Origin of the sequence: Tenacibaculum aiptasiae (assembly GCF_008806755.1) — a bacterium.
Lineage (GTDB): Bacteria > Bacteroidota > Bacteroidia > Flavobacteriales > Flavobacteriaceae > Polaribacter > Polaribacter aiptasiae.
Genome location: NZ_WAAU01000028.1, coordinates 790 through 116132 on the forward strand (window position 1 = coordinate 790; position 115343 = coordinate 116132).

General features: G+C 30.6%; 93 protein-coding genes and 5 tRNA genes (1 of these 98 running past the window's edge). 61 read left to right on the forward strand and 37 right to left on the reverse strand.

The window, feature by feature from the left end:
• Window positions 1–259: 259 nt before the first annotated feature.
• The 4 genes from F7018_RS18545 to F7018_RS13255 all read right to left on the reverse strand — a co-directional run bounded on the left by F7018_RS18545 (window position 260) and on the right by F7018_RS13255 (window position 5375).
• The gene (locus tag F7018_RS18545; protein ID WP_175578734.1) at window positions 260–424 is read right to left on the reverse strand and encodes a hypothetical protein; all 165 of its coding nucleotides are present in this window, start codon (window positions 422–424) and stop codon (window positions 260–262) included.
• A gap of 141 nt (window positions 425–565) precedes the next feature.
• Window positions 566–2155 carry a vitamin K epoxide reductase family protein gene (locus F7018_RS13245; protein WP_150900561.1) on the reverse strand — a complete coding sequence of 530 codons (1590 nt, stop codon included), beginning with the start codon at window positions 2153–2155 and terminating at the stop codon, window positions 566–568.
• 31 nt (window positions 2156–2186) lie between these two features.
• Entirely contained in the window at window positions 2187–4889 is a 2703-nt protein-coding gene (locus tag F7018_RS13250; RefSeq protein WP_150900563.1) for a CHAT domain-containing protein, read from the reverse strand.
• Window positions 4890–5375: a hypothetical protein gene (locus tag F7018_RS13255; RefSeq protein WP_150900565.1), complete on the reverse strand. Its 486-nt coding sequence runs from the start codon at window positions 5373–5375 to the stop codon at window positions 4890–4892.
• Window positions 5376–5481: 106 nt separating this feature from the next.
• Here F7018_RS13255 and F7018_RS13260 point away from each other — a divergent pair, with 106 nt between their 5' ends.
• Together F7018_RS13260 and F7018_RS13265 are read left to right on the forward strand one after the other, a co-directional pair.
• The gene (locus F7018_RS13260; RefSeq protein ID WP_150900567.1) at window positions 5482–6042 is read left to right on the forward strand and encodes an RNA polymerase sigma factor; all 561 of its coding nucleotides are present in this window, start codon (window positions 5482–5484) and stop codon (window positions 6040–6042) included.
• A complete protein-coding gene (locus F7018_RS13265; protein WP_150900569.1) occupies window positions 6039–6836 on the forward strand; it encodes a tetratricopeptide repeat protein in 798 nt (265 codons plus the stop codon). Before F7018_RS13260 ends, F7018_RS13265 begins: the two co-directional genes overlap by 4 nt.
• Window positions 6837–6840: 4 nt before the next feature.
• On the opposite strand, the gene uvrA is transcribed toward F7018_RS13265, so the two are convergent.
• Window positions 6841–9663, reverse strand: a complete 2823-nt coding sequence (uvrA, locus tag F7018_RS13270; RefSeq protein ID WP_150900570.1) for an excinuclease ABC subunit UvrA — start codon at window positions 9661–9663, stop codon at window positions 6841–6843.
• Between the two features lie 111 nt (window positions 9664–9774).
• Between uvrA and F7018_RS13275 the strand changes: the two genes are divergently transcribed.
• From F7018_RS13275 to F7018_RS13390, 24 genes are all read left to right on the forward strand, one after another.
• Complete coding sequence (locus F7018_RS13275; RefSeq protein WP_150900572.1) at window positions 9775–10002, forward strand: PspC domain-containing protein; 228 nt, start codon at window positions 9775–9777, stop codon at window positions 10000–10002.
• Window positions 9999–11003 (forward strand): potassium channel family protein, encoded by a 1005-nt coding sequence (locus F7018_RS13280; protein ID WP_150900573.1) that lies wholly within the window; start codon window positions 9999–10001, stop codon window positions 11001–11003. The genes F7018_RS13275 and F7018_RS13280 overlap by 4 nt, the downstream gene beginning before the upstream one ends.
• 157 nt (window positions 11004–11160) lie before the next feature.
• A complete protein-coding gene (locus F7018_RS13285) occupies window positions 11161–12735 on the forward strand; it encodes an alanine/glycine:cation symporter family protein (protein WP_150900574.1) in 1575 nt (524 codons plus the stop codon).
• A 12-nt stretch (window positions 12736–12747) separates the two neighbouring features.
• Window positions 12748–13659 carry a ComEA family DNA-binding protein gene (locus F7018_RS13290; protein ID WP_150900575.1) on the forward strand — a complete coding sequence of 304 codons (912 nt, stop codon included), beginning with the start codon at window positions 12748–12750 and terminating at the stop codon, window positions 13657–13659.
• Window positions 13660–13676: 17 nt separating this feature from the next.
• Window positions 13677–14843, forward strand: a complete 1167-nt coding sequence (locus F7018_RS13295; protein ID WP_150900577.1) for an acyl-CoA dehydrogenase family protein — start codon at window positions 13677–13679, stop codon at window positions 14841–14843.
• Between the two features lie 411 nt (window positions 14844–15254).
• Entirely contained in the window at window positions 15255–16637 is a 1383-nt protein-coding gene (locus F7018_RS13300; RefSeq protein WP_150900579.1) for an alpha-amylase, read from the forward strand.
• 95 nt (window positions 16638–16732) lie between these two features.
• Window positions 16733–16930 (forward strand): 30S ribosomal protein S21, encoded by a 198-nt coding sequence (rpsU, locus tag F7018_RS13305; protein ID WP_150900580.1) that lies wholly within the window; start codon window positions 16733–16735, stop codon window positions 16928–16930.
• A gap of 82 nt (window positions 16931–17012) precedes the next feature.
• The gene (locus F7018_RS13310) at window positions 17013–17900 is read left to right on the forward strand and encodes a tyrosine-type recombinase/integrase (protein WP_150900582.1); all 888 of its coding nucleotides are present in this window, start codon (window positions 17013–17015) and stop codon (window positions 17898–17900) included.
• Window positions 17901–17912: 12 nt separating this feature from the next.
• Window positions 17913–18221, forward strand: a complete 309-nt coding sequence (locus F7018_RS13315; RefSeq protein WP_150900584.1) for an HPF/RaiA family ribosome-associated protein — start codon at window positions 17913–17915, stop codon at window positions 18219–18221.
• A 97-nt stretch (window positions 18222–18318) separates the two neighbouring features.
• Window positions 18319–18392 (forward strand) — tRNA-Thr (locus tag F7018_RS13320).
• 42 nt (window positions 18393–18434) lie between these two features.
• Window positions 18435–18517 (forward strand) — tRNA-Tyr (locus tag F7018_RS13325).
• Window positions 18518–18584: 67 nt separating this feature from the next.
• Window positions 18585–18657: transfer RNA gene (locus F7018_RS13330), tRNA-Gly, on the forward strand.
• A 12-nt stretch (window positions 18658–18669) separates the two neighbouring features.
• Window positions 18670–18742 (forward strand) — tRNA-Thr (locus F7018_RS13335).
• A gap of 77 nt (window positions 18743–18819) precedes the next feature.
• Window positions 18820–20007 carry an elongation factor Tu gene (gene tuf / locus F7018_RS13340; RefSeq protein WP_150900585.1) on the forward strand — a complete coding sequence of 396 codons (1188 nt, stop codon included), beginning with the start codon at window positions 18820–18822 and terminating at the stop codon, window positions 20005–20007.
• A 68-nt stretch (window positions 20008–20075) separates the two neighbouring features.
• A tRNA-Trp gene (locus F7018_RS13345) sits at window positions 20076–20148 on the forward strand.
• Between the two features lie 56 nt (window positions 20149–20204).
• Window positions 20205–20399, forward strand: a complete 195-nt coding sequence (gene secE, locus F7018_RS13350; protein WP_150900586.1) for a preprotein translocase subunit SecE — start codon at window positions 20205–20207, stop codon at window positions 20397–20399.
• 16 nt (window positions 20400–20415) lie between these two features.
• The gene (nusG, locus tag F7018_RS13355) at window positions 20416–20970 is read left to right on the forward strand and encodes a transcription termination/antitermination protein NusG (RefSeq protein WP_150900588.1); all 555 of its coding nucleotides are present in this window, start codon (window positions 20416–20418) and stop codon (window positions 20968–20970) included.
• A gap of 66 nt (window positions 20971–21036) precedes the next feature.
• Window positions 21037–21474 carry a 50S ribosomal protein L11 gene (rplK, locus tag F7018_RS13360; RefSeq protein ID WP_150900589.1) on the forward strand — a complete coding sequence of 146 codons (438 nt, stop codon included), beginning with the start codon at window positions 21037–21039 and terminating at the stop codon, window positions 21472–21474.
• Window positions 21475–21494: 20 nt separating this feature from the next.
• Entirely contained in the window at window positions 21495–22184 is a 690-nt protein-coding gene (rplA, locus tag F7018_RS13365; protein ID WP_150900591.1) for a 50S ribosomal protein L1, read from the forward strand.
• A gap of 21 nt (window positions 22185–22205) precedes the next feature.
• Window positions 22206–22721, forward strand: coding sequence for a 50S ribosomal protein L10 (gene rplJ, locus F7018_RS13370; protein ID WP_150900593.1), 516 nt, complete (start codon window positions 22206–22208; stop codon window positions 22719–22721).
• 50 nt (window positions 22722–22771) lie between these two features.
• Window positions 22772–23143 carry a 50S ribosomal protein L7/L12 gene (rplL, locus tag F7018_RS13375; RefSeq protein WP_150900595.1) on the forward strand — a complete coding sequence of 124 codons (372 nt, stop codon included), beginning with the start codon at window positions 22772–22774 and terminating at the stop codon, window positions 23141–23143.
• Between the two features lie 235 nt (window positions 23144–23378).
• Complete coding sequence (rpoB, locus tag F7018_RS13380) at window positions 23379–27191, forward strand: DNA-directed RNA polymerase subunit beta (protein ID WP_150900596.1); 3813 nt, start codon at window positions 23379–23381, stop codon at window positions 27189–27191.
• Between the two features lie 105 nt (window positions 27192–27296).
• Window positions 27297–31568, forward strand: a complete 4272-nt coding sequence (gene rpoC / locus F7018_RS13385) for a DNA-directed RNA polymerase subunit beta' (protein WP_150900597.1) — start codon at window positions 27297–27299, stop codon at window positions 31566–31568.
• 53 nt (window positions 31569–31621) lie between these two features.
• Entirely contained in the window at window positions 31622–31930 is a 309-nt protein-coding gene (locus F7018_RS13390; RefSeq protein ID WP_150900598.1) for a DUF3467 domain-containing protein, read from the forward strand.
• Between the two features lie 52 nt (window positions 31931–31982).
• Here F7018_RS13390 and F7018_RS13395 read toward each other — a convergent pair whose 3' ends face one another.
• On the reverse strand, window positions 31983–32603 hold the full coding sequence (locus tag F7018_RS13395) for a Crp/Fnr family transcriptional regulator (RefSeq protein ID WP_317132390.1): 621 nt from the start codon (window positions 32601–32603) through the stop codon (window positions 31983–31985).
• A 170-nt stretch (window positions 32604–32773) separates the two neighbouring features.
• Between F7018_RS13395 and F7018_RS13400 the strand changes: the two genes are divergently transcribed.
• The 4 genes from F7018_RS13400 to hemN all read left to right on the forward strand — a co-directional run bounded on the left by F7018_RS13400 (window position 32774) and on the right by hemN (window position 37971).
• On the forward strand, window positions 32774–35146 hold the full coding sequence (locus tag F7018_RS13400) for a heavy metal translocating P-type ATPase (RefSeq protein WP_150900600.1): 2373 nt from the start codon (window positions 32774–32776) through the stop codon (window positions 35144–35146).
• A 95-nt stretch (window positions 35147–35241) separates the two neighbouring features.
• Complete coding sequence (deoC, locus tag F7018_RS13405) at window positions 35242–35907, forward strand: deoxyribose-phosphate aldolase (RefSeq protein ID WP_150900601.1); 666 nt, start codon at window positions 35242–35244, stop codon at window positions 35905–35907.
• Between the two features lies 1 nt (window position 35908).
• Entirely contained in the window at window positions 35909–36607 is a 699-nt protein-coding gene (deoD, locus tag F7018_RS13410; protein ID WP_150900602.1) for a purine-nucleoside phosphorylase, read from the forward strand.
• Window positions 36607–37971 carry an oxygen-independent coproporphyrinogen III oxidase gene (hemN, locus tag F7018_RS13415; protein ID WP_150900603.1) on the forward strand — a complete coding sequence of 455 codons (1365 nt, stop codon included), beginning with the start codon at window positions 36607–36609 and terminating at the stop codon, window positions 37969–37971. The genes deoD and hemN overlap by 1 nt, the downstream gene beginning before the upstream one ends.
• Here the strand turns inward: hemN and F7018_RS13420 are convergent.
• Window positions 37968–38576: a DUF3667 domain-containing protein gene (locus F7018_RS13420; RefSeq protein ID WP_175578736.1), complete on the reverse strand. Its 609-nt coding sequence runs from the start codon at window positions 38574–38576 to the stop codon at window positions 37968–37970. The two genes, hemN and F7018_RS13420, sit on opposite strands and share 4 nt — an antisense overlap.
• Before the next feature lie 301 nt (window positions 38577–38877).
• On the opposite strand from F7018_RS13420, the gene ccoS reads away from it, so the two are divergent.
• From ccoS to F7018_RS13460, 8 genes are all read left to right on the forward strand, one after another.
• The gene (ccoS, locus tag F7018_RS13425) at window positions 38878–39039 is read left to right on the forward strand and encodes a cbb3-type cytochrome oxidase assembly protein CcoS (RefSeq protein WP_150900605.1); all 162 of its coding nucleotides are present in this window, start codon (window positions 38878–38880) and stop codon (window positions 39037–39039) included.
• Window positions 39040–39072: 33 nt separating this feature from the next.
• Window positions 39073–41274: a cytochrome-c oxidase, cbb3-type subunit I gene (gene ccoN / locus F7018_RS13430; RefSeq protein ID WP_150900606.1), complete on the forward strand. Its 2202-nt coding sequence runs from the start codon at window positions 39073–39075 to the stop codon at window positions 41272–41274.
• A 5-nt stretch (window positions 41275–41279) separates the two neighbouring features.
• Window positions 41280–41447 (forward strand): CcoQ/FixQ family Cbb3-type cytochrome c oxidase assembly chaperone, encoded by a 168-nt coding sequence (locus F7018_RS13435; protein ID WP_150900607.1) that lies wholly within the window; start codon window positions 41280–41282, stop codon window positions 41445–41447.
• An 11-nt stretch (window positions 41448–41458) separates the two neighbouring features.
• Window positions 41459–42376 (forward strand): cbb3-type cytochrome c oxidase N-terminal domain-containing protein, encoded by a 918-nt coding sequence (locus F7018_RS13440; RefSeq protein WP_150900608.1) that lies wholly within the window; start codon window positions 41459–41461, stop codon window positions 42374–42376.
• A 42-nt stretch (window positions 42377–42418) separates the two neighbouring features.
• Window positions 42419–43840 carry a cytochrome c oxidase accessory protein CcoG gene (gene ccoG / locus F7018_RS13445; protein ID WP_150900609.1) on the forward strand — a complete coding sequence of 474 codons (1422 nt, stop codon included), beginning with the start codon at window positions 42419–42421 and terminating at the stop codon, window positions 43838–43840.
• Between the two features lie 41 nt (window positions 43841–43881).
• Window positions 43882–44328, forward strand: coding sequence for a FixH family protein (locus F7018_RS13450; RefSeq protein ID WP_150900610.1), 447 nt, complete (start codon window positions 43882–43884; stop codon window positions 44326–44328).
• Window positions 44328–45026: a sulfite exporter TauE/SafE family protein gene (locus tag F7018_RS13455; protein WP_150900611.1), complete on the forward strand. Its 699-nt coding sequence runs from the start codon at window positions 44328–44330 to the stop codon at window positions 45024–45026. The genes F7018_RS13450 and F7018_RS13455 overlap by 1 nt, the downstream gene beginning before the upstream one ends.
• Before the next feature lie 83 nt (window positions 45027–45109).
• The gene (locus F7018_RS13460) at window positions 45110–45943 is read left to right on the forward strand and encodes a universal stress protein (protein WP_150900612.1); all 834 of its coding nucleotides are present in this window, start codon (window positions 45110–45112) and stop codon (window positions 45941–45943) included.
• A 48-nt stretch (window positions 45944–45991) separates the two neighbouring features.
• Here the strand turns inward: F7018_RS13460 and F7018_RS13465 are convergent, their stop codons facing one another.
• The gene (locus F7018_RS13465) at window positions 45992–48364 is read right to left on the reverse strand and encodes an outer membrane beta-barrel family protein (RefSeq protein WP_150900613.1); all 2373 of its coding nucleotides are present in this window, start codon (window positions 48362–48364) and stop codon (window positions 45992–45994) included.
• A gap of 197 nt (window positions 48365–48561) precedes the next feature.
• Between F7018_RS13465 and F7018_RS13470 the strand changes: the two genes are divergently transcribed.
• The 3 genes from F7018_RS13470 to F7018_RS13480 are packed head-to-tail and all read left to right on the forward strand — an operon-like array spanning window position 48562 to window position 52172.
• Window positions 48562–49581 carry a sensor histidine kinase gene (locus F7018_RS13470; RefSeq protein WP_150900614.1) on the forward strand — a complete coding sequence of 340 codons (1020 nt, stop codon included), beginning with the start codon at window positions 48562–48564 and terminating at the stop codon, window positions 49579–49581.
• A gap of 3 nt (window positions 49582–49584) precedes the next feature.
• Complete coding sequence (locus tag F7018_RS13475; protein WP_150900615.1) at window positions 49585–50292, forward strand: LytR/AlgR family response regulator transcription factor; 708 nt, start codon at window positions 49585–49587, stop codon at window positions 50290–50292.
• Between the two features lie 53 nt (window positions 50293–50345).
• Entirely contained in the window at window positions 50346–52172 is a 1827-nt protein-coding gene (locus tag F7018_RS13480) for a DUF885 domain-containing protein (RefSeq protein WP_150900616.1), read from the forward strand.
• Between the two features lie 75 nt (window positions 52173–52247).
• Here the strand turns inward: F7018_RS13480 and F7018_RS13485 are convergent, their stop codons facing one another.
• From F7018_RS13485 to F7018_RS13525, 9 genes are all read right to left on the reverse strand, one after another.
• The gene (locus tag F7018_RS13485; RefSeq protein ID WP_150900617.1) at window positions 52248–52952 is read right to left on the reverse strand and encodes a DUF4369 domain-containing protein; all 705 of its coding nucleotides are present in this window, start codon (window positions 52950–52952) and stop codon (window positions 52248–52250) included.
• Window positions 52953–53072: 120 nt separating this feature from the next.
• Window positions 53073–54380 carry a DUF819 family protein gene (locus F7018_RS13490; RefSeq protein WP_150900618.1) on the reverse strand — a complete coding sequence of 436 codons (1308 nt, stop codon included), beginning with the start codon at window positions 54378–54380 and terminating at the stop codon, window positions 53073–53075.
• Between the two features lie 36 nt (window positions 54381–54416).
• Complete coding sequence (locus tag F7018_RS13495; RefSeq protein WP_150900619.1) at window positions 54417–55076, reverse strand: DUF2490 domain-containing protein; 660 nt, start codon at window positions 55074–55076, stop codon at window positions 54417–54419.
• An 81-nt stretch (window positions 55077–55157) separates the two neighbouring features.
• Window positions 55158–57071, reverse strand: a complete 1914-nt coding sequence (locus F7018_RS13500) for a S9 family peptidase (RefSeq protein ID WP_150900620.1) — start codon at window positions 57069–57071, stop codon at window positions 55158–55160.
• 12 nt (window positions 57072–57083) lie between these two features.
• Window positions 57084–60278, reverse strand: a complete 3195-nt coding sequence (locus tag F7018_RS13505; RefSeq protein WP_150900621.1) for a VPS10 domain-containing protein — start codon at window positions 60276–60278, stop codon at window positions 57084–57086.
• A gap of 90 nt (window positions 60279–60368) precedes the next feature.
• Window positions 60369–60536, reverse strand: coding sequence for an Arc family DNA-binding protein (locus F7018_RS13510; protein ID WP_150900622.1), 168 nt, complete (start codon window positions 60534–60536; stop codon window positions 60369–60371).
• Between the two features lie 5 nt (window positions 60537–60541).
• Window positions 60542–61117, reverse strand: coding sequence for a hypothetical protein (locus F7018_RS13515; protein ID WP_175578737.1), 576 nt, complete (start codon window positions 61115–61117; stop codon window positions 60542–60544).
• 2 nt (window positions 61118–61119) lie between these two features.
• Window positions 61120–61278: a DUF4177 domain-containing protein gene (locus F7018_RS13520; protein ID WP_150900623.1), complete on the reverse strand. Its 159-nt coding sequence runs from the start codon at window positions 61276–61278 to the stop codon at window positions 61120–61122.
• Window positions 61279–61281: 3 nt separating this feature from the next.
• The gene (locus tag F7018_RS13525; RefSeq protein ID WP_150900624.1) at window positions 61282–62142 is read right to left on the reverse strand and encodes an SPFH domain-containing protein; all 861 of its coding nucleotides are present in this window, start codon (window positions 62140–62142) and stop codon (window positions 61282–61284) included.
• Between the two features lie 122 nt (window positions 62143–62264).
• Between F7018_RS13525 and F7018_RS13530 the strand changes: the two genes are divergently transcribed.
• The 3 genes from F7018_RS13530 to F7018_RS13540 all read left to right on the forward strand — a co-directional run bounded on the left by F7018_RS13530 (window position 62265) and on the right by F7018_RS13540 (window position 64315).
• Entirely contained in the window at window positions 62265–63053 is a 789-nt protein-coding gene (locus F7018_RS13530; protein ID WP_150900625.1) for a S1/P1 nuclease, read from the forward strand.
• Window positions 63054–63175: 122 nt separating this feature from the next.
• A complete protein-coding gene (locus F7018_RS13535) occupies window positions 63176–63685 on the forward strand; it encodes a TlpA disulfide reductase family protein (RefSeq protein WP_150900626.1) in 510 nt (169 codons plus the stop codon).
• Window positions 63686–63691: 6 nt separating this feature from the next.
• The gene (locus F7018_RS13540; RefSeq protein ID WP_150900627.1) at window positions 63692–64315 is read left to right on the forward strand and encodes a thioredoxin family protein; all 624 of its coding nucleotides are present in this window, start codon (window positions 63692–63694) and stop codon (window positions 64313–64315) included.
• Window positions 64316–64380: 65 nt separating this feature from the next.
• Here the strand turns inward: F7018_RS13540 and F7018_RS13545 are convergent, their stop codons facing one another.
• Window positions 64381–66231 (reverse strand): LTA synthase family protein, encoded by a 1851-nt coding sequence (locus tag F7018_RS13545; protein WP_175578738.1) that lies wholly within the window; start codon window positions 66229–66231, stop codon window positions 64381–64383.
• A 50-nt stretch (window positions 66232–66281) separates the two neighbouring features.
• Entirely contained in the window at window positions 66282–67310 is a 1029-nt protein-coding gene (gene tsaD, locus F7018_RS13550; protein WP_150900628.1) for a tRNA (adenosine(37)-N6)-threonylcarbamoyltransferase complex transferase subunit TsaD, read from the reverse strand.
• A 236-nt stretch (window positions 67311–67546) separates the two neighbouring features.
• Between tsaD and F7018_RS13555 the strand changes: the two genes are divergently transcribed.
• From F7018_RS13555 to F7018_RS13575, 5 genes are all read left to right on the forward strand, one after another.
• Complete coding sequence (locus F7018_RS13555) at window positions 67547–71902, forward strand: translocation/assembly module TamB domain-containing protein (protein ID WP_246175187.1); 4356 nt, start codon at window positions 67547–67549, stop codon at window positions 71900–71902.
• A gap of 12 nt (window positions 71903–71914) precedes the next feature.
• Window positions 71915–72838 (forward strand): DUF368 domain-containing protein, encoded by a 924-nt coding sequence (locus F7018_RS13560; protein ID WP_150900630.1) that lies wholly within the window; start codon window positions 71915–71917, stop codon window positions 72836–72838.
• 34 nt (window positions 72839–72872) lie between these two features.
• Window positions 72873–73883 (forward strand): DUF368 domain-containing protein, encoded by a 1011-nt coding sequence (locus tag F7018_RS13565; protein WP_150900631.1) that lies wholly within the window; start codon window positions 72873–72875, stop codon window positions 73881–73883.
• Complete coding sequence (locus tag F7018_RS13570) at window positions 73864–74622, forward strand: shikimate dehydrogenase family protein (RefSeq protein ID WP_150900632.1); 759 nt, start codon at window positions 73864–73866, stop codon at window positions 74620–74622. The genes F7018_RS13565 and F7018_RS13570 overlap by 20 nt, the downstream gene beginning before the upstream one ends.
• Window positions 74623–74711: 89 nt before the next feature.
• Window positions 74712–76556 carry a DUF349 domain-containing protein gene (locus tag F7018_RS13575; RefSeq protein ID WP_150900633.1) on the forward strand — a complete coding sequence of 615 codons (1845 nt, stop codon included), beginning with the start codon at window positions 74712–74714 and terminating at the stop codon, window positions 76554–76556.
• Between the two features lie 138 nt (window positions 76557–76694).
• Here F7018_RS13575 and F7018_RS13580 read toward each other — a convergent pair whose 3' ends face one another.
• Window positions 76695–77465, reverse strand: a complete 771-nt coding sequence (locus tag F7018_RS13580; RefSeq protein WP_150900634.1) for a zinc ribbon domain-containing protein — start codon at window positions 77463–77465, stop codon at window positions 76695–76697.
• A 3-nt stretch (window positions 77466–77468) separates the two neighbouring features.
• Window positions 77469–78563 carry a Nif3-like dinuclear metal center hexameric protein gene (locus F7018_RS13585; protein ID WP_150900635.1) on the reverse strand — a complete coding sequence of 365 codons (1095 nt, stop codon included), beginning with the start codon at window positions 78561–78563 and terminating at the stop codon, window positions 77469–77471.
• 50 nt (window positions 78564–78613) lie between these two features.
• Between F7018_RS13585 and lpxK the strand changes: the two genes are divergently transcribed.
• Window positions 78614–79651 carry a tetraacyldisaccharide 4'-kinase gene (lpxK, locus tag F7018_RS13590; RefSeq protein ID WP_150900636.1) on the forward strand — a complete coding sequence of 346 codons (1038 nt, stop codon included), beginning with the start codon at window positions 78614–78616 and terminating at the stop codon, window positions 79649–79651.
• Window positions 79652–79671: 20 nt separating this feature from the next.
• Here the strand turns inward: lpxK and F7018_RS13595 are convergent, their stop codons facing one another.
• The 3 genes from F7018_RS13595 to F7018_RS13605 are packed head-to-tail and all read right to left on the reverse strand — an operon-like array spanning window position 79672 to window position 82030.
• The gene (locus F7018_RS13595) at window positions 79672–80733 is read right to left on the reverse strand and encodes a mannose-1-phosphate guanylyltransferase (protein WP_150900637.1); all 1062 of its coding nucleotides are present in this window, start codon (window positions 80731–80733) and stop codon (window positions 79672–79674) included.
• Window positions 80726–81334: a SprT-like domain-containing protein gene (locus F7018_RS13600; protein ID WP_150900638.1), complete on the reverse strand. Its 609-nt coding sequence runs from the start codon at window positions 81332–81334 to the stop codon at window positions 80726–80728. The genes F7018_RS13595 and F7018_RS13600 overlap by 8 nt, the downstream gene beginning before the upstream one ends.
• Window positions 81335–81349: 15 nt before the next feature.
• Window positions 81350–82030, reverse strand: a complete 681-nt coding sequence (locus tag F7018_RS13605; RefSeq protein WP_150900639.1) for an SDR family NAD(P)-dependent oxidoreductase — start codon at window positions 82028–82030, stop codon at window positions 81350–81352.
• 76 nt (window positions 82031–82106) lie between these two features.
• Between F7018_RS13605 and F7018_RS13610 the strand changes: the two genes are divergently transcribed.
• Window positions 82107–83390 carry a metal-dependent hydrolase family protein gene (locus F7018_RS13610; protein WP_150900640.1) on the forward strand — a complete coding sequence of 428 codons (1284 nt, stop codon included), beginning with the start codon at window positions 82107–82109 and terminating at the stop codon, window positions 83388–83390.
• A 70-nt stretch (window positions 83391–83460) separates the two neighbouring features.
• Window positions 83461–84474, forward strand: coding sequence for a hypothetical protein (locus F7018_RS13615; protein WP_150900642.1), 1014 nt, complete (start codon window positions 83461–83463; stop codon window positions 84472–84474).
• Here F7018_RS13615 and F7018_RS13620 read toward each other — a convergent pair.
• Window positions 84471–85970: a hypothetical protein gene (locus tag F7018_RS13620; protein ID WP_150900643.1), complete on the reverse strand. Its 1500-nt coding sequence runs from the start codon at window positions 85968–85970 to the stop codon at window positions 84471–84473. The genes F7018_RS13615 and F7018_RS13620 overlap by 4 nt on opposite strands.
• Before the next feature lie 47 nt (window positions 85971–86017).
• On the reverse strand, window positions 86018–87058 hold the full coding sequence (locus F7018_RS13625; RefSeq protein WP_150900645.1) for a glutaminyl-peptide cyclotransferase: 1041 nt from the start codon (window positions 87056–87058) through the stop codon (window positions 86018–86020).
• 185 nt (window positions 87059–87243) lie between these two features.
• Here F7018_RS13625 and F7018_RS13630 point away from each other — a divergent pair, with 185 nt between their 5' ends.
• The 3 genes from F7018_RS13630 to F7018_RS13640 all read left to right on the forward strand — a co-directional run bounded on the left by F7018_RS13630 (window position 87244) and on the right by F7018_RS13640 (window position 90224).
• Window positions 87244–87495 (forward strand): type B 50S ribosomal protein L31, encoded by a 252-nt coding sequence (locus tag F7018_RS13630; RefSeq protein ID WP_150900646.1) that lies wholly within the window; start codon window positions 87244–87246, stop codon window positions 87493–87495.
• 92 nt (window positions 87496–87587) lie between these two features.
• Window positions 87588–89099 carry an FMN-binding glutamate synthase family protein gene (locus F7018_RS13635; protein WP_150900647.1) on the forward strand — a complete coding sequence of 504 codons (1512 nt, stop codon included), beginning with the start codon at window positions 87588–87590 and terminating at the stop codon, window positions 89097–89099.
• Window positions 89100–89126: 27 nt separating this feature from the next.
• Window positions 89127–90224, forward strand: coding sequence for a class I SAM-dependent methyltransferase (locus F7018_RS13640; RefSeq protein WP_150900648.1), 1098 nt, complete (start codon window positions 89127–89129; stop codon window positions 90222–90224).
• A gap of 29 nt (window positions 90225–90253) precedes the next feature.
• Here F7018_RS13640 and F7018_RS13645 read toward each other — a convergent pair whose 3' ends face one another.
• Window positions 90254–90904 carry an outer membrane beta-barrel protein gene (locus tag F7018_RS13645; protein WP_150900649.1) on the reverse strand — a complete coding sequence of 217 codons (651 nt, stop codon included), beginning with the start codon at window positions 90902–90904 and terminating at the stop codon, window positions 90254–90256.
• Window positions 90905–90963: 59 nt separating this feature from the next.
• Window positions 90964–92133 carry a histidine decarboxylase gene (locus F7018_RS13650; RefSeq protein WP_150900651.1) on the reverse strand — a complete coding sequence of 390 codons (1170 nt, stop codon included), beginning with the start codon at window positions 92131–92133 and terminating at the stop codon, window positions 90964–90966.
• A gap of 298 nt (window positions 92134–92431) precedes the next feature.
• Between F7018_RS13650 and ctlX the strand changes: the two genes are divergently transcribed.
• A complete protein-coding gene (ctlX, locus tag F7018_RS13655; RefSeq protein WP_150900653.1) occupies window positions 92432–93355 on the forward strand; it encodes a citrulline utilization hydrolase CtlX in 924 nt (307 codons plus the stop codon).
• 74 nt (window positions 93356–93429) lie between these two features.
• Window positions 93430–94293, forward strand: coding sequence for an OmpA family protein (locus F7018_RS13660; RefSeq protein WP_150900654.1), 864 nt, complete (start codon window positions 93430–93432; stop codon window positions 94291–94293).
• Between the two features lie 116 nt (window positions 94294–94409).
• Here the strand turns inward: F7018_RS13660 and F7018_RS13665 are convergent, their stop codons facing one another.
• A complete protein-coding gene (locus tag F7018_RS13665; protein ID WP_150900655.1) occupies window positions 94410–94859 on the reverse strand; it encodes a hypothetical protein in 450 nt (149 codons plus the stop codon).
• Window positions 94860–95182: 323 nt separating this feature from the next.
• Here F7018_RS13665 and F7018_RS13670 point away from each other — a divergent pair, with 323 nt between their 5' ends.
• A complete protein-coding gene (locus F7018_RS13670; protein WP_150900656.1) occupies window positions 95183–98227 on the forward strand; it encodes a WD40 repeat domain-containing protein in 3045 nt (1014 codons plus the stop codon).
• Between the two features lie 32 nt (window positions 98228–98259).
• Here the strand turns inward: F7018_RS13670 and F7018_RS13675 are convergent, their stop codons facing one another.
• The 7 genes from F7018_RS13675 to F7018_RS13705 form a co-directional block, all read right to left on the reverse strand.
• On the reverse strand, window positions 98260–99513 hold the full coding sequence (locus F7018_RS13675; protein WP_150900657.1) for an MFS transporter: 1254 nt from the start codon (window positions 99511–99513) through the stop codon (window positions 98260–98262).
• A gap of 4 nt (window positions 99514–99517) precedes the next feature.
• The gene (locus tag F7018_RS13680) at window positions 99518–102415 is read right to left on the reverse strand and encodes an FAD-binding and (Fe-S)-binding domain-containing protein (protein ID WP_150900658.1); all 2898 of its coding nucleotides are present in this window, start codon (window positions 102413–102415) and stop codon (window positions 99518–99520) included.
• A 26-nt stretch (window positions 102416–102441) separates the two neighbouring features.
• A complete protein-coding gene (locus F7018_RS13685) occupies window positions 102442–103080 on the reverse strand; it encodes a Dph6-related ATP pyrophosphatase (protein ID WP_150900659.1) in 639 nt (212 codons plus the stop codon).
• Window positions 103081–103083: 3 nt separating this feature from the next.
• Complete coding sequence (locus F7018_RS13690; RefSeq protein ID WP_235275777.1) at window positions 103084–103542, reverse strand: Lrp/AsnC family transcriptional regulator; 459 nt, start codon at window positions 103540–103542, stop codon at window positions 103084–103086.
• Between the two features lie 114 nt (window positions 103543–103656).
• Window positions 103657–105087, reverse strand: coding sequence for a 2-oxoadipate dioxygenase/decarboxylase HglS (gene hglS, locus F7018_RS13695; protein WP_150900662.1), 1431 nt, complete (start codon window positions 105085–105087; stop codon window positions 103657–103659).
• 227 nt (window positions 105088–105314) lie between these two features.
• The gene (locus F7018_RS13700) at window positions 105315–106151 is read right to left on the reverse strand and encodes a GNAT family N-acetyltransferase (RefSeq protein ID WP_150900663.1); all 837 of its coding nucleotides are present in this window, start codon (window positions 106149–106151) and stop codon (window positions 105315–105317) included.
• Window positions 106152–106162: 11 nt separating this feature from the next.
• Window positions 106163–107254 carry a bestrophin family protein gene (locus tag F7018_RS13705; RefSeq protein WP_150900665.1) on the reverse strand — a complete coding sequence of 364 codons (1092 nt, stop codon included), beginning with the start codon at window positions 107252–107254 and terminating at the stop codon, window positions 106163–106165.
• Between the two features lie 75 nt (window positions 107255–107329).
• Here F7018_RS13705 and F7018_RS13710 point away from each other — a divergent pair, with 75 nt between their 5' ends.
• The 3 genes from F7018_RS13710 (at window position 107330) to F7018_RS13720 (ending at window position 113950) form a co-directional block, all read left to right on the forward strand.
• A complete protein-coding gene (locus tag F7018_RS13710; RefSeq protein ID WP_150900666.1) occupies window positions 107330–109834 on the forward strand; it encodes a M14 family metallopeptidase in 2505 nt (834 codons plus the stop codon).
• Window positions 109835–109930: 96 nt separating this feature from the next.
• Complete coding sequence (locus F7018_RS13715; RefSeq protein ID WP_150900667.1) at window positions 109931–113590, forward strand: reprolysin-like metallopeptidase; 3660 nt, start codon at window positions 109931–109933, stop codon at window positions 113588–113590.
• Window positions 113591–113794: 204 nt separating this feature from the next.
• Entirely contained in the window at window positions 113795–113950 is a 156-nt protein-coding gene (locus tag F7018_RS13720; RefSeq protein WP_150900668.1) for a YqaE/Pmp3 family membrane protein, read from the forward strand.
• 216 nt (window positions 113951–114166) lie between these two features.
• On the opposite strand, the gene pafA is transcribed toward F7018_RS13720, so the two are convergent.
• Window positions 114167–115343 carry the 3' portion of an alkaline phosphatase PafA gene (pafA, locus tag F7018_RS13725; protein ID WP_150900669.1) on the reverse strand. Its footprint extends 470 nt past the window's final position, so 1177 of the gene's 1647 nt are visible here — the last part of the coding sequence; its start codon lies beyond the right edge, outside the window; it ends in the stop codon at window positions 114167–114169.

Here is a 115343-nt window from a genome sequence, read left to right on the forward strand (position 1 = left end):
AAACTTTTTCAAAGTTTTTTTATTGTTAGCCCAGAAATATTTTACTATTTCTGGACTAATATTAATAAGGTTTGTATTTATCTACAAAGCCGAATAAAAACACATTTATTCTTTGTAAGACATTGCAAGATTCTTATAATAAGAATGATTTGTTTTGTGGTATGAATACCTTTTGATGAATTTTTTAAACGACTTTGTTCAAAGCTATACCAAAACTTAAATTATGTTATTAATAGTTGTTTGATATAGTAGTCTTTGTTTAATTACAATCACCAAAAAATGTACATAGACATAGCTCTCTAGACATTTCAACAATTTCATCGCAATAGTCTGGTTCTCTTTTATGATGAGGATGCCCTCCAGTTATAGTTTTTAAGGTTGATTTATTAATAGTTTTTCCAATGTTTAAAATTGATTTTTTCATTTGTAATAAATTTGAAATTTTAATTATTCCCCTGAACTGTTTTAAGACACCCAAGGTTTGTGTCTAATTTTCGCGAAAATATTTTGGTTTCATTTATAGCAATTCCCCCTATTCGAAGCCCTTTTATATTAGCAGTTGTTTTTATTGTATAGCTACCAATTCTTGTGTGTTTTCTTCTAAATCTTCTATAAAGAAGATTAAATCGGTTCTGTTGTACTCTTTAGGAAATGACCTTCCATTTACTAAAATTTCTGGAGTAAAGTTGATTGAATTGTTAATACACCAAGTTTTTTCTCTTTCTAATTCTAAGATGTATAATTCCTTTTGAGTGCATGCCCCATAGGCTTGAAGCCATTTTTCTGGATTTTCTCCTTCATAAATAGCATCCATAGCCTTTAAACAAGTTTCACTCCCTTTTTCATGGTATAGCTCTATTAATCGAGTGGTAATTTTTACAGCGTTATCTTCTGTATTATTAGTATTAATATTAAATCTAATTTTAATTTTTGCACTACTAGAATAACGATGTAAAATCTCATCAATATGCTTGTGTACAGGTTTACAATGTCCGCAAAATGGATTGGTTACAATCGTTAATTCTAAGGCTGAATTTGGATTTCCAAATACGATTTCTTGACTGTTTTGTATCTGTGTGTTTAATTGAGGTGATTTTTGCAACAGACTTTCAAATAATGTATAGTTTCTTTTGAATTTTATATTCTCTATTTTTTCTTTTCTTAAATCTGTTACTTCTGTAACTAATGGTTTTATATAATACCATGCCAACCATGTTAATGAAGCAACAATACCTAATGCTACATAATTGATCACTGTAAAATCAGTGATATACGTATTCGTAATTAATGGGGTAGTAGCTTGTAACCATAAAATCCCTACAATACTTAAACATAACAAACACCATTTTTTTACTACTACATATTGATAATAGATAGAATATAAAGTAATTGGAATGGCTAATAGACTAATAGTATATAAAATGGTTGGATTTGAGATTTGTATTAAGGTTAATAAGGCAAGTCCAGAAAAGTATAAAACACTTAAATCACTAAGTTTATAGCCTTTTATAATTTCTGCTCCTTTAGAAGTTAATACGGCATCACAATCTTTTTTATCATCTGCTCCAGAACAAAAAGCATTTCCTATAGATGTTTTTAGTCCTAATTCTTGCTTTACAATAGCAATACTAGTTATAACTCCAACAATAGATAAAAGTAAGAAAGCCAAAGTGTATAAATTAACTGAGTTTTGATATAAAGTAAAACCGATTAATCCTATTAATAATCCAATTGCTAAAAATTTAGCAAGTTCAGATTTCTTTTCTGGTTGAACATTTTCTTCTGTTTTTTCTACAGCGACAATAATTCCTGTAAACTTTTGAAGAAAAGCTTCTTCTGTATATTTTTCTTTTTTATTGTGAGCATTGTAAACAACATAATCAAGTTGTTTTCTTTCAACAATAACAAGATCTTTTCCTTTATCTGTGTTTATTTGTGCTAAAAAGCAATCAGGAAGTTGCACAAGAGTTTCTTTATTTAGAGGAACATCGGCAGCAACATTTTCTATATTAAAATGGTCTAATACCCCTGTAATAGCATGTAAACTTGGATATGATGGGTGACTTTGTATTTGAAATGCTAATTCATCTTTATCAAAAGCTATACGATTGCTCTTTAATAATCTTTGTACTAAAATAAATAATGTGTCTTGCAAAATTAAGATTGTTTACTAGACAGTTACTTATTTAGCTTTTTGTTACCCTCTTTTTTTGAAAAAAATAAAAAATTAATAAAAACACAACTAAACCTATTGAAATATATAGCCAGATATTATTGTGAAACACAGAAGAAGTGTCACCTATTAACACGAAAGAAGCCCAGTAATAAGGAGACCTTTCAGCTAAAGAGTGGTTTTTAAGATATGTTCTTTTTGCGTTGTTTAGGGCTTCACTTTTAGACTGGTTATCTTTTAAATTTTTATAAAAATCTGTCATTATACTAGTAGTAGCCTTATCATTTACATTCCATAATGAAGAAATAACCGATTTTGTTCCTGAGAAGAAAAAACCTCTAGCTAAACTAAAAACACCTTCTCCTTGTTGTATTTTTCCTAAATTAGTTTCACAAGCACTTAAAACAACCAGATCGGCATTGTTTTTATGAGTATATACTTCATTTAGACTCATCTTTTTATCATGAAAATAAATATGAGGAACACTTGTGTTTCCGTTAGCGTGTGTTGCTAAATGAATAATTTTAGAGTTTAAGCTGTTGTTTATAAACTGTTGTTTAGAGGCTTTCTCATATAAAAAGGTATTACCATTTAAAATTCGATTAATGGTATTGATTTCTTCCTTAGTGTTTTCTAACGTAGTTTTATTAGAAGAAGGAAAGTTAATTGGAGCAAATCCACTAAATTCTTGATTGGTATTTCTTTCTAGTTGGTTATTATAGGTGTTAAAAGAATTAGAGTAAGAATAATGAATATTACTTTTTTCTATTAAGTAAGTTTTAGAGGTGTTATCAATTATTAAAGACTCAAAAGGAATATTAGATAGTTTGTTGTCAGGAATAATATTAATTTCTTTATCCAATAGTGATTCCCTTAATTTCTTAGTAGGGAAAAGCTGTAAATACACATTATTTGAAACTTTGTTAAAAGAGTCAAGTTGTTTTTTGGTAGTTAAGGGAACCCTAATTAGTTTTTTATAGGTATTTAAAGAATTTCTAAGATTTTGAAAATTGTCTCCATCTATAATAACAGTTTTGCTAAATTCTTTGGTTGTAAAAAGAATAATAAGAGCTTCTTTTTTATCTGAAAAAGTATCCCAGATAAATGAAATATTAACATCTTTTGAACCAAGACTTTTTTGTAAAGAAGTTAAAGGGAGTATATCAAAGCTCAAATAATTATTAAAATGCAAGGGATAGGACGTTTTTAGAGAGTCCTTAAGTTTTTTAAATGTAGTTTTAATATGAAATAAAGAGTCTTTTAATTTCTTTTCAGCTTGATTTTGTTGATTATTTAGAAGATCTTCTATACTTAGAATAGTATTATTAAATTTTTGAACACGATTAACCACGGTATTGGGTAGTTTTGATAATGAAGTGTTATTCAAAATGTTTTCAATCAATAATAAAGCTTTGTTTTTTTCGATAAAATAAGAAACTAATTTATTCTTTTTAAGTAGGCTGGATGCATAAGCTCCTTTAAGGTATGCTTCAGAAGCCTGTTGTCTCCAAAATAATTTAGTCTTGGTTTCAAAAAAGTTAGGATTGTCTAAAATTATTTTAATAACATCATTTACGGCATATACATTCAAAATGATTTGTTCTAAATATTCCTCTTTATTTTCTTCTGTGTACAATTTAAACAAGATATCTACTTTTTGTTGCAAACAATATATAAGAAGTTCTTTGTCTGCCCCTTTTGATAGAGTACTTTCTTTAGGGGAACTATAAATACTATAGTTAGTACCAATATTAGTTTCAATAGCCCTATGAATAGCCTTCAAGGCGTTATGTTTTTTGTTATTTAATAAATAAAAACTCGCATAATTGTCTAGTAAATTTGAGGTTGATATTTTATCGGAAGTATATTTAAGCCCTTTATTAATAAAATACTCTGTACTATCTTTTTTTTCTTTTAAATATAAATAAGCAAAATTATTGTAAGTAATGGCCAAATAAGAGGAATCTTGAGTTTTTATATTTTTAAGTAAATATTTTTTAGCATTATGAAAATCATAAATAGAATCATGAGCATAAGTTAATGCCATCTGATTATATAAAGAAAAAACTGCATCATTTTTGATATTTTGTTCATGAAGAATTTTTTCTGCTTTGATTAAAGTTTTAAGAGCAAGTGATATGTGTTTTTTTGTATTGATGTTGTATAAAGTAATAGCATAGTTAATGTATTTTTTAAATAACATTTTATATTTTCTGTTTTCTTCTAATATTCTAAACCCTTTTTCGTAGTAACTTAAAGATTCCTTGATTAGTTCTAATTCGTTATAAATGAGTCCTATTGCGCAATAAGCTTGTCCAGTTTTTTTAGGGTAAATTGTGGGGTGGGCTATGATTTTTTCGAAATACTTAATAGCTTTTGGAAAAGAGTCTAATTCACAAAGAGCATAACCAATTTTATAGAGTTGAATCATATGCTCTTTATCTATTGTATTTTTGACCTGCTCTAATTCAATTTCTAACTTCCCGTATTTAAGAAGTTTTTCATATTCTTTTTGTTTAAATAGTTGTGTAGTGTACTTTTTAAGAATTTGTTTTTTTGTAGATAGAGAGGAGTTTGTTAAAATACTATCTATCTTTTTTTCGTTTAATTTATCTGATAATATATTAAATGTGTTTTGGCCATTCACATAAAAAAAAGTGAATAGCCAAAAACAACTAAATAATATTTTGTTAGGGTTAAAAGTAATTGTTAACATTTAGTCTCTGTAATCAGTTTCTTTATTAGAAGCATATGTATATGAAATAATAAAGTCTTCGTAAGTGGCATCTTTGATTACATCAATAAAATTAACAATTCCCATGTGATTGTATAATTCGCTAAGTACAAGTAGTCTACCTGCTTTTTCAGCTTCCTCATCATCACTTTCTGTAGTGTTAGTAGTAATACCCTTAGGTCCTTTGATAGAAGTAGACACTAACCAAGATTCATTTAAAGGATTCTGTGGATGTTTCGCATATTGTAAATTAACGCTATAAGCTTTATTTATAAAGTAATCTCTATAGTCATCCATTTGTTGCTGTGTAGTTCCAGGTTTAAATGAAAGAATTAAAACTTCCTTGTAACCTGAGTAGATTTCAATATTTGAATTAGTTATTAGATTGTCCTTTTTGATAGTAAAACTAAAAGCAACAAAAGCAAAAATTAATAAAAGGGGTTTGTGTAGTAGGTTAAATTTTTTCATAAAAATTAATTTTAATTAATGTTTTCCTTTATGTTGTGCAGTTTTTTTTATTTCGTTACCCGTGTAAAAATATAAAAACTTTACATTTGTATGTTAACTGGAAAAAATGAATGAAGATTTTTTTTTAAAAGCGCTAGTAAAAGAAAATAAAAAAGCAATACTTACCATTTATAAAAACAATCTACCAAAGGTTAAAAGTTTTGTATTGAAAAATAACGGTAATATAGAAGATGCTGAAGATATTTTTCAAAGAGCTTTATTACAAATAGCTATACGTTATAAAAAGGAACAGTTCTGCATTACTACGAGTTTTGATGCGTATTTGTTTACCGTATGTAAAAACTTATGGCGTAGAGAATTAAATAAACATAAAAATAAGGTAACAAATAGTGAAGTTGTTGAACTGGCTAATGAAGAACGAGAAAACTCATTGGCATTAGTAGAACAAAAACGACAAGAATTGTTTATGGAAAAAATGAAAGAGATTTCAGAAAACTGTAGGCAAATTCTATTTATGTTTTTTGCTAAAACTTCTTATGCTGAGATAGTTTCTGCTACAAAATATAATTCTGAAACTGTGGTTAGGCAGCGTGTTTTTAAATGTAAAAAGAAATTAACAGAAATTATTAAGGCAGATAAAAGATATAATTCATTAAGAGAGATATGAACTTAGAAGATGATATACTAATTGAACGTTTTTTGAGAAAAGAACTTTCTAATGAAGAAAGAACTAATTTTCTTAAAAGAATAGAAATTGATGAAGCGTTTAAAGAATGTTTTTTGTTGGAAAAACGGTTATTAGAATCGTTTAATGATAATGATTGGAGTTTTGCACAGAATATTACTTCTAAAGAAGTAGAAGAATACACAGAACTATTTCGTTCTGAGAAAGGGGTTAGTCTAAAAAACACAATTTCAGAGGTTAATGCGATCTATAAAAAAGAAAGCCAGTCTAAAAAAAGAAAATTATTTTATATTTCAGGAATAGCTGCAACCATAGTATTGTTGATTGTCATAAATCTTTTTAAGGAAGATAATAATTCAACAGATTATTATAATGAATATATTATGTTAAACGAATTACCTTCTTTTATAAATAGAGGAGAAGCTTCCGAAATTAAAAAATTAGTGTCAGCAGAAAACTACTTTAAAAAGAAAGAGTATAAGGAAGTCTTGTCTAATCTGAACAAGATTTCAAATTTAAAATTAAAAGATGGGAACTACTATGTTTATAAGGGGATTTCTTTGATAGAACTTAAGAAATACGATAAAGCAGAAAAAACTTTAGATACTTTAATTAGTGGTGACTTGTTAGATGCTCAAAAAGGATATTGGTATAAAAGCTTATTATTTATAAAAGCGAACCAATTAGATAAAGCTAAAAAAGAGTTGAAATTCATTATAGAAAACAACTACTTTAAACATAAAGAAGCTAAAGAGTTATTAACTAAACTAGATTAAGAATCTAGTTTAGTTCTTTCTTTAAAAACTTTGCGGTATAACTAGTTTTATGTTTAGCTACTTTCTCTGGAGAACCTGTAGTTAAAATTTGTCCACCACCTTTACCACCTTCCATACCAACATCAATAATATGATCGGCAAGTTTGATTACATCAAGGTTATGCTCAATAATTAAAACAGTATTTCCTTTATCAGTTAGTCGGTTTAATACATCCATCAAAACACGAATATCTTCAAAATGTAAACCAGTTGTAGGTTCATCTAAGATGTAGAAAGTATTGCCCGTATCTCTTTTAGATAATTCAGTAGCTAGTTTTATACGTTGTGCTTCTCCACCAGAAAGAGTAGTAGATTGTTGCCCTAGTGTAATATATCCTAAACCAACATCTTTAATGGTTTTTAATTTTCTAAATATTTTAGGAATGTGTTCGAAAAACTCAGTAGCTTCATTAATGGTCATCTCTAAAACATCAGAAATAGATTTTCCTTTATACCTAATTTCTAAAGTTTCTCTATTAAAACGTTTTCCTTGACAAGTTTCACATTCTACATGAACATCAGGTAAAAAGTTCATTTCAATAACACGTACTCCACCACCTTGACAAGTTTCACAACGACCACCTTTTACATTAAAACTAAAGCGACCAGGTTTATAACCTCTAATTGAAGCTTCAGGAGTTTTTGCAAACAAACTTCTAATTTCTCCAAAAGTACCTGTATAAGTGGCGGGGTTAGACCTTGGGGTTCTTCCAATAGGTGATTGGTCAATATCAATAACTTTATCAATATGCTCTAAACCTTCAATCTTTTTATAAGGCATAGGTTTTTTTACACCACGATAAATATGAGCATTTAAAATAGGATAAAGGGTTTCGTTGATTAAGGTAGATTTTCCACTACCAGAAACACCTGTAACACAAATCATTTGTCCAAGAGGAAAAGTAACACTAACATTTTTTAAGTTATTACCCGTAGCTCCTGTAAGCTTGATAAAGTTCCCATTTCCTTTTCTTCTTTCTTTAGGAACAGCGATTTCTTTTCTTTCAGTCAAATAATCTGCAGTTAAAGTACTATGAGATTTTAAATCGTCAAAAGTTCCTTCACTAACAATTTCACCTCCATGACGTCCAGCACCAGGCCCTATATCTAATACAAAATCGGCTTGTTCAATCATGTCTTTGTCATGTTCTACAACTAAAACAGAATTTCCAACATCCCTTAATTTTATAAGTGATTGAATTAACTTTTCGTTATCTCGTTGATGTAAACCAATACTAGGTTCATCTAAAATGTATAATACACCTACAAGTTGAGAACCAATTTGTGTAGCTAAACGAATACGTTGAGCTTCACCACCAGATAATGATTTAGATGTTCTGTCAATGGTTAAATAATCAAGACCTACATCTAATAAAAATTGAACTCGGGTTCTAATTTCTTTTAAAATTTCAGAAGCAATAGTTAGTTGTTTTTCAGTCAACTTATCTTCTATAGTAGAAAACCAATTTGCTAATTCAACAACATCCATTTGTGCTAAATCACTAATGCTTTTATCAGTAATTTTAAAGTGAAGAGCTTCTTTTTTTAATCGCTTACCTTCACAAGTAGAACATTTAACTTCGTCCATAAAGCCTTTAGCCCATCTTTTTATAGTTGAACTTTCAGCATTTTTATATTGACTTTGGATGAAAGAAATAATTCCTTCAAAATCAATTTCATATTTTCTGGTAACTCCAGCTGTTTTAGATTTTATTTCAAATTTTTCCTTGCCGCCATTTAAAATAACATCCATGGCTTCTTTAGGGATTTTATTAATTGGATCGCTTAATTTAAACTTGTATCGTTCAGCAATACTTTGTAATTGTTTAAAAATCCAACTATTTTTTTGCTCTCCTAAAGGAACAATTCCTCCATTTTTTATAGAAATACTAGCATCTGGAATTATTTTTAATTGATTGATTTCATTCGTAATTCCTAGTCCATTACAATGAGAACAAGCTCCTTTTGGTGAGTTAAAAGAAAAAGTATTTGGTTCTGGGTTTGGATAAGCAATCCCAGATGAAGGACACATTAACTCTCTACTGAAATAACGAGGTTTTTCATCATCAACATCAATAACCATTAAAATATTATTACCAGTATATAATGCTGTTTTAATAGTTTCTTCCAATCTTTTGTCGGCAGAAGGATTAACAACTAATCGATCAATAACTACTTCAATATCGTGAGTTTTGTATCGATCTAGTTTCATTCCTTTTTCAATTTCTCTAATCTCACCATCAACACGAACACGAACAAAGCCTTGTTTAGAAATTTGTTCAAACAACTCACGATAATGTCCTTTTCTAGATTTGATTAAAGGAGCAAGAATAGCAATACGTTTGTCGGCAAAATCTTTAAGAATCAGATCTTTTATTTGTTGGTCAGAATAACTCACCATTTTTTCTCCAGTATTGTAAGAATAGGCATCGGCAGCACGAGAGAAAAGTAAACGTAAAAAATCGTAAATTTCTGTAATAGTACCTACGGTAGAACGAGGACTTTTGTTAGTGGTTTTTTGTTCAATCGAAATAACAGGAGAAAGTCCATCTATTTTATCTACGTCAGGTCTTTCTAATCCGCCCAAGAATTGACGAGCATAAGCAGAAAAAGTTTCAATGTATCTACGTTGACCTTCAGCATAAATAGTATCAAATGCTAAAGAAGATTTACCACTACCACTTAAACCAGTAATAACAACTAGCTTTTCACGTGGTATTTTTACGTCGATGTTTTTTAAGTTGTGAGCCCTAGCTCCGTATACCTCAATGTATTCTTGTTCTTTCAAAGTGCCTATTTTTCAGAAAAAAGCAAAGTTACCAAAACCAAACTTATTTTAATACTGATGTTATTAACAAATCGCTGTAAATTGGTATCTTGCCATAAAAAACGGATAAATATGAAATTAATTGACTCGGTACGTCATTTTTTTGAACGACATGGTTTTGCAGTGTCTTCAAGGTTTGCAGATCGTTTAGGGATTAGAACGAGTAATGTACGTTTGTTTTTTATTTATATGTCTTTTGTAACAATAGGATTGTCTTTTGGGATATACCTTATTCTAGCATTTTTATTGAAATTGAAAGATATGATCTATACAAAAAGAACTTCGGTATTTGATTTATGATAAAAAGGGTATTTCGATCAAGGTTATATAAAGCCATCTTTTTCTCAATACTAATTTTAACAATTGGTGTAGCTGGTTATGCTTTGTTATTTGATTACTCTTTTATTGATGCTTTATATATGACTGTAATAACCATAACTACCATTGGTTTTGGTGAAGTACATCCATTTGGAACAGGAGAAAAGGTTTTTACTATAGGATTAATATTATCGAGTCTTTTTATTTTCGGATATGCGGTATCGTCATTTTCAGAATACTTAATAAGTGGGCAATTTTTTCACCGTTTAAAAATAAAAAAAGTGCAAAAAAAAATAGAAAAATTACAAGGCCATACAATAGTTTGTGGTTTTGGAAGAAATGGAAAACAAGCAATTTCAAAACTAAATAGTTATAAGAAAGATTTTGTAGTTGTAGAGAAGGATGAGAGTATAATTAAATTACTTGATGAAAAAGGAGTACTGAATATTGAAGGAGATGCAACTACAGATGAAACGCTAATACGAGCTGGAATTTTAAATGCTAGTAACTTAATTACGGCTTTACCTTCGGATGCAGATAATTTATTTGTTGTGTTAACAGCAAATCAGCTAAATAAAAGTTGTAAAATAATAAGTAGGGCTTCTAAGGAAACCTCTTATAATAAACTTAAAATAGCTGGAGCAGATAATGTAATTATGCCAGATAAACTAGGAGGAGCACATATGGCTTCTTTGGTAGTTACTCCAGATGTTATTGAATTTGTAGATAGGTTAACAATAGAAGGAGATACTACAGCAAATTTAGAAGAAATAGCTATTGATAATTTACCTCACGAATATTTAGATAAGACTATTTTAGATTTAGATTTACGAAAAAAAACAGGTTGTACTGTGATAGGGTACAGGACTTTAGAAAAAGAATATATTATTAATCCAGAAGCTTCTGTAAGACTAACAGCAGGGGCAAATTTGATTGTATTAGGTCGTCCAGAACAAATTATAAAACTTAGAGAATTGTTCTAGTAAATTGATATGAATTTTCTTAAAAATAAATAAATAAAAACCGTTAAAATTTTAAATAAATCTCAAGTAAAAATTACATTTAACGATTAAAACTTGTTGAAAGTACATTTTTTTAAGATATTGCGGGCTACTAATTCAAAAAACAAACATACATATTATGAAGAAAAAGCTTCTAGCGTTGTTATTATTAATGACACCGATGTTAACATTTGCACAAGAAAAAGGTATAGATCAACAAATAGATGAAGTCTTTGGAAATGCTACAGGATGGTTTGTTAATCTAATTTTTTATCAAATAGACTTTGGTGGAGGAATAAAAGTTTTTTGGGTATTATTTCCATTAATATTGGGAGCATTATATTTTACAGTATACTTTAAATTTATAAATTTTAGAGGAATTGCTACATCAATAAATATTGTAAGAGGAAAGTATGATGATTTGGATCATCATGAATCTATGCATGGAGCAGGAGATTTAACAGAGGGAGATCATATTGAGACAATAGCGATAGAAGATCATGAAGGAGAGGTGTCGCATTTTCAAGCATTAACAGCAGCGTTGTCAGCTACGGTTGGTTTGGGTAATATTGCAGGAGTAGCAATTGCAGTTTCTATAGGTGGTGCAGGAGCAACTTTTTGGATGATTATAGCAGGGTTTTTAGGTATGGCGTCTAAATTTGTTGAATGTACTTTAGGGGTAAAATATCGTGATATCGAGTCAGACGGAACAGTTTATGGTGGACCAATGTATTATTTGACAAAAGGATTGAAAAATAAAACTTTAGGTAAGGTGTTAGCTGCTTTGTTTGCAATCTTCGTAATTGGAGGTTCTTTTGGAGGAGGAAATATGTTTCAGGTAAACCAAGCGTTTCAGTTAGTTGAAAATATAACAGGAGGAGAAGCATCTGCTTTACATGGAAAAGGATGGTTGTTTGGAATTGTTATGGCTGTATTAGTAGGTATAGTTATTATAGGTGGAATTAAAAAAATCGCTAAAGTAACTGACAAAATAGTACCTTTTATGGTTGCTATATATGTAGCCGCTTCTTTATTTGTGATTTTTACAAATGTTAATATGATAGGAGATGCTTTTATGCAAATTATAAATGGAGCATTTAGTCCTGAAGGTGTAGCTGGTGGAGCAATAGGAGTTTTAGTGCAAGGGTTTAGAAGAGCAGCTTTTTCAAATGAGGCAGGTGTTGGTTCTGCATCTATCGCACATTCAGCAGTAAAAACAAAATATGCAGCATCAGAAGGATTAGTAGCGTTATTAGAGCCATTTATTGATACAGTAGTAGTTTGTACAATGACAGCTTTAGTATTGATAATTACAGGAAACGTAACTTCAGAAAATGCTGGCTTAAATGATGCACAAGCAATTTTATTAACATCAGGAGCTTTTGAATCAGCAATTTCATGGTTCCCTTATGTTTTAACAATTGCAGTTGTATTGTTTGCATTTAGTACTATGATTTCTTGGTCTTACTATGGATTTCAAGGATGGGCTTATTTATTTGGAAGAAGTAAAAAAATGGAATATACTTATAAAGTTATATTTTGTATTTTCGTAGTAATAGGTTCTGCAGCAAGCTTAGGTTCTGTAATAGGTTTTTCAGATGCTATGATTTTTGCTATGATGGTTCCAAATATGATAGGTATTGTAATGTTAGCTCCAAAAGTAAAAGATGAGTTATCAAAATACATGAAAGCAATAAAAGATTTTGCTGGATAAAAAAGAAAAACGATGAAAAATATTAAATCCCATTTCTGGTATAACAAACGCCAAAGAAATGGGATTTTCTTTTTAATAATACTTATAGTTGTATTGCAAAGTATTTATTTGTTTGTAGACTTTTCTTCAAACGATATAATTAACAATGATACAGAAGAGTTATTAGTCTTTAAAAATAAGATTGATAGCTTAAAAAGAGTAGCTATAGAAAAAAGAAAGTTTAAAATATACCCTTTCAATCCAAATTACATTACCGATTATAAAGGATATCAGTTGGGTATGTCTGTAGAAGAAATAGATAGGTTACATGCATATAGAAACCTAAATAGATATGTGAATTCTAAAAAAGAGTTCCAAAAAATAACTGAGGTGTCCGATAGTCTATTAAATAAGATAGCTCCATACTTTAAGTTTCCAGATTGGGTTGTTAATAGAAATAAGCGGGAAAAAGAAAAGAAAGCTTTGCTTGTTAGGAGAAATAAGATAGAATCTAATACTATTGAAAATATAGTAAAATTAGTTTCAACTAATGATATAAATAAAGCGACAAAAAAAGATTTTGAAACAGTAAATGGAGTTGGCGAGGTTATTGCTGCACGTATTTTAAAATATAGAAAGAAGATACAAGGATTTACTTATAAAGAGCAATTGGATGAAGTTTGGGGTTTAGAAAAAGAAATAATCAATGATATTTTATCAAAATTTAAAATAGATAGAAAACCAAAGATTGAAAAAATAAATGTAAATACGGCTACGTTTAAAGAAGTACTTAAAAATCCATATATAGATTATGATTTATGTAAAAAGATTTTTGAATATAGAGATGAAGTGGCAGAATTACAAGATATATCAGAATTAAAAAATATAGATGGATTCCCAGTAGATAAATACGGGAGAATAGTTTTATATTTGGAAGCAAAATAAACAAACAACAACAAAATATATACAGTATGTATTTTACTGAAGAACACGAGGCGTTTCGTCAAAGCTTTAAGGAGTTTTTACAAAAGGAGGTTTCTCCTTATATAGATAAATGGGAAAAAGAAGGAACAGTTGAACGTTTTATTTGGAAGAAATTCGGAGAAATGGGATACTTTGGTTTAAATCAACCAGAAGAATATGGAGGATTAAACCTTGATCTTTTTTATACCGTAATCTTTTTAGAAGAGCTGCAAAAAATAAACTCAGGTGGTTTTGCAGCAAATATGTGGGCGCATGCATATTTAGCAATGACACATTTAAATAAAGAAGGAGATGATAGAATTAAGAGAGAATATTTAACTCCAAGTATAGATGGAGAAAAAATAGGGTGCTTATGTATATCAGAACCATTTGGAGGTAGTGATGTGGCAGGAATGAGAACTACAGCGATAAAAGATGGAGATACTTATGTGATAAATGGATCAAAAACCTTTATTACAAATGGAGTGTATTCAGATTACTTAGTTGTAGCAGCAAAAACAAATCCAGAAGATAAACATAAAGGGATGAGTATTTTTGTTGTAGATAGAGAAACTCCAGGGATATCATCTACAAAATTAGATAAATTAGGATGGAGAGCATCAGATACAGCAGAAATAGCTTTTGATAATGTTGTGATTCCTGCAGAAAATTTAATGGGAGAAGAAGGAAAAGGTTTCCCTTATATTATGCAGCATTTTGCTTTAGAACGTTTAGTAATGGGAGTTAATGCTCATGCAAGAGCAGAGTATGCTTTAGATTATGTAGTGCAGTATATGAGCGAAAGAGAAGCTTTTGGGAAAACATTAGATAAGTTTCAAGCATTACGCCATAAAGTTGCAGAGATGGCAAGTAGAATAGATATGTGTAAAGAATATAACTATTCAATTACAAAGAGGCTTAATGATGGTAATTATGTGGTAAAGGAAGCTAGTATGAGTAAATTATTATCGACTAAAATGGCTGATGAAGTAATTTACGATGCATTACAATTATTAGGAGGTTATGGTTATATGGAAGAATATCCTTTAGCACGTTTATTAAGAGATAGCCGATTAGGTCCAATAGGAGGTGGTACCTCTGAAATCTTAAAAGAGATTATCGCAAAAATGGTAATCGATAAGAAAGAGTATAAGCCAGCAACTTAATATTGTTTTTAGATTGACTTTTTTGCGAAAATACTTTCGGTATTGCAAAAATGGTAATCGATAAGAAAGAATATAAGCCAGCGACTTAAAACTGTTTTTAGATTAATCTTTTTGCGAAAATACCTCCGGTATCGCAAAAATGGTAATCGATAAGAAGGAGTATAAGCCAGCGACGTAATTGTTTTTTGATAAGGTCAATTTATTTTTGTTAAATGTTGACTTTGTAATCAAAATGATAAAAAAATAAAAACCACTCGTTTAATGAGTGGTTTTTTTGTGAAATTAACTTTTTGAGAAGGAAAAAAATTAAAAGTCAATAAGTTTTCAACACGAAAACGATTTCGGAGCTATAACGATTTCGCGGTCTGAAATTCAATGTATAACTTGAAACCAAATTTAAAAATATATTAAATGAAAACTCTTCAAAAAAAGCATTGGTTTCTTGTACCAATCATAACAGTTTTCTTAGGATGTTCAGCAGAATTATCAGAAGAATTAGATGTAAAATCACAAGAAAAAGAAATAATACAAGCTTCAGCAAGACCAGGTTTAAAACCAATAGGAACTGGAGTCATGATGCAAGCATTTTATTGGGATGTACCAGCAGGAGGAAATTGGTGGAATACAGTTAAAGGTAAAGTACAAGATTGGAGTAATGCTGGAATGGATGCTATTTGGTTACCACCAGCAACAAAAGCACAAAATGGAGCTCTGTCTATGGGATATGATCCATTTGATTATTTTGATTTTGGAAAGTATAATCAAATGGGAAGCGTTGAAACAAGGTTTGGTTCAGAGGATGAATTAAAGAGTTTGATTTCAACTGCACATGGAGCGCAGTTAAGTGTAATAGCGGATATTGTTATTAATCATAACAGTGGAGGACAAAGTGAACATAACCCAGTAAATAACCAAAGCTATTGGACAAAGTTTACACCACTTTCAGGAAAATTCCATCGAACATATAATGACTTTCATCCAAATCATAATCATACGAGTGATACAGGAGTATTTGGAGGTTTTCCAGATTTATGCCATCATCAAGTAAGAGTTCAAAATGAGTTATGGAAAAACCCAGAGTCAGTTGCAAAATATTATAAGAATGTAATGGGATTTGATGGTTGGCGTTTTGATTATGTAAAAGGTTTTGAACCATGGGTTGTAAAAGATTGGAAAAATGAAGTAGGAGGATTTACAGTTGGAGAATACTGGGATGGAAATGCAGGTACTTTAGATTGGTGGTCAGGACAAGCAGAAGCAAGTGCATTTGATTTTGCATGTTATTATAGAATGAAAGACGCATTTGATGGTAATAACTTAAATAAGTTAAACGAAGATATGTTATGGAAGAGAAATGCGAGTAGAGCGGTAACATTTGTAACTAATCACGATACGAATGAAATCTATGGAGGTAAAATGTTAGCCTATGCATATATATTAACGCATGAAGGGTATCCAACAATGTTTTATAGAGATTATGAAGAATGGTTAAATAAAGAAAGGTTAAATAATTTAATTTGGATACATAATAACTTAGCGGGTGGAAGTACTACAAACCTATATACAGACAATGATGAATATATTGCAAGAAGAAATGGACACAATAATGCAGGTTTAGTAGTGTATATTAACAATGCAAATCATTGGCAAGAGCGTTGGATAGAAACCAATTGGTCAAATACTCGAATTAAAGATTATACTGGACATTCTTCATGGGAACCTGTAACACAAGGAGGAAAGTGGGTTAAAATACAAGTACCGCCAAAAAGCTACTCAGTTTGGGCTCCAAAATAAAATAATTTTTTTGCAGGTTAATTAAAAAATACTCAGTACCTTTGCAGTCCTAAAATAATAAATTTAGAGACTACAATGAAAGGAGGTGCTAACAAATGTTAATTATTCCAGTAAAAGAAGGAGAGAATATCGATAGAGCGTTAAAACGTTATAAGCGTAAATTTAGTAATACTAAAACGTTAAAACAATTACGTGACAGAAAGCAGTTTAATAAGCCATCTGTTGTAAAGCGTGCTCAGAAGATAAAAGCATCTTACGTTCAGAGTTTAAGAACAAAAGAAGAAATAGGTTAGTAATAAGCTATTTTAAAGATATAAAACCTGTATTGATTTCGATACAGGTTTTTTTGTACATTTATTTTAAATAAACTTTCAAATGTTATTAGAAGCTTTTCTAGAATACTTAACTCATGAGAAAAAGTATTCAAAACATACAATTCAAGCATACAAAACTGATTTAATTGCTTTTAGAGATTTTTGTGTAGTTGAATATGAAGAAGAAAAACTAACAGAAATTCATTATAATCAAATTAGGCCTTGGATGGTGAGTTTGATAAATGAAGGTATTTCAAATAGGAGTGTGAATAGAAAAATGAGCTCTTTAAAAACGTTCTATACTTTTTTACAAAAAATAGGAGAGGTTAAAGTAAATCCCTTATCAAAGCACAAAGCATTAAAAGTTCAAAAAAAAATACAAGTACCTTTTGATCAAAATGAGGTGGGAGAAGTTTTGGATATTATGAAGGAAGGCACCGATTTTGAATCGGTAAGAGACCGCTTAATAGTAGAGTTATTGTATTCAACAGGAGTTAGAAGAACAGAGTTAATAAATATCAAAGAAAAGGATGTTGATTTTGTTAAGAAAGTTATAAAGGTTTTAGGGAAAAGAAATAAAGAAAGATATATAATGTTGTTGCCAACGGTGTTAGATACTTTGAATCAGTATATTGATTTAAAAAAAGACTATGAGTTGGAAAATGTAGCTGAACTTTTGATAACCAAAAAGGGAGTTAAAATTTATGAAACTCTTGTTTACCGAATAATAAATGCGTACTTTAGTAGGGTGTCAACTAAAGCAAAAAAAAGTCCACATATCTTAAGGCATGCTTTTGCTACACATTTACTTAATAATGGTGCGTCATTAGATTCGGTTAAAGAATTACTAGGGCATTCAAGTTTAGCCTCCACTCAAGTTTATACGCACAATAACTTGGAGCAAATAAAGAAAGTATATAACAGTGCTCACCCTAGGGAGCCTAATTAAAGATTGAAAATTATGAAAGTATTCACGCAGTCAGTAAACTTTACAGCAGATAAAAAGTTGATAAGTTACATAGAAAAGAAAGTAGGAGGTTTAGAAAGGTTTCATGATAAAATAGTAGACGTAGAGGTTTTTTTAAAAGTTCAAAATACTAGTGAAAAAGAAAATAAAATATCTGAAATTAAAATTAATATTCCAGGAAGTGAGTTGATGGTGAAAAAACAAACAAAAACCTTTGAAGAGGGTGTCAGCATTGCGATTGAATCATTAAAAAGAAGCCTGAAAAAATCAAAAGAAAAACATAGAGATTCATTGGTTTCATAAAAAGATAAAAAATATTTCAAAAAAGTTTTAAAAATTAAAAATTACTTTATACATTTGCAGTCCGTTAGAAATAGCGGATTGTTTTTTTATAACAATTGCCGATGTAGCTCAGCTGGCTAGAGCAGCTGATTTGTAATCAGCAGGTCGGGGGTTCGAGTCCCTTCATCGGCTCAAGTTCTTAAACAAAACGGATAAGATTTTATTGAAAATCTTGGGGAGATTCCAGAGCGGCCAAATGGGACGGACTGTAACTCCGTTGTCTTACGACTTCGCAGGTTCGAATCCTGCTCTCCCCACTTTTTTAAAACTGAAAAAATGATTTTTAAATCTAGGTTTAATTATTAAATTAGCGGTTTTAAATAGGCGAGAGTAGCTCAGTTGGTAGAGCGTCAGCCTTCCAAGCTGAATGTCGCCGGTTCGAACCCGGTCTCTCGCTCTAAAATTCCAAGCCGGTGTAGCTCAGTTGGTAGAGCGCATCCTTGGTAGGGATGAGGTCACCGGTTCAAATCCGGTCATTGGCTCTTTTTTAGTGAAAAGAGTTTAAAAGAGTTTTAAAATAACACTAAATATATTTAACTAAGAATTAAAATTAATAATCATGGCAAAAGGAACTTATGATCGTTCGAAACCGCATTTAAATGTTGGTACTATTGGTCACGTAGATCACGGTAAAACTACTTTAACTGCTGCAATTACTAAAGTATTAGCTGATGCAGGATTTTCTGAACAAAGAGCTTTTGATCAAATCGATAACGCTCCAGAAGAAAAAGAAAGAGGTATAACAATTAACTCTTCTCACGTAGAGTATGCAACTGCAAACCGTCACTACGCGCACGTAGACTGTCCAGGTCACGCCGATTATGTAAAGAACATGGTAACTGGTGCTGCTCAAATGGATGGAGCTATCTTAGTAGTAGCTGCAACAGATGGTCCAATGCCACAAACTCGTGAGCACATCTTATTAGGACGTCAGGTAGGTATTCCACGTATCGTTGTTTTCTTAAACAAAGTTGATATGGTTGATGATGAGGAGTTATTAGAGCTAGTAGAAATGGAAGTTAGAGACTTATTATCTTTCTACGAGTACGATGGAGATAACGGTCCTGTTGTTGCTGGTTCTGCTTTAGGAGCTTTAAATGGAGAGCAAAAGTGGGTTGATACAGTTTTAGAATTAATGGAAGCTGTTGATACTTGGATTGAAGAGCCACCAAGAGATACTGAAAAAGATTTCTTAATGCCAATCGAGGATGTGTTCTCAATTACAGGTCGTGGTACAGTTGCTACTGGTCGTATTGAAACAGGAATCATCAACTCTGGAGATCCAGTAGAGATTATCGGTATGGGTTCTGAGAAGTTAACTTCTACAGTAACTGGTATTGAAATGTTCCGTCAAATCTTAGATAGAGGTGAGGCTGGAGATAACGCAGGTATCTTATTAAGAGGTATTGCTAAGGAAGATATCAAGAGAGGTATGGTAATCTGTAAGCCAGGTTCAGTAACTCCACACGCTAAATTTAAAGCTGAGGTATACGTTTTAAAGAAAGAAGAAGGTGGACGTCACACTCCATTCCACAATAACTACCGTCCACAATTCTACGTACGTACAACTGACGTAACTGGTAACATTAACTTACCTGATGGAGTAGAGATGGTAATGCCAGGAGATAACTTAACTATTACAGTTGATTTAATCCAACCAATTGCATTAAACATTGGTTTACAGTTCGCAATCCGTGAAGGAGGTAGAACAGTAGGTGCAGGTCAGGTAACTGAAATTTTAGACTAATTAATAATTAGTTTACAGCATAAAAAAAGGAGTCTCTTTAAATAGAGAGGCTCCTTTCAAAATGAAATACGGGTTTAGCTCAGTTGGTAGAGCACTGGTCTCCAAAACCAGGTGTCGGGGGTTCGAGTCCCTCAATCCGTGCAAAAATCAAAGCGAGTTACGGTTTAAATACTGTAGCTCGTTAAAAGGATAAAAACATGAATAAATTTATACAATACATCAAGGATTCTTTTGAAGAATTAAATACAAACATGACTTGGTCATCTCGTGAAGAAGCTCAAAAGTCAACTGTAGTGGTTGCTGCATTTACAATTGTTTTTGCATTAGCAGTAGCAAGTATTGATAAATTTTTTCATACTGGATTAGACTGGTTCTTTAACCAATTTAACTAGATATAATTTTTAGATTATGGCGGCAGATAATTCAGTAATGAAGTGGTATGTTGTAAGAGCTGTTGGAGGTCAAGAAAATAAGGTTAAAACTTATATTGAGACTGAGATTGCTCGTTTTGGATTATCAGATTATGTTAATCAAGTAATAGTCCCAACAGAGAAAGTTATTCAAGTAAGAAACGGAAAGAAAATAAATAGAGAAAGAGTTTATTTTCCAGGTTATGTAATGGTTGAAGCTAACTTAGCAGGGGAGGTTCCTCACGTAATTAAATCAGTAACTGGAGTTATTGGTTTTTTAGGTGAAACAAAAGGAGGAGAGCCTGTGCCAATGCGTAAATCGGAAGTAAACAGAATGTTAGGTAAAGTTGATGAACTTTCTGTTAGAGATGAAAATGTCGCAATTCCTTATTCAGTTGGAGAAACTGTAAAAGTAATCGACGGTCCTTTTAATGGATTCGATGGAACAGTTGAAAAAGTTAATGAGGAAAAACGTAAATTAGAAGTGATGGTAAAGATTTTCGGAAGAAAAACACCATTAGAGCTAAATTACATGCAAGTAGAGAAAATATAATTGTTACACCTATATTTAGAGATGTTTAAAGCTTCCAATTTAAATATCTTGATTAAATCTTAAACAATGGCAAAAGAAGTAAGTAAATTAGTTAAACTACAAGTTAGGGGAGGTGCTGCGAATCCGTCGCCACCAGTTGGACCCGCTTTAGGTGCTGCCGGGGTTAATATCATGGAGTTCTGTAAGCAGTTTAATGCTCGTACACAGGACAAGCAAGGTAAAGTATTACCTGTTGTGATTACAGTTTATACAGACAAATCTTTCGAGTTTGTTGTAAAAACACCACCAGCTGCAGTACAATTATTAGAAGCGGCCAAAATTAAGAAAGGTTCAGGAGAACCTAATAGGAAAAAAGTAGCAAGCGTTTCTTGGGATCAGATTCGTGGAATTGCAGAAGACAAAATGCCTGATTTAAATGCATTTGAAGTTGAGTCTGCAATGAGAATGATTGCTGGAACTGCTCGTTCTATGGGATTAACAGTAACAGGTGATGCACCTGCTTAAACTTTAAAAGATATTTAGAAATGGCAATTACTAAAAAGCAAAAGGAAGCTCGTGCTAAGATAGATAGATCTAAAGTTTATAGCTTAGGAGATGCATCAGCTTTAGTTAAAGAAATTACAAATGTGAAATTTGACGCATCTGTAGATTTAGCAGTACGTTTAGGAGTAGATCCTCGTAAAGCAAATCAAATGGTACGTGGAGTTGTTACATTACCACACGGAACAGGAAAAGACGTAAAAGTATTAGCATTAGTTACTCCAGATAAAGAAGCAGAAGCAAAAGAAGCTGGTGCGGATTATGTTGGATTAGATGAGTACCTTCAAAAAATTAAAGGTGGTTGGACTGATGTTGACGTTATTATTACAATGCCTAGCGTTATGGGTAAATTAGGTCCTTTAGGTCGTATTTTAGGACCAAGAGGTTTAATGCCAAACCCAAAGACAGGAACAGTAACTATGGACGTTGCAAAAGCAGTACAAGAAGTAAAAGCTGGTAAAATTGACTTCAAAGTTGATAAGACTGGTATTGTACATGCTGCAATTGGAAAAGTATCTTTCGATGCTAAGAAGATTGAAGAAAATGCAAATGAGTTAATACAAACATTAATTAAATTAAAGCCAACAGCTGCTAAAGGTGCTTATATTAAGAGTATTTTTATGTCTTCTACTATGAGTCCTAGTGTTGCTGTAGATGAAAAATCTGTATCATAAGGCAGTTAAAACTTTTTAATTATGACTAGAGAAGACAAATTACAAGTAATAGAAGATTTAACAGCACAATTAGGAGATACTGGTACTATCTATTTAGCAGATATTTCTGGATTAGATGCAGTAACTACATCTAACTTACGTAGAGCTTGTTTTAAGGCTAACGTTAAATTGGCTGTTGTAAAAAACACAATGCTTGCTAAAGCAATGGAAGCTTCAGATAAAGATTTTGGAGACTTACAAAGTGTTTTAAAAGGTAATACTTCTATAATGATTGCTGAAGCTGCAAATGCACCAGCAAAAGTTATAAAAGAGTTCAGAAAAAAATCAGATAAGCCTTTATTAAAAGGAGCTTTTGTTGAAGAGGCAGTTTACATTGGAGATGACCAATTAGATGCTCTTGTTAACATCAAATCTAGAGAAGAGCTTATTGGAGATATCATTGGATTATTACAATCTCCAGCTAAAAATGTTGTTTCAGCTTTACAATCAGGTGGAAACAAACTTTCAGGTATTCTTACAACGTTATCTGAAAAATAATTACGCGCACTAATAAACTAAAATAAATAAAATTTCAAAAAACAATTAAAATGGCAGATTTAAAAGATTTCGCAGAACAATTAGTTAACTTAACAGTAAAAGAAGTTAATGATTTAGCTACTATCTTAAAAGAAGAGTATGGTATTGAGCCAGCAGCAGCAGCAGTAGCAGTAGCAGGTCCAGCAGCAGGAGGTGATGCAGCAGAGGAAAAAACTGAATTCGATGTGATCTTAAAAGCAGCAGGAGGTTCTAAATTAGCAGTTGTAAAGTTAGTTAAAGAATTAACTGGATTAGGATTAAAAGATGCTAAAGCAATCGTTGATAGCGCTCCAGCACCAATCAAAGAAGCAGTATCTAAAGATGAGGCAGAAGGTCTTAAGAAGTCTTTAGAAGAAGCAGGAGCTGAGGTAGAGCTTAAGTAAGCTATACTCCCGAATTAAAACGGGAAAAAACAATTAAGGTTTAGGTACTAGAAACGCATGTTTTTAGTCCTAAACCATTTTGTGTATATATTCGTTCTTTATTTATCACAATTTGAAATTGTGATTTTACGACTATAAAGTGTTGGTTTTTAACCATCAAAAGCAATTAAAATTGCATTATTGAAACAGATAAGTTTCAAAAAATAATATTTTTAATTTAAAAATAGCATCTCTTTTGGCAACGATAAACACTACTGAAAGAATTAACTTTGCATCATCGCAGTTAGGAACTGATTATCCAGATTTTCTAGATATTCAGGTGAAGTCTTTCCAAGACTTTTTCCAATTGCAAACCAAAGCCGATGAGCGAGGTGAAGAAGGTTTATACAAAACCTTTATGGATAACTTTCCGATTACAGACACTCGTAATCAATTTGTATTAGAATTTTTAGACTACTTTGTAGATCCTCCAAGATATAGCATCCAAGAATGTATCGAAAGAGGTTTAACACATAGTGTACCTTTAAAAGCAAGGTTAAAGCTTTATTGTACCGATCCTGAACACGAAGATTTCGAAACGATAGTTCAAGATGTATATTTAGGTACTATTCCTTATATGACTAATTCTGGAACTTTCATTATTAATGGAGCAGAAAGAGTTGTAGTGTCTCAATTACACCGTTCACCAGGGGTGTTCTTCGGACAATCTTTCCACGCAAACGGAACCAAGTTATACTCAGCAAGAGTTATTCCTTTTAAAGGATCTTGGATAGAATTTGCAACAGATATCAATCAAGTAATGTATGCTTATATTGATAGAAAGAAAAAATTACCAGTAACAACGTTATTCAGAGCCATAGGTTTTGAAAGAGATAAAGATATATTAGAAATCTTTGATTTAGCGGAAGAAGTAAAAGTTTCTAAAGCAGGATTAAAGAAAGTATTAGGGCGTAAATTAGCAGCAAGAGTATTAAAAACTTGGCATGAGGATTTCGTAGACGAAGATACAGGAGAAGTAGTATCTATTGAACGTAACGAAATTGTTTTCGACCGTGATACAATTATAGAGAAAGAACACATTGATGAAATAATCGATGCAGGTGCAAAAACTATCTTATTACATAAGGTAGATAATGACATGGCAGATTATGCAATCATTCATAATACATTACAAAAAGATCCTACAAACTCAGAGAAAGAGGCAGTAGAGCATGTATATAGACAATTACGTAATGCTGAACCGCCAGATGAGGAAACAGCAAGAGGAATTATTGAAAAATTATTCTTCTCAGAGCAACGTTATAGTTTAGGAGAAGTAGGACGTTTTAGAATGAATACCAAATTAGGTCTTAATGAAGATATAGATCAAAAGGTATTAACTAAAAACGATATTATTACAATTATCAAATACTTAATTGAGTTAATTAACTCAAAAGCAGAAGTAGATGATATTGATCACTTATCAAACCGTCGTGTAAGAACTGTAGGAGAGCAATTAGCTGGACAGTTCGGAGTTGGTTTAGCTCGTATGGCTCGTACAATTCGTGAAAGAATGAACGTACGTGATAACGAGGTATTTACTCCAATTGACTTAATTAATGCGAAGACATTATCTTCAGTAATTAATTCATTCTTTGGTACCAACCAATTATCTCAGTTTATGGATCAAACAAATCCATTAGCAGAGATTACTCACAAACGTCGTTTATCAGCTTTAGGACCTGGAGGTTTATCTAGAGAAAGAGCAGGATTCGAGGTTCGTGATGTTCACTATACACACTATGGTCGTTTATGTCCAATTGAAACTCCTGAAGGACCGAATATTGGATTAATTTCATCTTTAGCAGTATTTGCAAAAGTTAATAACCTTGGTTTTATCGAAACACCTTATAAAAAGGTAGTTGATGGAAACATAGATTTAAAGCAAGAGCATGTTTACTTAAGTGCTGAAGAAGAAGAAGGAATGAAGTTTGCTCAATCTAACTTAAAAATTGATGAGCAAGGAGATTTTGTTGAAGATAAAGTAATTTCACGTGAAGGTGGAGATTTCCCAGTAGTTACTCCAAATGAAGTAGACTATATGGATGTTGCACCAAATCAAATTGCATCTATATCAGCATCGTTAATTCCTTTCTTAGAGCATGATGATGCCAACCGTGCGTTAATGGGATCGAACATGATGCGTCAAGCAGTTCCATTATTACGTCCAGAATCTCCAATTGTAGGTACAGGATTAGAGCGTCGAGTAGCAAAAGATTCTCGTATCTTAATCAATGCAGAAGGAGCTGGAGTTGTTGAGTATGTTGATGCAAATAAAATAACTATTAAGTATGATAGAACTGAAGAAGAGCAAATGGTAAGCTTCGATTCAGATGAAATCACTTATAACTTAATTAAGTTTAGAAAAACTAACCAAGGTACTAACATTAACTTAAAACCAATTGTAAAAGTTGGAGATAGAGTTGAAGAAGGACAAGTACTTTGTGAAGGTTATGCAACACAAAAAGGAGAATTAGCTTTAGGAAGAAACATGAAAGTAGCCTTCATGCCTTGGAAAGGGTATAACTTTGAGGATGCGATTGTGATTTCAGAAAAAGTTGTTCGTGAAGATATCTTTACTTCTATACATATTGATGAATATTCATTAGATGTTCGTGATACTAAGTTAGGAGCAGAAGAATTAACAAACGATATTCCAAATGTTTCAGAAGAGGCTACTAAAGACTTAGATGAAAATGGAATGATTCGTATTGGAGCAGAAGTTAACCCAGGTGATATCTTAATTGGTAAGATTACACCAAAAGGAGAATCTGATCCAACACCAGAAGAGAAGTTATTACGTGCTATTTTTGGAGATAAAGCAGGAGATGTAAAAGATGCATCATTAAAAGCTTCACCTTCATTAAGAGGAGTAGTAATTAATAAAAAATTATTCAAACGTGCAGTAAAAGATAAGAATAAGCGTGCTAGAGATAAAGAGGCTATTGCAACTTTAGAAGCATCTTATGTATCTAAGTTTGAAGGATTAAAAGATAGGTTAGTAGAGAAGTTATTTGCTTTAATTACTGGTAAAACTTCACAAGGTGTATTTAACGATTTAGGAGAAGAAGTATTACCAAAAGGTAAGAAGTTTACTCAAAAAATGTTAAATTCAGTAGAAGATTTTACACATTTACACGGTACTTGGACTACAGATAAAGACTTAAACAAGTTAGTTGTAGAATTAGTACACAACTATAAGATTAAAGTAAACGATTTACAAGGAGTTTTACGTCGTGAGAAATTTACAATTTCTGTAGGAGACGAGTTACCAGCAGGAATCTTAAAGCTTGCAAAAATTTACGTAGCTAAAAAACGTAAATTAAAAGTAGGAGATAAGATGGCAGGACGTCACGGAAATAAAGGTATTGTAGCACGTATTGTACGTCAAGAAGACATGCCTTTCTTAGAAGACGGAACACCAGTAGATATAGTATTAAATCCATTAGGGGTACCATCTCGTATGAATATTGGTCAGATTTATGAAACAGTTCTTGGTTGGGCTGGAGAAAAATTAGGTCAAAAATATGCAACACCAATTTTTGATGGTGCAAATATTAACGAGATTAATGATTTAACAGATCAAGCAGGTATTCCTCGTTACGGACATACATACTTATATGATGGAGGTACAGGAAAACGTTTCGATCAGCCAGCAACAGTGGGGATAATTTATATGATTAAGTTAGGTCACATGATTGAAGATAAGATGCACGCGCGTTCTATTGGACCTTACTCATTAATTACACAACAACCATTAGGAGGTAAGGCACAATTTGGAGGTCAACGTTTCGGAGAGATGGAGGTTTGGGCACTTGAAGCATATGGTGCATCAAGTATCTTAAGAGAAATCTTAACTGTAAAATCGGATGACGTATTAGGTAGAGCTAAAACATACGAAAGTATTGTTAAGGGTGAATCTATGCCAGAACCAGGATTACCAGAATCATTTAATGTATTAATGCACGAACTGAAAGGTTTAGGATTAGACGTTAAATTAGAGGAATAATAAACAGTGAAATATCATTAGGTAGAATGTTTTCTATCTAATGATAAATCATTTTAAATATACGTCTTAAAGAGGCAAATTTTTAATTCGAATCCATTAGTTATTATGGCAAGAAAGAACGAAAAATACACTGTTAAAAAGTTTAACAAAATTTCAATTGGTTTAGCATCACCTGAATCTATTTTAGAGGCATCAAGAGGTGAGGTTTTAAAACCAGAAACTATTAACTACCGTACACACAAACCAGAAAGAGATGGTTTATTTTGTGAGCGTATTTTTGGTCCTGTAAAGGATTATGAGTGTGCGTGTGGAAAATATAAGCGAATCCGATATAAAGGAATCGTTTGTGATCGTTGTGGTGTTGAAGTTACTGAGAAAAAAGTACGTAGAGATAGAGTAGGTCACATTAATTTAGTAGTACCAGTTGCTCATATTTGGTACTTTAGATCATTACCTAACAAAATGGGATACCTTTTAGGGTTACCATCTAAAAAGTTAGATATGATTATTTACTACGAGCGTTACGTAGTAATTCAACCAGGAGAAGCTAAAAATGCAGAAGGAGAACCATTACAAAAAATGGACTTCTTAACGGAAGAAGAGTATTTAGATATTTTAGATACACTTCCACAAGAGAATATGTATTTAGATGATTCAGATCCAAACAAGTTTATCGCTAAAATGGGTGCTGAATGTTTAATTGATTTATTAGAAAGAATCGATTTAGATACGTTATCATTTGAATTACGTCATAAAGCAAATACTGAAACTTCTAAGCAACGTAAGAACGAAGCATTAAAGCGTTTAAATGTTGTTGAAGCATTTAGAGATTCTCAAAAGAATAGAGAAAACAACCCAGAGTGGATGATTATGAAAGCGGTTCCAGTTATACCGCCAGAGTTACGTCCATTAGTACCATTAGATGGAGGTCGTTTCGCTACTTCAGATTTAAATGATTTATACCGTCGTGTTATTATCCGTAACAACCGTTTAAAGCGTTTAATGGAAATTAAAGCTCCTGAAGTTATTTTACGTAATGAGAAACGTATGTTACAAGAATCAGTAGATTCATTATTTGATAACACACGTAAATCATCTGCAGTAAAAACAGAATCTAACCGTCCATTAAAATCATTATCTGATAGTTTAAAAGGTAAGCAAGGACGTTTCCGTCAAAACTTATTAGGTAAGCGTGTTGATTATTCTGCACGTTCTGTAATTGTTGTTGGACCAGAGTTAAGATTATTTGAATGTGGATTGCCAAAAGATATGGCAGCAGAATTATACAAGCCTTTCGTTATTCGTAAGTTAATCGAAAGAGGTATTGTAAAAACTGTAAAATCTGCAAAGAAAATTATAGATAGAAAAGAACCAGTTGTTTGGGATATCTTAGAAAACGTAATTAAAGGACACCCAGTTTTATTAAACCGTGCTCCAACGTTACACCGTTTAGGTATTCAAGCATTCCAACCAAAATTAATTGAAGGAAAGGCAATACGTTTACATCCACTTGCTTGTTCTGCCTTCAATGCCGATTTTGATGGGGATCAGATGGCGGTTCACTTACCATTAGGACCAGAGGCTATTTTAGAAGCTCAGTTATTAATGTTAGGATCTCATAATATCTTAAACCCTGCAAATGGTGCACCTATTACTGTACCGTCTCAGGATATGGTATTAGGATTATACTATATGACTAAAGAAAGAAAGTCAACTCCAGAAGTACCTATTAAAGGTGAAGGATTAACTTTCTATTCTCCAGAAGAGGTAATTATTGCCTTAAACGAAGAAAGAGTAGACTTAAATGCTGGAATCAAAGTTCGTACTAATGATGTAGAGGATGGAGAACCAGTTGTTAAAATCATACAAACAACTGTTGGTAGAGTTTTATTTAATGAAGTTGTACCAGAAGCAGCAGGGTATATTAATGAAGTTTTAACTAAAAAATCATTAAGAGGAGTAATTAGTGGTATTTTAAAAGTTACTGATATTCCTGCAGTTGGAAAATTCTTAGATGAGATTAAAAACATGGGATATAAATACGCCTTCGAAGGTGGTTTATCATTCTCATTAGGAGATATCATTATACCAGAAGAGAAGCACTCTATGATTGCTGAAGCAAACAAAGAGGTAGATGGTATAATCATGAACTATAACATGGGTATGTTAACGCAAAAAGAGCGTTATAACCAGGTAATTGATGTTTGGGGATCTACAAACAATAGATTAACTGAATTATCTATGAAGCGTTTACGTGAAGACCAACAAGGGTTTAACTCAGTATTTATGATGTTAGATTCTGGAGCACGTGGATCGAAAGAGCAGATTCGTCAGTTAACAGGTATGCGTGGATTAATGGCAAAACCTAAGAAATCTACAGCAAGTGGTGGAGAAATTATTGAAAACCCGATTTTATCTAACTTTAAGGAAGGATTATCGATTTTAGAATACTTTATCTCAACGCACGGTGCTCGTAAAGGACTTGCCGATACCGCATTAAAAACAGCCGATGCAGGATACTTAACACGTCGTTTAGTAGATGTATCTCAGGATGTTATTGTAAATGAAGTAGATTGTGGTACATTAAGAGGATTAGAAATTACTCCATTAAAGAAAAACGATGAAATCGTTGAGCCTTTAAGCGAAAGAATTTCTGGTCGTACATCATTACACAATGTATATGCTCCAAAAACTGATGAATTATTAATTGAATCAGGAGAGTTAATTACACCAATTATAGCTGAAAAAATTGAAGCTTCTGGAGTAGACAAAGTAGAAGTACGTTCTGCATTAACTTGTGAATCTGAAAGAGGTATTTGCGAAAAATGTTACGGACAATCTTTATCTACAGGAAAGAAAGTACAAAGAGGAGAAGCAGTAGGTGTAATTGCAGCACAGTCAATTGGAGAGCCAGGTACCCAGTTAACGTTACGTACATTCCACGTTGGAGGGGTAGCAGGAAACATTTCAGAAGAGAACAAGTTAATAGCTAAGTTTGATGGAAATGTTAAGATAGAAGATTTACGTACAGTTAAAGGTAAAGATAACGAAGGTAAAGAAGTAGATATCGTAATCTCTCGTACAGCTGAAATTAAAATCATTGATAAGAAAACTGACATAGTATTAAGTACTAATATCATTCCTTATGGTTCAATCATATTTGATAAGGATCTTAAATCAATCAAAAAAGGAGATGCAGTTTGTCAATGGGATCCATTTAATGGAGTTATTGTTTCAGAATTCAACGGAAAAGTTAAGTTTGACAATTTAGAACAAGGTATTAACTATACTGTTGAAATTGATGAGCAAACAGGTTTCCAAGAAAAAGTAATGATTGATTCTAAAAATAAGAAAATTATTGCTTCATTAATTATTGAAGATGCAGATGGTAATGCTTTACGTTCGTACAGTTTACCAGTAGGTGCACACTTAATGGTAAATGATGGTGATAAAGTAGAATCAGGTCATACATTAGTTAAGATTCCACGTAAGTCTGGTAAAGCAGGGGATATTACAGGAGGTTTACCACGTGTAACAGAGTTATTCGAAGCACGTAATCCATCGAACCCAGCAGTAGTTGCTCAAATTGATGGAGTTGTATCTTTCGGTAAAATTAAGCGTGGTAATCGTGAGATTATTATTGAATCTAAAACAGGAGAGATTACTAAATACTTAGTGAAGTTATCAAACCAAATTTTAGTTCAAGAGAACGATTTCATTAAAGCAGGTATGCCTTTATCTGATGGAGCTATTACTCCAATAGATATCTTAAATATCAAAGGACCTTCTGCTGTACAAGAATACTTAGTAAACGAAATTCAAGAAGTATATCGTTTACAAGGGGTAAAAATTAACGACAAACACTTCGAGGTAGTAGTACGTCAAATGATGCGTAAAGTTAGAGTTATTGATTCAGGAGATACTTTATTCTTAGAAAATCAATTAATTCACAAAAACGACTTTATCAAAGAAAACGATGCTATTTACGGAATGAAAGTTGTTGAGGATGCAGGAGATTCTGAGAACTTAAAACCAGGACAAATAGTTTCAGCTCGTCAATTAAGAGATGAAAATTCATTATTGCGTAGAGCAGATAAAGAATTAGTAGTAGCAAGAGAAGCACAGCCAGCAACTGCAGAGCAAGTATTGCAAGGTATTACAAGAGCTTCGTTACAAACTAAGTCATTTATTTCAGCTGCGTCGTTCCAGGAGACTACTAAAGTATTAAACGAAGCTGCAGTAAACGGTAAAGTTGATACATTAGAAGGATTAAAAGAAAATGTAATTGTTGGTAAGAGAATTCCAGCAGGTACAGGAATGAGATCTTACGATAGTCAAATCGTAGGGCCTAAAGATGAAATTGAAAAAAGTTTATAAATTTCAATACAAAGACCTCTAAAAATTTAGAGGTCTTTTTTTTAAATTTTAATATGGAAGATCATAAAGAACCACAATTAAATATAGAACTAGATCAAGATATTGCTGAAGGAACTTATAGTAATTTGGCTATAATTAACCATTCAGTATCTGAATTTATAGTTGATTTTATTAATATAATGCCAGGTGTACCTAAGGCTAAAGTAAAATCAAGAATAATTTTAACCCCACAACATGCTAAAAGATTATCTAAAGCATTAGCAGAAAATGTTCGAAAGTTTGAACAAGCACATGGTGAAATAAAAGATTATGAGCAAGTTCCTATTCCAATGAATTTTGGAGGAACTACAGGAGAAGCATAAAACAAAAAATCGTCTTAATTAAGACGATTTTTTGTTTTTATATGATAATTGTTTAAAATCCTTGGGAAATTTGTTGAAGTCCAGGAATATTTAAAACAAAGATTTGTTTACCTTTTAAATTAATTAGTTTTTTCTTTTTAAAGTCAGAAAGTAAACGAATGGCACTTTCTGTAGCGGTTCCTATAATATTAGCAATATCTTCTCTAGTTAAAAGTATACCTATAGAACCATCTTCATTTTTTTCAAATTCACTATCTAAAAAAATAAGAGTATCTGCCAAACGTTGTTTTACGGTTTTTTGAGCCATGTCAACAATAACGTTATCTGCATTTTTAAGAGAAGAAGCCATTTTTTTAAGCATATCCATAGAGAAGTTAGAATTATTCTGTAAATCCTTTATTATTTCTTCTTTAGGGATAAAACAAACTTCCATATCATTAACGGCTACTGCTTTTAGATTAGAAACTTCATCATTAATTAAACTACGTTCACCTATAATATCACCTTTTCTGATTAAGTGAATGATTTGATCTCTACCATTATCACTCATTTTAGAAACCTTACAGAGGCCGTCTTTAATACAAAAAATACCGTTTATATGCTCGCCTTCTTGAAAAAGAGGCTCACCTTTTTTGATTGTTTTAGACGTTTTACACCCAGAAATCCTAATCAATTCACTTTTTGTTAAGGACTTTAATGAGTTGAATTGCCTAATAATACACTGTTCACATTTAGTGTGAGTTTCTGAGTTTTGTAGCATACTTCAAAGATAACGAAAACTGATAAATATCATGTTTATTACTTGCATAAAAAACGACCTTTGTATCAGGCAAATGAGTAAATATGGAAAGCAAGATATGTTTTCATTGTGGTAACGAGTGCGATACTGATAAAATTAGAGTAGAAGAAAAGTTCTTTTGTTGTAATGGATGTAAGACAGTATTTGAAATTTTTTCAGAAAATGATTTAACTTGTTATTACGATTTTCAGAACAATCCAGGAGCAATTCCTGAAGAGATTCAAGGGAAATATGATTTTCTTGAAAATGAATCTATTGTAAATAAATTATTAGAGTTTAACGATGGAAATACTCAAGTAGTTAATTTATATATTCCGCATATACATTGTAGTTCATGTATTTGGGTATTAGAAAACTTGCATAAACTTCAAAAGAGTATAATAAACTCGCAGGTTAACTTTCCAAAGAAAACGGTACGAATTACGTATAATTTAGACGAGATTTCATTACAAGAGGTTGTTTTATTATTGAGTTCCATAGGATATGAACCATATATTTCTTTGGAAGATTACGAAGTAGGAAAGAAAAAGGTTGATAGAAGCTTAATTTATAAATTAGGAATAGCTGGATTTGCCTTTGGAAATGTAATGTTTCTTTCATTTCCAGAGTATTTTGAAGTATCAGAGTTTTGGTTAGAACAATACAAAGGAGTTTTCCGTTGGTTAATGTTTTTCTTTTCATTACCAGTAGTTTTTTATGCCGCACAAGATTATTTTATTTCAGCATATAAAGGATTACGTTCTAAAATTCTAAACATAGATGTTCCTATTGCTTTGGGAGTTTCTGTTTTATTTATTAGAAGTTCTGTTGAAATTATTTTTGATTTAGGAACTGGTTTTTTTGATTCTCTTACTGGTTTGGTATTTTTCCTATTGTTAGGAAAGTTCTTTCAACAAAAAACATATAACTTTCTATCATTTGAACGCGATTATAAGTCTTATTTTCCAATTGCAGTTACTAGGCTTACTTCAGAAGGAAAAGAGGAAAATGCACAAATATATGATGTAAAAAAAGGAGATAGATTATTAATAAGAAATCAGGAGTTAATCCCAGTTGATGGAATTTTAATAAATGGTGAAGCAGAGATAGATTATAGTTTTGTTACAGGAGAAGCAATTCCAGTTTCAAAAAAATCAGGAGATAAATTATTTGCAGGAGGAAAACAGTTATCAGGTATTATTGAAATGGAGGTTTTAGCTTCAGTTTCACAAAGTTATTTAACACAGTTGTGGAGTAATGATGTATTTCAAAAAGATAAAAACTCATCATTTAAAACACTTACAGATAAGATAAGTCAACATTTTACTATTACAATTTTAATTATAGCTATCATAGCAACTGGTTTCTGGTGGTTTTATGATGCATCTAAGGCATTAAATGTATTTACAGCAGTATTAATTATAGCTTGTCCTTGTGCTATAGCATTAGCAGCTCCATTTACCCTAGGAAATATGCTACGTATTTTAGGTAAGAAAAAGTTTTACATAAAAAATGCTACTGTATTGGAGCAATTAGCCGCAACCGATTCAGTAATTTTTGATAAAACAGGTACTCTTACTACAAACAAAGAAAATAAAATTGAGTATCAAGGAACAGGTTTAGAGGAGTTAGAAAAAACAGTATTAAAAAGTACACTTAGAGCTTCAAATCATCCTTTAAGTAGAATGTTATATGATTCATTAATAGAAGAAACAATAACGATAGAAAATTTTAAAGAGCATACCGGAAAGGGGATTGAAGCTAATTATAAACAAATAAAAATAAAAGTAGGTTCATCATCTTTTGTGAATAATATAGAAGAGCAGATAAATTTAGATACTTCAGTACATATTAGTATAAACGATGCTTATAAAGGAAAGTATGTTTTTAAGAATGCATATAGAAAAGGAGTGAATAATTTATTCTCAGAATTAAAATCGAATTATGAATTAGCGGTTGTTTCTGGAGATAATGAAGGAGAAAAAAAGTATTTGCAAACTATTTTACCAGAGAATACTACATTTTTATTCAATCAGAAGCCAGAAGATAAATTGTCTTATGTAGAAAAATTACAACAAAAAGATAAAAGTGTAATTATGATTGGTGATGGATTAAATGATGCTGGAGCATTGGCACAAAGTAATGTTGGTATAGCATTGTCAGAAAATATCAATGTATTTTCTCCTGCTTGTGATGCAATTTTAGATGCTTCAAAGTTTAATCAAATAGCAAATTATATTAAGGTATCTAAAAAAGCAATTCAAATTATAAAATATAGTTTTTTATTGTCTTTATTATACAACGTTATCGGATTGTATTTTGCAACTACAGGACAATTAAAACCAGTAATAGCTGCAATTTTAATGCCTTTAAGTTCTATTAGTATCGTAGTGTTTACAACAGTGGCAACAAATTTAATAGGAAAGAAAATTAAATAAGGCTTTTGAGAAGTTTTAAAATTCAAAGAAAGAAAAAAGAGTACAGTTATCTTTGTATGTTTTAAGGAAGATAACAAGAATAAAAATAAAATATTATGCAAATAAATAAATATATAGATCACACATTATTAAAAGCAGTAGCAACAAAAGAAGATATTGTAAAGCTATGTGAGGAAGCCAAAGAATATGATTTTTGTGCAGTTTGTGTAAATGGTTCATATGTAACTTTAGCAAAAGAAGAATTGAAAGATTCTGCTATAAAAATAGCAGCAGTAATAGGTTTCCCATTAGGAGCTATGGATACAGAATCTAAAATTTTTGAAGCAAAAAAATGTATTGAAAAAGGAGCTTCAGAAATAGATATGGTTATCAATATAGGAAAATTAATAGATGGAGAAAATGAATATGTAGAGAATGAAATTAGATTGATAAAAGAAGCAATAGGAAAAAATATTTTGAAGGTAATATTTGAAAATTGTTACCTAACAAAAGAACAAATAAAAATTGCCTCGCAATTAGCGGTAAATGCAGGAGCAGATTTTATTAAAACATCAACAGGTTTTGGAACAGGAGGAGCAACCTTTGAAGATGTTAAAATAATGAAAGAAGTAGTTGGAGATAAGGCTCAAATAAAAGCAGCAGGTGGAGTAAGAGATGCAGCTACTGCAGTTGAGTATATTGAAATGGGGGTAACTCGTTTAGGAACATCATCAGGAGTTTCTTTAGTAACAACAGGAATTTCAGACAAAAACAAATATTAAGATGAGTGTACATATAGCGGCCGTAAAGGGAGAAGTAGCAGAAACGGTATTATTACCAGGAGATCCAATGAGAGCTAAATGGATTGCTGAAACATTTTTAGAAAATCCTGTTTGTTATAATGATGTAAGAGGAATGCTAGGATACACTGGAGAGTATAAAGGAAAGAGAGTTTCGGTACAAGGAACAGGAATGGGAATACCAAGTACATTAATCTATGCTCATGAATTGATTACCGAATATGGTGTGAAGAATTTAATCCGCGTAGGTTCGGCAGGTTCGTATCAAAAAGAAGTAGGTATTAGAGATATTGTAATAGCAATGGCAGCATCAACCAATTCTGGATTAAATACTATTCGATTTAATGGTGCTGATTATGCCCCAACTGCTAGTTTTGAATTATTTCAAAAAGCATTAAATACAGCTAATGAAAAAGGAATTGCTATAAAAGCAGGAAATATTTTAAGTTCAGATGAGTTTTATGCAGATGAATTTGAAAGCTATAAAAAGTGGGCAGACTACGGTGTTTTATGTGTAGAAATGGAAACAAATGGTTTGTATACAGTGGCAGCTAAACACAAAGTCAATGCATTGTCAATATTAACCATATCTGATAGTCTGGTTACAGGAGAAAGAACCACAGCTGATGAAAGAGAGCAAACGTTTAAAGAAATGATAGAAATCGCATTAGGAACTTTATAATGAAAAACTCACTAATTCAAAAATATAATATACCAGGTCCAAGATATACAAGTTATCCAACTGTACCTTATTGGGATGAAAATACTTTTTCAAAAGAAAAATGGATCGAAACTTTTAAGAAATCGTTTATAGAAAGTAATTCAACAGAAGGAATTAGTTTATACATTCATTTACCATTCTGTGAAAGTTTGTGTACGTTTTGTGCATGTCATAAACATATAACAAAACGCCATGAAGTTGAAGAACCATATATAGAAACCGTATTAAAAGAATGGAATTTATATGTTGATTTAGTTGATGAAGTTCCACTAGTAAAAGAAGTTCATTTAGGAGGAGGTACACCAACGTTTTTTTCGAAAGAACAATTAAAAAAGTTAATTGATGGAATCTTTTTAAAAGCAAAAAAACATCCTAATCACGAGTTTAGTTTTGAAGGACACCCGAACAATACAACCAAAGAACAGTTACAAACTTTATACGATGTAGGTTTTACCAGAGTAAGTTTTGGGGTACAGGATTATAATTTAAAAGTTCAAGAAGCAATTCATAGAGTTCAACCTTTTGAAAATGTAGAAAGAGCACATCGATTAGCAAAAGAAATAGGATATACATCAATTAGCCACGATTTAGTTTTTGGACTTCCATTTCAAACAAAAGAAAATGTAATTCACACTATTAATAAAACAAAAGAATTACAACCAGATAGAATCTCGTTTTATAGTTATGCACATGTACCTTGGGTAAAAGGAGTGGGTCAAAGAGGTTTTAATGAACAAGATTTGCCAAAGAATGAGGAAAAGCGAGAGTTATATGAAATAGGGAAGGAGTTATTTGCAGAGATGGGCTATATAGAAATAGGAATGGATCATTTTGCATTACGAACCGATAGTTTGTATAAAGCAACAGAAGAGAAAACATTGCATAGAAATTTTATGGGATATACCGCTAACAAAACTCAATTAATGATTGGATTAGGAATGTCGGCAATTTCAGATTCATGGTATGGTTTTGCCCAAAATGTAAAAACGGTAAAGGAATATCAAAATGTCGTAAATGAAGGGGAGATTCCAGTTTTTCGAGGACACATTTTATCTAAAGAAGATTTAGTAATAAGAAAACATATTTTAAATATTATGTGCCATTTTTCTACTTCATGGGAAGAAGAAAATTTACAAATAGAAAACATAAATGAGCATTTAAATAAACTGGATGAAATGATTGAAGATAAGCTAGTTTTTATAGAGAATAAAAAACTAACAGTTCCTGAAGAAGCAAGGCCATATGTACGAAATATTTGTATGGCATTTGATAAAAAATTACACAAAAAACAACCAAGAGCGAAACTGTTTTCTATGACTATTTAACTGAAATAACCTAGTGTAAAAATAAGACCTATCATCATAAGAATAAATAGAAAAATGGTGAGAAATGATAAAATGGCAGCTTCCATTTTATCATTTTTATTTTTAAAGACAATATAAATATAAAGTATTAAAGCAACGTATATAAATGGGTCTAGAATAATAATAGGCATTCTAAAAAAGAAATGAGTTAATATTCCTATTAATGTTACTTGACCTAGAATAAAGGAGTTGATAGCTAGATGCTCAGAGTAATTATATTTTTTAAAGAGAATTCTGGTTAGAAAACTCAAAGGAATTAGAGCAAAAATCCAAAAATATTTAAAATATATTCTAATAAATTTCCCTCCAAAATAACCTATTTTTTGAAGCCCTTCCTTATCAACATTTGTAATAGGACTTTTTTTAATAGGTACTTTCAGTAAAGCTTCAATGATTAAATATATAGTTATAGAAAAAATTAAAAAGGAGATGGGATTTAAAATATTTTTTCTTTTTCCAAGAATATAATTTGTGATTATTTTTTTGGGGTTTGTAAAGAGCGATTTTACATTAAATAAAAAGCCTTTATCCATACCTATAATAGAGGATAAAGTATATTGGAACATAGAAGGAAATGTAATCCTTTTTACATTTTTCTTTTCTCCACAATGAGGGCAATAATTTTCCTCGTGTACATTATTACATGAAATACATTTCATTTATAATAAATATTTAATTCATAGCTTATTTTAATTAAGCACTTCCAAAAATAAATAAAATTGAAATAGTTACAAGTTTTAAAAAAAGAAGAGCTATTTATTTGAAAAAAAAGTAAATAAATCTCTAATAAAAGTTTGAAATATGACAAATATCATGTTTTAAGAAAAGCTTCAAATCTACCTTTGTACTATAATTATCAGGCAAGATATGAGCGTTATTTACTTACTACTTACACTAAGCATCTTAGTGGCAATTGTTTTTTTTATTGCATTTATCGTTTCGGTAAAAAAAGGGCAGTACGATGATTCGTATACGCCTTCTGTTCGTATGCTTTTCGATGATGAATTGGTAAAAGAAAACAAAAATTAACAACTAACAATAGATATTAAATTTAGATAAATTATGGAGATGCAACAATTTTATTACGATAATAAAATCGTAAAAAAGTTCATTTACGCCACGCTACTCTGGGGGATTGTAGGTTTCTCGGTAGGATTGTTGCTGGCTTTTATGTTTTTATTCCCAAATATTACTGATGGGATTTCATGGTTAAGTTTTGGTCGTTTACGTCCATTACATACCAATGCAGTAATTTTTGCCTTTGTAGGTAATGCAATATTTGCGGGAGTTTATTACTCATTACAACGATTGTTGAAAGCCCGTATGGCAAGTAACTTCCTGAGTAATTTTAACTTCTGGGGATGGCAATTAATTATTGTTGCAGCTGCTATAACATTACCTTTAGGGTATACAACCTCAAAAGAGTATGCAGAATTAGAATGGCCTATTGATATTGCCATTGCTTTAGTATGGGTAGCTTTTGGAGCTAACATGATTTGGACAATTTTACAAAGAAGACAACGTCATCTATATGTTGCTATTTGGTTTTACTTAGGAACATTTGTAACTGTAGCTGTACTACACATATTTAATAGTTTAGAGTTGCCAGTTAGCTTCTTAAAATCATATTCAGTTTATGCAGGAGTTCAAGATGCGTTAGTACAATGGTGGTACGGACATAATGCCGTAGCATTTTTCTTAACAACACCTTTCTTAGGTTTAATGTATTATTTTGTGCCTAAAGCTGCAAATCGACCAGTATATTCATATAGATTATCGATAGTACACTTTTGGTCTTTAATATTCATTTATATCTGGGCAGGACCACACCACTTATTATATACTTCGTTACCAGATTGGGCTCAAAATTTAGGAGTTGCGTTTTCAGTAATGTTAATAGCACCATCTTGGGGAGGTATGATCAATGGATTATTAACGTTACGTGGAGCATGGGATAAGGTACGTACAGATCCAGTTTTAAAGTTTATGGTAGTAGCTATTACAGGATATGGTATGGCAACTTTTGAAGGACCAATGTTATCACTTAAAAACGTAAATGCAATTGCTCACTTCTCAGACTGGATTATTGCCCACGTTCACGTAGGAGCATTAGCATGGAATGGTTTCTTAACATTTGGTATGTTATATTGGTTAATACCAAGAATGTTTAAAACAAAATTATATTCTACAGCATTAGCAAACTTCCATTTCTGGATTGGTACTTTAGGTATTATTATGTATGCTTTACCAATGTATGTAGCAGGATTTGTTCAAGCATCTATGTGGAAACAGTTTAATCCTGATGGAACTTTAACTTATGGTAACTTCTTAGAAACTGTAAATGAAATTATACCTATGTATTGGATGCGTGCTATTGGAGGTAGTATGTTTATCCTTGGTGCCATAGTAATGCTATACAATGTTGTAAAAACTGTAAAATCTGGAAGTAATGTAACAGATGAATTAGCAGAAGCACCAGCATTAACAAAAGTATCTAAGTACAGAACTAAAGGAGAAACATGGCATACTTGGTTAGAAAGAAAGCCAATCAAATTAACAATTTATGCTACGATAGCAATTTTAATAGGAGGTATTGTACAAATAGTACCAACGTTATTAGTAAAATCTAATATTCCAACAATTACTAGCGTAAAACCATATTCGCCATTAGAATTAGAAGGACGAGACATCTATATCCGTGAAGGATGTGTAGGATGTCACTCACAAATGATTCGTCCATTCAGATCAGAAGTTGAGCGTTATGGAGAGTATGCAAAAGCAGGAGAATTTGTATATGATCATCCATTCTTATGGGGGTCAAAACGTACAGGACCAGATTTATTAAGAGTAGGAGGTAAATATTCTGATAGTTGGCACTTAAATCATATGTATGATCCGCAAAGTACTTCACCAGGTTCTATCATGCCAGCTTATAAATGGCTAGTAAGAAATAAACTAGATAAGAGCAGTACTGAAGGAAAAATGAAAGCTATGGTTAGTTTAGGAGTTCCGTATACTGAAGAAGATATTGCGAATGCACAAGCAAGTATGGAAGCTCAAGGTGCTAAGATTCAAGAGAACTTACATCAAGATCCAGATTTTGCAAAGAATTATGCAGCAGATAAAAAATATGCGGCAGATAACGGGCAAACTTTCATAGAGATGAAAGACAGGGAGATTGTAGCCTTAATAGCTTATTTACAGCGTTTAGGTACAGATATAAAGGTAAAAGATGTAGAAGATCAATTAAGTGCTAAAAACTAGAAATTATGTTGAAGTTCGTAAAAAATCACATGGAGACTATTGCAGGTATTGAAATATATCCAATTATCTCGTTAACTATATTCTTTACATTTTTTGTAGTACTGTTTTGGTGGGTATATACAGCCAAGAAAGATTACATAAGTAAAGTGAGCAATTTACCGTTAAACGATTAAAATAAAAGAAGATGAAAAAATATTTTCAATCAGCAGCATATATCACTTTTATAGGAATCACGCTTTTTGCATTGATGACAGCAATAAAGTCGTATGAAAATCCATTTAGCTTGTATGAAAATCCATTAGTATGGATAGCTATTGTAGCGTTGATTTTAGTAATTCTAATGAAAGAATTAGTAAATATAGTTGCACAGCAAAAGGCAGAACAGCTCCAAATGGAAAAGGATGGAGTGAATCCAGAAGAAGTAGATCATTGGGCTTGGGCTAAGAAGTTAATTAATAAATGGACAGAAGCCAAAGCAGTAGAAGAGGAAGAAGAAATAATTCTAGATCATAATTATGACGGAATTAAAGAGCTGGATAATAACTTACCGCCATGGTGGTTGTATATGTTCTATGCAACAATCATTTTCGGATGTGTATATTTAGTAAGATACCATATGTTAGGAGCAGATAATCAAGAGATGGAATATGCACAATCTGTTGAGCAAGCTAAAAGAGAGTTAGCAGCTTTTAGGTCAACTTCAAAAGAAGCAGTAATTGATGCAGAAACTGTAACAGTATTAACATCAGAAAGCGATTTAAATAGAGGTAAGGCTGTTTATAATTTAAACTGTGCTGCTTGTCACATTGCTGATGGTGGAGGTGGTATAGGCCCTAATTTAACAGATGAATATTGGATTTTAGGTGGTGGAATTAAAAATGTTTTCAACACTATTACCAATGGAGGTAGAGATGGAAAAGGAATGGTTGCTTGGGGAAAAACATTAAAACCAAAAGACATTCAAAAGGTGGCTAGTTATATTTTGAAATTTCAAGGTACAACACCAGCAAAACCTAAAGCTCCTCAAGGAGAAAAATATGTAGAAGAAGGAACAACTGCTGAGGTAAAAGTAGAAGAACAAGCAAAAGACAGTATACAGTAAAATAATACTCTTAATAACAAATTTGGTTTTTAATTGGAGAAAATGGAGACACCCAAGAACGAACAATTTAGAGATAGTATTGGTACCATCAACGAAGAAGGTAAGCGTTCTTGGGTATATCCTAAGAAACCAAGTGGTAGGTTTTATAAATACAGAACCTATGTGAGTTATTTTTTACTAGCATTTTTATTGCTTGCTCCATTTATAAAAATTAAAGGAAATCAGTTTTTACTATTTAATGTACTAGAGCGTAGGTTTAATATTTTCGGATTTCCATTTTGGCCACAAGACTTTCATTTGTTGGTGGTTTCAATGATAATTGGAGTTGTATTTATAATACTTTTTACAGTAGTTTTTGGACGTATTTTTTGTGGATGGATTTGTCCACAGACCATTTTCTTAGAAATGGTTTTTAGAAAAATAGAATATTGGATTGAAGGAGATAGAGGAAAACAAATACGTTTAGAAAAACAAGCATGGAATGCTGAAAAAATTAAAAAGAGAGTTTTAAAATGGTTCATCTTTTTTATTATCTCATTCATAATAGCAAATGTTTTTTTAGCTTATCTGATAGGAGGAGATACCGTTATAGATTATGTAACAGGCAACCCGTTTGATAATATTAGAACACTTATTTCGCTATTAATTTTTACAGGAGTATTCTACTTCATCTTTGCTTGGTTCAGAGAACAAGTGTGTATTATCGCTTGTCCATATGGTAGGTTACAAGGAGTTTTATTAGATAACAAAACTATTAATGTAGCGTATGATCATGTTCGAGGAGAAGGTGAGAAAGGAAGAGGGAAATTTAAGAAAAAAGAAGATAGAGCAGCATCTGGAAAAGGAGATTGTATTGATTGTTTCCAATGTGTAAATGTATGTCCAACAGGAATTGATATCCGAAATGGAACACAGTTAGAGTGTGTAAACTGTACAGCTTGTATAGATGAATGTGATCACATGATGGAAAAAGTGGGGTTACCAAAAGGACTTATTCGTTATGCAAGTGAAGAGAATATAGTGAAGAAAGCTCCTTTTAAGTTTTCAGCAAGAATGAAAGGATATTCTGCAGTATTGGGAATTTTAATAGCGGTTTTAATAGGAATGTTGTTTTTAAGAAATGATGTTGAAGCTACTATTTTAAGATTACCAGGACAGTTATATCAGCACAAAGAAAATGGAGTTATTAGTAACATTTACACATACAAAGTAATTAATAAAACAACAAAACAGATTGATGATGTTAGTTATAAGTTACTATCTCATAAAGGGAAAATAGAAACAGTAACACATAAAAATTTTGAAGTTCCAAAGCAAGGATTAGCAGAGGGAACACTATTTATAGAGTTGCATCAATCTGAAATGAAAAAAGAAAAGGTAACACTAAAAATAGGAGTGTTTAGTGGTGATAAATTAATAGAAACCACTAAAACAAATTTTTTAGGACCAAGAAGTTATAGATAATAATAACGTCATTGGGAACAATGACACTAAAAACAATAAAAATGAAACTAAACTGGGGCACGGGCATAGTAATCGCAATTATTGGATTTATAGGTTTTATCATGTATTTCGTAATAACTATGAGTACAGGGAAAAGTTATAATCACGATTTGGTATCTGATAAATATTATCAAAAAGAATTAGCATATCAAAACAGTATAAATGCGACAAAAAATGCGAAAGCATTAAAAGAAAATGTAAGAGTTGAAAAGAAAAAAGAAGGATTAAAAATCTATTTTCCAACAGAATTTAATCCTAAGGATATAACAGGAAAAGTGTTCCTATATAGACCATCTAATAAGCAACTGGATTTTGAAATGCCTATTTCACTTTCCAATACATATTTGCTCGTGCCTGAGAAACGTTTGTTAGGTGGTCGCTGGAACATAACTGTTTCCTGGAACTACAAAAATAAAGATTATTTATATCAGAAAGAACTAATTTACTAATGCTTATTTCTGCAATCATATTAGGTTTATTGGGAAGCTTTCACTGCATAGGCATGTGTGGTCCAATTGCTTTTATGTTACCCGTAGATAGAACTAATAAAGTAAAACAGTTTTTTCAAATTACAAGTTATCATTTTGGAAGACTATTTACCTATAGCCTAATAGGTTTGTTGTTTGGTTTTTTGGGAAAAGGATTTTATTTCTTCGGCTTTCAACAACAACTTTCTATTGTTGTTGGTGTTGTAATGATTTTGATAATTTTACTTCCCAAAACCTTCCAAAAATATAATTTTTCAAAACCAATAAGTAGATTGGTTATGAAAGTAAAATCGGCTTTAGGAAAAGAGCTTAAAAAAAAAGGGAATGATACTTTTTTTACCATAGGTTTTTTAAATGGATTTCTTCCATGCGGATTGGTTTATATGGCTGTTTTTGGAGCTTTAACTACTACAAATTCACTTTCTGGAAGCTTATATATGTTTCTTTTTGGATTAGGAACTATACCTTTAATGACTACAATGGTATATATAGGGAATTTTGCCAACGTACTTGTTCGAAAAAGAATTCAACAAGCTATTCCTTACGTGGTTGTTTTTATTGGAGTGTTATTTGTTTTAAGAGGTTTAGGACTTGGAATACCTTATGTTTCTCCATTGCCTGTTAATGAAATAGTGTCATCTGTAAAAGGTTGTCATTAAAAGCTTCACATGATAAAAATCATAATTTTCTTGGTGTATGTTTTGTAATTTAGATATGAAGTTAAACCTTAAATATCTTACTTATGAAAAAAATAATTGTACCAGTTGATTTTTCAAATCATTCAGAATATGCCTTAGAAACAGCTTCTTTTTTAGCAAAACAAGCAAATGCAGAAATTATAGTTGTGCATATGTTAGAATTATCTAATGCTATCGTTAGTAAGTCGGAAAGTTATGCTCAAAATGAAACCTTCTTTTATTTAAAATTGACAGAAAAAAAGTTTCACAACTTTTTACAAAAAGATTATTTAAAAGGCATAAAAGTAACACCAATAATAAAGCATTTTAAAATTTTTAGCGAGTTAGATCAATTAGCTAGAGAAGAAGATGTAGACTTAATTGTAATGGGGTCTAGAGGAGCAAGTGGATTAAAAGAAATGTTCATAGGTTCTAATACAGAAAAAGTAATACGTTATGCACATGTACCAGTATTAGTAATTAAAGAAAAACCAATAGTAGAGAATATTAAAAAAGTAGTTTTTGCTTGCGATTTCTCTGATGATGATATAGCTCCATTATTAAGAGCAAAGTTGTTTTTTGAAGACTTAGATGCTAAAATAGATTTAGTATATGTACAAACTCCTTCAACTAAGTTTAAAAGTACTTCAGAATTAAAAGAAAAAATTCAAAGATTTTTAGATAAACTAGGAGAAGTAAGTTTTAGTAAAGAACAAATTCATATTGTATCTGATTATACTGTAGAAGATGGTTTACGTTACTATGTGAATGCAAATGATGTAGAAATGTTAGTTATTGCTACAAAAGGAAGAAAAGGAATGGCTCGTTTCTTTGAAGGAAGCATAACAGAAGATGTAGCTAATCATAGTAGTTTTCCGTTACTAACCTTTAAAATATAAAAGAAGAAAAGTTAGCCTTTAATAGGCTAACTTTTTTATTTAAAGTATTTAAAATCTTTTCTGACCAGAAAATTCCATAGCTTCTCCTTTACCAAAACCGAAGCTAATTCCTAAGGTAACAAAACGTCCTCTTTGACTAAAGGCAGTTCTGTTAAAGTTATTTTGAACAGTTACTTCTTCGTAGTTTCTTGAAGCAAATACATCACGAACACTTAAACTAGCATTTAGTCGACCCTTTAGCATTTTTTTACGAATACCTAAATCCATAAAAAGATTATCAGATATGGTACTTTGAGCAGTTTTAAATTTAGAACGGTAATTTCCTGTAGCTTCTAAAGTAAATCCAGCAGGAAACTTAATTTTACCAGTTCCTCTTAAGCTCCATCTATTTCCTGTGAAATCAAAATTATTGTTTAATAATTGTCCTTTCCTTACAAAAGTATTGTAGTTAAAATCTGACGTAAAACTAAACCAAGAAATAGGAGAATATTTAGTGTTTACTTCTATACCTGTAGCACGATTAGTACCAATGTTTTGAGGTTGAGAAGTTGTTACATTGTTATTAATTGTGGTAATGTCTTCAATTACATCTGTTGTTGCTCTATGGTATATTCCTGCATTAATAGATGCTTTTGATAATTTATAAATAGTGGTTATTTCAAAAGAATCGGTAAATTCAGGAGTTAAATTAGGGTTTCCAACATTAAGGTTAAAGTTATCTCTAAAAGAAACAAAAGGATTTAAATCCCATAAACTAGGCCTAAAAATACGTTTAGAATACCCAGCTTGTAATGATAAATCATCATTTATTTTATAAGAACTATGAAAGCTAGGGAATAGGTTGCTATAGTTTTGTTTATTGTTCTGATTTGTGGTAATTAATTTTGTAGTAAGGTTCGTTGTTTCTAAACGTAAACCTCCTTTTAATCCCCAAGTATCATTTTCATAGGCAAAAGTAGCATAAGTACCTAAAACCCCTTGGTTATAATCAAATACGTTGCTAAATCCAGTGTTGGTAACCCAATTGTTATTGATAAAATCACGAACGGTATAAGTATTGGTTACTTTGTCTAATAAATATTGAGCTCCAATTTCTAAGATATAGTTATCGCGAATAGGACGTGTATAATCTAATTTGAAAGTATATTCATTTTGAGCAAAGTTAGTTTTTGCTTCCTGAATAGCATTAGTCATATTACCTATAAGCACGTTATTATTAAAGTTTGAAGTTTTATCTTTAGAGAAAGAAGTACCTAAAGCACTAAATAGTAAATTATGTTTTTTATGATCTGTGAAATCCTTTTTATATTGTAATTCATATTCCCATTTAGGATTCGTAGCTCTGGTGTCTTCTAATCGATTCCAAGAATCGGTAGTAGCTAAAGAAGCGTCTTGTAAATTGTAAAGTTGACTTGCACTTTCTTTTTCATTTTCGAAAGCATAATGACCAGATAAGGTAAGAATATTATGTTCGTTGATATGATAATCAGTACCTAAAATTAGGTTAAAGAAGTTTTCGTTTTTATCACTATCGCTAGTGGTACTTAATCGAGTATTGCTTGTAGTATTAGTACTAGAACTATTTCCTTCTCTAGGAAAAGTACGTCTACCATAAGCTATTTGGCTAAATAAGTTGAATTTTTCAGTACGTCTATTTAAACTTAAACCTAAACTGTGATTATTAGGAATACCAGTATTTAAAGATATCGAACCATTTAATCCTTTTTTTTCTGATTTTTTTAAAATAATATTTAAAATCCCACTAGTTCCAGAAGCGTCATATTTTGCAGAAGGGTTGGTAATTACCTCAATACTTTCAATCATATCAGCAGTAATACTTCCTAAAGCATTTCCTTCTTCACTAGCTAAAACAGATGGCTTTCCATTTATAAGTATTTGTACTCCTTGACTACCTCGTAAACTAATTTGTCCTTCGATGTTAACTGTTACTGAAGGAACATTATTTAATACTTCTAAAGCACTAGCTCCTGTACTACTTAAATCTTTACCAACATTAAAAACACGTTTGTCTAATTTAAAAACAGTTTGAGATTTTTCAGCACGAACAATAACTTCGTCTAGTTTATCAGAGTCTTCTTCCAAAGTAATGGTTGGTAGTTTAATAATTGAAGCGTTACGATTGAATTGAGTTATTTTTTTTGTTTTGAAACCAATAAAACGAACTTCTATATAAAAATTAGAAGCGGTTGTTTTTAAACTAAAAGCTCCAGTTTCATCGGTAGTAGTACCAGAGATAGGAGTGTTCTTTGTAGAGTCCATTACAATTACAGTAACAAACTCAAGAGGTAATTGGTTATTGTTTTCTATAACTTTTCCATTAATTGTTTTGGTATCTGTTTGCCCATATGTTTTAGAAAAAGCTAAAACCAACAAGCATAGGAGTATTCCAAATTGTTTCATGATTTGTATTTTAAACTTTAGAACAACAAATTTTCAAAGAAACAGGTAGGATGAAAAATTAAATCGGTAAACAACCAATACTAACCTCTAAACAACTTAGGTATTGATATTTTTTATATTTTGTTGTTTGTCGGTAATATTTAACCGTTTATAGGAAACTTGTATATAACTATATAAGATTCATTTATTTTTGAGTTATGAAACATCTATTTAGTAAGATTGAACGTAAAGAATGGCTTTTTCAAATATCATTATTGATAGTTATTTTTTTCCTGTTTTCATTTGATAAGCATAGTCCAGATATTAGTTTAGATAGATTAGTGTTTTTTACACATTATGCACTAGTATCGTTTATTATAAGTTATATTTTTATACCTACATTATTTTATAAAAAAAGATATAAGGAATTTGGAATAGCTATTGTATTAACATTAGTATATTTATACATATCAGAAGAATTTGTATTAGAAAAAATATTTTATGCAGGAGAACGAGGTAAATACGTTTCAAATGTATTCTTCACGCTTCTCGATATTTTACCAATTATAATAATACTAGTAAGTTTTAAATTAGGGTGGGACGCACATAAAAAACAAGGCTTGGTAGATAAATTAGAATCTACAGTAAAAGAGAGTGAATTACGTTTTTTAAAGTCTCAAATAAATCCACATTTTCTATTTAATAATTTAAATAACTTATATGCTTACGCTATAGAGCAATCGCCAAAAACGCCATCAATTATTTTAGAGCTTTCATCAGTATTGCGTTATATGTTATATGATTGTAAGGAAGATTTTGTGTTACTTCAATCGGAAATAGAACATTTAAAACATTTTACAGCTTTAAATGAATTGCAGATAGAAAATAGAGGAGAAGTTCGTTTTAATACATCAAAGATTCCTGCTAATTATGTAATAGCACCCTTAATTTTATTAATGTTTATAGAAAATGCATTTAAGCATAGTACAGCTAGTCAAAGTACAGATATTCGTATTAATGTAGATATACAAGTAAATTCAGAAGGAGTATTAGATTTTGTTTGTGAAAATAGTTTTTTGTCTAGTTCAAATAATCAAAACTTATCCCAAGGAATTGGTTTAGCAAATGTAAAGAAGCGATTAGAAATTTTGTACCCTGATAAGTATTCACTAAAAATTGATGACTATAATCAAATATATAAAGTGAACTTACAATTACAACTTTCAAAAAAAGAATAGTCTATGAGAACATGTATTATAGTAGAAGATCAACCGCCTGCTCAACGTATTTTACAAAAGTATATTAACGATGTAGGTTCTTTAAAATTATTAGAAACTTTTTCTGATGGTATAGAGGCATTATCTTTTTTACAAAATGAAGAAGTAGATTTAATTTTTTTAGATATTCACTTGCCTAAAATATCGGGTATCGATTTTTTAAAAACACTAAAAAATAATTCGCAAGTAATTTTAACAACAGCCTTTTCTGATTATGCTTTAGAAAGCTATGAATATAATGTTGTAGATTATTTATTAAAGCCTTTTTCATTTCAACGTTTTGTTCAGGCTATTCATAAAAGTACTTCAATGTTATCAACAAAATCAGAAGGAAAAGAAAGTAAAATAGTAGAAGTAGCTGATACTTTTTTATTGAAATCTGGCTACGATTTTGTAAAAGTTAGTAGCAATGATATCATATTTATAAAATCAGATGCAGATTACACGGAGATTGTTACTACTGAAAAAACATATTTAAGTTCAGAGTCAATGAAAAATTGGTTAACCAAATTACCTACATCTTTCGTGCAAATACATAAATCGTATATAGTTAATACTAGTTATTTAGAAAAAGTTTCTGGGAATCAGGTATATATTTCAAATGAAGAAGTTTTACCTCTAGGAAGAGCTTATAAAGAAGACTTTTTACAGAAATTTGTAAAATATAAATAGCCAATTTTTATGAGATAGTTATTTTGTATCTTCCGCATATTAAACTATCAATCATGAAAATAAAAACATATTCAGTTTTAGCATTATTTGTAGGAATAATGTTAGTGTCCTGCAAAAAAGAAAAAAAAGTTGAGGTTCTTAGTAAAGAGGATATTGCTGCTGAATCTAAAAAAGTAAATACTTTTTTTGATAAACAATTTAAAGAAAATTTAGACAGGCATCCAATGTACCAAACCTATTTAGGTATAAAAAAAGATGCAGATAAGTGGAATGATATTTCTGACGATTTTGCGAAAAAGGAATTAGAACATGCAAAGGAAGCTTTACAATGGATGAGCGATTCTGTTAATGTAAAAGCTTTAGATAAAGGAGCTAAATTAAGTTATGATTTATTTAAACAACAATTAGAAAATCAAATAGCTGATTTTAAATACCGTTTTCATACGTATCCTGTAAACCAAATGCATGGTATGCAAGCAGAAATACCTGCATTTTTAATCAATATGCATCAAGTATCTGATGTTAAAGATGCAGAGAATTATATAGCTCGATTACATAATTTAAAATCTTTATTTGCTGAATTAGTAAAAGGTTTAAAAGAAAGAGAGGCTAAAGGAATAATGCCTCCGAAGTTTGTATTTGCAAAAGTTTTGGATGATTCTAGAAATCTAATAAAAGGAACTCCTTTTGATAATTCAGGTAAACCAAGTACATTATTTAATGATTTTACTAATAAAGTTAATGCATTAGATATAGATGAAGCACAAAAAAAGGAGCTTATAGAGAAAGGTACAGCTGCTTTAAAAGAAAGTGTTTTACCAGCTTACGAAAACTTAATAGCTACATTAGAAGCACAAGAAAAAGTTGCGAGTACAGATGATGGAGCATGGAAATTACCAGAAGGATCAGCATTTTTTAATAATGCATTAAAGAGAACTACTACTACTAATTTGACTGCTGAAGAGATTCATGAAATAGGGTTAAAGGAAGTAGCTAGAATTCACGAAGAAATGCGTGCTATTATGAAAAAAGTAGGTTTTAAAGGTACTTTAAAGGAGTTTTTTGAATTCATGAAAAAGGATCAACAATTTTATTACGAAGATTCTCAAAAGGGTAGAAAAGAATACATGGATGAGGCAACTTTTATTATTGATAGCATGAAAACTCGTTTAGATGAATTGTTTATCACAAAACCAAAAGCGGCTTTAATAGTAAAAGCAGTAGAGCCTTTTAGAGAAAAATCGGCAGGAAAAGCATTTTACCAACAACCAGCATTAGATGGTTCTAGACCAGGAACATATTATGCAAATATGTATGATATGGAGAGTATGCCATCATATCAAATGGAAGCTTTAGCTTATCATGAAGGAATACCAGGGCATCATATGCAAATTGCTATTGCACAGGAGTTAAAAGAAGTACCAATGTTTAGAAAATTTGGACGTTATACAGCTTATGTTGAAGGATGGGGACTGTATTCTGAGTTTATACCAAAAGAAATGGGCTTCTATGCTAACCCTTATTCAGATTTTGGACGTTTAGCAATGGAATTATGGAGAGCATGTCGTTTAGTAGTAGATACAGGAATTCATGCTAAAAAGTGGACTCGTGAAGAAGGAATAAAATATTATACAGATAATACACCTAATGCAGAGTTGGATGCTATTAAAATGGTAGAGCGTCATATTGTAATGCCAAGTCAAGCCACGGCCTATAAAATAGGAATGCTTAAAATATTAGAATTACGTAAAAAAGCAAAAGATGCTTTAGGTGATAAGTTTGATATTAGAAAGTTTCATGATGTAGTTTTAACCAATGGACCATTACCATTAAATGTATTAGAATCTATGGTAGATGAATATATAGCTTCTGAAAAGTAATACAAGGTTATTTAGATAAACAAAAAACTCGATACAATTTGTATCGAGTTTTCTTATAACTATATTTTACTGAAACTATTTAGCTTCTTTCTCTTTAATATCGTCAACAAATTTCTGTAAACGTTTTCCGTAATCAGAGTTCTTAACTTTATTACTTAAGCTTTTATTAATGGTATCTAATAATTGAATATTTGCATCGTATAATTCAGTTAAAGCTATATATGGGGCAGCTTCGCTATCAGCATTGGTAACAGCAAAGTTTGTTGAAAATAAAAAACGACGACGAATCATTTTTTTATAATCTGTTTCTAATTGCTTAATTAAATTTTCATCTTCAGACTTACGAGCTTCGAAACCTTTCTGTATAAATTCTAAATTCTTTTCTTTAAATCTTTTATCAATTTCACGGAATTTATCCATTACTTCTTGATTTTTAGAACCTTTTATTTCTGGTTTAAAACCAAAGTCTTCGATGTTATCATTAATAGTAATATTACCTTTTTCTCCAAAAAACATGATGTGCTCATCTTTAGCATTACCATTGAAAGTTAAATAATACATTACAGGAGAATCAACATTGTCGGTTAACATAAATTTATCGTCACCTAACAAAGTCATTGAGTCAACAGCAACTAGTACAGTATCTTTCATTTTTTGAAGATATAACGTACCTTTCTTCAACCCTTTAATTTGACCTTTCACAACCATGTTACCTTCTTTTTTTGAAGAACAAGCAAAAGCCATTATTGAGAACGCACAAATAGCGATAAGTTTTTTCATTGGTTTATTTTGTTTTATTTGTTAGGTTAAATGTAATTAGCAAAAAAAAGTATGTAATAATATTACTTTTTGCCTATTCCATTAGGTTTAAATTTTAGATTGCAAATATGCAGAATTCTCTTATAATGTAGCTGATAATTCCATTAAAATTGTACATAATATAGCACCAACTGTACCTATAGCATATCCGAATACGGCTAATAATACACCAACTGTTGCTAGAGAAGGGTGGAAAGCGGATGCAACAATAGGAGCAGAAGCAGCCCCACCAACATTTGCTTGACTACCTACTGCTAAAAAGAAATAAGGAGCTTTAATTAGTTTAGCAACCAATATTAAAAGTCCAGCATGAATACTCATCCAAACCAAACCAATTGCAATTAAACCTAAATTGTCAAAAATCATGGTTAAATCCATTTTCATACCAATAGTAGCAACTAAAATATAAATGAAAATACTTCCTAGTTTACTAGCTCCAGCACCTTCATAGTTTTTAGCTTTAGTAAATGATAAGATAATTGCTACAATAGTAGAAATACTAATTAACCAAAAGAATCCAGAACCTAAGAAAGAGAATACATTTCTCCAAGTTTGAGATTCAATAGAAGCTACTAAGTCGCTAAAAAGTGTACTTAAAAATTTAGAAGCAAAATGACCAAAACCTACTGTACCAAAAGCAATAGCGAGCATAATCATAAAATCGGTAAGAGTAGGGTTTCTTTTAACTCCTTTAGTAAAGGTAGAAACCTTTTCTTTTAGCTCCTCAATAGCTGAGGTGTCAGCTTTTAACCATTTGTCTATTTTATCTTTTTTACCAATTCCAATTAATAAAATAGCCATCCAAATATTAGCAACTACAATATCAACAAAAACCATTCCTCCATATTTAGCAGGGTTGTATTTATAAATTTCTAACATAGCTGTTTGGTTGGCTCCACCACCAATCCAACTCCCAGCAAGGGTAGATAAACCTCTCCATACAGCATCAAAACCAGCACCACCAACTGTTTCTGGAGAAAATATTGAGATTAATAAAATAGCTAAAGGTCCTCCAATAACAATACCTATAGTTCCTGTAAAAAACATAATCAAAGCTTTAGAGCCTAGGTTGAAAATAGCTTTTAAATCAATACTTAATGTCATTAATACTAAAGCAGCTGGAAGTAAAAAACGACTGGCAACATAGTATAATTGAGATTTTCCTTTAATAACTTCTCCGGCAGCATTTGAATTTTCCCATTCTGGAGAAATAATACCTAAAGTAGTAAAAATAGCAGGTATAAAGTATGCCATGAAAAGGCCAGGAACAATTTTGTAAAACTTAGGCCAAAATCCAGATATTTTAGATTCAGTATAAAATACAAAACCTAATGAAATCATTAAGATACCAAATACAATTGCGTCATTAGTAAAAAGAGGAGTGTTCATTTTAAATCAGTTTTTTGCTAAAGTATGAAAATAAGCTTATTTCTTTTTGAAGTGACTTGTATTGATAGCTACTCCTAATTGAATTCGGTCAAAACTTTGACTTACATCATTTGAAATATTCATGTAACCTACTTGAAGTTTTACAGCATTCGAAAGTTTGTATTTAACTCCAAACCCTAACCAATTCTGATTGTAAGCTTCTCCATCAAAATCAAAAAAGATTTCATCATAGATATAAGTAGACCATTTTGATGATAATGGGTAGTTTAAGCCTAATTGGTAACGGATAAAATGTCCTGTTTGCGAGTTGAAAAAACGTTGTTCAGCTCTAAACCTATGAGCAAAACCTAGTTTAGATATTTTATGTTTTACATTAAAATCTTCATAAATACGGTGTTCGTTAAAGTCTCCTCCATCTAGGTTAAAGGTTGTGTCCGTATTTAAAAAAGCGTAACCAATTGTAGCACTTAAATTTTTGTTTATTTTATAGTTTCCACCTAATCGCCCAATAAATTGTTGCATATCATCACCAATTTCGAAAAAACGAAAATGTGCCATTGTTTTTAAGCTGAATTTTTCTGATAATTGATGAGAACCATTGTACATATACCAAGCACCTAGTTCTTTTTCAGGATTAGATTGAGCTATACTTTTAAAGCTACATAAAACAATAAATAAAAGAGCTATTTTTTTCATAAAAATAAATTTGATTAGGCGAAAATAAAAAATCCTTTGTAATTAATACAAAGGATTTTAGAATAATGGATTCTCTCAAAATTATAATTCATTATTCTCTAAAGGTTTTTCTTTTTTTAGATGTTTATCTAGAAATTTTAATATTCTACTATTTGATTCGATTTGATTTTCTTTTTTTACAAAACCATGTCCTTCATCATCAAATAAAACATATTCAACAGGAACTCCATTTTTTCGTACTCCCGCAACAATTTCATCAGATTCAATTTGTAAAACTCTAGGGTCTTTTGCTCCTTGAAGTACCATTAAAGGTTTAGTAACTTTATCTGTATGGAATAATGGAGAAATTCTTTTTAAACGAATAGAGTCTGCCGTATGAGGATTTCCTAATTCTTTATATAAAGCTTCTCTAAATGATTCCCACCAAGAAGGAATACTTTTTAAAGTACGCATCCAATTTGTTACTCCATAAATATTTACACCAACAGCAAACTCATCCGGAGTATATGTCAAAGCAGCCATTGTCATATATCCACCATAAGAACCTCCTATGATTCCAATTTTATCAGCATCAATTTGTGGTTGCTTTGCTAACCATTTTTTACCTTCAACACAATCTTGTAAGTCTTTTTCACCATGATTTAAATCATCCATTGTGAAAAAAGTTTTTCCATAACCGCTACTTCCTCTATTATTTACAGCAAGAACAGCATATCCATGATTTACTAAAAACTGTATTCTAGAGCTAAAATTTTGTCTAGATTGACCACCTGGACCTCCATGAACCCATACAAGAGCAGGAACTTTATGATCTTTACTAGCTTGATGAGGTAAGTAATATATTGCAGGGATTGTAACTCCATCAAAAGATGGATATCTTATAACTTTTGCATTTACTAAATCATCAGGGTTAATTTCTTTGTTTAAAACATCTGTTAATTGTATCTGTTTTTTAGTTTTTAAATCATATACATATAAATTTGAAGGAGTGTGTGAACCACCAGCATAAAAGCGCATCATAGATTCATCTCTAGAAAATCCTACACTAGTAATACTTTTTCCATCAACGTTAGGTAATTCAATATTTTTTCCAGCAGCAACATCATAAACTTCAATTACATTTTTAGCATCTTCATTTATATAAGTAACTCTGTATTTCCCACTGTTAGTAAAATAGCTTCCAGAAATATCCCAATCTTTTTTTAAAACTTTTTCAGTTTCTCCAGTGGCAATTTTATATTTCATTAAACTAGCGAATTCTCCATCTGCATCAGTAGTATAATAGAAATCTGTATCATCAATAGAAAAGTCAGCAGCCGAATTACCACTGAGCGTTTTATTGATTTTTTTAGTTTCATTCTTTACTCTATCAAATAAGAATAAATCACTGTCATTAGTATTAATGGTTTTACTTAGCGCAAAGAAGTTTTTGTTGTTAGAAATTGCTACTACATTATAACCTTCTTTGTTTTCGTATAACATTTTGGATGTAAAATTTTCTATATCCATTTCATAAACATCCATATAACGTTTGTCTCTTTTGTTAGATGAAAAGAAGAAACTCTTTTCGTCTTTAGACCAACCATAAAAACTTGCTCTAACACCTTTTTCTGGAGTTAATTCTTTAATTGTTCCATCTAGGTTTCTCATGTATATATGGTAAATTTCATCACCATTATTATCCATTCTAAAAAGCATTCTATTGTCTTTTGGAAAATAGGAAGTTGCAAAAACAGAAGAACTATCCGAAGCGGTAATTGGTGTGAACCTCCCATCTGAAGTAGAAACAGTATACATGTTATATATTCCAGATCTATTACTTGTAACTAATAAATTTGAATTATCAGAAGAGAAACTTCCTCCTCCAACTTGTTCGTTATCCATCATTTGTTCGATGGAATATTTTTTTATTTTTTTTACTACATCGACTTTTTCTTTAGTCTTGCAGCCCATAGCCAATAAGGAAATAATAAAAAGTAGTGCTATTTTTTTCATAATAGTTTGGTTTTAATCTATAGTAAGTGTTGTTGTTTTTTTGAATGGAGAAATTACAATTTTTTCAGTACTCTCTCTATATGATTTCCAATCGTTATTGAAAAATTTATTAGTGCTGTTTAAAGCATCTTGTAAAGCTTCTTTTGCTTGGTTAATTAAAGTTATTTCTGTACTAGTAATTTTAGGTTTACTACCTACATACCATCTTGCAGTACCAATTCGTTGATTAACATTTACCTCAGGACTTCTAACAATTCCTTGACGTTTGTCTACTTTACCTAGATACACATTTAAAAGAGTGTCTATCTTTTTTATGACATCAGTAGAAGCCTTAATTTCCTTTTTGTATAGCTTTTTGTCCTTTTTAGTTAATTTACTTTTAAAACTCTTTGCTGTATTTTTACTTTCTACCAGTTGTTTTACTGCTTGAGCAATAGATTTTTGGTATCCTTCAAGCTTTTTACTTAATCTATACTTTTCATCAATGTTTTCTTTTAGTACAGGGTATCTAGGATCGCTTTTAACGATAATATTTTGTTCTGATGTTTGGTTACCAAAAGTTGTTTTTATTCTATAAGTTCCTGGTTTTACACGAACACCACTAGGTTCTCTCTTAGACTTACGAATGCGTCTAGATGGTCTAGCTACACCTTTTTCATCCATATACCAAGTCCCTTTTTGTAAACCATTTTCTTTAGGAGCTTTTCTTTTTATAGTTCTAATAAGACGTGTACCATCAAATATTTCAAACTTAATAGAATCCCACTTAATAGTTGGTTTTTTGTCTTTTAACTCTTTTGCTTTTTTATCCTTTTTGTTTTCGTTTTTTTCTTGCTTTGGTTTGTTAACATAATAAGCTACTAAAGCTCCACGAGATCTGTTTTCTCCATTGTAAATAGCATCTGCACCAAATCTACTTCCTGTAGGTTGTTGGTAACTAGCTTGGTAAGCAACAGGTGGTTCAAATAATACAATGTTTTTTTGTAATACATTGGTATTCATAGCCATTTCTCTTAAAGGTCTGATATCATCTAAAACCCAAGCAGCTCTACCAAAAGTTCCAATGATTAAATCGTGTTCTCTTGGATGTATTACTAGGTCTTTTACAGAAACCGTAGGAAATCCGTTTGTCCACTTAGTCCACTTTTTACCCGCGTTTAAAGATATGTATAAACCATCGTCAGTTCCTAAGAATAAAAGGTTTGGAGTAATTGGATCTTCAACGATTGAAAGCGTATAACTAACCACATCGTCTTTGTCTACAATTCGTTCCCAAGTTTTTCCATAGTCTTTTGTTCTATACACATAAGGAGTATAGTTAAAACGTCTATAATCATTTGCTACAAGTAAAGCTTCTCCTTTATTTTTGTTAGAAGCTTTTATTTGAGCTATCCAGCTACCAGCAGGTAATCCTTTGATGTTTTTTGTAATATTAGTCCAAGTTTGGCCTCCGTTTTGTGTTATTTGAACATTACCATCATCAGTACCAACCCATAACATGTTTTTTTCTAGTGGAGATGGTTCAATAACTAAAATAGTACAATGATTTTCAGCACCAGTTGCATCTAGTGTTAATCCACCACTTTCGCTTTGTTTTTGTTTGCTTTTATCGTTAGTTGTTAAATCTGGAGAAATAACTTCCCATGATAAACCTTTATCAGTTGATTTATGTACAAATTGACTTCCAAAGTATAATGTTGAATTGTTAAAAGGATCTAAGTTAATAGCAGCATTCCAGTTAAAACGTAATTTTACTTTTGGGTCAGAATGTGTTGGTCGTACTGTGTGATTATTTCCAGTTTTGTAATCGTAACGAGATACAAAACCTTGCTGACTCATAGACCAACCGTATTGAGAATCATCTTTATCAGGAATCACATCAAAACCATCACCAAAACTAATTTCTTGCCAATAAGAATTTCTTATTCCTTGTGCTTTCCATACGTAGGCAGGACCTCTCCAAGAACCATTGTCCTGCATTCCTCCATAAACGTTATAAGGAAATTCATTGTCTACATTAATATGATAAAATTGAGCAACAGGAAGGTTTCCAATGAATCGCCATGTTTTACCTCCATCTCTAGTAATGTTTAAACCTCCATCGTTTCCATCAATCATGAAAGAGCCATCTTCTGGGTGAATCCACCAAGCGTGATGATCTGGGTGAACTCCATTAGAAACACCGTAAGCAGGCATTAATTGTTTAAAGTTTTTACCTCCATCAATAGAGCTATTTACATAGGTGAAAACAGTATACAATTGATTTTCATTTATAGGATCTACATAAATTTCTGAATAATAAAAAGGACGGTTACCAATACCTCTTTTATCGTTTATTTTTTTCCATTTAAAACCACCGTCTTCACTTTTATATAGAGCATTTTTCTTTGCTTCTACTAGTGCATAAATGGTATTTGGGTTACTCCTTGAAATAGCAACTCCAATTCTTCCTAAATCTCCTTTAGGGAAGCCTTCTTTGTCTGTTATTTTTTTCCAGTTGTCTCCACCATCATGTGTAATGTATAAACCACTTCCTTTACCTCCTGATTTAAAAAACCAAGGGTCGCGTTTGTGTTCCCACATAGCAGCAATTAATTTATTAGGATTTGATGGATCCATTACTAAATCGGCAGCTCCAGTTTTAGTATTGTTATATAAAATTTGTTTCCAAGTTTTACCACCATCAGTGGTTTTATAAACACCACGTTCTTTATGTTCGCCCCAAGGAGAACCAATTGCAGCTACATAAACAGTGTTTGGGTTAGTAGGATCAATAATAACACGATGTATATGACGTGTTTTTTCTAATCCCATAGATTTCCAAGTTTTTCCTGCGTCTAACGATTTGTAAATACCATAACCACCATTTAAACTATTACGAGGATTTCCTTCTCCAGTACCAGCCCAAATAACACTTGGGTTTGATTGCTGAATTGCTATTGCTCCTATTGAAGCAGTTAACTCTTTTTCGAAAATGGGTTGCCATTTAATACCTCCTGAAGTAGATTTCCAAATACCACCCGAGGCCGTACCTACGTACATAATATCTGGGTTGCTTAATACTACATCAATAGAAGTTACACGTCCGCTCATACCACCAGGTCCAATGCTTCTTGGTTTCATGTTTTTTACCAAATCCATTGAGAATTCTTGAGAGAATAGGGTAGAGACTAAAAATAAAAATAGAAAAGAAAATGCTTTTTTCATTGCTTGGTTTAGTTAAAAACACAAAAGGTACAAAATAGAAAACTACTCAATATTATTGAGTAGCTTTTTAACTTTTTATTAAGAAATAAGTTAGTCCTCTTCTTTCTTTTTTGGCTCTCGTTTAGCTTCTTTAAGAGCTTGCATAAGCATCCATTCGATTTGTCCGTTCGTTGAACGAAATTCGTCTGAAGCCCACTTTTCAATTGCTTTTAGCATGTCTTCATTAATACGGAGTGCAAATGCTTTCTTTTTAGCCATAATTATTATTTCGCAAATGTAACTATAGATTTTATTAATTCAGGAGAAATTGTAAAGTTTGATAATGTGTATAATTTAGAACTCGTATCATGATTATTGTTTTTTTCTTTATAAGTATGCAATACTTTTTTAGCATCTTCTTCTTTGAGAGTGCCAATAAGTAATTTTTTACCATTAGTTAATTCTAATTGAATCCCTATATTTCCTGATACATTAACAGCAGTACCGTTTTTTCTCCAAAAAATATTTTTTATTCCCCAGCCTCCATATTCTGAAATAGCATCGTATTTTCTAACATAGGCTTTTTTAATTTCATTCCATTTAACGAGTTTGAATTTTAAGTGAAAAGGGAAAAATTGATAATGCATCCCTTGTTCATCAATTCTTGTTTTAAGTTTAAAGAATAAGATAAATCCAGAAGCAAAAACAACTAAAGCTAATGGGACTAAGAAGTTATATAAACTTACTTTATTATTAAGATATTTTCGTGTAATAATAACCAAAGGTACAGTTGTACTTATGGCTAAAAGTATTATTAGCCATAACTGAATAAATCGTTGTTCTTCTTTAAATATTTTCATTGTTATCTATTTTTATCTCTTTCGAAAATAATCATAGGTGAATTTTGTCCTATGTGCTTCACAATCCATCCTTCTCTAGCATGTTGATTTAGTAAGTCTTCGTATTTCTTAACTCTATTTTTAAAACCTAATTTAGGTATGGTTACTTTGTATTCTTTCATATTTTAATGACTTAATGTTCCGGTGTTTAATACTGGTGAAGCTTCTTTATCTCCACATAAAATAACTAATAAGTTGCTTACCATAGCCGCTTTTCGCTCTTCGTCTAACTCAACGATTTCTTTTTTATTCAATTCTTCTAAAGCCATATCAACCATATCTACAGCACCTTGAACAATCTTATGACGAGCAGCAATAATAGCAGTAGCTTGTTGTCTTTTTAACATGGCGCTAGCAATTTCTTGAGCATAAGCTAAATAACCAATGCGGGCTTCTAAAACTTCAATTCCAGCAATAGATAAACGTTCTTCTAATTCTTTTTCCAAGGCTTCACTTACTTCATTTACACTAGAACGTAATGTAATGTCTTCTTCATGACCTTCATCAGCAAAATTATCATATGGATACATACTAGCTAGTTTACGTACTGCAGCGTCAGTTTGCACACGAACAAAATTCTCATAATTATCTACATCGAAAGCAGCTTTATAGGTTTCAGTTACTCTCCAAACTAAAATGGTAGATATCATTACAGGGTTTCCTAGTTTATCATTAACCTTTAAACGCTCACTATCAAAGTTGCTTGCTCTTAAAGAAATAGTTTTCTTCTTGTATAAAGGATTTGCCCAAAACAATCCATTCTGTTTTACAGTACCTACATATTTACCAAAGAATAATAGCACTTTTGATGAATTTGGATTTACTAAGATGAAACCTAAGGCTAAGATAAATCCTATGATTGTCATTAAAAGATATACAGGATGTTCATTTTTAATGGTTAAAACAATACCGCCTATAAAAAGAATTAGGACGATAAAAAACATTAAATATCCATTGGCGGGTTTTATAATTTTCTCTTCTTTCATTTTGTTTTGATTTAAAAGTGATATTAAATTGATATCATAAATATATAAATAATTTTTTGTTAAATCCAAATTTTAGAGTAAATATTTTTATATTTTAGCGGAAAATCAATAGAAAATTATTTATGAAAGTCAAGGTATTACTGCTATTTAGCGCATTTTTTATAAGTGTTTCAGCTATAGCTAATAATGAAGATGTTTGGGGACCGACAGGCCATAGAGCGACAGGAAAGATTGCAGAAAATCATTTAACAAAAAGAGCTAAAAGAAATATTGATAAACTATTACAAGGAGAAAGTTTAGCTTTTGTATCAACCTATGCAGATGAAATTAAATCTGATAGAAAAAAATACGGTAAGTTTTATACTTGGCATTATGTAAACATGCCATTAGATGCTAATTATGAGGATGTAGAGAAAAATCCAAAAGGAGATTTAATTACAGGTATTAAAGAGTGTATCAAAATTTTAAGAGATGAAAATAGTTCTGTTGAAGACAAACGTTTTTATTTAAAAATGTTGGTACATTTGATGGGTGATTTACACCAACCAATGCATATTGGGCAAAAAGAAGACAAAGGTGGAAATACTATACAAGTACAATGGCATGGTAGAGGTTCTAATTTACACAGAGTATGGGATGAGAACTTAATTAACAAATGGGATATGAGTTATGTTGAGTTGGCTGATAATGCAAAACGTTTGTCAAACGAGCAAATTAAAGTAATTCAAAAAGGTGATGTTTTAGATTGGATGAAAGATACACATAAGCTTACTAAAAAAGTTTATAGTTCGGCAAAGTCTGGTGATAAATTACGTTACCGTTATTCTTATGATTACTTTCCAATAGTTAGAGAACAATTACAAAAAGGAGGGTTACGCTTAGCTAAAGTATTGAATGATATTTTTGGATAATAGTAACTTAAAATACATGTAAACTCGAAAGATTTTCTTTCGGGTTTTTTGTTGTTAATGTTTCGTTAATTCACAAATTTGAATAGTTTAATCATTTAATTTTGAGATAAATAAAATAGAGTATGCGTAAATTAGGATTTTTATTACTCCTTGTTTTTGTGCTTTTATCTTGTAAAAAAACGCAAAAAACAGCTGAAAGTCAGCAAGAAAACATTAAAATTGCTACGTTAAATTATAAGCAGTTAAAACCATTATTGCATAAAAATGATGGAAAAACTTATGTGGTTAATTTTTGGGCAACTTGGTGTATACCTTGCGTAAAGGAATTACCCGCATTTGAAAAGTTAAATCAAGAATTCAAAGATAAAAATGTTGAAGTGGTTTTAGTAAGTCTTGATTTTTCAAGGCAGTTGGAAACTAATCTAATACCATTTATAAAAGAGAAAAAATTACAATCTAAAGTTATTCATTTTGAAGATAATAATGAACAATTTTGGATTAAAGATATTGCTGAAAATTGGACAGGTTCTATACCTGCAACATTAATTTATAACGCTAAGAAAAGAAAGTTTTACGAACAACCGTTTCATTATGAAACTCTAAAAAATGAATTACAAACCTTTTTAAACTAATTAATTATGAAAACTTTTAAAATAGTATTACTATTCGCTGTAATGGCTGCAATCTCAGCATTTACAGTAAACGAATCTAAAGGATATAAAGTAGGAGATGTTGCTTCTGACTTTAAACTTAAAAATGTAGATGGGAAAATGGTTTCTTTATCTGATTTTAAAGATGCTAAAGGGTTTATAGTAGTATTTACATGTAATATGTGTCCTTATTCTGTAGCAAATGAAGATCGTATAATTGCTTTAGATAAGAAATACAAAGCTAAAGGATATCCAGTAATTGCTATCAATCCAAACGATCCAAAAATTTCTAAGGGAGATAGTTTTGAAGGGATGAAAGTTAGAGCTAAAGAAAAAGGTTTCACATTCCCGTATTTATTTGATGTGGCTCAAAGAGTATATCCAGCATTTGGAGCTACCAAAACTCCTCATGTATATATATTAAATAAAAATAAGGGTAAGTTAATAGTTGAGTATATTGGTGCTATTGACGATAGTTCTCGTGATGAAACTAAGGTTTCTGAGCGTTTTGTAGAAAATGCAGTTGATGCTTTATTAAAAGGAGAGAAGCCATCAAAAACGAATACTCGTGCTATAGGATGTTCTATTAAAGATAGAAAAAACTGGCAATAAGAAATTATTACTGTAAATAAAAAATCCCAAGTTAAAGAACTTGGGATTTTTTGTTTTAAACTATTTTATCTGTCTATAAAGTCTTGATAAGCTTCTTGACTAATTGCTCTTCCTAACGAATCTAGTGCTTGATAGTTTCCTTCTTGAATAACAGGTTTGTTACTTACATAATCGTAAATAAAAGTTCCGTTTTTAGAAACGGTTCCGAATCCTTTATTAAATACATAATGCACGTATTGGTTATCAGAAGAATTAAAAATGTGCTTACCAAACTGAAATTGTTTTGGGTTTCCTCCTAATAAATCAGTTAAGGTATAAGCAAAATCACTTTGCCCACTAAAATTATCAATTGTAATTCCTGTCTTAGCCAAAGCGCCACCAATCCAAACCATTGGAATTTTAAAACGTATAGAAGAATTAAAATACCCTTTGTGTACAGGTAAAGGGTGTCCGTGGTCAGACATAATAACAACTAGTGTATTATCCCACCACGGTTGTTTTTTAGCAGCATCAATAAAATTACCAATAGCTTTATCGGTATATGCTTGAGCACTTCTATATAAGTTAGCTTCAGAATCTTTTCCAAACTTATAAGTATCAGGAAATTCATATGGTTCGTGACTTGTTAATGTTAAAGCAACTTGGAAAAATGGTTGTTTTAATTTAGGATCTGATAAATCTTTAAGAAAACGCTCTAAAAATATATGATCGTGAGCACCCCATTTAGAATTCCAGTTCTCTTTATCAAACTCAGTACCATCAACAATTTTATCAATCTCTCCGTTTCTCAAATAGGTAATCATATTACCAAAATTACTATCTCCTCCATAATAAAACCCAGTATTGTATCCTAAGTTTTTCATTTCTTTTGTTAGCATTGGTAACGATTGAGACTTACGAGGCATTTTCATAATACTCGTAGTTGGTTGTGGATAATAACCGCTTAAAATAGCAGGTATGCCTTTATCTGTTCTATCTCCATTTCCATAAAAATTAGTAAACAAAACTCCTTCTTTAGCAAATCGATTTAGATTAGAAGTAACATCTGGTTCACCACCAAGAGCTCCTACTGCTTTGGCTGATAAACTTTCCCAGATGATTAAAATAACATTCGGTTTTTTTGTTTTTAAGATAGAATCTGAACCTGTTAATAATTCATTTTGAGTTTTATGAATGATGTTTTTAGCAACATCAGTTTTATAATGAACATAAGGGTTTTTATCATCTATTTTATGAGTAAGGGTGTTAGCAAAATTCCACATAAAGTTTACAGCAGCATGATTTGCAAACATTTTAGTAGAAAAATACACATTACTTTGATTAATTGGAATATTAGCAAAACCACCTCTAATAGGAATAATTAAAGTTCCTATTAATAAGAGAAGCGCAGGAGCTTCCAAAAAAGAACCTTTTGTTAAACGGTTCATTGCTTTGTCTAATACTTTATTAAAAACATAAACAACAGATAAAGAAATAAGAATCCATATAAGTAAACCTCCAACTAGTTGAAAAGTAGAAACAGAGGCCATCATTATTTTAGGAGTATTGATATAATTTAATAAAGTAGAATCTATTCGAACTCCCCAAGATTTATAAAGAATAATATCGATTAACATAAATAAGTTAATGATAAAAACTAGGGGAAATGTAAATCCTTTGATAAGATATTTAATGTACTTAATAGGTGACCAAATTGAAAAAATGATAATCAAAAAAGGAATAGCAGCTATATAGGCAGCAAAAGAAAAATCTAATTGAATTCCGTATACAAAAGTTTTAAATGCTGTGGAAAAGCCAAGATCAGATGTTTTATCAAAGTAATAGGATAAAAACAAAAAACGAGCAAATAAAAAATAAGTTACCCACAATAGGTAATAAGTAAGATTAAATAGGAATCTATTTTTAAGGCTTTTCATTAAGGGAGATTTTGGGATTCTAGTAAGGTTTTTTTAGAGTGTTAAAAGTATTATTCTGTAACTTTTAAACGAGCTTGAGCTGTAACAGAAATGTCTGAATAATTACCGTTTAAATATTTTAAATACCCAGCAATAGCAATCATGGCAGCATTATCGGTAGTGTATTCAAACTTTGGAATGTAAGTGGTCCATTTCCAGTGTTTTTCAGCTAAAGTTAATCGTTTACGAATTTCTGAATTAGCAGATACACCTCCAGCAATAGCAATATGTTTTATATCAGTTTGTTTTACAGTATTTTTTAATTTATCCATTAAAATTTCAATAATGGTGTGTTGAATAGAGGCACAAATATCATATAAGTTTTCTTTAATGAAATTTGGGTTTTCTTTTTCTTGTTTTCTAATAAAATAAAGAATACCAGTTTTTAAACCGCTAAAACTAAATTCTAAATCACCTACTTTAGGTTTGGTAAATTTAAATGCTTTTGGATTTCCTAGTTGCGCATATTTATCAACTAAAGGACCTCCGGGGTAAGGTAGACCTAATATTTTAGCAGATTTATCAAAAGCTTCACCAACAGCATCATCAATAGTTTCGCCTAGAATTTCCATTTCAAAATGATTAGTAATCTTTACAAGTTGTGTATGACCACCACTAATGGTTAAACAAACAAAAGGGAATGGAGGTATTTTACTGTCTTCTTCATCAATAAAATGAGCTAAAATATGTGCTTGCATATGGTTTACATCAATTAATGGGATGTTTAAACCTAAAGCTAGGGATTTAGCGAAAGAAGTTCCAACTAATAATGATCCCATTAACCCTGGGCCACGTGTAAAAGCAATTGCATTTAAATCATGTTTAGTAATATTGGCTTGTTCTAAAGCTTGTTGTACAACTGGAACAATATTTTGTTGATGCGCTCTTGAAGCTAATTCAGGAACAACACCACCATATTTTGCGTGTACTTCTTGATTTGCAATAACATTGCTTAAAACTTTTCCGTTACAAATTACTGAAGCACTTGTATCGTCGCAAGAGCTCTCAATACCTAAAATGTAAATGTTTTTTGTATTCAATTTAGTTCAAATTAGATTGCAAAAATATCGATATTGCGTTAGATTTTCGTTAAAATTGATATTTCTTTAAAATAAGGCAACATTTTTGCAGTTAGCTGATTACATTTGTTAGTTAGTTTATAAAGGGTTTAATTATTAGAAAAGCGGGTAAAATATTAAGGAGAATACTAAAGTACGTGTTACTTTTTTTAATCTTGCTTATAATTTTGTTGTCACTTCCATTTGTACAAAGCAAATTGGCAAAGCATGCAACAGATTGGCTTAATAAGGAGTACAATACAGATATTGTAGTAAAAAGAGTAGACTTATCTTGGTTGGGAAGTGTACAATTAAAGGGAATAGAAATTAGAGATCATCATAAAGATACTTTAATTTTTGTTCAGAACTTAAGTACTTCACTTTTAAATGCAAAACGTATTATAGAAAATAATGTAAACCTAGGAGAAGCTTCTTTAAGTGGTGCTTATTTTAATATGCGAACTTATAAAGGTGAAAAAAATGATAACCTATCTATTTTTATTGACAGTTTTGAAGACGGAAAGCCAAGAGATAGTTTATCTAAACCTTTTGTTTTAAATAGTGATAAAATAGCATTAAGAAATCTAACTTTTAAATTATACGATGATAATAAAAAAGACCCTTTAGAGTTTGCAGCGTACAATGCAGGAGGTGATTTATTAAACTTCTCAATTGTGGGGCCTGATGTTTCTCTAAATATTAGAGAAATGAATTTTACTGAAAATAGAGGGGTTAATATATCTAATTTATCTACCGATTTTGTTTATACCAAAAAGTATATGCAGTTTGATAATACTGTGTTAGAAACTGATAATAAATCGAAAATAGAAGGAGATATAAAATTAACATACAATCGTAAAGATTTTGCAAACTTTAATGATAAGGTTAATGTCAAAGCAAAGTTTTCAAAGAGCGCATTAGCAGTAAAAGATTTAAGTAAATTATACAAAGAGTTAAGTGGTAATGATATTGTTTATTTTACAGGAGATATTGATGGTACGTTAAATAATTTTAGTGCAAACAATGTAAGACTCCATTCTAAAAAAGGAATGAGGATTGTTGGTAATATGGGCTTTGTAAATGCTATAAAAACAAGTAGAGGTTTTGTTTTTGATGCCGATTTAGATAATGTTACTTCTAATTATTATCAATTAAAAAGTGTACTGCCGAATTTATTAGGAAGAACTTTGCCAACAGAATTTCAAAGGTTAGGGAACTTTACATTGAAGGGAATTCTAAGTGTAACTCCTGAACAAATGGATGCTACGCTTACTGTCAATTCAGAAATTGGTACAACAATATCAGATCTTTTACTAACCAATATAGATAACATTGATGAAGCTACTTATGTAGGTGAAGTTGAATTTCAAGATTTTGATTTAGGGATATTTGCTAATGATCCTGTATTGGGTAAAATATCGTTAAAGGCTGATGTAAATGGTAGTGGTTTTAATGTTGATAATATTAATACTACCTTAATAGGTAAGGTGAGTAGCCTAGTTTTCAATGAGTATGAATATAAAGACTTAATAGTAAACGGTCAGTTTCAAAATAAAAAGTTTGACGGTTTATTAAAAGCAGAAGACGATAATTTTAAATTGAAATTTGAAGGGCTTGCAGATTTCTCTTCAGCGATAAATAAATTTGATTTCGTAGCAAATATTGATAAAATAGATTTAAAAAAGACAAATCTATTTACAAGAGATAGTATTGCTATGTTAACAGGAAATGTAGGCTTAAATATTTCAGGAAATACTTTTGATGATATCATAGGGAAAGCAACATTTAAAAATTTGATATATACAAATCAAAAACAGAGCTATTCTTTTAAACGTTTTGAAATAAATTCTTCAGTAAAAGATAGTATCAAAACTATTGAAGTAGATTCAGAAGATATAGTAAAAGGAAAGTTAAAAGGAAAGTTTTCATTCGGAGAATTAATACCAATTACCCAAAACGCACTTGGTAGTGTGTATACAAACTATCGTCCACATGAAGTAACTCCAAATCAATTCTTAGATTTCGATTTTACAATCTATAATAAAATTATTGATGTGTTTTTGCCTCAAATTTCAATAGGTACAAATACAAGGTTAAAAGGAAAAATTAATTCTGATAAAAATGCATTAAAGCTAACGTTTAGTTCTCCTGAAATTGAAGCATATAAAAATGTTATTGAAAATATAGTTTTAAGACTTGATAATAAAAATCCATTATATAATACACACTTAACAGCAGGTAAAATAAATACCCAATATTATAATATAGAAAAACTGAATTTACTGAATAGAACACAGAATGATACCCTGTTCTTTAAGTCAGTTTTTAAAGGAGGAAAAGAATACAAAGAAAGTTTTAATCTAGATTTTTATTATACGATTGATGAATTACAAAAATCTGTTGTAGGAATTCAGAAATCAACTTTTAATTATAAAGGGTTTGATTGGATTATAAACCCAAAGAATAACCAAGAGAATAAAGTCGCGTTTGATTTAAAAGAAAATAATTTTAATATAAGTCCATTTGTTTTTAGCTCAGGAGGACAAAAAATAGAGTTCAAAGGAATTGTTAGAGACAGTACGTATAAAGACTTACAAGTAAATTTTGAAAAGGTAAAATTAGCTAGTTTTTTACCTCCAGTTGATAGCTTAAAATTGAATGGAGATTTAAATGGAATCATAAACTATAAACAAGAGAATAATTTATTAGCTCCTAAAGGAAATTTATTAATAGAGAATTTCCATATTAATGATTACTCTCAAGGAGATTTAGCCTTAAATGTTACTGGAGACAATTCATATAAGAAATATGATGTAAATCTTTCATTAATAAGTGAAAAAGCTAAGAATATCTCAGCAGTTGGAGGCGTAGATTTTTCAAAAGAAAAGCCTATTATAGATTTGAGTGTATTCTTAAAGGAATATGAAATAGCTGCATTTAGCCCTTTGGGAGAAGACGTGTTGAATAAACTTAGAGGAAAAGTTACTGGAGATTTTACAGCCAAAGGACCTTTGAGAAATCCAGATCTTCAAGGGGTTTTGAATTTTGAAGAAGCAGGTCTAAAGTTTCCTTATTTAAATGTAGATTTTGATTTAAAAGGAAATACAAGTGTTGTTTTGGATAAAAATCAGTTTAAGCTAAGTAATATTGTACTGGAAGATACAAAACATCAGACACAAGGAACTTTGTCTGGAAGTATAGCACACCAAAACTTTAAAGACTGGTTTTTAGACCTTAAAATTGATACTGATAATTTATTAGTACTAGATACAGAAGAGGAAGAAGAGGTTCAATATTATGGAACAGGCTTTTTAGATGGGGACGCTAGTATAAGTGGATTAACGAGTAATCTTTTTATACAAGTAAATGGAAAAACAAATAAAGGAACCAAGTTTGTTATTCCGTTAAGTGATGTAAAAACAATAGATAATTACAAATTAATACGATTTAAAACAGGGAAACCTGAAGATGAAGAGGAGAACAAGAAAATTAAAGATATTAAAGGTTTAGAGTTAAAAATTGATTTAACAGTAACAAAAGATGCAGTAGCTCAAGTAGTAATAGATAAAGTGTCTGGAAGTGAATTAAGAGGAAGTGGAGAAGGGAACTTGGAAATAGAGATTAATACATTAGGAAAGTTTAATATGTTTGGAAATTTTACAGTTGATAATGGATTGTATAATTTCAAATATGCTGGAATTTCAAAACCCTTTACTGTTCAAAAAGGAGGAACTATTTCTTGGGAAGGAGATCCGTATAATGCAGAATTAGATTTAACAGCCATTTATAGAACCAAAGCAAACCCAGCACAATTACTAGACAATATTAATTCAAACCGAAAAATCCCTATAGATTTATATACAAAGATTACAGGAGGTTTATTTAACTCTAAACAAGAGTTTGATATTAAAATACCTAATGCAAATTCAACAGTGGCTTCTGAGTTAGAATTTGTTTTAAATGGAAATGATTTGAATACTAAAATGCAGCATTTTTCATTTTTATTGGCCTTTGGAACTTTCTATAATCAAGATGCTATTGGCGATAGTGCAGCTTCAGGTTTAACAGGAACAGCATCAGAAATTGCTACTAATATTTTAACAAATATGTTAAATAGTAAGGGAAGTAAATTTCAATTAGGTTTAGGGTATACACAAGGAGATAGAGGTAATGTAGATAATTTAAGATCTGATGATCAGGTAGATGTTTCTATTTCGACTCAATTAAGTGATAGAGTGCTTGTAAATGGTAAAGTAGGAGTTCCAGTAGGAGCAAATACACAAACAAGTGTTGTAGGAGAAGTAAAAGTTGAGGTACTCTTGAATGAAGAAGGGAATTTGAGAGGTAATGTTTTTAATAGACAAAACGAAGTACAATATTCAACAGAAGAAGAAGGTTATACACAAGGAGTTGGTATTTCATATCAAGTAAACTTTAATAATTTATCAGAACTTGGAGAAAAACTAGGGTTGAAAAAGAAGAAAAAGAAAAAAGAAGTTAAAAAAGATACTATACTTGCACCAAAGAAGAATAAATTAATTAGATTTAAGTCTAAAAAGAAAAAAGAAGAATAACCAAACTAACAAATGAATAGATCAACTAAAGATTACATGGTAATTACTTTAAAAGGAATTGCTATGGGGGCAGCTGATGTAGTACCAGGAGTTTCAGGAGGAACCATTGCCTTTATTTCAGGAATTTACGAAGAGCTTTTAGGTTCAATTAGTAATGTTAATTTAAGTCTCTTAAAAACTTTAAAAAGCAAAGGCTTTAAAGAAGCATGGAAACAATTAAATGGTAATTTTTTAGCATCACTTTTTATAGGGGTTTTTATAAGTATAGTTTCTTTAGCTAAAGTAATTTCTTGGTTATTAGTAAATCACCCTATTTTATTATGGTCGTTTTTCTTCGGGTTGGTCTTAGCTAGTGTAATTTATATTGCAAAACAAATTACTAAATGGAATGCAGTATCTATTGTCTTACTTGTCTTAGGAGCAGTTTTGGCATATTATATAACTACATTAAATCCAATGGTGTCTGAAAATTCATCAACACTGTTTATGTTTTTTGCAGGAGCAATTGCAATTTGCGCAATGATTTTACCAGGAATTTCAGGCTCATTTATTTTAGTTCTTTTAGGAGCTTATAAACCAGTTTTAGCAGCAATAAATAATCGAGATATTACAACAATAGTAGCTGTAGGTTTGGGAGCAATTATAGGGCTGTTATCTTTTTCTAGAGTGTTAAAGTATTTGTTTGCGAATTATAAAAATTATACGTTGGCAGCTTTAACAGGTTTTATAATTGGTTCTCTAAACAAAATATGGCCATGGAAAAAAGCACTAACTTACCGTACAAATTCTCATGGGGAACAAGTTCCTTTTAATGAGTTATCAATATCTCCATTTAATTTTGACGGAGACCCTCAAGTATTATATGCAACTATTCTAGCAGTTGTAGGTTTTTCATTAATTTTATTGTTAGAAAAATTAGCTGTAGAAAAACAATAATATTAAGGTATATTAGAACTTATATAAAATAAAGATGTATAACGAACGTACATTAATACAAAAGGTAAATCTTTTTTTAAAAGGGCTAGCTATGGGAGGGGCTAACAAAGTTCCAGGTGTCTCAGGAGGTATGGTAGCTTTTGTAATGGGGTTTTATGAAGAACTTATATTTACTTTTCAAAGAATAAATGCAAAAGCGTTTAAACTACTTTTAAATGGACGATTAAAAAGCTTTGCTCAATATACTAACTTACAGTTTTTAGCATTGGTCATGTTAGGAAGTATGTTTAGTTATTTTAGTGTTTCTCTAATACTAGATTATTTTTTAAAGCATTATGAACTTTATGTTTGGGCTTGGTTTTTTGGGATGATTATTGGTTCGATATTTTATATATCAAAAGACTTTAATGACTGGAGATTAAAGAATGTAATAAGTTTAATTTTTGGGGCTTCAATAGGAATAGCTATTAGTTTTATGACACCAGCAAAAGAAAACGATAATCTTTGGTTTGTTTTTGTTTGTGGTATTATAGGAGTTTCAGGAATGACATTGCCTGGTTTATCAGGTTCATTTATTCTAATTTTATTAGGGAATTATGTACTTCTTTTAGTAGATAGTGTAAATGCTTTAGGAAGTGTGATAACAAGTCTCTTGTCTGGCGATTTTGAAGTATTGGAAGATGAAGTAAAAGTTAGGTATTTAAAAGTTATTTCCGTATTTACAGCTGGTTCAGCTTTTGGATTAGTATCTATTTCACATGTTTTAGGATATGTTTTAAAAAGATGGCACCAAATAGTAACTGCTGTTATTATAGGATTCATTACTGGGTCACTTGGTATAGTATGGCCTTGGAAAAAAACAATTTATAAAGTAGACGATGATGGATCGTTTTTACTGGATAGAAACAGTAATAAAATCATAGAAAACTATGAAAGGTTTTTGCCAGACTTTACTATTCAAGAAACTTGGATTTCAATAGCTTATATTGTGTTTGGAATCGCCTTAATTTTAATTATAGAATTTTATGGGAGGAAAAGAAAATAAAAAACTTTTCGCTTTAGTAGGAAGAAATATATCATATTCATTTTCAAAAGGATATTTTACAAAAAAGTTTGAAGACTTAAAATTAGAGGAGAATGAATATGTTAATTTTGATATTCAGTCAATAAAAGAACTACCTAAAAAAATAAAAGAAAATAAAAACAATTTGAAAGGAATGAATGTTACTATTCCTTATAAATTGGAAGTGTTTAATTATTTAGATAAAATAGATAAGAAAGCTTTAAAGGTAGGGGCAGTTAATACAATACGTATCTCAAAAAAAGGAAAATTAAAAGGGTTTAATACCGATGTTTATGGTTTTAAAAAATCGTTGAAACCATTGTTAGAAAAGCATCATAAAAAGGCCTTAATTCTAGGTACAGGAGGAGCGTCTAAAGCAGTAGCTTATGTATTGGAAGAGTTAGGAATCAAATATAAATTTGTATCGAGAAGTCCTGAAGGGAAAAAAGAAATATCTTATAATGATTTGTCTAAAGGAATAATAGAAGCTTATCAAATTATTGTTAACTGTACTCCTTTAGGAACTTATCCAAATATAGACGATTGTCCAAATATTCCTTATGAAAATGTTACTTCAAAACATTTATTATACGATTTAATATACAATCCATCAGAAACAACATTTTTGAAAAAAGGAAAAGAAAAAGGAGCTATTATAAAAAATGGATTAGAGATGTTAGAACAACAAGCAGAGAAAGCTTGGAGAATTTGGAATAAGTAGAACTTTGAATTAGCTTAAAATAAAGTTTGCTATTTTATAAGAATGCGTATCTTTATAATCTAAATAAAAGGAACTTAAACATTGTAGATATGTTAGAAAATAACGAAGAGAAAATAGAGCAGCCAATTGTTGAAGATAGTGCTAAGGTAAATAAAGAGACTGAAAGTGCAGTAAGTGAAGTAGAAAATGAAGTTGCTAATGAAGCTGAAAAAGCTGATGAAAAACACGAAATACCAATGCCAGACTATGCTTCTATGGAGCTAGAGAAATTGGTAGAAGAGTTAACTAAATTATTAAAAACTTACCAAGTTCAACAGTTAAAGTCAAATGTAGATGCATTAAAAAATGCTTTCAATACAAAGTTTGGAGCATTATTGGCTAAGAAAAAAGAAGCTTTTTTAGCTGAAGGAGGTAACTCTATAGATTTTCAATTTTCTAGCCCAGTAAAAACTGAATACAATAAATTGTTAGGAGAATACAAGTCAAAAAGAGACGCTTATTATTCTCAATTAGAAAAGCAATTAAAAGAAAATTTAGAAAAAAGAAATGTTTTAATTGAAGAATTAAAAGAATTAATTGTAAATGCTGATCCTAAAACCATGTATAATGATTTTCAAGGAATTCAAAATAGATGGAAGGCAATAGGAGCGGTATCTAAAACGAAATACAATGACACTTGGAAAACATATCATCATCATGTAGAGCGTTTTTACGATTTATTACACTTAAACAAAGACTTTAGAGAACTTGACTTTAAGCATAATTTAGAAGAAAAATTAAAGTTAATAGCAAGAGCAGAAGCTCTAAACGAAGTAGCTGATGTAAATGTAGCATTCAAAGAGTTACAAGAGTTACACCGTTTATGGAAAGAAGAAATAGGGCCAGTAGGAAAGGAGCATAGGGAAGAAGTTTGGACTAAGTTTAGTGAAGCAACTAAGAAGATTCACGATAAACGTCACCAGTATTTTAAAGAGTTAAAATCGAAGTATCAAGAAATGATTGATGCGAAGTTAGAAGTTATTGCCGAGATTAACGCATATGATACATCTAACAACAAATCGCATAATGATTGGCAAAAAAGTATTGTTGAGATTGAAGCTCTACGAAAAAAATACTTTGATATAGGGAAATTACCTTATAACAAGAGTGAAGCTGTATGGCAAGAATTTAAAGCGGCTACCAAGAAATTTAATAGCGCAAAGAATATATTCTACAAAGGAGAAAAGAGTGCTCAAAATGAGAACTTAAAAAGAAAAATGGAACTTGTAGAGTTAGCAGAAAGTATTAAAGATAGTGAAGATTGGAATGAAACTACGAATACAATGAAGCGTATTCAAGCTGATTGGAAAAAGATTGGTCATGTTCCAAGAAAGTTTTCTGACGATATTTGGAAGCGTTTTAAAAATGCTTGTAATTATTACTTTGATAGATTACATGCTCAGAAAAACGAACAGAATAAAGAACAATTAGCTATTGTAGAAGCTAAAAAGGAGTATGTAGAGCAAATTAAAGCTTCTGAAAGCTTAACTTTAGAAGGAGTTCAAGAAAGTATTGCAAAATGGAGAGAATTAGGTTCTTTGCCAAGAAATGCACGTCATTTAGATGAAAAGTTCAATAAAGCTATTGATACTCATTTAGGAAATCTAAATATGAGTAGAAGCGATATTGAAATGATGAAGTTTAAAAATACTGTTGATACTTATTTGGCTCAAGAAGACTATAGAAAATTAGATGGTGAGCAGTATTTTATTCGTAAGAAAATTGATGAAACAGTTCGCGATATGCAGCAGTTAGAAAATAATTTAAGCTTTATTTCGAATGCAACAGAAGATAATCCTTTAGTACAAAATGTAAGAAAAGGAATCCAGAAGTTTAAAGATCAATTAGATGCTTGGCAAGCAAAATTAGATTACTTAAAAAAATTAGATTACTAATTTAAAGAATAAATTAAAAGAAAACTCGAATCGTATGATTCGAGTTTTTTTGTGTTTATAGTTATGAATGTTTTTATGCAAAATAAAAAAAGCTCTCGATATCGAGAGCTTTTAAAAATATGTTTTAAAAGATAAAAATTAAGCAAATAAGCTATCAATTTTTTCTTTTTCTTCTTGAGCTAAAGCTGCATCAACTAAAATACGTCCACTGTGCTCATCAATTGTAATTTTCTTACGATTAGCAATCTCTAACTGTACTTGTGGTGGAATTGTAAAGAAAGAACCTCCAGCAGCACCACGCTCAATAGCAACAACAGCTAATCCGTTTCTTACTTTGCTTCTAATTCTTTTATAAGCAGTTAATAAGTGAGCATCGATAGACTGAGAATATTCTTCAGACTTTTCTTTTAATAATTGCTCTTCTTTTTCTGTTTCTTTTAAGATGGCATCAAGTTCCCCTTTCTTATGAGATAAGTGGTTTTCTTGTAGCTTTAATTTATCTTTAGTACCAGAAATAACCTCATTCTTTTGAGCTATTTTTGCTTTGTATTCTTTAATTCTTTTTTCAGATAATTGAATTTCTAATTCTTGATATTCAATTTCTTTTGATAAAGAATCGAACTCACGATTGTTACGAACGTTCTTTTGTTGTTCTTCGTACTTAGCAATTAATGATTTAGACTCGTCAATAGCTAATTTCTTGTTGCTAATTTCAGTTTCTAAATTCTTAACATCTTCAGCTAAATTAGTAAGTCTAGTATTCAATCCGGCAACTTCATCTTCTAAATCTTCAACTTCTAAAGGTAATTCACCACGAACGTTTCTGATTTCGTCAATTCTAGAATCGATTAACTGTAAATCGTATAAGGCTCTTAACTTTTCTTCTACCGTTACTTCTTTTTTTGCCATCTGTTATATATAGTGTATTGGATTTGTACTTTTTTCGCTTAAAATAATTGCAAAAGTACTAAATTTTTTGCTAAGATAATCAATCAAAAGGTTTTTTGTAAACTGCTCACTTTCATAATGTCCAACATCGGCAAGTAATATTTTACTTTCCGCTTTAAAAAACTCATGATATTTAAAATCAGCACTAATATAAGCATCTGCTTTTGCTTTGATCGCATTTTTTATAGCAAAGCTACCTGAACCTCCTAAAACAGCTACTTTTTTAATAGACTTGTTCAGTATAGATGAATGTCTAACACATCCTGTTTTGAACGTATCTTTAACAAAAAGTAAAAAATCTTTTTCATTCATTTCGGTTGGTAAATCACCAACCATTCCCATACCAATATTTTGATTTACATTATTTAAAGTGATTACTTCGTATGCAACTTCTTCATAAGGATGAGATTTAAAAAGAGCTTGTATAATTTGAGATTCTAAAAAGCTATTAAAGGTTACAGAAATACAGGTTTCTTCTTCAAAAATTTCTTCACCTCTTTCCCCTACAGTTGGATTTGAGTTTTCATTACCTCTATAACTCCCTTGTCCTTGAAAGTTAAATGAACATTTATCATAATTGCCAATATTTCCTGCTCCTGCCTTGAATAATTCTTCTCTTACTTGATCGGCATTGCTAAGAGGAACATAGGTAGTCAACTTTTTAATTAATCCTTTTTTAGGAATTAAAGTTTTACAATTTTCTAAACCTAAAACTTCGCACATTTTAGCAGAAACTCCATTGTTTACATTATCTAAAGCAGTGTGAGTAGCATATATAGCAATATTATTTTGAATGGCTTTTAAAACTACTCTTTCTACATAATTATTGCCATTAATTTTTTTCAATCCGCTAAAAACAATTGGATGAAAACTTACAATTAAATTGCAGTTTTTAGCAATTGCTTCATCTACAATTTCTTCTAAAGTATCCAAAGTAACTAATACACCTGTAACTTCAGTAGAATAGTCACCTATTAATAAACCTACATTATCAAAATCCTCGGCATAAGCCAAAGGAGCTAATTCTTCAATGTAGTTTGTAATGTCTTTTATTTGCATAATATAAAATATCTTGAATCAAAGTTAAGATTTTTATTACTTTTGATACAATGAAGTTACTTCGATTTTTATTATTTCCGTTTGCAATTTTATATGATATAATTACCTCAATACGTAATTGGTTTTTTGATATTGGGATTTTAAAATCTACCTCATTTAACATACCTGTTATAGCAGTGGGAAACTTAAGTGTTGGAGGAACTGGGAAATCTCCTCAGATTGAATATTTAATAAGGTTGTTAAAAAACGATTTTAAGATAGCTACTTTGAGTAGAGGTTATAAAAGAAAAACTAAAGGCTTTCAAATTTTAAAAACTAATCATACAGCAGCTGATGTTGGAGATGAACCATTACAATTTTTTAAAAAGTTTGGAAAAGAAATAATAGTAGCTGTAGATGCAGATAGAACTAATGGAATTCAACAATTACTAAAAAAAGATACTCCGCCAGAAATAGTTTTATTGGATGATGCTTACCAACATAGAAAAGTAAAGGCGAGTACTTATGTGTTATTAACCAAGTATAGTGATTTATTTGTTGATGACTTTATATTACCAACGGGAAATTTGAGAGAAAGTAGAAGAGGTAGTAAAAGAGCACAAGCAATTGTAGTAACAAAATGTCCTGAAAATTTGTCAAAAGAAGAACAAAATGAAATTAAACAAAGAATTAAGTTAAGAGAGAATCAACAACTGTTTTTTACAAGTATTTCTTATGATGAAGAATTAAAAGGGAAAGGAATAGAGCTTACAATTTCTGATTTAAAAAGTAAAGAAGTTTTGTTAGTAACTGGGATAGCAAATCCTACTTCTTTATTAAGTTATCTTTCAGCAGAAGGAATAAACTATAAACATTTGAAATATCCAGATCATTATGAATTTACAGAGAATGATATTTTAAAAATAGAAAATGAGTTTAAAGGAGTAAATTCTAATGATAAAATTCTTTTAACTACAGAAAAGGACTATATGCGATTAGAGAATAAGCTAGAAGACGTATCTTATATTTCAATAAAAAGTGAATTTATACCGAGAAATGAAGAGTTTAATGAGTTTATTCTTAATGAAATAAAAAAAACGAAGCTTTAACAGCTTCGTTTTTATTTTGATTAAAGTTTGTTTTTAACTTCTGCGCTAATTTGTTTAATATCTTGTTCGTCTTTTCGGGGGCAAATTAAAATAACATCATCTTTTTCTACTATGATAAAATCGTTTAGTCCTTGAACAACCACTTTTTTACCATTTTGAGTTCTAACCATGTTTCCATTAGCATCTCTAAAAATAGTTTTTGAGCCTACAATAGCATTTTGTTGCGAATCTTTCCCTAGTTTATTATAAAGAGATCCCCAAGTGCCTAAATCATTCCATCCAAAATCAACAGGTAATACATGAACGTTTTTAGCTCTTTCCATTACACCAAAATCAATTGAAATGTTTTCACATTTCTCGTAATTACTTTTAATGAAATCGTCTTCAAAATCTGTGTTATATACATTGTTACCGTCATCTAAAGTAGTAACCATGTTAGGAAGATGTTCTTTAAAAGCATTTAAAATACTTTTTGCAGACCAAACAAAAATTCCAGCATTCCATAGATAATCACCACTAGCTAAAAATTCCTTAGCTTTTTCTAAATTTGGTTTCTCAGTAAAGTTTTTTACTTTTTTTATAGTGTTAGAACTCTCTTCGAAATTAATGTACCCATAACCAGTATTTGGAGAATCAGGTTGGATACCTAAAGTCATTAAAATGTCACTACTCGCAGAAGCTTCAAATGATGTTTCAATATTGTTTAAAAACTCAGTTTCGTTTTCAATCCAGTGGTCAGAAGGAGCAACCAACATAAGAGCATCTGGATTTTGATTGTAAATTTTTAAAGCAGCATATAAAATACAAGGAGCTGTATTTCGCATTGCAGGTTCTAATAATAATTGTTTTTTAGAAGTTTTAGGTAGTTGTTCAAGTACTAAAGCTTCGTAGCGTTCATTGGTTGCAATTAATATGTTTTCTGAAGGAATTAATTGATTAATTCTATTGTAAGTACGTTGAATTAAAGATTCTCCAGTACCTAACATATCATGAAATTGTTTAGGATACTCTTGTGTGCTTACTGGCCAAAATCGAGAGCCAATACCGCCAGCCATGACTACTGCGTAATAATTGTTATTCATGTTTAAAGCTATTTTTTATAATTAGTACTTCTGCATTCTGATTAAATAAATATACTCGTTTGTTTGTTAAATTTAAGCATTCATATCGAGTTCTCCGCTTATTTCCTCTTTTATATAATGTATTTTTAAATTGAAAGATACTATCGAAAGGTATTTCAAAAATAAAACTCTTGCCAGTTTCGGCTTTTCCTCCTCGTAAAGCTAATGATAATTGAGGGTCAGTATCAGTACTTGCTTTTGGATTTTTAAAGTAATTAGCTAAAAAAGGAAGCATTTCTTTAGGATAAATCTCAGGTTGTAAAAAAGGAAGCATTAAATGTTGAAAAATCATCTTCCATTCTTTACCATGAGCTTGAACTCTGCCAAATTTTTTATGAACAACATGATGTGCAATTTCATGAACTAAGGTTAACAAAAACTGATGTTTGTTTAGATTATTGTTTACAGTTATTTGAGTTTGTCCATTAGGAAAAGTTCTAAAATCACCATGCTTAGTTTGTCGTTGATTAACAATCTTGAGGTTAATTTTATGTTCGTTAATTAGATATATAACTAACGGAACTGCTTTTTCTGGAATATATTTTATAAGGGTGTTATGCAAAGATAAATGTCTTTTTTATGGAGTAGAACTAGAAACTTGTAATACTTTACCGTTATAAAATTTATTACCGGTTAAAGAAAAATCAAAGATATAATTAGCCATTTCTTTTGCAGATAGTGGAGCTATATATCCAGGGAAAGCTTCTTCTAACATTTCTGTTTGAACTGCTCCTAAGGCTAATACATTAAAAGCGATTTGTTCTTCTTTATATTCTTCGGCTAATAATTCAGATAAAGTTATTACTGCACCTTTTGCAGAACTGTATGCAGCAAGTCCAGGGAACTTCATACTTCCTTGAATTCCTCCCATAGAACTTACCGTAATAACATGACTTCCTTTTTCCATAAACGGAAGAACATTCTTTGTTAATTCAGCAACAGCAAAAACATTTACTTTGTATACTTCTTCAAAATCGGAAGTAGTTAATTCGCTAAAAGGTTTATTGATTAATTTTCCTGCATTATTGATTAAGATATCTACTTTTTTCCAGTCAGACTTTACAAAGTCTATAGCCTTTTTTATGTCGTCAGAATTTGATAAATCAACAGAAAGAGTAGTTATATTTTGATGGTTTATAGTATCTAGTGGGGTAGTATTTCTTGATAAAGCTAATACTTTATGTCCTTTATTAGCAAATTGTTGAGCTAGTTCTAAGCCAATTCCTCTACTAGTTCCAGTAATTATAATATGTTTCATTCAGTAAATAGAAAAAATTAAAAGGCAAGCTACATAAAAAAACGTTACATTTATTGTCGAATCTTAATATTTTATCATGAAAAAAATCAGTTTATTCATTTTTCTAATTTGTATTATAACATCTGTGAAAGCACAAAACACATATATTTTATGTGGAAAAATTATTGATACAGAAAAAGGAGTTATAAAAGAAAAGCAAACTTTGGTTGTAAACGGAAATAAAATAACAAATGTTTTTAATGGATATATTTTACCTCGTGATAAAACCTCAAAGACAATTGATTTAAAAGATAAAGTAGTACTTCCGGGATTAATAGATATGCATGTACACATAGAAAGCGAGCACAGCCCGAAAACAAGGTTGAATAGATATATAAAAAATGAAGCAGACATTGCCTTTAATTCAGTTGGTTTTGCTAAAACAACATTATTAAAAGGTTTTACTACTGTTCGCGATTTGGGAGGAACTGGAGTAAATATAGCTATAAGAAAAGCAATTAATGCCGGTAAAATACCAGGGCCAAGAGTATTTACAGCAGGGAAAGCACTAGCAACTACAGGAGGACATGCAGATCCTACCAATGGAAGTAGCAGGAGATTAATTGGAAACCCTGGTCCAAAAGAAGGAGTGGTAAATAGTGTTGAGGATGCAAAAAAAGCAGTGCGTCAACGTTATAAAAATGGTGCCGATTGTATTAAGATTACAGCTACAGGAGGGGTTCTTAGTGTAGCTAAAAGTGGTGATAATCCACAGTTTACAGTAGAAGAAATAAAAGCTATCTGTGATATGGCAAAAGATTACGGAATGCATGTAGCTGCGCATGCACATGGAGATGAAGGAATGCAAAGAGCAATTATAGGAGGGGTTAAAACCATTGAGCACGGTACTTATATGAGTGATAAAACAATGGAGTTAATGAAAAAGCATAACGCTTATTTAGTTCCTACTATTACTGCAGGTAAAGAAGTAGAGGAAAAAGCTAAGGTGAAAGATTTCTACCCAGCAATAGTTGTACCTAAAGCCTTAGCGGTAGGACCACAAATACAAGGAACTTTTGCAAAAGCTTATAAGAAAGGAGTAGGTATTGCTTTTGGTACCGATGCAGGTGTTTTTAAGCATGGAAATAATGCCAAAGAATTTGGTTATATGGTAGAGGCAGGAATGCCAGCAATGGAAGCTATACAGTCAGCAACAATTACTAATGCCAAAATTTTAGAAATGGAGAATGAAATAGGGCAACTAAAAAAAGGTTTTTTGGCTGATATAGTTGCTGTAAATGAAGATCCTACGAAAAATATTAATACAATGGAGAATGTTGTTTTTGTTATGAAAAATGGAAAAGTATACAAGAAAAAATAATTAAAATAAAGAGTAACAAAAAACATGAATAAGCTACTAATAAGTAAAGATTAACTTAAAAGAGCTAAGTATGTTTACCAAACTTAATATCCAGAATAATTTAATAGTTTTTGGAATACCTTTATTGATGATTTTATCACTAGTAGCTGTGGTAAAATCATCTTTTTTTATACCAAGAATTTCACCTTTTGTTATTGTTGATTTTTTAATTACAATACCTCTAGTTTATTTCTTTTTAATAAGGAAAAAAGAAATATCAAATAAAACAACTATTACTGTTGCTTTTTTAGGTTTAGCTATAGCAAGTGTAATTTTACCCAAAGAAAATCAAGAAATAATTGGAAGAATAAGAATAGTTTTATTGCCCTTAGTAGAGATTTTTTTAATAGGGTTTGTCATTATAAAAGCAGGGAAGGTTATAAGAAAAGTAAAAAGTACTACTAATAATTCTCTTGATTTTTTCGATTCAATGCAGTTGGTATGTAATGATATCTTACCTTATGGTTTAGGAAGTGTTTTTGCAGCTGAAATTTCAGTAGTGTACTATAGTTTATTTAATTGGAGAAAGAAACAACTTAAAGAAAATGAATATAGTTATCATAAAAATAGCACGGCTGTAAGTGTCATATTAGGTTTTTTATTGGTAGTGGTGGTTGAAATGTTTGTAACTCATGCTATGATGGAACAAGGAAATGTAAAAGGTTCTTTCGTGTTAGGGGTTTTAAGTGTATATACAGCATTACAAGTAATAGCAGTTTTACGTTCTTTAGCTAAAAGGCCTATTTATATTGATATAGAAAAAGAACAATTAGTGCTAAGATTTGGTATTATTGCCAATGCAGTTATTCCTTTTAATGAGATAAAGGAAATAGAGGTGAGTACTAAAGATATTCCAGAAAAAAGTTCAATCAAATACTTTTCGCCATTGGGAAGTTCTGGAGGGCATAATGTAGTGATACATTTTAAAGAAAAAATAAAATTTAATAGTTTTTACGGTATTTCTAAAAGTGCAGTTTCTTTAGCCTTGTTTGTAGATAAACAAAATGATTTTAAACAAAAAATAGGACAACATATTACTTTTTAAAAAGTAATATGTTGGTAAGCTCCTATATCAGGATTTGTAGTTCTATTAACTCCTAAAATATCTTCAGAAATGGAAGAGGCTTTAGCTTTGTTAATAGCATCACTTTTTTCGCCAATAATAAAATCGTTCATGGAAGTATCTCTAAAGTAAGGATCACCATTTAAAATATTATTTTGGTAATGACTAACGTCGTTAAAATTTAACTCATTATTGTTGGTGAAAGAATTATTAAAATCATTAAAATCAATCATTGAATTTTCAAAATTATAATTGAAAGTAGTTCCATTTATTTTATCTAGTATTAGTTCAATATTATTATTCCCACTAATAATGCAATTGGTAAAATTAGCAGCTACTAAGTCTCTAGTTAATGTAACCTCGTTGTTGTTACTATCAGTAATTGTAATGTGATTATTAACTAATACAGTAGGTAACTGGCGTATGCTATTTCTCCAATAATTAGCAAAAGTAGAATGTGTAAAGTTATAAGTTCCACCAAATGTACAAGCTAAGGATGATTGTCCAGAAGAGCCAATTACAAGGTTTTCACCAAGAATGTTGGTGTCTCTTCCTAAAATACCATAGTTAGAGTTATTATAAATCTCAGAGTTCTTAATAGATAAAGTAGGTGAGGTGTTTGAACCAATACTGTCTACAAGTATACCAACCACACCATTTTTGATTAAAGCATGATTGATTTCATTTTCTTTACTACCAGCACGCATCCATATGGTTCCCCATTGTCCTGGAATGTTACTAAAAGCATGTTCTAGTCTATCTCCTTCAAAAGAAACTTTTTTGTTTAGAGTTCCATTAACTTTTAAACTTCCTTTTTTATCAATAATTAATCCAGAGTTTTTATGGAAGTGAATTTTGGCTCCAGCATCAATTGTAAGCGTCTTATCAGCAGCAACTGCAGCATATCCATAAATAACATAAGGCTTTTCATCAGTAAAAGTCAATTCTGAATCTTTTAGAAAACGACCTTGTATTTTTGAATCTTTTCCATCAATAGTTAAGGTTTCAATTCCCATGCTATTTTTTGAAGGAAATATAAAGTTAGCATCCTGGACTAGAGTAACTAGATCAACATCTTGTTGATTGTTTCCATTATCAAATAATATTTTATCGGTATATAACGGGTCAGAAACTGTACTAAAATCTATAGTGGTTTCTACAAATACATAGATACTATCGTTTGCTAAAATATCAATATCACTAAAGTTTTTTCCTGCTGTTCCATCAACATTTAAACGATAATTTGAAGAAACACCATTTTCTAGCTTAATTTCAGGAATGGTAATAGCTTTGTTACTTCTGTTATAAACTTTTAAATTATAGGTTGCAGAACCTATGTTAGTGAAAATTGTGTCAAGAAAAACGGTATCTTTAGAAAATTGAAGTTTACCAAAATTAGGAACAGTGTCAAAATCTTTTCTACATGAACTAACTACAATTAAAATAATGATAGATAAAATTTGAAGGGTATATCTCATATGTAAAATGTATTCAGGATTTTTTCAAAAAACTAAAGGTAAATATTTTATTGTTTAATTAACTCAATTTCAAATAATTTCCCCCAATGTTTTCCTGTAACATATAGCTTATTGTTTTCTTTGTCGTAAGCAATACCGTTCAAAACTTCATCATTAGGCTCTAAAGTTTGGTCTTTAGCAACAATATCTCTTAACCCATTTAAATCAGCTACGCCTTCAACAACACCAGTCTTTGGATTGATAATTACAATAGAATTTTGTTGCCATTTGTTTGCGTAAATTTTATTGTTAATTAATTCAATCTCATTTAAATTATCAACAGGATATTTGTTTGTGTATACTTGAATACTTCTTTTTTCATTTTGGTTTTCAGGATTTAAAAACCAAATTTTATTAGTACCATCAGATTTTATTAATTCATTATTGTTATGAGTTAATCCCCATCCTTCATTACTATTATTGTAATCAAACTCTCCAACTTGTTTAAAACTTTCTAAATCGTAAATAAAACCTTTACGAGCTTGCCATGTTAACCAGTAAATTTTGTTGTTAAAAATGGTCATCCCTTCTCCAAAGTACTTGTCGTTTAAATCTATTTTTTGAAGAACTTCTCCAGTTTTTAAATCTATTTTTCTTAAAGATGATTGACCTCTACGCCCTGTAGTTTCATATAGAAAGCCATCTTTATATTCTAAACCTTGAGTATATGCGCTTTTGTCGTGAGGAAAAGTATTTACAATTTTATAAGTATAAATAGCAGGAGCATCCTTTGCTAGAACTTCTATAGAACCTGTAACTTTTTTAGATTTTCCAGGGTAAAAAGCCAATGCAGTTACAGTATGCTTTCCAACACCAAAGTCGTTAGTGTTAATGGCTATACTAGTTTCGTTTTTATTCACACGTTTTTGATCAACAAATAAATGAACAGAATCAATTTTTGCTCCTTTAGTTTGTTCAAATTTTATTGCTGCTTTTTTACCTAAAGTAGTTTTTTTAGAGGTATTTAGCTTAAATTTGTATCCAGTATCGCTACAAGAAGTCATTGTTATTACTGATAAAGCTAAAGCAAAGTATGTATAAATACGCATATTTTATAGTTTGATTTCTAATTTATTCGTTTTCACTACAAATTAAAACAATTTATTTGTTTGAAAATTAAAAAATATGGTTAAATTTGCAGCCTCAAACAGCTAAAAATATTTTTTAGTGTAAAACCTTACCAATTTTACAGTGTTTGACAAATAATTAAAACAATATTTAAAAGTCATTTAAGATGCAAAAAGGAATACATCCAGAAAATTATAGAATGGTAGCTTTTAAAGATATGTCGAATGGAGATGTATTTTTAACTCGTTCAACAGCTAACACTAAAGAAACTTTAGAAGTTGACGGAGTTGAGTATCCATTAATCAAATTAGAAATTTCAAGAACTTCTCACCCTTTCTATACAGGTAAGTCTAAGTTAGTTGATACTGCAGGACGTATTGACAAGTTCAAAAACAAATACGCGAAATTCAAAAAATAATTTCAAGTATATAAGATATACAAGAGCTCTAACAACTGTTAGAGCTTTTTTTATGTCAAAATTCTTGTATTTTAGCTACAAAACTAACAAAAATGAGAGATACTATTTTAACTGTGGTTATAGTAGTAAATGTATTATGTGGGGTATTGGTATACTTTATGCCCGATATGGGAAATTACATATTACTTACTATAGCTTCGGCAATTACCCTGCTAGCTATATATGATGCTTTTATTCAAAAAAAACACTCTTTAATGAGAGCATTTCCTGTAGTAGCACGTTTGCGTTGGGTGTTTGAAGAAGAACGTGAAAAAATTCAACAATATTTCATAGAAGATGATTTGAATGGAACACCTATTAACCGTGAAAAAAGAAGTATTGTATATCAACGAGCAAAAAAAGAAATAGAAACAGTACCTTTTGGAACACAACACAATGTATATGAGAAAGGGTATGAGTTTGTAAAACATTCGTTATTCCCAAAAAATCATCATCATGTTAAAGGAGATAGAGTAGTTATTGGTTCTAATAAGTGTACTCAAAAATATAGTGCTTCGATTATAAATATTTCAGCAATGTCCTTTGGTTCTCTAAGTAAAAATGCAATTATGGCATTAAATCAGGGAGCCAAAATGGGAAACTTTGCTCATAACACTGGTGAGGGAGGAATTTCTCCGTATCATTTACAAGGTGGAGATTTAATTTTTCAAGTTGGTACAGGGTATTTTGGAGCAGGAAAGAGTGTAGATGGAAAACGTGTTTTTGATGATGAGGTTTTTAAAAAGAATGCTATTAGACCTGAGGTGAAAATGATTGAGATTAAATTTTCTCAAGGTGCAAAACCAGGTCATGGAGGAATTTTGCCAGCCAAAAAGAATACTGAAGAAATAGCAAAGATTCGTTCGGTTGAGCCATTTACTCGTGTAGATTCTCCACCAAATCATGATGCATTTTCTAATTTTGAAGAAATGATTACGTTTATTCAAAGAGTAAGAGAATTAGCTGAAGGAAAACCAATTGGTATTAAGTTTTGTGTAGGAGATAATGAGGAAATTGAAGAAATGATTAAAGCATTTGCTGAAGCTAACAATTATCCTGATTTTATTGCTGTTGATGGAGGAGAAGGAGGAACAGGATCAGCGCCTTTAGAGTTTTCTAATTATGTTGGTACCCCCTTATTGGAAGGATTAGCGTTTGTGAATAAAATGCTGAAAAAATACAAGTTAAAAGAAGAGATAAAAATTATTGCTAGTGGTAAAGCAATTGATGCTTTTGATATTGTAAAGTACAAGAGTTTAGGAGCTGATGTTATTGGTATGGCTCGTAGTTTTATGTTGAGCTTAGGTTGTATACAAGCTAGAGAATGTAATTTAGACACTTGTCCTGTAGGTGTAGCAACACAAGATGAAGATTTAGTAGAGGCGTTGGTTGTAGGGGATAAAAATATTAGAGTTAAAAATTATCATTCAAAAACAATAGATGCAGTAAAAGAAGTAGTAGCCGCTATGGGGAAAGAAACAATTTCGGAAGTGGAAGCAAAACATATTTTTAGAAGAAATAAAGCAGGAGATATTACTTCGTTAGATAAAATATATTTCTCTTAAAAAAAAGATAATTAAAAAAGAAATTTATTGGAGTCAATAGTAGAGGTTAATTCAGTAAAATATGAATTAATACGTTACCCAAAAACATTTGATAAGTCGTTAAGAGCTTGGAGTAATGCTGAGCTTTTAGTGTTAGATTATATTACTGAAAAAGGATATGAAAATGTTCATTTATTTAATGATCGATTTGGGATTTGGAATTGTGCATTAAGTGATAAAAATCTAACAACAGTTTGGACTTATGCTAGTCAACAAAAAGCAATCGAACAGAATTTAAAGCTTAATAAGTTATTTAAAAAGGGAGCTTATAAAACACCTTTAGATTCTTTAGAAAAAGTTGATTTAGCAATTATAAAAGTCCCAAAATCTATAGAGTTGTTTGAGTTGTTCTTACAACAAATTCACAAAGCTTCAAAAGAAAATGTTGAGGTGGTATGTGGATTTATGACCAAATATTTTTCAGCTTCTATTTTAAAAATAGCAGAGAAATATTTCGATTCTATTGAGCAAACTAAAGCATGGAAAAAAGCTAGATTGTTGATTTTAAAGAATCCTAAAAGAAACATTGAGTACAAGGAATTGATTAATGAAATTGATTGGAAAGAAGATGTGTTAAAACAATATTATGGAGTATTTTCTTCAAAAAGTATTGATATTGGAACACAGTTCTTTTTAGAAAGTTTAAATTTAAAAGCTAATGAATTAAAGGTGTTAGATGTTGCTTCTGGTAATGGAATTATAGCTTATGAAGTAACTAAACAAAATCCTGATGTTGAAGTAACATTAATAGATGATTTTAACTTAGCAATAGAATCATCAAAGTTAAATTTAAAAGATAAAAAAACACATTTTATTTGTGCTGATACATTAAATGCTTTAGAAATAGAATCGTTTGATTTAGTGGTGTCGAATCCACCTTTTCATTTTGAGTATGAAAATAATATAGAAGTAGCTTTAAATCTTTTTAGAGGAGTACATAGTTGTTTAAAAAACAATGGGAGATTTGTGTTAGTAGCCAACTCACATCTAAATTATAGTACACATTTAAGTAAACTTTTTAAAAAGGTAACTATCTTGAAACAAAATAAGAAGTTTGATATTATAGAATGTATAAAAAAACGCTAAGAATTTTTCTTAGCGTTTTTATTAGTTATTTACCAGTAATAAGATATTCCAAAGTTTAAATTAGAGGAATTTAGATTAAAGTTGAAATTATCAATCTCTTGAATTGAATTATTTGGAAAATGAGTATGGTTAGATTTGGTGTAACCTAATGCTCCAATATTAGCTTCTAACGCAATTTTTTTATTTAAAAAATAAGTGATACCTGGTCTTATTCCTATGAAATAGTAGTTAGCTTTACTTAGGTTAGTGTTGTTTAAGCTGTTATAGTCGTTTTCATATTTCGAATATGTATAACGAAATTCACCATGTAAGGTAAAGGCTAGTTTTTGTCCAAGAGAAAAATATTTTTTGATGTAAGGAAATATACTGTATGATTCATTTTTGGTAAAATTCTTTGTGTTTGTAAAATTGAGATCATTTTTATGATAATTATAACCTAATCCGAGTCCAATAATTAAGTTGTTATTTATGGAGAAACCAATTTTAGGACTAAAATTAAAACCTATTTGGTCCGATTTTTCCATATTTTGATTAGATTTAGAGTTATTAGAAACTAGAGACATTCCTCCATTTAAATACCAAGTTCCTTTTTGGATAGTTAATTTTTCTTTTTTAGTAGATTCTTGTCCATAGGCAAAAGACAATGCTATAAGCATTGTACATAATAATAGTTTTTTCATGCATAAATTTTTAAATTAATAGAATGAAAACTTAACAAAAATTGTACCAAATAAAAAGATTAGCTTAAAGAGAAATCGTAAGAAAACTCATCTTCAATTATAGGTTCTTTACAGTTTTTGATGTCGTAAATAAATTCATCTATTTGCGATTTCGTCACATTAGGCATGCATATAACATGAGAAATATCTCCTTCAGTAGCTAGTTGCCATTTATCTTTCACTCTTTTAGATGTTTTAGGAAGTACAACTGTTATGGCATTTGGATTTCTCCAAGCATTAATACCAATCTTTTTCAATTCTTTTTCACAGTATTCTGCAACTTCTAAGCTATGTTGATAACGTTCTTGCAATCCTTTTACGCCAAGTTTTTTTAAAGCGTACCATAGAAATAAAGGAGAGTGTCCGTTTCGAGATCCAGTAATAGTTGTGTCTGAAGAACCAATATAAGAAATACCTTTAGCTATTCGGTCTCTGTTAGATCTTTTAGCTAATAACACTCCAGTTGGAATGGGAGAACCAATAAATTTATGACCACTTATAGAAATACTATCAGCACCATCAATAAAATCAAAAGGTAATCGAGGTTGCATAAATGGTCCAAAAGATCCAGCTAGTGCCGCATCACAATGTATGTAGTTGTCTTGAATAGCTAAATTGCTTAATATATTTTTAATTCTAGAAACATCATCTTTAGCTTCTTTCATGGTAGTTCCAAAAGTAGCTAAAACAATAACTGGTTTATGACGATTCATACGAACAGTATTTTCAAAATCTTCATAATCAATTTCTCCATTTTCTTGTGATTTAATCACGATACTTGGAATGTTTAATAAATGAATGTTTTTACGAACACTATAGTGAGTAGATTCAGAATAATAAACAATGGCTTTAGGAAATAACTCACGAGCAAGATATAAGCCATATAAATTACTTTCAGAACCCCCATTGGTAACATACCCCCAAAAGTCTTTTGGATTTGCTCTAAATAATTTAGCAAAGAAAGCAATTACTTCACGTTCCATTTCATGTGTTTGTACACGATAAGTTCCCTGTTCAAAAGGATCACCAAGATTATTAATAGGGTATTTGAAAAACTTATTTAATTCAGAATAATCAAAATCTTTAGATACAGGGTATCCTAAAAAGGTGTCGCGAGCAGTAGTTAATTCGGTATGCAAATTATCTAGTTTTTGCTGACTTTCTATAGGTAGTTTGTTGTTGTTTGTCATAATCTGAAAAATTTAGCGGGCAAAAGTAATATGTATAATGATATGAGTCAGTTTTAATTTTAATAAATAGATTATTTTTCTGTTTATTTAATTTTATTAGATTTTTTATCTGTTTTAAATATCTAGGTTAAAGCTGTATAATTCTTTTTTCACTTGAAAAATAGTCAAGGAGACGATTTGCGAAGAATTCTAACATGAATTTTAAAAAAAACTTTAATTAACTAGCTCTTTTGTGTCTATCTTTGACAGAAATTAAGTAACAAAGTTAGAGGTTGAGTATCCATAAAATTTCATAAGAATGAAGCAAACAACTAATACTATTTTAATGGTTCGTCCAGCAAGTTTTAGAATGAACGAGCAAACAGCTGTTAACAATTATTATCAACAAGAGTTAGCAGGAATGTTACCAGCATCTATTAATGCAAAAGCAGAGGCAGAGTTTGATGTTTTTGTAGATAAGTTAAGAGAAAAAGGAATAAAAGTAATTGTGGTTCAGGATACTAAAGAGCCTGATACGCCAGATGCTTTGTTTCCAAATAATTGGATTTCATTTCATGAAAATGGGGATGTTGCTATTTATCCTATGTTTGCTAAAAACCGTCGTTTAGAAAAACGGGAAGATGTTTTAGATATACTGGAAGAAAACGGATTTGAAATTAAAAACGTAATAGATTATTCGGAAGCAGAGGAAGAAGGTATATTTCTTGAAGGTACTGGTAGTATGATTTTAGATAGACAAAATAGAAAAGCCTATTGTGCTTTATCTCCAAGAGCAGATGAAGAGTTATTTATTGAGTTTTGTGAAGATTTTGAATATACTCCAGTAGTTTTTATAGCCAATCAAACAGTTAAAGAAAGAAGAGAAGCTATTTATCATACCAATGTTATGATGTGTGTTGGAGAAACTTTTGCAATAATTTGCTTAGATGCAATTGATGATAAAAAAGAAAAGAAAAATGTGTTGAAGCATTTAAAGTCAGATGGTAAAGAGGTAATAGCTATCTCAGAAGAGCAAGTAACTCAATTTGCAGGAAATATGTTACAAGTTAGAGGTGAAAATGATAAGCGCTTTTTAATAATGAGTAGTTCTGCTTATAAATCTTTAACAAAAGAGCAGTTACAGAAAATTGAAAAGCATAATGAGGTAATTCATTCATCGTTAGAAACTATAGAAACTTGTGGAGGAGGTAGCGCTCGTTGTATGATGGCAGAGGTTTTTTAATATTTAGTGTTGGGTTTTATACTAAAGAAGTAAAAAGTAAGTTTATTAGGTAAATAACCTAATACAAATCAAAAATGAAAAATTTTTCCCTTTTATTAATGGTTGCTGTAATGGCAACAGCTTGTGTTTCTAAAAAGAAATATGTAGAGTTAGAAAACAAGTATAAAGACACGAGAGGAGCTCTTCAAAAAACAGCTTTTGAAAAAGAGCAACTAGAAGCAAAGTTCTCTAAAATAGAAAAGAGAATCGATAATTATAACAAGAAATTAAACTCGTTAAATAATTTAAATTCTGATTTACAAAAAGAGAATGATATAAAATTAGATATGGTTCAAGGAACTGTAATCTCTAATTCGATGAAAGAAAAGATGCGTAAAACATTAAAAAATGTTGATTCAGCTGAATTAGCAAATGCTAAAACGCTAAAGGATTCTATGAATGTTGCAGTGTCTTATAAATTGAAAAAATCAATAAATAAAAACTCTTTAGAAAATTCTGAAGATGTAAATGTAAATATTGATAAAACTGTAGTGATGATCTCTATTTCAGATAAAATGTTATTCAGGTCAGGAAGCTACAGAATAAGTAGTAAAGCTTATAAAGTACTTAAAAAATTATCTGAAATTATAAAATCTGAACCAAGCATGGATGTTATGATTGAAGGACATACAGATTCACAGCAAATTCATAATGAAGTATTACAAGATAACTGGGATTTAAGTGTGAAAAGAGCAACATCTATTGTTCGTGTTTTAGAAAAAAAATATGGAATAGAACCGAGTAGATTAATCGCTTCAGGTAGAGGATCATCATTACCATTAGTAGATAATAATACAAGAAAAAATAGAGCAAAAAACAGAAGAACAAAAATTATTATTTTACCTAATTTAGATAAGTTTTTTGGTTTGTTAGCTCAAGAAGAAACAATAAAGCCTTAAAAGGAATAATTAGTACAGATATAAAAAACTCGAAGTTAAATTTAGCTTCGAGTTTTTTTATGTGTTAATTTAATTTTTTTTGAAATAATTATATTTTGTTTACAAACAAAAACAATTTATGCAATGGTAACATCAATTTTATAGTTCTTATAGTATTGCATTAGTATAAACGAACAAATTACAGAAGAAGCGATTCCTTCAATAGCTAAGGCAAAAACTACTAAACCTAAACTTAAATTTTGTCCCCAGAAAGAAGTTTTTTCTAGTACAATTAATAAACTAGGGTCAATAAAATCTACATAAATAATTAAACCTATAATGGTAAGTGCTACAGCAACTGCAGAAGTTCCTATACCTATAGAGAAATTATTAAAATATAAAGATTCTTTGTTTCTAAGAATATTTGTTTTGATAGCTCTGTTTATTCCCCAGAGAACAAATCCAAAGTTTAAAACTCGTAGTTCAGAGACATTTTCTAAGCCTAAAATTTTCATTAAAAAGAAGAACACTACAATGCCTGCAAAAATTAACAAAGCATTGTTAATTATTATTTTAGTACTTGTCATAATAGTATATTTAAAATTTATAGAACGTTTAAATATACGTAATAAAGTACTGATAATCAATTTAAAAAGTTGTTTTAGCGTTTTCTGGAGTTTAAAGGTGAGGTATTTATCGAGGAATTAACGTCTAATAATAATTGTGTTTTTTTAGTTAGCATAGCTAAGAAAAAGTTGAGATAATAAAATAATCAAGCTATATTTTTATTACTTTAGTTCTGTATTTTAGATCAAAAAATTTTTCCCTTTTTACTCTAAATTAAAAACACCTATTTATAGGTAGTTTTTATAGATTGATTATTTTATAACTTTATAGAAAGTAAAAAGATATGCTTAGTTTTTTTGATAAAATTGTAAAGAAAATTCCATTTAAAGTTCACGGTTTAGTATTGTTTGGTTTAACAGCTATTATGGTTTTGTTGAATCATTATTTTCATAATGCAATGCTTCAAGAAGAAATGCATGTTCTGTATAGTAATGTGCAATTTGATACAGAAATCCCTTTGTTTGAAGAGTATAAAAGCAGTATTCAAAATTGGAGTTATTACCTATTTTTTTGTGTAGATTTTATTTGGGCTGCATTGTTGCTTTTAATGATGTATAGGGTTTTATGTGAAATCGTTACACCTTATATTTTACGACTTATTACTACTCTTTTTATCTTAGCATATACCGCTGATGTTGTAGAGAATGTATTATACTTATTATATGAAATTGAAAGTGTAATACATGTCCAGAGAGTAAAAGTATTATTGTATGCATTAAGCTTTGTTACCTTTTTATTTAGTGTTATTATCGATCATAAAAAAATAGTTTGGAGATTTATTAAGCATGCTAGGATTAGCTTAGTCTTTATTTTTATTGTTAGTATACTTATTGGTTTTGTAGATCAAGGAGGTGATATTATGATTAGACTTTTTGAAAGTCGTTTTAATTTAATTATTACACTGTTATTGGTGTATTTTGTTTCTATTCCTACAGCACATTATCCAATCTACTTTAAAGGTTCAAAGTACTCAGATACCAATCTCTATGAATATATAATGAGTAGTAATTTTACCATTAAATCTTATATAGGAATTATTTATTTTGTTAAAAGAAAAGGTGTTTCTGTAGTTAAGAATGAAAATGATTCGGATGATAAAGAAGAATTTAAGATGCAGATATTTAGAAGGTGTTTAGGAGTGTTATTTTATGTAGCTTTTATTTATATGATATTAACTGCAGTAGATGAAGCTCATTCTTTACGACTAGCAACTTCAGTTACATTTTTAATTGCTGTGTTTTTATTCTGTTTTGTTTGGTATTTGTCAAAACTAAAATTAGATGCTGATAAATATTTTGAAAAAGAAGGTGAAGAGCAATCAGGAGTTGAAAGTGTAAAAAAGTTTACTAAAATCATAGGTCTTTTTCCTTATTTACTAATGTTAGATATTTTAATGTTGGTTATTGTTGCTTTTACCGCTTCAGCATGGAATAAGCAATTGGTTTTTCTTATAGTAGTTGTTACAATTTTAGCAGCTTTAACTTATGTTTTGTTAACAGTGGGGAGGTCGTATCTAAAATATATCTTTACCAATAAATGGACTATTTTTTTGTTGGAAAGACCTCAAGAATACTTTGAAGAAAAAAGAGCGAAATATTATGAGAATTATAAAGGTAGCTATATTAATTTTTTATCTATTTTCAGTAATAATTCATGGTATCTTTTTTTTATAGCAGTTTTTGGAATTATTTGTGTTTCAGGAATCTTGGTGTTAAATTTTAATTGGAAACTTATCCATAATTTTAATCCAATCCCTCTTTTTTTAATGCTATATCTGTTTTTTTATGGAGCAATCATTATCTATATAAAACATTTCAAATACTATACACAAATGTATAGGAAAACCGTAAGAAGTGGAGTTAAAGAAGGAGAGTTTATAAGAAATGAAAATTTAGATAAAGAAGGAGGTAGGTTAAGATGGAGATTATGGATATATCATATTCCATTTACGTTGTTAGTTTTAACTTTAATAGGTGGGTATACATCATATAAAGGAAATGATTTACATGAGTTGCAAACTATTAAGCAAGATTCTATTAAAGGAATCGAAATTAGCGCTTTTGTAAGTGATATAAAGGAAAAAAAAGAACATTATTTTGTGTCTTCTTATGGTGGAGGTTTAAAATCTAATTTATGGACTATGCTTTTATTGAATAAATTAGATAATACTAATAAGAAGTTCCTGAATAATACAAGGTGTTTATCTGGGGTTTCAGGAGGTTCAGTAGGAATAGCAAATTATACATATATAAAAGCTTTTAATAAAAATAAAGAGAAAGCAATTAATCGGTTAGCAAATTTAAATGGACTTTCCCTTGATGTTTTATATTTAGCAACTGGTGATTTGATAAGAGAGTTTATTCCTAAAAAGTTTAAAGGAAAAGATCGTTCTCATTTTGGAATGCGTCAACACATTTTAGCTATAGATAAATTTAAAGGGAAAGCAAATGATTCATTTACTTTTTATGACCTTTATGAAAAAGTTTATAAAGAAGGTTATTATCCTCCTTTAATAATAAATACAACAGGTACGAATAATAAATACGGGAATGCACTTTCATTGAAGATTAATGGGGGTAGCAAAATTGATGTAGAAAACTATGAAGATATATTTCCTGGAGCTATAAATATTCTTAATTCTGAAAAAGGTAGAGAATTACCTTTTTATACAACTGTATCAACCAGTAATAGGTTTCCTTTTGTAAGTCCAGCAGCAAAAATTAAACAAAAAGGATATTTTTTAGATGGAGGGGCATTTGAAAACTCAGGGCTTTTAAGTGCTTATAGTTTTAAAGAGTATCTAGAAAAAGTTAAGGTGATAAATGATTCAGCTACAGTAAAGTTTATCAATTTTATTAATGCTAAGTCAAATTATATTAGACACTTTGCAAAAGAGAATAATATTAAGGTAGAAAAACTGAACTCTTCTCCAGAGCTTATTGCTGTTTTAAAAGTAGGGGTAGCAATAGAGCATACTCCTAATTATATTAAAGATGTTGTAAATAATAAGGAAGAGACAGTTGATCTTTATTTACCACATTATTTTACATTCAAAGATTTAGAAAACGTACTAGGAGGTAAGCTTCAAAGAGATAAGGATGAATTAATAGGTATAGTTAGACAGATTAATGATAGTAATAAGAGAGTTAAAGAAGCACTAAGAAAGCAAGGTTATAATATAGGTGAAAGAGGAATTGTACAACCAGCTACTGGGAGGTTATTAAGTACTTCTTCTATCTTGTATCAAAAAGCGATGGTGAATCACCACGTTGAAGTAAAAGAAAATATAGCGAAGATTTTCAAAAAAATGAATAAAGAAGAAAAGTGAGATTCTTTAAATTAAAAATAGTTTTTAAATTTTTAGTTCTTCCTATAGATAGTTTTTCTGAATAAAATACTGGCAACCAAACCTATAATCGGTATAATAGCAAAATAGCTAAATAAATTTTGGTATTCGGTAATTGATGGGGTTTCACCAAGCATATATCCAATAAATAACGACATAAAAATATCAGGAGTAAAACCAACTACGGAAATAATTCCTACAAGAGTTCCAGTAAATTGAATAGGAGTTTTGGTTTCTTCTATTATAGCAAAGTATAAACCTCTAAGCGCATAGGTACTTAAAGCCATAAAAACAAAAAACGAAAAAGAAATAAATAAGGATTGTTCTTTAAATGTGCCTAAACCTAAAAAGGTTGAAATAATAATTAAAATAGTAAAACAAGGAAGTATTAGTTTAGAAGGTACAAACTTATCAGCTACCCATCCAATAGTTATACCCGCTAAAGGTCTTAAGTATTGAATAAAAACGGCAAAATAAGTTGCTTTTTCTAAAGAATACCCCCAAACATCTCTTGCATATGTGCCATAAACACCGGTTAGTTTATAAGCGCAATAAGCGCAAAAAATAATAAGAGAATGATAGATAACTTTAGATTTGGTCATTAAAAACAAAGCCTCTTTAAAATTAAATTTAAGTTCTTTAGAATTAGTTGCTTTTTGTTGGTCTTTAGGTAAAGTTTTCCAAACAAAAAACGCTACTAAAAAAACAATAAGTGTAATGGTTCCAATTATATATTGAAGAGTAATTACTTTATTCTCAAAAGTTATTATTCCATTTTCGGGAAAGAAGAAACTTAAGATTCCAGCGCCAGATAAAGCTATCGTCGCAGCAAAAAAACCTCTACCGCCATCTAGTAAACCAAAAGATAAACCTTGGTTGTTTTTGGTTCCCCATTGTCTTGTTGCTTTTATTAAAGCAGCCCAAAAAAGAAAAATAGTTGATATTCCCCAAAATGCATATAGTATTTTTAGAGTGAAAACTGATGGAGTCATAATCATTATGAAACCACCAAAAGCAGTTAAGATTAATGACAGAGATAATAATTTACGAGCTTCCCATTTATCTGCAACAAAACCACCAAAGAAATAAGAGATAACAGCAGTTATCCCATATAAAGCTTGAGCTTCTCCAATTTCTGCATCTGAAATAAGAAAGGCTTCTCTAATGATGGGTTTAAAAACACGCATTAAAATAAAGGGTAATAAAAAAATAGCTTCCCCTGCAATAATCAGGGAAAGCATAGAAGTAATTTTATTTTTGTTTTGCATTTGCCTAAGATAAGGCTTCTTTTAATATGGTAATAGGATGTTTTGCAATTCGTTTTGTTCCGTCATAAATTTGATGACGACAACTAGTACCTGCAGCTACAATTTCTGTTTCAGAAGAACAATTTCTTATTTTAGGAAATAAAGTATCTTCTCCTACTTGCATACTAACTTTATAATGTTCTTTCTCATAACCAAAAGAACCAGCCATACCGCAACAACCTGTATTCATAATGGTTACTTTGTAGTTTTTTGGTATGTTTAAAATAGAAAAAGAGGCATGTGTACTTGATAATGCTTTTTGATGGCAATGACCATGAATTTTAAGCTCTTTTTCATTATTAGTAAAAATTGAAGTATCAATATTTCCTTTTTTCAATTCAGAAGCTAAAAATTCTTCAAAAGTAAATGTGTTTTTAGAAATATTTTTAGCAGCATCTTTATCGTCGGCTAATCGAATATATTCATCTCTAAATGTTAAAATAGCAGAAGGTTCAATACCAATTAAAGGAGTTTCTTCAGTAATTAATTCTTTGAAAGCGTTAATGTTTTTATTTGCAATACTTTTAGCTTCCTTTAAAAAACCTTTAGAGATGTAGCTTCTACCGCTTTCCTCATGTTGAATATGTTTAATTTCGTAACCTAGTTTTTCTAAAACTAAAACTGCGTCTTTTCCTATTTCAGCATCATAGTAATTAGTAAACTCATCATTAAATAAGTATACTACTTTGTTTGATGTTTTTATTTGATGCTTATTTAACCAAGTTTCTAAAGGTTGTTTAGCCAATTTAGGTACTGAACGTTCTGTTGCAACTCCCATTACTTTTTTAGCTATAGTTGTATTTGTAAAAAAGTTTGTAATGGTTGGAAACTTACTACCTAGCTTATTATACTTAGCATTATTGGCAAATAGTTTGCTACGGAAAGAATATCCGTTAGTTTCTTGGTATTGATATAGAAACTCTGCTTTCATAGAGGCTATGTCAACATTACTAGGACATTCTGTTGCACAAGCTTTACAACTTAAACAAAGATCTAAAACTTGTTTTAATTCTTTAGAATCGAATTTGTTTTTAGCGGTGTTATTGGTTAAAACTTCACGTAGCGTATTGGCTCTAGCTCGTGTAGTTTCTTTTTCATTTCTAGTTGCTCTATAACTAGGGCATAAGGTTCCTCCAGCTTCAGGAGATTTTCTACAATCACCAGAACCATTACATTTTTCAGCTAGCTTTAAAATCCCTTCACTGTCAGAAAAATCTTGAATAGTTTTAATTCCTGGTTCTTTTCTATCTACTTCGTAGCGTAAACTTTTATCCATAGGAAAGGCATCAGTAATCTTTCCTTTGTTAAATATATTATTGGGGTCAAAAGCTTTCTTAACTCTACGTAATAATTGATAGTTTTTATCACCAATCATTAGCGGTATAAATTCAGCACGAACAATTCCATCTCCATGTTCACCACTAAACGATCCTTTATACTTTTTTACTAGTTCGGCAGTTTCAGTAGTTATTTTTCTAAATAAAACTACATCTTCCTGTTTCTTTAAATTTAAAATAGGGCGTAAGTGTAATTCACCAGCACCAGCATGAGCGTAATAAACAGCATCCTGCTCATATTTATCCATAATTTGAGTAAACTCCTCAATGTATTCTGGTAAATCTTCCAAGGCAACTGCTGTATCTTCAATACAGGCAACAGCTTTCATATCTCCTACAATATTTCCTAGTAATCCCAAACCAGCTTTACGTAGGTAATGAACTTTGGCTATATCGTCTCCATATACTTTAGGGTAGTGATAACCAAAATTATTAATTTTTAAATCTTCAATAAGTTTATCGGCTAGTATTTCTGCTTCTTCAATAGTATTAGCTGAAACTTCTAACATTAAAACAGCTTCAGGATCACCTTGTAAGAAGAAACGATTTTTTGCTTGCTCTCTATTGTTTTTAGTACAGTCTAAAATTACTTTATCCATCAATTCACAAGCGTACAATTTGTGATTCATGGCAGTAACTGTTGCTTTTAAACTCTCATTTACACTTGTAAAATGCGGACATACCATAATACTTTTAGTAGGAGGGAGGTCGTCCAGTTGAATTGTTATAGCAGTAGAAAAAACTAATGTTCCTTCACTTCCTGATAAGAATTTAGCAGGGTTTAAAGTAGGTTCATTTCCTCCAAATAAATCAGAAGTTAAAAACTCGTCAACAGCATATCCTGTATTTCTTCGGTGAATACTTTCCTTTGGAAATTCTTTTTTTATTTCTTGTTGATTCTCCTTAGAAGTTAATTCATTGTATATAGCTTTATAAATACTTCCTTCTAAAGACTTTTCAAAACGTTTTTGTTTGAATTCATCAGAAGTTATTTCTGAAAAAGTTACTTCACTACCGTCGCTTAATAAACCTTCAATTGCTATTACTTTATCGCGAGTAACTCCATATCTAATTGAAGTACTTCCAGAAGAATTGTTTCCAACCATACCACCAATCATACATCGATTTGAAGTTGAGGTGTTTGGTCCAAAAAATAATCCAAAAGGTTTTAGAAAACGATTTAAATCGTCTCTAATTATACCAGGTTCAACAGTAATGGTTTTATTCTGTTCATCAAAAGTCAATACGTTGGTAAAGTGCTTAGAAACATCAACTACAATTCCATCACCAACACATTGTCCAGCTAGAGAGGTACCTGCTGTACGTGGTATTAATGTGATATTACTTTTAGTAGCAAAATCAATTAATTGTTGTATATCTTTTTTGTTTTTAGGATATGCAACAGCTAATGGGATTTTACGATACACCGATGCATCTGTAGCATATATGTTTTTATGTAAATCGTCGAAAAATAACTCTCCTTCTAGTTTTTTTTCTAAATTTTGTAGCTGTGTATTCTGTATCATGGTTAAACACCTTATGATGTTGTTATTTATTTGTGTAAATAACTATAATGTTCATTTTCAGTAACTGTGTATGAACCTATATTTATTTGACTTTTAAAAAAAGGAGCATTGATTACCATTGTATGGTATTCTCCGTTTTCACCACAAATATCAATATTTAATTTCTTTAATTCTTCAATAATTGTTGAATCTATTACTTTTCCAACCCATTTTTGATTAAAAAAAGGTTTTTTGACCAAAGAAAAAATAACTTCGAATTTATGATCTAATAAGGTAGAAAGTAATTCTGTTCTATTTTTTTTCCATAGCGGGTTGTAAACTTTCATTTCTGATTTTTGACTACACTTTTCAATCCAATTATCATGGTTTTCAATTTCATCAATGTCGCCAGTAATTAAAGTCTCTATATGATATTTAGTTTTTAATAAACTTATAGCGTCTTCATAGCTATTTTGCATTGGAGATTTTACAGTAAGTATTATATGCGGAATTCCAACCGATGTTACTTGTTGTTTAATCAGAGACAAATTATGAGCTTTAAAATCAGGATTCTCTGGAGCAAAAGTTACTAAGTGAGTAATAGAATATTCTTCTTGTTGAGCTTTAAAAAAGGCTAAAGCGCAATCTTTTCCACCGGTCCATAAAACAGCTGCGTTTTTTTTCATAAACTATTCAATTGGAATATTTCTTTTAAAACAAGTGTCAAAACAAATAAAAGTATCGGTACCTGCAACTCCGTTTATTAAATGAACTTTGTCATATAATATTTTTTGCAGATGTTCATTGTCTTTAGCATATATTAAAATGAAAATCGCATAATTACCAGAGACGAAATTACATTCTACAATTTCATCAATTTTTTCTAACTCTTTCATTACATCTTTAGCAAAACGGGCTTCACGTAAACGAATTCCAGTATAGGATTTAGTTTTATATCCTAGTTTCTTTTCGTCTAGGATAAATTCAGCATTTTGAATAACGCCTTCAGAAGTTAACTTCTTTATACGTTGATGAATTAAAGAGTTAGAAACATTGAGTTCTTCAGCTATTTGAGAATATGCTTTACGTGCATCTTTTCGTAGCTTTAGAAGTATTTGTTGGTCTATATAATCAAATTGATTTTTCAAAAGAATAACTTTATTGTGTTTTGATAAAACAAACTTAGTTTAAGTTGTAAAATAGACAATCTCTTTTATGAAAAAAAATATAATTGAAAATATAGAAATGTGACTAAACCTTATTTAAGCGTTTATTTGTGCTAAACATTTCTGAATAGTTTCATCTTGCATGTCTTCATACCACTTCATTAACTTGTACACTGGTTCACCTAAATCTTTTTCAAATAATGATTGATTTGATGTTCCTTCGTATTCACGTTTTGCATCATCAGTACCTAAGTTTGAAGCAAAAATTCCAGCAGCACTTACAGGTAAAAAGTCTTCGTAAACCATAGGTTCAATGGTTAAATAACCATCTTTTAGTAATTGATTCACGTCTGCTTTTGTATATGTTTTGCCTTCAGATATATCTTTTACTTTATCAGTTGTGAAATAATGGAAGTAGGCTAATTCTTTAGCTTGTAATTCGTTATAAGTATCAGGGAAAACTTTAAAGTTTTCTAGTAATAGTTGGTTGTATTCATCAGCATTTTCTGCAGTTGGAGAACCACCAATAGCTTTACGTGTTTTGCCTAATAACTCATTATATAAATCTAATCCTTTTTGGGTAACAGCTACACCACGTTGTTCAATTTCACCAAAACGAGCTTTGTGTTCTCCCATTTTTTCATTTCCAACATCTCCTTTAAAAGTTACTTTTTCAGTTAATGCTTTGAAACTTGTTTGACGTAATAAAATTGGGCATTTTCTAGTAGGTGGTCCTTCAATATTGTCTTTTGGAGGTATATTACGAGCTTCCATGCTTGTTTGTACTTTGTCAATATCTAATGATCTAGGTGTAAGGTGGTTAATGTGAGGTCCTTTAAAAGCAACTACATCTGCAATTAACCTGTGTTGATTTAATAATGCTTCGTACATTTCATAATCTACCGTAGCAGTATCATGCCATCTAAAAGTTTCTAATGCTTCTTGAACAAAAGTTTCAGCATCTTCTTTATTTAATCCACCTTCTTTTTCAGATTTGTCAATTAACTCTAATGCCTTTTCTGTAAAAATCTGACGCTTTTCTAAAATAGTTTCAACATTTTTACGAAGTTGCTCGTCATCAATTAAATCTAAACGTAATAAAGATGTAAAAACTCTAAAAGGAGCTTGATTAAGAGCTGTGTTTTCAATAGCTCTAAAGGCCGTTGAGTGAACAGGAACACCAGCTGGAGCTAAATCATAGTACCCAACAGGAAACATTCCCATAACTTTAAATAAACGTCTCATAGTAAATAACTCATATGGTTTACCTAAACGAATAGCACCATGACGTTCCATATTTAAGCGAGTTATTTCTCCTGTATTTGCCAATTGTTCTTCAATATCTTTAGATTCAGAAAGAACATTGTCATTAATATCATGAACCAAATCAAGTAATTCACCGTAAAGTGGTACTTCGTTTTTATACATATCAGACATGATCGTAGAGAAGCGATTACGAATGTATTCTGGCGAGACAAATGTCTTGGTAGTAGTATTAGAATTTTCTAATATGTTTTTTGATGACATAATTTATTAAATTTTGTTACAAATTAAATAAATTTAATCTTTTTGAGGTTTATTAAAAATAAAATTCACTCTAAAACGAAGTGTTTTGTGTTTGTTTGGTTTTATAAACAGCTTTTTTTATAAAAAAAAACTATTTTGATTAAAAAAGAACTTCTTAAAAAATCAATTTGACATTATTGATAAGTGAAAATTATTTTAACTATCTTTTTGTTTTGATTTTTAGAGGTTTATGGGTGTGGTTGGTCAATTTTTAAATTCATTTCAAATTGATCAATAATGTTTTTAAGCCCAATATTATTGAGGGCAATAATTTTAGAAGAAAGCCTTGTGTCAACGTTGTTTATTTTAATAGTTTCTGATAATTTTTTAATACCAGAGAAAAGTCTTTCCCAACCTATATTTGAATCGTTTAATAAATCAAATTGAGCCAGATAATTTTGTTCTGCATTGATAATAAAGAAGGATTCAGGTATATCATTATACATTATTTGAAAAAATTGATAGTTTCCTCTTGTTATAGACTCTTTTTGATTATCCCAAGAATAGTATGATTGATTTGGAAGTTGATTCCAGTTTACATTCTTTAAGTCTGTTTCTTTTAATTCATATTCAAGTGAACTATCTGTTTTTATTTGCCCTCTATAGCATTTGTAGGTTTTAGAAGTAGTGAAGCCAATATTTTTATATAAATGAATAGCTTTTTTATTTTCTGTAATAACTTCTAAAGAACTTTGTTGAATGTTGTTGGTTTTAAATTCTATGAGAGCATGTTTGTATATGGATTGAATTATTTTTTTTCCTCGATATTCAGGAGTTACACCAGTACCAGTATTAAAAGCTATTAATGTTCCATTTCTTTCATCAATAGCATGAATTATAAATCCAACTAACTTTTCTCCATCAAACATGCCATAAGAAAATTCAAAATCAACCTTAGCTGCTTTCCATCTTTCCTGATAATATATTTCCTCTTTAGGCATGGGAACAAAATAGTTTTCAAAAGCTAACAAGAAGCATTCAATAATTTTTTCAAATGGGGTAGTAGATAAATTTTTTACAGTCATTATAGGGGCTTTTATAAAACAATATCATTATTCCATTTATAAGGTTCTGGAATATCAGTATCGTCTATTAATTGTCGGATATCTATTTCTATACCTCTACTCATGTTTGTAATAGGGACATCATTCGGGCCTCCCTCAAAAGGATTTTCAGAGTTTTCACCAATAGCTTCCATAGAGTAAAATACCCATGCGATTAGTGTACTAAAAGGAACAGAAAACCATTCGAAATGACGGGAAATAAATACTTGAACTTTATGCATAATTGCTGTTCTAGATTGATGATTAGCTAAGGTTTCAGTAATTCTATCACCTAAAGCTTCAAATTCTTGCATCATACCATAAGGTAAAAGAATAATGAATACCCAAACAAACATAAAGTTTAAAGTAGCAAATTGACGAGGGTATGGAAAGTTCTTAATACGTTCCGATTTTCCTTGTAAAGTATATAATTCAACAATTATTTTTTCAAGTTCCATATGTCGAAAATTATCTATGAATCCTTCATTATAAAGTTCTTTGATTCGTCTAGATTGAATTCCTAATAATTGAGAAGCTTGATTTCCTTTAGCAAAAATCTCATTGTATTCGGTTTCAGAGATATAAGGTGAAATAGCTTCTTTGATTGGAACGTTATCTTCAAATACATAAACATTTTTTTCTCTAAACTCTCTATTAGATTTGCTAAGTTTAATATGATTTTCCCAAGGCTTGTCTTTACGCATTTGGTAGCGTAATGCGGTTAGCCAAGCAACATGTCTATGAACCAATTCTCTGTGAATATTTTTTAATTCACTAGTAGTTATTTGATCATTTTTAATAAAGTCTTTTACCATAACAGTAAAAGATCTAGAAGTGTTTACAATACCACCCCAAATTTTACGAGCTTCCCATAATCTATCATAAGAAGCGTTATTTTTAAAACTTACAATAAAAGAAACAGCGGTACCCAAAACACCTAAAGGAAGCCATGGTACATATAACCATTTCCATCCCATAACGTCAAATAAAAATACGGGGATAAGACTAAGTAGTATAAAAACATAAATATACCTTCTAGTCCATCTTAGCATCCCTTTAATTGGGTAAGTTTTTTTAGTGTACATAGAAACCAGTTAGTTAGTAGTCAAAAATAACGTTTTTGATTTAATATATTTGTGAGTCTATCAAACAACAAATTCATGAAAAAAGTTTTTCTATACTTAGTATTATCTCTATCGGTTTCAGTGCTAGCTCAGCAAAAAGTAGATTTATCATATTATTTGCCAAGTGATGTGAGTTATGATAAAAATATACCAACTCCAAAATCTATTATAGGGCATGAGGTAGGAGAATGGCATATTACTCACGATAAATTAGTGTCGTATATGAAAGCTTTAGCAAAGGCTTCAAATAGAGTAACTATTGAAAATAGAGGAGAAACTTATGAAGGGAGACCTTTACTGTTACTGACAATTACAGCGCCTAAGAATCATCAAAACTTGGAGGGGATAAGGGAAAAGCATATTGAAATAACAGATAATGCTTCAATAAATGTGTCTAATCAACCAATTGTTGTGTATCAAGGATTTTCAATTCATGGAAATGAACCAAGTGGTTCTAATGCAGCATTAGCAGCAGCATATTATTTAGCAGCAGCTCAAGGTCCAAAAATAAATGAGTTATTGAATAATACAGTAATTTTATTTGATCCATCATTAAACCCAGATGGATTACAACGTTTTGCTTATTGGGCAAATACAAATAAAGCAAGTAATATAAATCCAGATCCAAATGATAGAGAGTATCATGAAGTTTGGCCAGGAGGAAGAACCAATCACTATTGGTTCGATATGAATAGAGATTGGTTACCTGTACAGTTGCCAGAGAGTACAGCAAGAATTAAAACATTTCATAAATGGTTGCCTAATATTTTAACAGATCATCATGAGATGGGGACGAATTCTACTTTCTTTTTTCAACCGGGAATTCCAAGTAGAACAAATCCATTAACGCCTCAAATGAATCAGGATTTAACAAAGGAGATTGCAACTTATCATGCGAAAGCTTTTGATAAAATAGGATCAACATATTATTCTGAAGAAAGCTTTGATGATTTTTATTATGGAAAGGGGTCAACATTTCCAGATATCAATGGAAGTATAGGGATTTTGTTTGAACAAGGAAGTTCACGTGGACATGCACAGGAAAGTGATAATGGAATATTAACTTTTCCATTTACAATTAGAAATCAGTTTACAGCAACATTATCAACATTGGAAGCTGCTAAAAATATGCGAAAAAAAATCTTGAAATATCAACAAGGTTTTTATGAGGAATCAAGGAAGTTATCAGAAAATAAGGCATTTGTATTTGGAGATGAAAAGGATGCAATCAAAAGTTATCATTTAGCTGAGGTATTAAAAAAGCATAAAGTAAAACTTCATGAGTTAAAATCTGATTTAACAGTTAATGGAAAATATTTTAAAAAAGGATATAGTTATGCAATACCAATGAATCAGAAAAATAATCGATTGGTAAAGGCAATGTTTGATGTGAGAACTACCTTTAAAGATAGTCTGTTTTATGATGTTTCTGCTTGGACATTTAATCATGCATTTGGAGTGGATTTTGCTAAAAATGTTTCGTTGTCTAAAGTGGGTAATGAGATACTTGATTTAAAAAAGAAATCGGGAAGTATTCAAAATAAAAGCACAGTAGGGTATTTATTTGCTTGGAATGAATATGAAGCACCTAAGGCTTTAAATGAAATTTTAAAAAAGGGACTAAGAGCTAAAGTTGCAATGAAGCAGTTTAAAAACAATAACAAACTATACGATTATGGAACTATTTTTATTCCTGCACAAAATCAAAAATTAAATAATGCTGAATTGTTTACTTATTTAGAAAAAGTTGCAATGAAAAATCATATTGAAATAACAGGTGTTTCAACAGGTTTGAATGATGGTATAGATTTAGGGAGTAGAAACTTTAGAGTTGTAAAAGAACCAAAAGTAGCGATGTTAGTAGGAAAAGGAATAACAAGTTATGATGCAGGTGAAATCTGGCATTTGTTAGATCAACGTTTTGATATGCAACTTACTAAACTAGACATGTCTTATGCATCAAGAGTAAATTTAAGTAAGTACACTACTATTATAATACCTAATAGCTATTCAATAGATAAGAATTTAGAAGGAAAGTTAAGAGATTGGGTTCGCAAAGGAGGTGTATTAATAGGATATAGAAATGCGGTTAACTGGATGTCTAATAAAGGATTTATTTCATTACAATTTAATAAACCTAAAATGGATACAGTGAAAAATGTATCATTTGAAAATCGTTCATTGCAGTCAGGAGCACAAGTTATCGGAGGTGCAATTTTTGAAGCTTCAATAGATCGTTCACATCCAATAAGTTTTGGTTATAAAAATAATAAGATAGCATTGTTTAGAAATACTAGACAATTCATTCAACCTGATAAAAAAAGTTATAATAATCCAATTCAATATACAAATGCCCCATTATTGAGTGGATATATTTCAAAAGAAAATTTAAAGGAATTAAAGAATACAGTTCCCTTTAAATCTCAGCGTTTAGGGGCTGGAAAAATAATTGTATTTACTGATAATACAAATTTTAGAGGATTTTGGTTTGGAACAAATAAATTGTTAATGAACGCTATATTTTTCGGGCGCTTGATGTAGATTGGGTGTTTTTAAAACTCTGTTTTTTAGCTTGTTACTTTTTTGTGTAAAGTTTTTTTATATCTTTAACGAAATAAATTTTAAGTCCCCCAGATTATGAAAAACAAGCTATTTTTAGCCATGTCCTTGGCTACGTCTGTTTTATTTTCTCAAAACAGCGAATTATGGAAAAAACAAGCAAATGGAAAAGTAAGAGCTAGTGTTTCTGCACTAGAAAAAAGATTGCCCGATAAAGAGATTTATCAACTAGATTTAGATGCGTTTAAACAAGCTTTAGTAAATGCACCTCAGAGAAAATCAGGTAAACAATCTAGTGTGATTATAGCTTTTCCAAATGCTGATGGAAAGCTAGAAAAGTACCGAGTTTCAGAAGCTTCGGTGTTGCATCCAGCCTTATCACAAAAGTATCCAGACATTAAATCTTACATGGGTGTAGGTGTTGATGATCCTTCAGATAGGATTCGTTTTAGTCTTTCAAACGCAAAAGGTTTACAAAGTATGCGTTTAGGAATTGATAAACCTACAGTGTTTATTGAACCTTATTCAGCAGATTTAAAAAGATATACTATCTATAAAAAATCGGATAAGCCTAGAGATGTAAATGGATTCAAATGTGATGTAGATCCAAATAACAGAAACAAAAGCACAGGGAGTTCTTTTCAGCATAAAAATGCAGATGATGGAACCTTAAGAACGTATCGTATTGCTATTTCTGCAACAGGTGAATATACAGCGCATCATGGTGGTACCAAAGCACAAGCATTGGCAGCAATGAATACAACAATGACAAGGGTTAATGGAATCTATGAAACGGATTTTAATGTAACTATGATTATTATTGCGAATAATGAAGATGTAATTTATACGAATGCATCAACAGACCCTTATTCAAATGGAAGTTTTAATTCACAAGTGCAATCAACTTTAACTAGTGTTATTGGTGAAGCGAACTATGATATAGGACACTTATTTGCAAAAGCATCAAACAATGGAAACGCAGGTTGTATTGGATGTGTTTGTGTAGATGGAAGTAAAGGTAGTGCATTTACTTCGCGTACTACTCCAGAAGGAGATCCTTTTGATGTAGATTTCGTGGCTCATGAAATTGGACATCAATTTGGAGGTAATCATACCTTTACAATAAGAAATGAAGGAACCAATGTACATATGGAACCAGGAAGTGGTACTACCATAATGGGATATGCAGGTATAACAGGAGCAACAGATGTGCAGCCTAATAGTGATCCATATTTTCATGCAATAAATATTCAGCAAATTACTAATTATATTAAATCAACTTCATGTCAAACAAATACTTCAACAGGAAATAATGTGCCAACAGTAAATGCTGGTAGTGATTATACAATTCCAAAAGGAACAGCATTTGTATTAACAGGATCTGCTACCGATGCAGATGCGTCTGATGTGCTTTCATATTGTTGGGAACAAATGGATGAAAACAATGCAGCTACAACATACCCTAGTGTAACAGCTACAGCAGGAGTTGCTTTTAGGTCTTATTCTCCAACAACAAATGCGTCAAGGTATTTTCCAAGATTAGAAACAGTAAAAGCAGGAAATACTTCTTGGCAATGGGAAGCGGTTCCAAATGTTGCCAGAAGTTTAAACTTTAGATTAACGGTAAGAGATAACAGAGCAGGAGGAGGAACAAATAATAGTGATGATATGGTGGTTACTGTAAATGGAACAGCAGGGCCTTTTGTGGTAAATTCACCTAATACAGCAGTTACTTTAACAGCAGGAGCAACTGAAACTGTTACTTGGAATGTAGCAGGTACAACAAGTAATGGAGTAAATGCTGCAAATGTTGATATTTTAATGTCTACAGATGGTGGAGATACTTATCCAGTAGTATTAGCTAGTGGAGTTCCTAATGACGGATCTCATGATATTACGGTGCCAAACTCAGTAGGAAATCAAAATAGAATAATGGTTAGAGGAACTAACCATATCTTCTTCGATATTTCAAATACAAACTTTACTATTTCAAATCCGTTACCATGTACAGCATCAGTTCCAACTGGAGTTAGTGTAAGTGGAGTTACAGATTCAGCAGCTACAGTTTCTTGGAATACAGTATCAGGAGCAACTTATACTGTTGAGTACAAAAAAGCATCAGATGCTTCTTGGACTTCAAATAATACATCAGGAACAACTACTACGTTATCTGGTTTAGATGCAAATACAGCTTATGAAGTTAGAGTTAAGAGTGTTTGTACAGATGGTACTTCATCTAGTTTTAGTGCAACAGCTAATTTTACAACAACAGATGTTCAATTAACATATTGTACAGCTAAAAGTACAAATGTAAATGATGAATATATTTCTAATGTAAAATTAAATACAATAGATAATACTTCAACAGGTCAATTTTATTCAGATTTTACAAATATTTCAACTACTATAACTAAAGGAGCTTCAGAAACAATTACCATTACTCCAACTTGGACTGGAACAACTTATAGTGAAGGTTATGGAGTTTGGATTGATTATAATAAAAATGGAGTGTTTACAGATGCTGGAGAGCTAGTTTGGAGTAAGTCTCCTTCAACAGATACACCAGTGTCAGGAAGTTTCACGGTACCTGCATCAGCAGTTACAGGAGACACTAGGATGAGAGTAATTTTACGTTATAATGCAGTACCAAGTCCATGTGGTGAATTTACTTATGGAGAGGTAGAAGATTATACAGTTACAATAGTAGGTGCTGGAGCAGATACAGTAGCACCAGTAATAACCTTGTTAGGAAATAGTGTTGAAAATATAAATGTTGGAGATTCGTATACAGATGCTGGAGCAACTGCAAGTGATAATGTAGATGGAAATATTACTGCTAATATTGTAGTAACTGGTTCTGTAGATGCAAATACACAAGGAACTTATACTTTAACTTATAATGTATCTGATGCAGCTGGTAATGCAGCAACAGCAGTAACTAGAACTGTTAATGTAAATGCAGTTACAGCTGGTTGTACAGGAGGAATAGATAGTTACCCTTATGCACAATCTTTTGATTCGTCTTTTGGTTCATGGACACAATCTAGTGGCGATGATATCAATTGGACAAGAAGAACTGGAAGTACACCATCAAGTGGAACAGGTCCTTCATCAGCCAATAATGGTTCACATTATATTTATGTAGAGGCTTCTGGTAGAAATACAGGATACCCAAATAAAAGAGCAATTATAAATTCACCATGTTATGACTTATCAGGATTAAGTTCTGCTTCAATTTCGTTCAAATATCACATGTATGGAGCTACCAATATGGGAACTATCGACTTAGAAGTTAGTGAGGATGATGGAGTTAATTGGACTTCAATTTGGAATCAATCAGGAAATAAAGGAAACTCTTGGTTAACAGCTACAGTAAGCTTAAATGATTATGTAGGAAAAGGTATTAAATTACGTTTTAACCGTGTAACAGGAAATACATGGCAAGCAGATATTGCTATTGATAACTTCCAGGTTACTGGTTCAAACTCAGCAATTACTACAAGAGGAGATATTCTTGAGTTTGCAATCTATCCGAATCCAGTTGGAAACCAAATAAATTTAGTGAAGCCAATTGGTTATGAAAAAGTAAATTATACTATTTATAACACATTAGGTCAAAGAATTAAGAAAGGTGTTGCTACTAATAATATTGATGTTAGTGGTTTAAAATCGGCTATTTATACAATTGTAATTGAAAAGGATACAGATGTAAAGAGTATCCGATTTATAAAGAAATAGCTTATAAAATAAACTGTTTAGAAGTAACTTTCTAAACAGTTTTCATTTTTGCATTGCATTAATTGAATTGTTTTTAAAATCGAAAAGCATTGATTATCGTTTATAATCAATGCTTTTTTCTTTTCAAAATGGCCTTTTGTTACTGTAAACTGTAACAAAATAAAGGAATATTCGTCTTTATAGTATATTAATTAAAAAAATACTATGAGTTTATTAAGAGTTTTACTAGCAATTTTTTTTCCACCATTATCTGTTTTAGGTAAAGGATGTGGATCTGTAGTAATTGTTTTTTTATTAACCCTTTGTGGTTGGGTACCAGGAGTTATTGGTGCTTTGGTTATATTAAATAATCCAAAATAAAAAATGTGACTTTTTTAAAATTGATGTATCTAAATAGTTAGAAACCAAAAACATAAAAATATGATTTACATTTTTTTTACACTACTTACAGCTTTTATAATGAAGAGTTATATTTCAAATGCATATAAATATAAAACGTGTAAAGTATATTGTAAAAGAAAATAGAATATTCTGTACATTATTTGAAAAGAAAAAAGCGCTCATTGAGCGCTTTTTTTATTCTAATACTTCTTCTATAATCTTTCCAGTGGTTCCGTTAGGGAATTCAATTTGTAATAAATTAGAGATTGTAGGTGCAATATCAATTATTTCATATTTTTTCTTTGATGAACCTTGATTAATACCATTTCCGTAGAAAATCAAAGGGATATGAGTATCATAAGAATATCCAGAACCATGTGATGTACCTCCATTTTTATAATAAGCACTAAGTGTAGATGGATTTGGAATTAATAGAATATCTCCAGAAAATTTCTGATTGTAACCGTTCTGTAATGAGTTTAAAATACCATTGGTAAAAGTAGTAGTTTGTAATGTTTTTGCGGTTACAGACTTATAGATGTTTTTATAATTGATTGCTTCGTCAGCTATTTTTTGAGCAACAGTATGTACATCTAATTTTAACTCTTCAATTTTCTCTTTATTTAAGAAGATTTGAAAGTTAGAAATACTCTCAACTAATGCATCTGAATTAAAACACTTTTTAGTAATATCATTTACATAAGTTTTAAATTCTGTATAACTAAAATAATCAGCAGGGATTTTAACAGATTTAAGATAAGCTGGAACTTGAACAGCAGCATGATCAGCTGTTAAAAATAAGGTGTAATTGTCCTCACCAATTTCAGTATCTAAAAACTGAAACAAATCAGCTAAATCTTTGTCTAATCGTAGATAAGTGTCTTCAACTTCTTTGGAAGCAACTCCAAATTGATGTCCGACATAATCAGTAGAAGAATAGCTGATAGCTAAAAAGTCAATAAATTCAGATTTACCTAAGTTTTCTCCAATAATAGCAGCTTTAGCAAAATCGGTAGTCAAGGTATTACCAGCTGGTGTTGCTTTTATGATACTATAGTTTTTGTTTTCACTTTTTAAATTAGGTATGTCATGAGGGAAAATAGGTTTTTCTTCTCCTTTAAAAGGTTTTTCAAAATTATTATCATCAGCAATACTTTCAGTATAAGTGTTGATATCATATAGGGTTTCCCATGGTTGTTTCAAGTATTCATCTACTATTTTAGAATTGTTAAACTCTTGTACCCAATTAGGAAGGTTGTTCATATAATAAGATGAGGTAATCCATTTCCCTATATCACGACCATAAAACCAATAAGCACCGTCAGCAGCATGACCAGCGGGTAAAATTGCTGAACGATCCTTGATAGCAACT

Bases quoted from the DNA above. Each gene is read 5' to 3' on its own strand.
- F7018_RS13520 (WP_150900623.1), bottom strand. From the start codon at position 61,278: ATGAAAGAATACAAAGTAACCATACCTAAATTAGGTTTTAAAAATAGA.
- ccoG (WP_150900609.1), top strand. From the start codon at position 42,419: ATGGAGACACCCAAGAACGAACAATTTAGAGATAGTATTGGTACCATC.
- F7018_RS13455 (WP_150900611.1), top strand. From the start codon at position 44,328: ATGCTTATTTCTGCAATCATATTAGGTTTATTGGGAAGCTTTCACTGC.
- F7018_RS13515 (WP_175578737.1), bottom strand. From the start codon at position 61,117: ATGAAAATATTTAAAGAAGAACAACGATTTATTCAGTTATGGCTAATA.
- F7018_RS13510 (WP_150900622.1), bottom strand. From the start codon at position 60,536: ATGGCTAAAAAGAAAGCATTTGCACTCCGTATTAATGAAGACATGCTA.
- F7018_RS13260 (WP_150900567.1), top strand. From the start codon at position 5,482: ATGAATGAAGATTTTTTTTTAAAAGCGCTAGTAAAAGAAAATAAAAAA.
- F7018_RS13490 (WP_150900618.1), bottom strand. From the start codon at position 54,380: ATGAACACTCCTCTTTTTACTAATGACGCAATTGTATTTGGTATCTTA.
- F7018_RS18545 (WP_175578734.1), bottom strand. From the start codon at position 424: ATGAAAAAATCAATTTTAAACATTGGAAAAACTATTAATAAATCAACC.
- F7018_RS13540 (WP_150900627.1), top strand. From the start codon at position 63,692: ATGAAAACTTTTAAAATAGTATTACTATTCGCTGTAATGGCTGCAATC.
- F7018_RS13530 (WP_150900625.1), top strand. From the start codon at position 62,265: ATGAAAGTCAAGGTATTACTGCTATTTAGCGCATTTTTTATAAGTGTT.
- F7018_RS13605 (WP_150900639.1), bottom strand. From the start codon at position 82,030: ATGAAACATATTATAATTACTGGAACTAGTAGAGGAATTGGCTTAGAA.
- F7018_RS13500 (WP_150900620.1), bottom strand. From the start codon at position 57,071: ATGAAAAAAATAGCACTACTTTTTATTATTTCCTTATTGGCTATGGGC.
- F7018_RS13700 (WP_150900663.1), bottom strand. From the start codon at position 106,151: ATGACTGTAAAAAATTTATCTACTACCCCATTTGAAAAAATTATTGAA.
- lpxK (WP_150900636.1), top strand. From the start codon at position 78,614: ATGAAGTTACTTCGATTTTTATTATTTCCGTTTGCAATTTTATATGAT.
- F7018_RS13715 (WP_150900667.1), top strand. From the start codon at position 109,931: ATGAAAAACAAGCTATTTTTAGCCATGTCCTTGGCTACGTCTGTTTTA.
- F7018_RS13275 (WP_150900572.1), top strand. From the start codon at position 9,775: ATGAAATTAATTGACTCGGTACGTCATTTTTTTGAACGACATGGTTTT.
- F7018_RS13635 (WP_150900647.1), top strand. From the start codon at position 87,588: ATGAGAGATACTATTTTAACTGTGGTTATAGTAGTAAATGTATTATGT.
- deoC (WP_150900601.1), top strand. From the start codon at position 35,242: ATGCAAATAAATAAATATATAGATCACACATTATTAAAAGCAGTAGCA.
- ccoS (WP_150900605.1), top strand. From the start codon at position 38,878: ATGAGCGTTATTTACTTACTACTTACACTAAGCATCTTAGTGGCAATT.
- F7018_RS13290 (WP_150900575.1), top strand. From the start codon at position 12,748: ATGAAAAATATTAAATCCCATTTCTGGTATAACAAACGCCAAAGAAAT.
- F7018_RS13400 (WP_150900600.1), top strand. From the start codon at position 32,774: ATGGAAAGCAAGATATGTTTTCATTGTGGTAACGAGTGCGATACTGAT.
- F7018_RS13660 (WP_150900654.1), top strand. From the start codon at position 93,430: ATGAAAAATTTTTCCCTTTTATTAATGGTTGCTGTAATGGCAACAGCT.
- rplL (WP_150900595.1), top strand. From the start codon at position 22,772: ATGGCAGATTTAAAAGATTTCGCAGAACAATTAGTTAACTTAACAGTA.
- F7018_RS13705 (WP_150900665.1), bottom strand. From the start codon at position 107,254: ATGTACACTAAAAAAACTTACCCAATTAAAGGGATGCTAAGATGGACT.
- F7018_RS13485 (WP_150900617.1), bottom strand. From the start codon at position 52,952: ATGAAAAAACTTATCGCTATTTGTGCGTTCTCAATAATGGCTTTTGCT.
- F7018_RS13390 (WP_150900598.1), top strand. From the start codon at position 31,622: ATGGAAGATCATAAAGAACCACAATTAAATATAGAACTAGATCAAGAT.
- rplA (WP_150900591.1), top strand. From the start codon at position 21,495: ATGGCAATTACTAAAAAGCAAAAGGAAGCTCGTGCTAAGATAGATAGA.
- F7018_RS13570 (WP_150900632.1), top strand. From the start codon at position 73,864: ATGGGAGGAAAAGAAAATAAAAAACTTTTCGCTTTAGTAGGAAGAAAT.
- F7018_RS13480 (WP_150900616.1), top strand. From the start codon at position 50,346: ATGAAAATAAAAACATATTCAGTTTTAGCATTATTTGTAGGAATAATG.
- F7018_RS13630 (WP_150900646.1), top strand. From the start codon at position 87,244: ATGCAAAAAGGAATACATCCAGAAAATTATAGAATGGTAGCTTTTAAA.
- F7018_RS13675 (WP_150900657.1), bottom strand. From the start codon at position 99,513: ATGCAAAACAAAAATAAAATTACTTCTATGCTTTCCCTGATTATTGCA.
- F7018_RS13465 (WP_150900613.1), bottom strand. From the start codon at position 48,364: ATGAAACAATTTGGAATACTCCTATGCTTGTTGGTTTTAGCTTTTTCT.
- F7018_RS13440 (WP_150900608.1), top strand. From the start codon at position 41,459: ATGAAAAAATATTTTCAATCAGCAGCATATATCACTTTTATAGGAATC.
- F7018_RS13460 (WP_150900612.1), top strand. From the start codon at position 45,110: ATGAAAAAAATAATTGTACCAGTTGATTTTTCAAATCATTCAGAATAT.
- rpsU (WP_150900580.1), top strand. From the start codon at position 16,733: ATGTTAATTATTCCAGTAAAAGAAGGAGAGAATATCGATAGAGCGTTA.
- F7018_RS13615 (WP_150900642.1), top strand. From the start codon at position 83,461: ATGTTTACCAAACTTAATATCCAGAATAATTTAATAGTTTTTGGAATA.
- deoD (WP_150900602.1), top strand. From the start codon at position 35,909: ATGAGTGTACATATAGCGGCCGTAAAGGGAGAAGTAGCAGAAACGGTA.
- F7018_RS13565 (WP_150900631.1), top strand. From the start codon at position 72,873: ATGTATAACGAACGTACATTAATACAAAAGGTAAATCTTTTTTTAAAA.
- F7018_RS13450 (WP_150900610.1), top strand. From the start codon at position 43,882: ATGAAACTAAACTGGGGCACGGGCATAGTAATCGCAATTATTGGATTT.
- F7018_RS13685 (WP_150900659.1), bottom strand. From the start codon at position 103,080: ATGAAAAAAAACGCAGCTGTTTTATGGACCGGTGGAAAAGATTGCGCT.
- F7018_RS13720 (WP_150900668.1), top strand. From the start codon at position 113,795: ATGAGTTTATTAAGAGTTTTACTAGCAATTTTTTTTCCACCATTATCT.
- F7018_RS13470 (WP_150900614.1), top strand. From the start codon at position 48,562: ATGAAACATCTATTTAGTAAGATTGAACGTAAAGAATGGCTTTTTCAA.
- F7018_RS13560 (WP_150900630.1), top strand. From the start codon at position 71,915: ATGAATAGATCAACTAAAGATTACATGGTAATTACTTTAAAAGGAATT.
- F7018_RS13595 (WP_150900637.1), bottom strand. From the start codon at position 80,733: ATGAATAACAATTATTACGCAGTAGTCATGGCTGGCGGTATTGGCTCT.
- F7018_RS13585 (WP_150900635.1), bottom strand. From the start codon at position 78,563: ATGCAAATAAAAGACATTACAAACTACATTGAAGAATTAGCTCCTTTG.
- F7018_RS13525 (WP_150900624.1), bottom strand. From the start codon at position 62,142: ATGAAAGAAGAGAAAATTATAAAACCCGCCAATGGATATTTAATGTTT.
- F7018_RS13265 (WP_150900569.1), top strand. From the start codon at position 6,039: ATGAACTTAGAAGATGATATACTAATTGAACGTTTTTTGAGAAAAGAA.
- F7018_RS13310 (WP_150900582.1), top strand. From the start codon at position 17,013: ATGTTATTAGAAGCTTTTCTAGAATACTTAACTCATGAGAAAAAGTAT.
- F7018_RS13580 (WP_150900634.1), bottom strand. From the start codon at position 77,465: ATGGCAAAAAAAGAAGTAACGGTAGAAGAAAAGTTAAGAGCCTTATAC.
- F7018_RS13435 (WP_150900607.1), top strand. From the start codon at position 41,280: ATGTTGAAGTTCGTAAAAAATCACATGGAGACTATTGCAGGTATTGAA.
- ctlX (WP_150900653.1), top strand. From the start codon at position 92,432: ATGAAGCAAACAACTAATACTATTTTAATGGTTCGTCCAGCAAGTTTT.
- F7018_RS13505 (WP_150900621.1), bottom strand. From the start codon at position 60,278: ATGAAAAAAGCATTTTCTTTTCTATTTTTATTTTTAGTCTCTACCCTA.
- tuf (WP_150900585.1), top strand. From the start codon at position 18,820: ATGGCAAAAGGAACTTATGATCGTTCGAAACCGCATTTAAATGTTGGT.
- F7018_RS13650 (WP_150900651.1), bottom strand. From the start codon at position 92,133: ATGACAAACAACAACAAACTACCTATAGAAAGTCAGCAAAAACTAGAT.
- rplJ (WP_150900593.1), top strand. From the start codon at position 22,206: ATGACTAGAGAAGACAAATTACAAGTAATAGAAGATTTAACAGCACAA.
- secE (WP_150900586.1), top strand. From the start codon at position 20,205: ATGAATAAATTTATACAATACATCAAGGATTCTTTTGAAGAATTAAAT.
- F7018_RS13670 (WP_150900656.1), top strand. From the start codon at position 95,183: ATGCTTAGTTTTTTTGATAAAATTGTAAAGAAAATTCCATTTAAAGTT.
- nusG (WP_150900588.1), top strand. From the start codon at position 20,416: ATGGCGGCAGATAATTCAGTAATGAAGTGGTATGTTGTAAGAGCTGTT.
- F7018_RS13645 (WP_150900649.1), bottom strand. From the start codon at position 90,904: ATGAAAAAACTATTATTATGTACAATGCTTATAGCATTGTCTTTTGCC.
- F7018_RS13575 (WP_150900633.1), top strand. From the start codon at position 74,712: ATGTTAGAAAATAACGAAGAGAAAATAGAGCAGCCAATTGTTGAAGAT.
- F7018_RS13535 (WP_150900626.1), top strand. From the start codon at position 63,176: ATGCGTAAATTAGGATTTTTATTACTCCTTGTTTTTGTGCTTTTATCT.
- F7018_RS13610 (WP_150900640.1), top strand. From the start codon at position 82,107: ATGAAAAAAATCAGTTTATTCATTTTTCTAATTTGTATTATAACATCT.
- rplK (WP_150900589.1), top strand. From the start codon at position 21,037: ATGGCAAAAGAAGTAAGTAAATTAGTTAAACTACAAGTTAGGGGAGGT.
- F7018_RS13475 (WP_150900615.1), top strand. From the start codon at position 49,585: ATGAGAACATGTATTATAGTAGAAGATCAACCGCCTGCTCAACGTATT.
- ccoN (WP_150900606.1), top strand. From the start codon at position 39,073: ATGGAGATGCAACAATTTTATTACGATAATAAAATCGTAAAAAAGTTC.
- F7018_RS13625 (WP_150900645.1), bottom strand. From the start codon at position 87,058: ATGCGTATTTATACATACTTTGCTTTAGCTTTATCAGTAATAACAATG.
- F7018_RS13255 (WP_150900565.1), bottom strand. From the start codon at position 5,375: ATGAAAAAATTTAACCTACTACACAAACCCCTTTTATTAATTTTTGCT.
- hglS (WP_150900662.1), bottom strand. From the start codon at position 105,087: ATGTCATCAAAAAACATATTAGAAAATTCTAATACTACTACCAAGACA.
- F7018_RS13285 (WP_150900574.1), top strand. From the start codon at position 11,161: ATGAAGAAAAAGCTTCTAGCGTTGTTATTATTAATGACACCGATGTTA.
- F7018_RS13545 (WP_175578738.1), bottom strand. From the start codon at position 66,231: ATGAAAAGCCTTAAAAATAGATTCCTATTTAATCTTACTTATTACCTA.
- F7018_RS13315 (WP_150900584.1), top strand. From the start codon at position 17,913: ATGAAAGTATTCACGCAGTCAGTAAACTTTACAGCAGATAAAAAGTTG.
- rpoC (WP_150900597.1), top strand. From the start codon at position 27,297: ATGGCAAGAAAGAACGAAAAATACACTGTTAAAAAGTTTAACAAAATT.
- F7018_RS13280 (WP_150900573.1), top strand. From the start codon at position 9,999: ATGATAAAAAGGGTATTTCGATCAAGGTTATATAAAGCCATCTTTTTC.
- F7018_RS13300 (WP_150900579.1), top strand. From the start codon at position 15,255: ATGAAAACTCTTCAAAAAAAGCATTGGTTTCTTGTACCAATCATAACA.
- F7018_RS13495 (WP_150900619.1), bottom strand. From the start codon at position 55,076: ATGAAAAAAATAGCTCTTTTATTTATTGTTTTATGTAGCTTTAAAAGT.
- F7018_RS13665 (WP_150900655.1), bottom strand. From the start codon at position 94,859: ATGACAAGTACTAAAATAATAATTAACAATGCTTTGTTAATTTTTGCA.
- F7018_RS13420 (WP_175578736.1), bottom strand. From the start codon at position 38,576: ATGTTCCAATATACTTTATCCTCTATTATAGGTATGGATAAAGGCTTT.
- hemN (WP_150900603.1), top strand. From the start codon at position 36,607: ATGAAAAACTCACTAATTCAAAAATATAATATACCAGGTCCAAGATAT.
- F7018_RS13620 (WP_150900643.1), bottom strand. From the start codon at position 85,970: ATGAGATATACCCTTCAAATTTTATCTATCATTATTTTAATTGTAGTT.
- F7018_RS13710 (WP_150900666.1), top strand. From the start codon at position 107,330: ATGAAAAAAGTTTTTCTATACTTAGTATTATCTCTATCGGTTTCAGTG.
- F7018_RS13250 (WP_150900563.1), bottom strand. From the start codon at position 4,889: ATGTTAACAATTACTTTTAACCCTAACAAAATATTATTTAGTTGTTTT.
- F7018_RS13680 (WP_150900658.1), bottom strand. From the start codon at position 102,415: ATGATACAGAATACACAGCTACAAAATTTAGAAAAAAAACTAGAAGGA.